The sequence below is a fragment of the Ruegeria arenilitoris genome (assembly GCF_013030265.1).
In the GTDB taxonomy this organism is placed as follows: Bacteria; Pseudomonadota; Alphaproteobacteria; order Rhodobacterales; family Rhodobacteraceae; genus Ruegeria; species Ruegeria arenilitoris_E.
This window is the reverse complement of sequence record NZ_WPZQ01000001.1, coordinates 224785-337925: the sequence shown is the minus strand read 5'-3', so window position 1 is coordinate 337925 and position 113141 is coordinate 224785. Positions and strand designations below refer to the sequence as shown.

At 57.0% G+C, this 113141-nt stretch carries 115 protein-coding genes (2 of these 115 only partly in view); 61 read left to right on the top strand and 54 right to left on the bottom strand.

Annotation, left to right across the window (positions count from 1 at the left end; all coding sequences use genetic code 11):
• Window positions 1-1156 carry the 3' portion of a protein adenylyltransferase SelO gene (locus GOX61_RS01735; RefSeq protein ID WP_170330794.1) on the top strand. It extends 263 nt beyond the left edge of the window, so 1156 of the gene's 1419 nt are visible here — the last part of the coding sequence; its start codon lies off the left edge, out of view; it ends in the stop codon at window positions 1154-1156.
• A 6-nt stretch (window positions 1157-1162) separates the two neighbouring features.
• On the opposite strand, the gene GOX61_RS01730 is transcribed toward GOX61_RS01735, so the two are convergent.
• Complete coding sequence (locus tag GOX61_RS01730; protein ID WP_170330793.1) at window positions 1163-2134, bottom strand: cation transporter; 972 nt, start codon at window positions 2132-2134, stop codon at window positions 1163-1165.
• A 148-nt stretch (window positions 2135-2282) separates the two neighbouring features.
• Here GOX61_RS01730 and GOX61_RS01725 point away from each other — a divergent pair, with 148 nt between their 5' ends.
• The 6 genes from GOX61_RS01725 to GOX61_RS01700 all read left to right on the top strand — a co-directional run bounded on the left by GOX61_RS01725 (window position 2283) and on the right by GOX61_RS01700 (window position 6837).
• Complete coding sequence (locus tag GOX61_RS01725) at window positions 2283-2987, top strand: endonuclease/exonuclease/phosphatase family protein (protein ID WP_155150789.1); 705 nt, start codon at window positions 2283-2285, stop codon at window positions 2985-2987.
• Between the two features lie 87 nt (window positions 2988-3074).
• Window positions 3075-3488: a Fur family transcriptional regulator gene (locus GOX61_RS01720; RefSeq protein WP_170330790.1), complete on the top strand. Its 414-nt coding sequence runs from the start codon at window positions 3075-3077 to the stop codon at window positions 3486-3488.
• Between the two features lie 137 nt (window positions 3489-3625).
• Window positions 3626-4507 (top strand): DMT family transporter, encoded by an 882-nt coding sequence (locus tag GOX61_RS01715; RefSeq protein ID WP_170330788.1) that lies wholly within the window; start codon window positions 3626-3628, stop codon window positions 4505-4507.
• 145 nt (window positions 4508-4652) lie between these two features.
• On the top strand, window positions 4653-5930 hold the full coding sequence (eno, locus tag GOX61_RS01710; protein ID WP_170330786.1) for a phosphopyruvate hydratase: 1278 nt from the start codon (window positions 4653-4655) through the stop codon (window positions 5928-5930).
• A 48-nt stretch (window positions 5931-5978) separates the two neighbouring features.
• Complete coding sequence (locus GOX61_RS01705; RefSeq protein ID WP_170330784.1) at window positions 5979-6518, top strand: GNAT family N-acetyltransferase; 540 nt, start codon at window positions 5979-5981, stop codon at window positions 6516-6518.
• 151 nt (window positions 6519-6669) lie between these two features.
• Window positions 6670-6837, top strand: coding sequence for a hypothetical protein (locus tag GOX61_RS01700; protein ID WP_170330782.1), 168 nt, complete (start codon window positions 6670-6672; stop codon window positions 6835-6837).
• On the opposite strand, the gene GOX61_RS01695 is transcribed toward GOX61_RS01700, so the two are convergent.
• The 3 genes from GOX61_RS01695 to mazG all read right to left on the bottom strand — a co-directional run bounded on the left by GOX61_RS01695 (window position 6834) and on the right by mazG (window position 9151).
• A complete protein-coding gene (locus GOX61_RS01695; RefSeq protein WP_155150776.1) occupies window positions 6834-7283 on the bottom strand; it encodes a GNAT family N-acetyltransferase in 450 nt (149 codons plus the stop codon). The two genes, GOX61_RS01700 and GOX61_RS01695, sit on opposite strands and share 4 nt — an antisense overlap.
• Window positions 7280-8221 carry a nucleoside hydrolase gene (locus GOX61_RS01690; RefSeq protein WP_170330780.1) on the bottom strand — a complete coding sequence of 314 codons (942 nt, stop codon included), beginning with the start codon at window positions 8219-8221 and terminating at the stop codon, window positions 7280-7282. Before GOX61_RS01690 ends, GOX61_RS01695 begins: the two co-directional genes overlap by 4 nt.
• Window positions 8222-8284: 63 nt before the next feature.
• A complete protein-coding gene (mazG, locus tag GOX61_RS01685) occupies window positions 8285-9151 on the bottom strand; it encodes a nucleoside triphosphate pyrophosphohydrolase (protein WP_170330778.1) in 867 nt (288 codons plus the stop codon).
• 66 nt (window positions 9152-9217) lie between these two features.
• On the opposite strand from mazG, the gene GOX61_RS01680 reads away from it, so the two are divergent.
• The 5 genes from GOX61_RS01680 (at window position 9218) to GOX61_RS22585 (ending at window position 13261) form a co-directional block, all read left to right on the top strand.
• Window positions 9218-10381: a M20 aminoacylase family protein gene (locus GOX61_RS01680; RefSeq protein WP_170330776.1), complete on the top strand. Its 1164-nt coding sequence runs from the start codon at window positions 9218-9220 to the stop codon at window positions 10379-10381.
• 53 nt (window positions 10382-10434) lie between these two features.
• The gene (gene speB, locus GOX61_RS01675) at window positions 10435-11403 is read left to right on the top strand and encodes an agmatinase (RefSeq protein ID WP_170330772.1); all 969 of its coding nucleotides are present in this window, start codon (window positions 10435-10437) and stop codon (window positions 11401-11403) included.
• A 59-nt stretch (window positions 11404-11462) separates the two neighbouring features.
• Window positions 11463-12410: an agmatinase gene (gene speB / locus GOX61_RS01670; protein ID WP_170330770.1), complete on the top strand. Its 948-nt coding sequence runs from the start codon at window positions 11463-11465 to the stop codon at window positions 12408-12410.
• Window positions 12411-12473: 63 nt separating this feature from the next.
• Window positions 12474-12878: a DUF1499 domain-containing protein gene (locus GOX61_RS01665; RefSeq protein ID WP_170330768.1), complete on the top strand. Its 405-nt coding sequence runs from the start codon at window positions 12474-12476 to the stop codon at window positions 12876-12878.
• 35 nt (window positions 12879-12913) lie between these two features.
• Window positions 12914-13261 (top strand): DUF6404 family protein, encoded by a 348-nt coding sequence (locus GOX61_RS22585; RefSeq protein WP_367646922.1) that lies wholly within the window; start codon window positions 12914-12916, stop codon window positions 13259-13261.
• A 4-nt stretch (window positions 13262-13265) separates the two neighbouring features.
• On the opposite strand, the gene GOX61_RS01660 is transcribed toward GOX61_RS22585, so the two are convergent.
• Window positions 13266-13556 carry a hypothetical protein gene (locus tag GOX61_RS01660; RefSeq protein ID WP_170330767.1) on the bottom strand — a complete coding sequence of 97 codons (291 nt, stop codon included), beginning with the start codon at window positions 13554-13556 and terminating at the stop codon, window positions 13266-13268.
• Window positions 13557-13619: 63 nt separating this feature from the next.
• Here GOX61_RS01660 and prfA point away from each other — a divergent pair, with 63 nt between their 5' ends.
• The 3 genes from prfA to GOX61_RS01645 all read left to right on the top strand — a co-directional run bounded on the left by prfA (window position 13620) and on the right by GOX61_RS01645 (window position 16347).
• Window positions 13620-14675: a peptide chain release factor 1 gene (prfA, locus tag GOX61_RS01655; protein WP_170331086.1), complete on the top strand. Its 1056-nt coding sequence runs from the start codon at window positions 13620-13622 to the stop codon at window positions 14673-14675.
• A complete protein-coding gene (gene prmC / locus GOX61_RS01650; RefSeq protein WP_170330765.1) occupies window positions 14672-15520 on the top strand; it encodes a peptide chain release factor N(5)-glutamine methyltransferase in 849 nt (282 codons plus the stop codon). The genes prfA and prmC overlap by 4 nt, the downstream gene beginning before the upstream one ends.
• Before the next feature lie 239 nt (window positions 15521-15759).
• Entirely contained in the window at window positions 15760-16347 is a 588-nt protein-coding gene (locus tag GOX61_RS01645; protein WP_155150746.1) for a DUF4167 domain-containing protein, read from the top strand.
• A 67-nt stretch (window positions 16348-16414) separates the two neighbouring features.
• Here GOX61_RS01645 and rsmA read toward each other — a convergent pair whose 3' ends face one another.
• The 5 genes from rsmA to lptG all read right to left on the bottom strand — a co-directional run bounded on the left by rsmA (window position 16415) and on the right by lptG (window position 22810).
• The gene (gene rsmA, locus GOX61_RS01640; RefSeq protein ID WP_170331084.1) at window positions 16415-17257 is read right to left on the bottom strand and encodes a 16S rRNA (adenine(1518)-N(6)/adenine(1519)-N(6))-dimethyltransferase RsmA; all 843 of its coding nucleotides are present in this window, start codon (window positions 17255-17257) and stop codon (window positions 16415-16417) included.
• Between the two features lie 84 nt (window positions 17258-17341).
• A complete protein-coding gene (gene pdxA, locus GOX61_RS01635; protein WP_170330763.1) occupies window positions 17342-18307 on the bottom strand; it encodes a 4-hydroxythreonine-4-phosphate dehydrogenase PdxA in 966 nt (321 codons plus the stop codon).
• A complete protein-coding gene (locus GOX61_RS01630) occupies window positions 18304-19557 on the bottom strand; it encodes a peptidylprolyl isomerase (RefSeq protein WP_170330761.1) in 1254 nt (417 codons plus the stop codon). Before GOX61_RS01630 ends, pdxA begins: the two co-directional genes overlap by 4 nt.
• Window positions 19548-21710 (bottom strand): LPS-assembly protein LptD, encoded by a 2163-nt coding sequence (locus tag GOX61_RS01625; protein WP_170330759.1) that lies wholly within the window; start codon window positions 21708-21710, stop codon window positions 19548-19550. Before GOX61_RS01625 ends, GOX61_RS01630 begins: the two co-directional genes overlap by 10 nt.
• The gene (gene lptG / locus GOX61_RS01620; protein ID WP_170330757.1) at window positions 21710-22810 is read right to left on the bottom strand and encodes an LPS export ABC transporter permease LptG; all 1101 of its coding nucleotides are present in this window, start codon (window positions 22808-22810) and stop codon (window positions 21710-21712) included. The genes GOX61_RS01625 and lptG overlap by 1 nt, the downstream gene beginning before the upstream one ends.
• A 228-nt stretch (window positions 22811-23038) precedes the next feature.
• On the opposite strand from lptG, the gene GOX61_RS01615 reads away from it, so the two are divergent.
• The 4 genes from GOX61_RS01615 (at window position 23039) to GOX61_RS01600 (ending at window position 27586) form a co-directional block, all read left to right on the top strand.
• Entirely contained in the window at window positions 23039-24505 is a 1467-nt protein-coding gene (locus tag GOX61_RS01615; RefSeq protein ID WP_170330755.1) for a leucyl aminopeptidase, read from the top strand.
• Between the two features lie 5 nt (window positions 24506-24510).
• Window positions 24511-24969, top strand: coding sequence for a DNA polymerase III subunit chi (locus GOX61_RS01610; RefSeq protein ID WP_170330754.1), 459 nt, complete (start codon window positions 24511-24513; stop codon window positions 24967-24969).
• A 98-nt stretch (window positions 24970-25067) separates the two neighbouring features.
• Window positions 25068-26480: a magnesium transporter gene (gene mgtE / locus GOX61_RS01605; RefSeq protein ID WP_170330751.1), complete on the top strand. Its 1413-nt coding sequence runs from the start codon at window positions 25068-25070 to the stop codon at window positions 26478-26480.
• 59 nt (window positions 26481-26539) lie between these two features.
• Window positions 26540-27586: an aldo/keto reductase gene (locus tag GOX61_RS01600; protein WP_170330749.1), complete on the top strand. Its 1047-nt coding sequence runs from the start codon at window positions 26540-26542 to the stop codon at window positions 27584-27586.
• Window positions 27587-27626: 40 nt separating this feature from the next.
• On the opposite strand, the gene GOX61_RS01595 is transcribed toward GOX61_RS01600, so the two are convergent.
• The gene (locus GOX61_RS01595; RefSeq protein ID WP_170330747.1) at window positions 27627-28613 is read right to left on the bottom strand and encodes a GlxA family transcriptional regulator; all 987 of its coding nucleotides are present in this window, start codon (window positions 28611-28613) and stop codon (window positions 27627-27629) included.
• A 132-nt stretch (window positions 28614-28745) separates the two neighbouring features.
• Here GOX61_RS01595 and GOX61_RS01590 point away from each other — a divergent pair, with 132 nt between their 5' ends.
• From GOX61_RS01590 to GOX61_RS01575, 4 genes are all read left to right on the top strand, one after another.
• On the top strand, window positions 28746-29660 hold the full coding sequence (locus GOX61_RS01590) for a 3-keto-5-aminohexanoate cleavage protein (RefSeq protein ID WP_155150709.1): 915 nt from the start codon (window positions 28746-28748) through the stop codon (window positions 29658-29660).
• A 63-nt stretch (window positions 29661-29723) separates the two neighbouring features.
• Window positions 29724-30053, top strand: coding sequence for a hypothetical protein (locus GOX61_RS01585; RefSeq protein ID WP_170330746.1), 330 nt, complete (start codon window positions 29724-29726; stop codon window positions 30051-30053).
• Between the two features lie 8 nt (window positions 30054-30061).
• Window positions 30062-31528 carry a carnitine 3-dehydrogenase gene (locus GOX61_RS01580; protein WP_170330744.1) on the top strand — a complete coding sequence of 489 codons (1467 nt, stop codon included), beginning with the start codon at window positions 30062-30064 and terminating at the stop codon, window positions 31526-31528.
• A complete protein-coding gene (locus GOX61_RS01575) occupies window positions 31525-32286 on the top strand; it encodes an SDR family oxidoreductase (RefSeq protein WP_170330742.1) in 762 nt (253 codons plus the stop codon). The genes GOX61_RS01580 and GOX61_RS01575 overlap by 4 nt, the downstream gene beginning before the upstream one ends.
• A gap of 30 nt (window positions 32287-32316) precedes the next feature.
• Here GOX61_RS01575 and GOX61_RS01570 read toward each other — a convergent pair whose 3' ends face one another.
• On the bottom strand, window positions 32317-32499 hold the full coding sequence (locus GOX61_RS01570) for a hypothetical protein (protein WP_155150699.1): 183 nt from the start codon (window positions 32497-32499) through the stop codon (window positions 32317-32319).
• A 98-nt stretch (window positions 32500-32597) separates the two neighbouring features.
• Window positions 32598-33470 carry a helix-turn-helix domain-containing protein gene (locus GOX61_RS01565; RefSeq protein WP_170330740.1) on the bottom strand — a complete coding sequence of 291 codons (873 nt, stop codon included), beginning with the start codon at window positions 33468-33470 and terminating at the stop codon, window positions 32598-32600.
• Between the two features lie 109 nt (window positions 33471-33579).
• Here GOX61_RS01565 and GOX61_RS01560 point away from each other — a divergent pair, with 109 nt between their 5' ends.
• The 3 genes from GOX61_RS01560 to GOX61_RS01550 are packed head-to-tail and all read left to right on the top strand — an operon-like array spanning window position 33580 to window position 35602.
• Window positions 33580-33783: a DUF2061 domain-containing protein gene (locus GOX61_RS01560; protein WP_155150693.1), complete on the top strand. Its 204-nt coding sequence runs from the start codon at window positions 33580-33582 to the stop codon at window positions 33781-33783.
• Window positions 33776-34678, top strand: a complete 903-nt coding sequence (locus tag GOX61_RS01555; RefSeq protein WP_170330738.1) for a fatty acid desaturase — start codon at window positions 33776-33778, stop codon at window positions 34676-34678. Before GOX61_RS01560 ends, GOX61_RS01555 begins: the two co-directional genes overlap by 8 nt.
• A 21-nt stretch (window positions 34679-34699) precedes the next feature.
• The gene (locus GOX61_RS01550) at window positions 34700-35602 is read left to right on the top strand and encodes an EamA family transporter (RefSeq protein ID WP_170330736.1); all 903 of its coding nucleotides are present in this window, start codon (window positions 34700-34702) and stop codon (window positions 35600-35602) included.
• On the opposite strand, the gene GOX61_RS01545 is transcribed toward GOX61_RS01550, so the two are convergent.
• The 3 genes from GOX61_RS01545 to GOX61_RS01535 form a co-directional block, all read right to left on the bottom strand.
• Entirely contained in the window at window positions 35599-36948 is a 1350-nt protein-coding gene (locus GOX61_RS01545; protein WP_170330735.1) for a DEAD/DEAH box helicase, read from the bottom strand. The genes GOX61_RS01550 and GOX61_RS01545 overlap by 4 nt on opposite strands.
• Window positions 36949-37133: 185 nt before the next feature.
• Complete coding sequence (locus GOX61_RS01540) at window positions 37134-38072, bottom strand: glycosyltransferase family 2 protein (protein WP_170330733.1); 939 nt, start codon at window positions 38070-38072, stop codon at window positions 37134-37136.
• A 64-nt stretch (window positions 38073-38136) separates the two neighbouring features.
• Window positions 38137-39744 (bottom strand): peptide chain release factor 3, encoded by a 1608-nt coding sequence (locus GOX61_RS01535; protein WP_170330731.1) that lies wholly within the window; start codon window positions 39742-39744, stop codon window positions 38137-38139.
• A gap of 109 nt (window positions 39745-39853) precedes the next feature.
• Here GOX61_RS01535 and GOX61_RS01530 point away from each other — a divergent pair, with 109 nt between their 5' ends.
• From GOX61_RS01530 to GOX61_RS01495, 8 genes are all read left to right on the top strand, one after another.
• Window positions 39854-40216: a nuclear transport factor 2 family protein gene (locus tag GOX61_RS01530; RefSeq protein ID WP_155150677.1), complete on the top strand. Its 363-nt coding sequence runs from the start codon at window positions 39854-39856 to the stop codon at window positions 40214-40216.
• Between the two features lie 75 nt (window positions 40217-40291).
• Window positions 40292-41071 (top strand): SDR family oxidoreductase, encoded by a 780-nt coding sequence (locus GOX61_RS01525; protein WP_170330729.1) that lies wholly within the window; start codon window positions 40292-40294, stop codon window positions 41069-41071.
• A gap of 2 nt (window positions 41072-41073) precedes the next feature.
• Window positions 41074-42192 carry a hypothetical protein gene (locus tag GOX61_RS01520; RefSeq protein ID WP_170330727.1) on the top strand — a complete coding sequence of 373 codons (1119 nt, stop codon included), beginning with the start codon at window positions 41074-41076 and terminating at the stop codon, window positions 42190-42192.
• A gap of 102 nt (window positions 42193-42294) precedes the next feature.
• Entirely contained in the window at window positions 42295-43341 is a 1047-nt protein-coding gene (locus GOX61_RS01515; RefSeq protein ID WP_170330725.1) for a methyltransferase domain-containing protein, read from the top strand.
• Window positions 43342-43421: 80 nt separating this feature from the next.
• The gene (locus GOX61_RS01510; RefSeq protein WP_367646920.1) at window positions 43422-44507 is read left to right on the top strand and encodes an ABC transporter ATP-binding protein; all 1086 of its coding nucleotides are present in this window, start codon (window positions 43422-43424) and stop codon (window positions 44505-44507) included.
• A 123-nt stretch (window positions 44508-44630) separates the two neighbouring features.
• Entirely contained in the window at window positions 44631-45413 is a 783-nt protein-coding gene (gene surE / locus GOX61_RS01505) for a 5'/3'-nucleotidase SurE (RefSeq protein ID WP_155150666.1), read from the top strand.
• Entirely contained in the window at window positions 45410-46060 is a 651-nt protein-coding gene (locus tag GOX61_RS01500) for a protein-L-isoaspartate(D-aspartate) O-methyltransferase (RefSeq protein WP_155150663.1), read from the top strand. The genes surE and GOX61_RS01500 overlap by 4 nt, the downstream gene beginning before the upstream one ends.
• Window positions 46061-46123: 63 nt before the next feature.
• Complete coding sequence (locus tag GOX61_RS01495; RefSeq protein ID WP_170330723.1) at window positions 46124-47287, top strand: LysM peptidoglycan-binding domain-containing M23 family metallopeptidase; 1164 nt, start codon at window positions 46124-46126, stop codon at window positions 47285-47287.
• Window positions 47288-47348: 61 nt separating this feature from the next.
• Here the strand turns inward: GOX61_RS01495 and GOX61_RS01490 are convergent, their stop codons facing one another.
• Both GOX61_RS01490 and GOX61_RS01485 read right to left on the bottom strand, forming a co-directional pair.
• Window positions 47349-48020, bottom strand: coding sequence for a helix-turn-helix transcriptional regulator (locus GOX61_RS01490; RefSeq protein ID WP_170330721.1), 672 nt, complete (start codon window positions 48018-48020; stop codon window positions 47349-47351).
• A gap of 30 nt (window positions 48021-48050) precedes the next feature.
• Window positions 48051-48356, bottom strand: coding sequence for a hypothetical protein (locus tag GOX61_RS01485; RefSeq protein ID WP_170330719.1), 306 nt, complete (start codon window positions 48354-48356; stop codon window positions 48051-48053).
• Window positions 48357-48577: 221 nt separating this feature from the next.
• Between GOX61_RS01485 and GOX61_RS01480 the strand changes: the two genes are divergently transcribed.
• The 4 genes from GOX61_RS01480 to GOX61_RS01465 all read left to right on the top strand — a co-directional run bounded on the left by GOX61_RS01480 (window position 48578) and on the right by GOX61_RS01465 (window position 51096).
• Entirely contained in the window at window positions 48578-48793 is a 216-nt protein-coding gene (locus GOX61_RS01480; protein WP_155150653.1) for a twin-arginine translocase TatA/TatE family subunit, read from the top strand.
• Between the two features lie 6 nt (window positions 48794-48799).
• Entirely contained in the window at window positions 48800-49258 is a 459-nt protein-coding gene (gene tatB / locus GOX61_RS01475; protein WP_170330717.1) for a Sec-independent protein translocase protein TatB, read from the top strand.
• The gene (tatC, locus tag GOX61_RS01470; protein WP_170330715.1) at window positions 49255-50136 is read left to right on the top strand and encodes a twin-arginine translocase subunit TatC; all 882 of its coding nucleotides are present in this window, start codon (window positions 49255-49257) and stop codon (window positions 50134-50136) included. The genes tatB and tatC overlap by 4 nt, the downstream gene beginning before the upstream one ends.
• Before the next feature lie 117 nt (window positions 50137-50253).
• On the top strand, window positions 50254-51096 hold the full coding sequence (locus GOX61_RS01465; protein WP_170330713.1) for an ATP-binding protein: 843 nt from the start codon (window positions 50254-50256) through the stop codon (window positions 51094-51096).
• A gap of 53 nt (window positions 51097-51149) precedes the next feature.
• Here GOX61_RS01465 and GOX61_RS01460 read toward each other — a convergent pair whose 3' ends face one another.
• From GOX61_RS01460 to GOX61_RS01430, 7 genes are all read right to left on the bottom strand, one after another.
• On the bottom strand, window positions 51150-51794 hold the full coding sequence (locus GOX61_RS01460) for an SDR family NAD(P)-dependent oxidoreductase (RefSeq protein ID WP_170330710.1): 645 nt from the start codon (window positions 51792-51794) through the stop codon (window positions 51150-51152).
• Between the two features lie 42 nt (window positions 51795-51836).
• A complete protein-coding gene (locus GOX61_RS01455) occupies window positions 51837-52085 on the bottom strand; it encodes a hypothetical protein (protein WP_170330708.1) in 249 nt (82 codons plus the stop codon).
• A gap of 289 nt (window positions 52086-52374) precedes the next feature.
• Window positions 52375-53898, bottom strand: coding sequence for an amidophosphoribosyltransferase (purF, locus tag GOX61_RS01450; protein ID WP_155150639.1), 1524 nt, complete (start codon window positions 53896-53898; stop codon window positions 52375-52377).
• Between the two features lie 666 nt (window positions 53899-54564).
• Complete coding sequence (locus GOX61_RS01445; protein WP_170330706.1) at window positions 54565-55185, bottom strand: CvpA family protein; 621 nt, start codon at window positions 55183-55185, stop codon at window positions 54565-54567.
• A 41-nt stretch (window positions 55186-55226) separates the two neighbouring features.
• Window positions 55227-56591: a DNA repair protein RadA gene (gene radA, locus GOX61_RS01440; RefSeq protein ID WP_170330704.1), complete on the bottom strand. Its 1365-nt coding sequence runs from the start codon at window positions 56589-56591 to the stop codon at window positions 55227-55229.
• 132 nt (window positions 56592-56723) lie between these two features.
• Entirely contained in the window at window positions 56724-57401 is a 678-nt protein-coding gene (locus GOX61_RS01435) for a DNA repair protein (RefSeq protein WP_254436714.1), read from the bottom strand.
• A gap of 256 nt (window positions 57402-57657) precedes the next feature.
• Window positions 57658-58110, bottom strand: a complete 453-nt coding sequence (locus tag GOX61_RS01430) for a paraquat-inducible protein A (RefSeq protein WP_155150627.1) — start codon at window positions 58108-58110, stop codon at window positions 57658-57660.
• A 126-nt stretch (window positions 58111-58236) separates the two neighbouring features.
• On the opposite strand from GOX61_RS01430, the gene GOX61_RS01425 reads away from it, so the two are divergent.
• A complete protein-coding gene (locus GOX61_RS01425) occupies window positions 58237-58650 on the top strand; it encodes a hypothetical protein (protein ID WP_170330700.1) in 414 nt (137 codons plus the stop codon).
• Here the strand turns inward: GOX61_RS01425 and GOX61_RS01420 are convergent.
• From GOX61_RS01420 to GOX61_RS01380, 9 genes are all read right to left on the bottom strand, one after another.
• Window positions 58647-59393, bottom strand: a complete 747-nt coding sequence (locus GOX61_RS01420; protein ID WP_170330698.1) for an ABC transporter ATP-binding protein — start codon at window positions 59391-59393, stop codon at window positions 58647-58649. The genes GOX61_RS01425 and GOX61_RS01420 overlap by 4 nt on opposite strands.
• Window positions 59390-60172, bottom strand: coding sequence for an MlaE family ABC transporter permease (locus GOX61_RS01415; RefSeq protein WP_155150618.1), 783 nt, complete (start codon window positions 60170-60172; stop codon window positions 59390-59392). Before GOX61_RS01415 ends, GOX61_RS01420 begins: the two co-directional genes overlap by 4 nt.
• Window positions 60169-61203 carry an alanine racemase gene (alr, locus tag GOX61_RS01410; RefSeq protein ID WP_170330696.1) on the bottom strand — a complete coding sequence of 345 codons (1035 nt, stop codon included), beginning with the start codon at window positions 61201-61203 and terminating at the stop codon, window positions 60169-60171. Before alr ends, GOX61_RS01415 begins: the two co-directional genes overlap by 4 nt.
• A gap of 237 nt (window positions 61204-61440) precedes the next feature.
• Window positions 61441-62931 carry a replicative DNA helicase gene (locus GOX61_RS01405; protein WP_170330694.1) on the bottom strand — a complete coding sequence of 497 codons (1491 nt, stop codon included), beginning with the start codon at window positions 62929-62931 and terminating at the stop codon, window positions 61441-61443.
• Window positions 62932-63133: 202 nt separating this feature from the next.
• Window positions 63134-63811 carry an orotate phosphoribosyltransferase gene (locus tag GOX61_RS01400; protein WP_170330693.1) on the bottom strand — a complete coding sequence of 226 codons (678 nt, stop codon included), beginning with the start codon at window positions 63809-63811 and terminating at the stop codon, window positions 63134-63136.
• A gap of 144 nt (window positions 63812-63955) precedes the next feature.
• A complete protein-coding gene (locus GOX61_RS01395) occupies window positions 63956-65137 on the bottom strand; it encodes an ammonium transporter (RefSeq protein WP_170330692.1) in 1182 nt (393 codons plus the stop codon).
• Window positions 65138-65333: 196 nt separating this feature from the next.
• On the bottom strand, window positions 65334-65816 hold the full coding sequence (locus GOX61_RS01390; RefSeq protein ID WP_170330690.1) for a CinA family protein: 483 nt from the start codon (window positions 65814-65816) through the stop codon (window positions 65334-65336).
• Window positions 65813-66310 (bottom strand): phosphatidylglycerophosphatase A family protein, encoded by a 498-nt coding sequence (locus GOX61_RS01385; RefSeq protein WP_170330688.1) that lies wholly within the window; start codon window positions 66308-66310, stop codon window positions 65813-65815. The genes GOX61_RS01390 and GOX61_RS01385 overlap by 4 nt, the downstream gene beginning before the upstream one ends.
• Window positions 66307-67437: a bifunctional 2-C-methyl-D-erythritol 4-phosphate cytidylyltransferase/2-C-methyl-D-erythritol 2,4-cyclodiphosphate synthase gene (locus GOX61_RS01380; protein WP_170330686.1), complete on the bottom strand. Its 1131-nt coding sequence runs from the start codon at window positions 67435-67437 to the stop codon at window positions 66307-66309. Before GOX61_RS01380 ends, GOX61_RS01385 begins: the two co-directional genes overlap by 4 nt.
• Before the next feature lie 183 nt (window positions 67438-67620).
• Between GOX61_RS01380 and dusB the strand changes: the two genes are divergently transcribed.
• The 7 genes from dusB (at window position 67621) to GOX61_RS01345 (ending at window position 76763) form a co-directional block, all read left to right on the top strand.
• Window positions 67621-68604 carry a tRNA dihydrouridine synthase DusB gene (gene dusB, locus GOX61_RS01375; protein WP_437436571.1) on the top strand — a complete coding sequence of 328 codons (984 nt, stop codon included), beginning with the start codon at window positions 67621-67623 and terminating at the stop codon, window positions 68602-68604.
• On the top strand, window positions 68601-69668 hold the full coding sequence (locus GOX61_RS01370; protein WP_170330682.1) for a two-component system sensor histidine kinase NtrB: 1068 nt from the start codon (window positions 68601-68603) through the stop codon (window positions 69666-69668). Before dusB ends, GOX61_RS01370 begins: the two co-directional genes overlap by 4 nt.
• A 32-nt stretch (window positions 69669-69700) precedes the next feature.
• Window positions 69701-71068, top strand: a complete 1368-nt coding sequence (locus GOX61_RS01365; RefSeq protein ID WP_155147213.1) for a response regulator — start codon at window positions 69701-69703, stop codon at window positions 71066-71068.
• A gap of 162 nt (window positions 71069-71230) precedes the next feature.
• The gene (locus tag GOX61_RS01360) at window positions 71231-73456 is read left to right on the top strand and encodes a sensor histidine kinase NtrY-like (protein ID WP_217353739.1); all 2226 of its coding nucleotides are present in this window, start codon (window positions 71231-71233) and stop codon (window positions 73454-73456) included.
• On the top strand, window positions 73453-74862 hold the full coding sequence (ntrX, locus tag GOX61_RS01355) for a nitrogen assimilation response regulator NtrX (RefSeq protein WP_155147211.1): 1410 nt from the start codon (window positions 73453-73455) through the stop codon (window positions 74860-74862). The genes GOX61_RS01360 and ntrX overlap by 4 nt, the downstream gene beginning before the upstream one ends.
• Window positions 74863-74905: 43 nt before the next feature.
• Complete coding sequence (locus tag GOX61_RS01350) at window positions 74906-75538, top strand: helix-turn-helix domain-containing protein (RefSeq protein WP_254436713.1); 633 nt, start codon at window positions 74906-74908, stop codon at window positions 75536-75538.
• 43 nt (window positions 75539-75581) lie between these two features.
• Entirely contained in the window at window positions 75582-76763 is a 1182-nt protein-coding gene (locus GOX61_RS01345; protein WP_170330678.1) for an MFS transporter, read from the top strand.
• Window positions 76764-76781: 18 nt separating this feature from the next.
• On the opposite strand, the gene GOX61_RS01340 is transcribed toward GOX61_RS01345, so the two are convergent.
• The gene (locus GOX61_RS01340) at window positions 76782-77261 is read right to left on the bottom strand and encodes a hypothetical protein (protein ID WP_170330677.1); all 480 of its coding nucleotides are present in this window, start codon (window positions 77259-77261) and stop codon (window positions 76782-76784) included.
• 96 nt (window positions 77262-77357) lie between these two features.
• Here GOX61_RS01340 and trkA point away from each other — a divergent pair, with 96 nt between their 5' ends.
• The 5 genes from trkA (at window position 77358) to GOX61_RS01315 (ending at window position 82268) form a co-directional block, all read left to right on the top strand.
• The gene (gene trkA, locus GOX61_RS01335) at window positions 77358-78734 is read left to right on the top strand and encodes a Trk system potassium transporter TrkA (protein ID WP_155147203.1); all 1377 of its coding nucleotides are present in this window, start codon (window positions 77358-77360) and stop codon (window positions 78732-78734) included.
• Window positions 78734-80272, top strand: a complete 1539-nt coding sequence (locus tag GOX61_RS01330) for a TrkH family potassium uptake protein (RefSeq protein WP_170330675.1) — start codon at window positions 78734-78736, stop codon at window positions 80270-80272. Before trkA ends, GOX61_RS01330 begins: the two co-directional genes overlap by 1 nt.
• A gap of 130 nt (window positions 80273-80402) precedes the next feature.
• Window positions 80403-80642, top strand: a complete 240-nt coding sequence (gene hfq / locus GOX61_RS01325; protein WP_010440340.1) for an RNA chaperone Hfq — start codon at window positions 80403-80405, stop codon at window positions 80640-80642.
• On the top strand, window positions 80642-81913 hold the full coding sequence (gene hflX / locus GOX61_RS01320) for a GTPase HflX (RefSeq protein ID WP_170330673.1): 1272 nt from the start codon (window positions 80642-80644) through the stop codon (window positions 81911-81913). Before hfq ends, hflX begins: the two co-directional genes overlap by 1 nt.
• Before the next feature lie 49 nt (window positions 81914-81962).
• A complete protein-coding gene (locus GOX61_RS01315) occupies window positions 81963-82268 on the top strand; it encodes a putative quinol monooxygenase (RefSeq protein ID WP_170330671.1) in 306 nt (101 codons plus the stop codon).
• 18 nt (window positions 82269-82286) lie between these two features.
• On the opposite strand, the gene GOX61_RS01310 is transcribed toward GOX61_RS01315, so the two are convergent.
• The 4 genes from GOX61_RS01310 to hemB all read right to left on the bottom strand — a co-directional run bounded on the left by GOX61_RS01310 (window position 82287) and on the right by hemB (window position 87130).
• The gene (locus GOX61_RS01310; RefSeq protein ID WP_170330669.1) at window positions 82287-82682 is read right to left on the bottom strand and encodes an SgcJ/EcaC family oxidoreductase; all 396 of its coding nucleotides are present in this window, start codon (window positions 82680-82682) and stop codon (window positions 82287-82289) included.
• Between the two features lie 111 nt (window positions 82683-82793).
• Window positions 82794-85256, bottom strand: coding sequence for a penicillin acylase family protein (locus GOX61_RS01305; protein ID WP_170330667.1), 2463 nt, complete (start codon window positions 85254-85256; stop codon window positions 82794-82796).
• Between the two features lie 161 nt (window positions 85257-85417).
• The gene (locus tag GOX61_RS01300) at window positions 85418-85990 is read right to left on the bottom strand and encodes a YSC84-related protein (RefSeq protein WP_155147193.1); all 573 of its coding nucleotides are present in this window, start codon (window positions 85988-85990) and stop codon (window positions 85418-85420) included.
• A 141-nt stretch (window positions 85991-86131) separates the two neighbouring features.
• Window positions 86132-87130, bottom strand: coding sequence for a porphobilinogen synthase (hemB, locus tag GOX61_RS01295; RefSeq protein WP_170330665.1), 999 nt, complete (start codon window positions 87128-87130; stop codon window positions 86132-86134).
• Between the two features lie 119 nt (window positions 87131-87249).
• On the opposite strand from hemB, the gene GOX61_RS01290 reads away from it, so the two are divergent.
• Window positions 87250-87777: a component of SufBCD complex gene (locus GOX61_RS01290; protein ID WP_170331078.1), complete on the top strand. Its 528-nt coding sequence runs from the start codon at window positions 87250-87252 to the stop codon at window positions 87775-87777.
• 18 nt (window positions 87778-87795) lie between these two features.
• Window positions 87796-91251, top strand: coding sequence for a transcription-repair coupling factor (gene mfd / locus GOX61_RS01285; protein ID WP_170330664.1), 3456 nt, complete (start codon window positions 87796-87798; stop codon window positions 91249-91251).
• Here mfd and GOX61_RS01280 read toward each other — a convergent pair.
• From GOX61_RS01280 to GOX61_RS01260, 5 genes are all read right to left on the bottom strand, one after another.
• The gene (locus GOX61_RS01280) at window positions 91248-91925 is read right to left on the bottom strand and encodes an SH3 domain-containing protein (protein WP_170330662.1); all 678 of its coding nucleotides are present in this window, start codon (window positions 91923-91925) and stop codon (window positions 91248-91250) included. The genes mfd and GOX61_RS01280 overlap by 4 nt on opposite strands.
• A complete protein-coding gene (locus tag GOX61_RS01275) occupies window positions 91922-93586 on the bottom strand; it encodes a tetratricopeptide repeat protein (protein ID WP_170330659.1) in 1665 nt (554 codons plus the stop codon). The genes GOX61_RS01280 and GOX61_RS01275 overlap by 4 nt, the downstream gene beginning before the upstream one ends.
• 56 nt (window positions 93587-93642) lie before the next feature.
• Window positions 93643-94851: a multidrug effflux MFS transporter gene (locus GOX61_RS01270; protein ID WP_170330657.1), complete on the bottom strand. Its 1209-nt coding sequence runs from the start codon at window positions 94849-94851 to the stop codon at window positions 93643-93645.
• 75 nt (window positions 94852-94926) lie between these two features.
• Window positions 94927-95586 (bottom strand): DsbA family oxidoreductase, encoded by a 660-nt coding sequence (locus GOX61_RS01265; protein WP_170330655.1) that lies wholly within the window; start codon window positions 95584-95586, stop codon window positions 94927-94929.
• Complete coding sequence (locus GOX61_RS01260) at window positions 95583-97100, bottom strand: class I adenylate-forming enzyme family protein (RefSeq protein ID WP_170330654.1); 1518 nt, start codon at window positions 97098-97100, stop codon at window positions 95583-95585. Before GOX61_RS01260 ends, GOX61_RS01265 begins: the two co-directional genes overlap by 4 nt.
• A 65-nt stretch (window positions 97101-97165) precedes the next feature.
• Between GOX61_RS01260 and GOX61_RS01255 the strand changes: the two genes are divergently transcribed.
• Window positions 97166-97789 (top strand): helix-turn-helix domain-containing protein, encoded by a 624-nt coding sequence (locus GOX61_RS01255; protein WP_155147176.1) that lies wholly within the window; start codon window positions 97166-97168, stop codon window positions 97787-97789.
• Here the strand turns inward: GOX61_RS01255 and GOX61_RS01250 are convergent.
• The 5 genes from GOX61_RS01250 to GOX61_RS01230 form a co-directional block, all read right to left on the bottom strand.
• Window positions 97786-98013 carry a hypothetical protein gene (locus GOX61_RS01250; protein WP_155147174.1) on the bottom strand — a complete coding sequence of 76 codons (228 nt, stop codon included), beginning with the start codon at window positions 98011-98013 and terminating at the stop codon, window positions 97786-97788. The two genes, GOX61_RS01255 and GOX61_RS01250, sit on opposite strands and share 4 nt — an antisense overlap.
• 191 nt (window positions 98014-98204) lie before the next feature.
• A complete protein-coding gene (locus GOX61_RS01245) occupies window positions 98205-98864 on the bottom strand; it encodes an aquaporin (protein ID WP_170330652.1) in 660 nt (219 codons plus the stop codon).
• A complete protein-coding gene (locus tag GOX61_RS01240) occupies window positions 98861-99337 on the bottom strand; it encodes an arsenate reductase ArsC (protein ID WP_170330650.1) in 477 nt (158 codons plus the stop codon). Before GOX61_RS01240 ends, GOX61_RS01245 begins: the two co-directional genes overlap by 4 nt.
• Before the next feature lie 36 nt (window positions 99338-99373).
• A complete protein-coding gene (locus GOX61_RS01235) occupies window positions 99374-100198 on the bottom strand; it encodes a helix-turn-helix domain-containing protein (protein WP_170330648.1) in 825 nt (274 codons plus the stop codon).
• 32 nt (window positions 100199-100230) lie between these two features.
• Window positions 100231-102045, bottom strand: coding sequence for an extracellular solute-binding protein (locus GOX61_RS01230; protein WP_170330646.1), 1815 nt, complete (start codon window positions 102043-102045; stop codon window positions 100231-100233).
• A 322-nt stretch (window positions 102046-102367) separates the two neighbouring features.
• On the opposite strand from GOX61_RS01230, the gene GOX61_RS01225 reads away from it, so the two are divergent.
• The 3 genes from GOX61_RS01225 to GOX61_RS01215 are packed head-to-tail and all read left to right on the top strand — an operon-like array spanning window position 102368 to window position 104528.
• Window positions 102368-103141: a 3-hydroxybutyrate dehydrogenase gene (locus GOX61_RS01225; protein WP_170330644.1), complete on the top strand. Its 774-nt coding sequence runs from the start codon at window positions 102368-102370 to the stop codon at window positions 103139-103141.
• Window positions 103142-103178: 37 nt separating this feature from the next.
• A complete protein-coding gene (locus GOX61_RS01220; protein ID WP_170330642.1) occupies window positions 103179-103490 on the top strand; it encodes a hypothetical protein in 312 nt (103 codons plus the stop codon).
• A 9-nt stretch (window positions 103491-103499) separates the two neighbouring features.
• On the top strand, window positions 103500-104528 hold the full coding sequence (locus tag GOX61_RS01215; RefSeq protein WP_170330640.1) for a patatin-like phospholipase family protein: 1029 nt from the start codon (window positions 103500-103502) through the stop codon (window positions 104526-104528).
• On the opposite strand, the gene GOX61_RS01210 is transcribed toward GOX61_RS01215, so the two are convergent.
• From GOX61_RS01210 to GOX61_RS01200, 3 genes are all read right to left on the bottom strand, one after another.
• Entirely contained in the window at window positions 104529-105206 is a 678-nt protein-coding gene (locus GOX61_RS01210; protein WP_170330638.1) for a DUF502 domain-containing protein, read from the bottom strand.
• Between the two features lie 73 nt (window positions 105207-105279).
• Entirely contained in the window at window positions 105280-106194 is a 915-nt protein-coding gene (locus GOX61_RS01205) for a pseudouridine-5'-phosphate glycosidase (RefSeq protein WP_170330637.1), read from the bottom strand.
• On the bottom strand, window positions 106191-107084 hold the full coding sequence (locus tag GOX61_RS01200; protein ID WP_170330635.1) for a PfkB family carbohydrate kinase: 894 nt from the start codon (window positions 107082-107084) through the stop codon (window positions 106191-106193). Before GOX61_RS01200 ends, GOX61_RS01205 begins: the two co-directional genes overlap by 4 nt.
• 313 nt (window positions 107085-107397) lie before the next feature.
• On the opposite strand from GOX61_RS01200, the gene GOX61_RS01195 reads away from it, so the two are divergent.
• Window positions 107398-108366 (top strand): HupE/UreJ family protein, encoded by a 969-nt coding sequence (locus GOX61_RS01195; RefSeq protein ID WP_170330633.1) that lies wholly within the window; start codon window positions 107398-107400, stop codon window positions 108364-108366.
• On the opposite strand, the gene GOX61_RS01190 is transcribed toward GOX61_RS01195, so the two are convergent.
• Window positions 108363-108983, bottom strand: a complete 621-nt coding sequence (locus GOX61_RS01190) for a thiamine phosphate synthase (RefSeq protein ID WP_170330631.1) — start codon at window positions 108981-108983, stop codon at window positions 108363-108365. The genes GOX61_RS01195 and GOX61_RS01190 overlap by 4 nt on opposite strands.
• A 152-nt stretch (window positions 108984-109135) precedes the next feature.
• Here GOX61_RS01190 and GOX61_RS01185 point away from each other — a divergent pair, with 152 nt between their 5' ends.
• The 3 genes from GOX61_RS01185 to GOX61_RS01175 are packed head-to-tail and all read left to right on the top strand — an operon-like array spanning window position 109136 to window position 112560.
• On the top strand, window positions 109136-109879 hold the full coding sequence (locus GOX61_RS01185) for an RNA methyltransferase (RefSeq protein WP_155147151.1): 744 nt from the start codon (window positions 109136-109138) through the stop codon (window positions 109877-109879).
• Window positions 109880-109939: 60 nt separating this feature from the next.
• The gene (gene ctaA, locus GOX61_RS01180) at window positions 109940-111085 is read left to right on the top strand and encodes a heme A synthase (RefSeq protein WP_155147149.1); all 1146 of its coding nucleotides are present in this window, start codon (window positions 109940-109942) and stop codon (window positions 111083-111085) included.
• Window positions 111086-111090: 5 nt separating this feature from the next.
• Window positions 111091-112560 (top strand): carboxypeptidase M32, encoded by a 1470-nt coding sequence (locus GOX61_RS01175; RefSeq protein ID WP_170330630.1) that lies wholly within the window; start codon window positions 111091-111093, stop codon window positions 112558-112560.
• An 88-nt stretch (window positions 112561-112648) separates the two neighbouring features.
• Here the strand turns inward: GOX61_RS01175 and GOX61_RS01170 are convergent, their stop codons facing one another.
• A protein-coding gene (locus GOX61_RS01170) for a DUF4396 domain-containing protein (RefSeq protein ID WP_170330629.1) crosses the window boundary here: on the bottom strand, window positions 112649-113141 show its 3' portion. The gene runs 359 nt beyond the window's last position; the window shows 493 of its 852 coding nt (coding positions 360-852); its start codon lies off the right edge, out of view; the stop codon is at window positions 112649-112651.

Sequence of the window (113141 nt, the reverse complement as noted above, 5' to 3'; positions counted from 1 at the left end):
GCGTGCCGTATTGCTGGGAGAGACGGTAGGCACCGATGGTATCCGGCGGGACATACAGCTGAAGGGGTCAGGCCGTACGCCTTATTCCAGACAAGGAGATGGACGCGCCTGGCTGGGGCCTGTGCTGCGCGAATACGTCGTGTCCGAGGCGATGCACGCGCTGGGCATTCCGACCACCCGCGCGCTGGCGGCTGTTGAAACCGGTGAGGTTGTCCTGCGTGAGGGACCAATGCCCGGTGCAGTGCTGACCCGCGTGGCGCAGAGCCATCTGCGCGTGGGTACATTTCAGGTGTTTGCCGCGCGCGGACAGCTGGACAGTCTACGGCGGCTTACTGAATACGCCATTGCCCGCCACTATCCCAAAGCCGAAGGGCCCATGGGATTGCTGCGCGCAGTAAGGGATGCGCAGGCAAGCCTTATTGCGCAATGGATGAGCGTGGGTTTCATCCATGGGGTTATGAATACCGACAATTGCTCGATCGCTGGCGAGACCATTGATTATGGTCCCTGCGCGTTCATGGACACATATCATCCCAACACGGTCTATAGTTCCATCGACCGCATGGGGCGCTATGCCTATTCCAGTCAGCCTGAAATCGCGGTGTGGAATGTCGCACAACTGGCCACAGCGCTGATCCAGCAGATGGAAGACAAAGAAGCCGCTGTTGAGGAAGCGACCGAGATCGTTCATGCGATGCCAGCGCTGTTGCAGGAAAACTGGATGATGAGGTTCCGTGCCAAGATCGGTTTGACAACAGAGGACGATGGTGATCTGGACTTGCTGTCTGATCTTCTCACCCGGATGGCGCAGAACCAGGCGGATTTCACTAACACCTTCCGTGCGCTGGGCAGCGAGAATGCGCGGGATCAGTTCACCGACCCCGTAGCCTTTGACGATTGGGCTGAGGGTTGGCGCGTGCGACTGCAGCGTGAAGAGACACCGCAGAAGGTCATGAAAGAAGCCAATCCCGCCTTTATCCCGCGCAACCACCGGGTCGAACAGATGATCCAGGCTGCTGTGAAAGGCGACTATGAGCCCTTCCACAGGCTGGGTTCGGTACTGGCAACGCCATATCTCGATCAGCCGGAGAATGCAGACCTGACCCGTCCACCAACAGAGAGCGAAGTGGTGCATGCGACTTTCTGCGGGACCTGAACCAGTTTACTGGCTTGTCTGATAAGGATTGATGGAATCTGGCCAGCGTCGTGGGTGTTTTGTGATCATCAGAAACACATCCGATCCATCAATCGCCTTGCGCGCATCGCTGATCAGGCGAAGGTTCAGGTCGTCGATCTGCTCGGCGGTGACGGGGCGGCCGGGATCATAGTAAACGGTTACGAGGAAAGAGCGGCCCTGTTTGGTGACTGACATGTCCTGGAGGGTGCCGCCGTCTTCGGTTAGCGTTGCACGAAGCGCGCGACGGGCCGTAGCCAGATGCTCGGGGCTGGCGACGACATTTGCCAGCTCTCCCAGACCACCGCGAAAGTCGCGCACGTAGGAACCTATGGCCAACAGGCAGAGCAACAGTACGATGATCGAGTCGCCAATTGGTGCGATTGGGGCCAGTGGTCCGTCTCGGAACATATAAATGGCTCCCAACCCGATGCCGGCGGCGGCCGTGATCAGCCCGTCGAACAGCGCAGCTTTGGATTCAAGCCTGAGGATCGAGCTGACCTTACCGGTCTTGCGCCATGTAAAATGATGGAACGCCCAGAGGAACAAACAGGTTAGTCCGATGACAGCGAAATAAACGAACATCGGTGCGAAGTTCAGCGGCTCGGGCATCATGCCATTGAAATAGCTATAGATGTTCTTGGCTGCGTTTGTGATCGCGAATAGCACAAGTCCCAGCAGTGACAGAGACCTGAAGGTCGAAAAGATCGCCTCGTCCGCAGCATAGCCGAAGGGACGCAGTTTGTCGGGACCCGCATCGACACGCTGGCTGATCCGACGCCCCAGAAAGGCCGATCCGAACCCGATCAGCGAGAACAGGCCGTCCATCATGATCGCGTTCGAATTGGACAGCACACCAGCAACGATCCCTGCTGCGGCCATGAACAGATTGCCCCACATTGCGATCACCAGAGAACGACCTTCCAGACGTTTGGTGCTGCTTGTGTTCTGTGTTGCCATTTTATGCGATCCCGATGTGGTCTCAGACGCTTCATCAATAGCCATTTAGGCAAGTGGGGCCAACACTTGCGCGGATGTTTTGAAACTCGGGGTTGCACTGCGTCGAAGGCAGGGCAATCTTAGGGGCTGAACGATATTTCAGGACATCATGACCCGAGCATCGACCTTACGGCTGGCCAGCTACAACATACAGAAATGCGTCGGGCTGGATTTCCGCCGTCAGCCTCAACGCATCATGCAGGTGCTGGATCGGTTGAAGGCCGACATCGTCGTGTTGCAGGAGGCCGACAAGAGACTGCCGCCGCGGCCAGCCGCGCTGCCGCATTTCATGCTGGATGAGGCAGGTTGGCAGATTGTTGATCTTGGCGGGGCTGGAAGCCTTGGTTGGCACGGGAATGCCGTGATCTGGCGGGGGGAGGGGATCTCGGTCCAGCAGACCGGTCATCATGAACTGCCAGGGCTTGAGCCGCGCGGGGCCGTGCGGGTTGAGTTTGATACGCCCATCGGACCGTTGCGTGTGATGGGGATGCACCTTGGTCTGTTGCCTGCGTCGCGGCGTCAGCAGATTACCCATATTCGCAGATGTGACTCGGATCTGAATCAGATGCCAACAGTTTGGGCCGGGGATTTCAACGAATGGTCTCGGCAGCCCGTGCTCGATAATCTGGCCCCGGATATGCGGTTCCTGCCGCCAATGCCCAGCTTTCCCGCGGCGCAGCCGTTGGGGGCACTGGATCGCATCGCATTGGGTGATGGGCTGCGCGCCATGGCACATGGTGTGCACGGCGAGCGGCCTGCGCATATCGCCTCGGACCATCTGCCGATCTGGGCAGACCTTCAGCGGGTTGCGTGAATTGCCCTGCCGTAAAGCGCATTTCCCCTGTGGCGCAAGCGCGCCAGACGTACTAAGACAGAAACCCGAACAAGTCTGAGGGGTATCATGTCGGACACGATCATCGCACGTTGCGAAGCCAAAGGGCTGCGCATGACCGGTCAGCGCCGGACCATTGCCCAGGTCCTTCAGCAAAGCGAGGATCATCCTGATGTCGAGGAACTGTACGCCCGCGCCTCGGCCATAGATTCGGGTATCTCGATTGCAACAGTCTATCGGACCGTGAAGCTGTTCGAAGAAGCCGGCATTCTTGAGCGGCTGGAGTTCGGTGACGGGCGCGCGCGGTACGAAGACGCCGAACGGGACCATCACGACCACCTGATCGACATGCAGTCCGGAGAGGTGATCGAATTCGTCGATCCCGAGATCGAGGCATTGCAGGAAAAGATCGCCACAAAGCTTGGGTATAAGCTGAAAGGTCACCGGCTGGAGCTGTACGGCGTCCCGCTGGAACAGGACTGATCCATCACGAAACGCGATTGGTCGCCTCACGGCAATTCATCAAACCTGTCGTAATATGGCTTGCTACGTCGCAATAGTTACGCTTTTGCTGACGTAAGGGCGCAGATTTTTGTCAGCCCATCCCTACGGACACGCGCATGAATAACGTAAACGGCATTTTGCTGATCATCGGATCGATGGCGGCCTTCTCACTTGAGGATATGTTCATCAAGCATCTGTCGATCAGTGTATCGACGGGGCAGATCATGATCGTGTTGGGTCTGTTCTGCGGGCTGGTCTTTGTACTGATGTCTCTGGCGACCCGTAAACGCATCTTTGATCCAGTGGCGTGGCAACCGTTGCCATTGGCCCGAGCCGGGGCCGAAGCGGTTGGTGCTTTGACCTTTGTTACCGCGCTGTCGCTGGTCGAGCTGTCCACGGTCGCTGCAGTGTTTCAGGCGATGCCGCTAGCCGTAACCATGGGCGCGGCGCTGTTTCTGGGTGAACATGTCGGATGGCGGCGCTGGAGTGCGATTGGTATCGGCTTTGTCGGTGTCCTGATGATCATTCGTCCCGGGCTTGAGGGTTTTGAGCCCGAGTCGCTGTTCGTCGTAGCCACCGTGATTGCCATCGCCGCACGAGACTTGCTGACACGTAAACTGGATGTTCGTGTACCTTCATCCGTTGTCGCCCTGCAGGCCTATATCGCTGTCGCGCTGGCAGGGGTGGCGTTGATGGTGTTTTCAGCACAGCCGGTCGTGCCGTTGCAGGCGGTACAAGTTGGTCCTTATCTGGGTGCCATCGGCTTTGGAGTTCTGGGCTATTACGGCATTGTAACGGCCATGCGCATCGGAGAGGCCTCGGCGCTGACGCCGTTCCGCTATACCCGTCTGGTCTTTTCGATCGCCGCCGGGATGCTGATGTTCGGGGAACGCCCCGATGCGATGACGATCGCAGGTGCATCGCTGATCATCGGGTCGGGCATGTACACCTTTATCCGTGAACGCAGGCTGGCGCGCGAAATGGCGGTCGCGACCTGACGGATCGTCGCACGTTGGCGCAAACAGGAAAATGTTAGCCCTAAAGGCCGGAAAATAGGCGTGTTAGCGATAACGGAGCCGGTTTACTTTTTGCCCGGTGCTGTTATGAGGCATGCAACCAAAGTCATCTTTAGGGACCGGTATCATGAGCACCATCATCGACATCCATGCACGCGAAATCCTGGACAGCCGGGGTAACCCCACTGTTGAGGTGGACGTTATTCTGGAAGACGGCACCATGGGCCGTGCCGCTGTACCTTCGGGCGCGTCGACCGGTGCCTATGAAGCCGTCGAAAAACGCGATGGTGACAAGTCCCGCTATATGGGCAAGGGCGTGCTGGAGGCCGTGGCAGCAGTGAACGGCGAGATCGCCGAGGAACTGGTTGGTTTTGACGCGACCGAGCAGGTCGCCATCGATCAGGCGATGATCGAACTGGACGGGACCGAGAACAAGGGCCGTCTGGGCGCCAACGCCATTCTGGGTGTCTCGCTGGCGACAGCCAAGGCTGCTGCGGATTTCACCACACAGCCTCTGTATCGTTATGTCGGTGGCACTTCGGCCCGTGTTCTGCCTGTTCCGATGATGAATATCATCAACGGCGGTGAACACGCTGATAACCCGATCGACATTCAGGAATTCATGGTCATGCCGACGTCGGCCGCGAATATTCGCGAAGCCGTGCGCATGGGGTCTGAGGTCTTCCACACGCTTAAGCGTGAGTTGTCGGCGGCTGGTCTTGCCACCGGTGTTGGCGACGAGGGCGGTTTTGCCCCTAACATCGCATCCACCCGCGAAGCACTGGATTTCATCCTGCAGTCCATTGAAAAGGCAGGCTACAAGCCGGGTGAGGAAATCCACCTGGCGCTGGATTGCGCAGCAACCGAGTACTACAAGGACGGCAAATACGTCCTGTCGGGCGAGAACATCTCGCTGACGTCAGAGGAAAACGCTGAGTATCTGGCGGCTCTGGTCAAAGACTACCCGATCATCTCGATCGAGGATGGCATGTCCGAAGATGACTGGGATGGTTGGAAGGCCTTGACCGACGCCATCGGTGACAAGGTGCAACTGGTGGGCGACGACCTGTTCGTGACCAACCCTGCACGTCTGGCCGAGGGGATCGAGCGTGGCTGCGCGAACTCGATGCTGGTCAAGGTAAACCAGATCGGATCGCTGACCGAAACGCTGCGCGCTGTCGATATGGCCCACCGTGCACGTTACACCAACGTTATGTCGCACCGCTCAGGCGAGACCGAGGACGCCACCATTGCTGATCTGGCGGTTGCAACCAACTGCGGTCAGATCAAAACCGGCTCGCTGGCGCGATCGGACCGGTTGGCCAAGTATAATCAGCTGATCCGGATCGAGGAATCGCTGGGCGAAGTTGCTGAGTACGCAGGCGCGTCGATCCTTCGCAAGTAACTACTGTGATGCTATGTTGATACTTGGGTATTTCCCGGGGATCGTATTTTGCTGAGTATTATCAAACCAGAAACGCCGGACCAGCTGGACGCGGTTCGGCGTTTGTGTTGGGAGTATCGAGATTTTCTGCTGACGCTGGACGAAAGATCGGTGCAAATCGTTCAGGCTGTCTATCCACAGGAAAAGTATGCCCGCGTGTTGGAGGCGATCGAAACCGATCACATGCCGCCCTCTGGTGGGATGAGGTTGGCGTTGTTGAATGAACAACCGATAGGGTGCGGGATGTTTCACACGCTTGAACCCGGGGTGGCAGAAATCAAGCGAGTGTATGTCAACGAGCAGGCACGCGGCACCGGCGCGGGCTGTGCGATCATGCTGAGTCTTATTGAACAGTGTCGGAGTGATGGATTCGAATACATTCGGATGGACACGGGAAAACCTCTTGAGGCGGCGACTCAATTGTACCTGTCCTTAGGCTTTCAGTTGCGTGACGCGTATTCAGATCTGCCAGAGATTGTCGAAGGCCATCTTCTGTTCTTTGAAATGTCACTACGCCCGGATCAAACTGGGTCGGACACTAAGGGCTAAGATATCATTTTGAAATTTTGACCTACTGAGTACCAAAAGTAGGGTTATAGGCAAATATTCGCCGACATAAATATCCTTATGTGTGAACTTGTACCTAACGAGACAGGCGCATCGTGACCTATGCTGCTTGCATTGCAGAAAGGAGAACACGATGCCTGTATCCAAATTCCTTCTGGTAATTTCCGCGCTTTCTCTGGGACTGATGGCTGCCTGTGCAGGCCCGGGAACCTATCCGATCACCGGTCAAAAGGTGTCGTCGGATGACCCGGTTCAGGAAATGTACAATCCAAATGTGATCTTCCGCGGGGAGTCGCGCTAGAGCTTCTTGCTCATGAGCGCATAGCGGTCGCGCAGCTTGAAGCCTGTCCGAAGATAGAGCTTTTGTGCTGACTCGTTCGTGCGGTCGACTTCCAGATGCAGGGCGGTCAGCCCTGCACCAGCCAGCGCCTTGGGAAGTTCAAGCAGAACCTCTGTGGCAATTCCACGGCCTCGGACTGCAGGGCGGATGTAAATCTCATCCACAAAACCGTCCATTCCGCCGAATTCGACGGACCAGCCGAATGTCAGGATGATATAGCCCAGTGGCGCGCGGCCCGGCCCGATGAGATAGATGCAGCCATGAGGGATGCCTTCGAGCAGGGGGAGCAGCGCTTCGCGCAGTTGATCGGCATCCTGTTCGATGCCTTCCTCGGCGTGAAAGGCAGAGACGAGGGTCATCAGACGGTCAAGATCGTCCGGGCGGGCGAGGCGCAGTGCGGCAGTCATAGCCGCGCCAGCCGTTCGGTGAGCAGGTCAAAGAACCCGTCCGCATCCACATCGCCGATAAACAGGGCGTTGGGTTTGCGATCTGTAACGCCCCACCAGTCGGCGACGGTCATGCCCATAGTCAGTTCGGACTGGGTTTCAATTTCGACGTTCACGTGCCGACCTTTAAACAGCTCGGGCTTGATCAGATAGGCAGTCACGCAAGGATCATGAAGTGGGGCACCTGCGCTGCCATATTTTTCCTTGTCGAAACGTTCGAAGAAATCGGTCATCTCGGCAACAGCAATACCAACCTTGCTTCCCAGTGCACGGAAGGCGTCGTTGCGGGGCTTTGTAACCAGCGCCTTGTGCGTCACGTCCAGAGGCATAACAACAATTGGAACGCCAGATTTAAACACAATGTCAGCGGCTTGCGGGTCAACGTGAATGTTGAATTCAGCCGTGGGGGTGATGTTGCCAACCTCGAAATAAGCGCCACCCATCAGAATGATTTCCTGTACGCGTTCAACGATGTCAGGCGCTTTCTGAAAGGCGGCTGCGATGTTGGTCAGAGGGCCCAGCGGACAGAGGGTGACGGTACCCGGCTCATGCGTGCGTAGGCTGTCGATGATGAAATCGACAGCATGGCCTTCGGTCAGTTCCATTTGTGGGTCGGGCAGATCAGGGCCGTCGAGGCCAGTTTTGCCGTGTACATGTTCAGCGGTTACCAGAGGGCGGTTCAGCGGTCGATCACATCCGGCATAAACCGGCACATCGGTATGGCCCGCCAATTCGCAAACGATCCGCGCGTTTTTGGCGGTCAGATCCAGCGGCACGTTACCTGCGACTGCGGTAATGCCCAGAACCTCGATCTCTTCGGGACTGGCCAGCGCCAGCAGGATCGCGACGGCGTCATCCTGTCCGGGGTCTGTATCGATGATGATCTTGCGCGCAGTCATGGGTGGCCTCCGGGATATTGAAGGACGGACACTGGCAAGTGTCGCCGCTGTTGTCTAGCAAATTTACGCGCTTCCACGGGCCGTGTTTGCCATTGCTGGCGGGAGTTTGCCGTTGGCGCGATGTTCTTCGGTTTTGACCTCGTCCCAAAGAGCATCCATTTCCTCGAGGGTGCTGTCCGTCGGGGTTTTACCCCGATCAGCCAGCCGTGCCTCGACTTGCTCGAACCGGCGGGTGAACTTGGCGTTGGTGCGGCGCAGAGCGGCCTCGGGCTCGATACCCAAATGACGACCCAGATTTACCATCACAAAGAGCAGATCGCCGAATTCATCCTCAAGCGCGTCTGCGTCCATACTTTCGCGCGCCTCTTCCAGCTCGGCGGCTTCTTCGGTGATTTTGGCCAGCACGTGGCTGGCATCGGGCCAGTCAAACCCCACGCGAGCCGCACGCTTTTGCAATTTGTGCGCCCGCAGGAGGGCCGGCAGGTTGGCAGCTACACCGTCCAGTGCACCTTGCTGTTCCTTGCCTGCGCGTTCGGCGGCTTTGATCGTTTCCCAGTCCTTCGTCTGCTGTTCAGCCGATTTGTCGCGGGATTCATCGCCAAAGACATGCGGATGGCGGGCCACCATCTTGTCGGACATGGTCCGCACCACATCCTGAAACGCGAAATGACCGGCTTCTTCGGCCATTTGGGCGTGGAACACGGACTGGAACAACAGGTCGCCCAATTCGCCCTTCAGTTCATCCCAGGCCTGCCGTTCGATGGCGTCTGCGACCTCATAGGCTTCTTCAATCGTATAGGGCGCGATAGTGCCGAAATCCTGCTCGATATCCCACGGACAACCGGTTTCCGGGTCACGCAGACGGCGCATGATTTCCAACAAACGTTCGATACCTGCGTCCGAGTTATGGATCAGCGGATTTTCAGCCATTGCGAAGCCCCTTATTCCGGTGTCAGATGCATCCATCTCGCAGCTTGGATCAGGAGTCCACCCCAGATGCCCGTCGTCAACCGAATTGCCGATTTTGCCACCGACATGGCCACATGGCGCCAGCACCTGCATACAATCCCTGAGCTGGAATTCGAATGCTACGAAACAGCGGCATTTGTTGCTGAGCGTCTGCGCGAGTTTGGCGTGGATGAGCTGCATGAGGGGATCGCCAAGACCGGTATCGTCGCGATAATCAACGGTCAGGGCGAAGGACCGACGATTGGCCTGCGGGCGGATATGGACGCGTTGCCGATTCCCGAAGAAACCGGCGTTGACTATGCCTCGAAGAATCCAGGCAAGATGCACGCCTGCGGCCACGACGGGCACACAACGATGTTGCTGGGGGCTGCACGTTATCTGGCCGAAACCCGGAACTTTCGCGGCCGGGTTGCGTTGATTTTTCAGCCTGCCGAGGAAGAGGGCGGCGGCGCCGGGGTTATGGTTCAAGAAGGAATTATGGACCGGTTCGACATCGCGCAGGTTTACGCGCTGCATAACGCGCCCGGCTTTGCGGAAGGCTCGTTCTATACAACGCCGGGTCCGATCATGGCTGCTGTCGATACGTTCGAGGTTCACATTCAGGGTGTCGGTGGACACGGGGCCATGCCGCATGAAACGCGCGATCCGGTCATGGCGGCCTGTGGCATTGCGCAGGCGATTCAGACCATCGTCAGCCGTAATCACTACGCTCTGGACGATCTGGTTGTGTCGGTGACGCAAATCCATACCGGCACGGTGAACAACGTGATCCCGGACACCGCCTATATCAACGGCACGGTACGGACCTTCGACCCGGCGGTGCAGAAGATGGTTATGGAACGCATGGAGCAGATCGTGCAGGGACAGGCCACGTCGTACGGGGTTGAGGCGCGGCTTGAATATGATGTGAGTTATCCCGCCACGATCAACGACCCGGAAAAGGCCGCTTTTGCCGCTGACGTGGCGCGCGAGGTTTCGGGGGCCGAGCGGGTCACCGAAAACACCGGTCGCGAGATGGGGGCCGAGGATTTTTCATACATGCTGCAGGAACGACCCGGAGCCTATCTGTTTCTGGGGCAGGGGGACGGTGCGGGGCTGCACCATCCAAAATACAACTTCAACGACGAAATCGCGCCGGTGGGTGCATCCTTTTTCGCGAAGATCGTGGAAAAGGCGCTGCCTGTGGCTTGACGTCAGCGCGCGTCGCCAGCCCATCGGGAACCTTGGGAGGAAGATAACCCGAAATGGCATTGGAAGATGCAAAGACTCAGGTGGACGAGGCGTTCACCAACCCGGATCTCAAAGGCCTTTCCTTTGAGAACACATTTGGTGGCGCGACCTCGTTTCTGCGTCGGCTTTATACGAAGGAACTGAAAGGCGTAGACATCGCGGTGACCGGCGTGCCGTTCGATCAGGCGGTAACCAACCGTCCCGGTACCCGGTTGGGACCACGTGCCATTCGCGAGGCCAGCGCGTTGCAATCACCCGACGCACCCTATGGCTGGCCGTTTGATGCGCTCAGCGAACTGGCAATCATCGACTACGGGGACATGGCTTACGACTATGCCAATATCCCTGCCTTTCCAGATACGCTGACCGATCACATCCGTACGATTCTGGAAGCCAATGTCGCTTCGGTGACGCTGGGCGGAGATCACTACATCAGCTTTCCGATCCTGAAAGCCTATGCCGAAAAATACGGGCCTATGTCTCTGCTGCAGTTTGATGCGCATACGGACACATGGGCCGATGACGACATGTCCCGCGTGGATCACGGAACCATGTTCTACAAGGCCGTGAAGTCAGGGATCGTGGACCCCAAGCGATCGGTTCAGGTGGGGATACGCACCACCAACGAGGACACATTGGGCGTCAACATCATCGACGCACGTGAGGTTTATGAATCCGGACCGGCCGCCGTAGCCCAGAAGATCAAGGGGATTCTGGGCGACAGTCCGGTTTACCTGAGCTTCGACATCGATGGGTTGGATCCGGCCTTTGCACCGGGAACCGGGACACCTGTTTGGGGTGGTCTCAGCTCGATTGAGGCGCAGATCATCCTGCGGGATATCGCCGGGATCAACATCAAGGGTGGGGATGTGGTTGAGGTATCGCCTCCATTCGACATGTCTGGTGCCACCGCGATTGCCGGGGCACATGTGGCAACGCAGATCATCTGCCTGCTGGGGTGGAACAAGCTGGTAAAGCCTTAACCTTTGGTTAGGCATAATCCCGGTAAGTGCTTGGTGAAGAACCGGATCGGAGAAAGTACATGACCCAATTCAACCAGCCGATTGGCGGCAATGATCTGGCGCGGTTCTCGGGGCCGAATACGTTTATGCGGTTACCGCAGGCGTCCTCTCTGGATGGGCTGGACGTCGCTGTTCTTGGGATCCCGATGGATATTGGTACATCTTGGCGCTCGGGTACGCGGTTTGGCCCAAAACAGATCCGTAGCGAAAGCGCGATGATCCGGCCGTATAACATGGCCACCTTTGCTGCCCCATTCGATAACCTGCAGATTGCCGATATCGGGGATCTGGCGATCAACACGTTCTCGCTGTCGGATAGTCTGAAGATTATCAAGGAAAGTTATGACGGTATTCTGACACAGGATGTCATTCCCGTTGCGATGGGGGGCGATCATTCGATCACCCTGCCTATTCTGCGTGCAATAGCAGCCAAACATGGTCCGGTTGCTTTGGTGCACGTGGATGCCCATGCCGACGTCAATGACGAGATGTTTGGTGAGCGCGAGACCCATGGCACCGTATTCCGTCGCGCCTATGAGGAAAATCTGATCGTTCCGGACAAGACCTTTCAGATCGGTATTCGGGGATCTGGCTATGCCGCCAGCGATTTCACCGAAGCGCAGGGGTGGGGATTCCGTCAATATCCGGCGTGGGATATCTGGCAGCAGAACCTGACCCAGATCGGGTCTTTGATCCGCAAGACGATCGACGGACATCCGGTCTATATCACCTATGATATCGACAGTGTGGACCCGGCTTATGCGCCTGGGACCGGAACGCCTGAAATTGGCGGGCTGACTACACCGCAGGCACTGCAACTGATCCATGCACTGCAGGGGATGAATGTCGTTGGTTGTGATCTGGTCGAGGTCTCTCCACCCTATGATCCATCGGGCAATACTGCGCTTACGGCTGCGAACTTGTTGTTCGAAATGCTGTGCATTCTTCCAGGCGTGACGTCGCGGTAAGGGCTGGTTGAACATCTTGTTCACCGATGCGTTCCGGCTAGGTTCGGTTGAAACAGGTGCGGGATGAAGATGACTGTAGTTTGGGTATTGGTATGCGCGGGGCTTTTGCTGGCCGGTTACATCCGTCTTGCCCCTTCCGATCCCTCCCGTTGGCATGTGGCACCTGTGGGCGAAACCAGCAGGGACATGATGGGCGCGGTAGTGCGGGTCGTTGAAACCGGCCCGGACGGGCTTGCACGGCTGGATGTGGTTGCGCGTCAGTCCCCTCGTACCAGTGTTTTGGCCGGGTCGGTCGACGAGGGAATGGTGACTTATATCACCCGAACTCGGTTGATGGGATTTCCGGATTATACCACCGCGCAGCAGGATGGTGACGCGCTGCGTATCCACGCAAGGCTGCGTTTCGGGCGCAAGGATTTCGGAGTGAATAAAGCGCGGGTTGAAAGCTGGCTAGGGCAGCTTCAATAGGTTGAAAATAAAAACTTAATTCCCATATTGGTGGTATGAGTGATTATGAAGCCAAGTTTCAGAGGGCAACCGCTGAATTGGAAGATGCGGGACTGCAAGAGCCCGGAAAATCCACCCCATATGTTCGCTTTTTCAGACGTGCCGGATGCAGGCCGAAACCGGAACTCTATCGGACCAAGGTATCGCGATTGACGTGGGATCCACTGGTGATGGGAGGCCTTTGGGGGCTGGGTTTATATGTATTTCTCTCACCTCCGCTTTGCATGGTCCCACGATTGGCTATATGCTCTCTGCTCTTTGGTGTCAGCATGGCGCTTTGCGCGGAGCACAATATCCGGACGACGCGCAGAAAGCACAAGCTAAGCAAGTGGGAAGATCTGTAGGTGATTAACCCGAGCTTTGAATAGTTGCAGAATTGCTGAGTTGGGGCTGGGTTTGCTCCAACCCTGATGACAAACACCCCTCCTGAACCTCGCGCCACATGGGAACGTTCAGTGACATCTGGCATTGGGCCATAAACATACGGCCATCGACCTGCAGGCAGATCATCTCTCCCAACTCGACACGGGTGCCGGCTTTGTCGGTACAATAGCAATCCTGAACCTTGCCGCCGGGGCCAATTACATCAGCCATGACAGGGGTCGTGCACAGGGTAAGCGCAAGAATAATCCGTTTCATGCATGTGAGCTTAGCACAAGGCAGGCCCTTGACCAAAGCCCGCGGATGATAGACACCGCCGGGATGATCCCCGAAGAACGCCTTGAACAGATAACCCAGCGATTCCAATACCTCGAAGCTGCCATGGCCGATGGCGCCTCGGGCGGAGATATTGCGGCACTTGCCAAGGAATACTCGGATTTAAAGCCTGTGGTTGAGCAGATCGAAACATGGCGCCAACTGGTGGCCGATCTGGCCGAAGCCGAGGCAATGCTGGCCGATCCGGACATGAAAGAGCTGGCTGAGGAGGAAATCCCCGAGCTGCAGGCTCGCATTCCCGAGGCAGAGCACGCGTTGCAACTGGCGTTGTTGCCCAGAGACAAAGCCGATGCGCGTCCGGCAATGTTGGAAATCCGGCCCGGAACCGGAGGTGATGAGGCCGCATTGTTCGCGGGTGATCTGCTGCGGATGTATCAACGCTATTCCGAGGCGCGGGGATGGAAGTTTGAGATCATCGAGGAACAATCCTCGGATCTGGGCGGGATCAAAGAGGTCGTGGCCCATATCAAGGGCGATAATGTCTTTGCTCGGATGAAATACGAATCCGGTGTGCACCGGGTTCAGCGGGTGCCCGAAACCGAGAGCGGCGGGCGTATCCATACTTCGGCGGCGACAGTGGCGGTTCTGCCCGAGGCCGAGGATGTAGATATTCATATCGAACCCAACGATATTCGTATCGACACCATGCGCAGTTCCGGCGCGGGTGGGCAGCACGTGAACACCACAGATTCGGCTGTACGGATTACCCATATTCCCAGCGGGATCGTGGTGACTAGTTCCGAAAAGTCTCAGCACCGCAACCGCGAGATCGCGATGCAGGTGCTGAAGACCCGTCTTTACGATATGGAGCGACAGCGGATCGACAGCGAACGCTCGGCGGATCGGGCCAGCCAGGTGGGATCGGGGGACCGGTCTGAACGGATCAGAACCTATAACTTCCCGCAGGGTAGGATGACTGATCACCGCATTAACCTGACGCTTTATAAGCTGGATCAGGTGATGCAGGGCGATCTGGATGAGGTGATCGATGCGCTGACCGCAGACGATCAGGCGCGTCTGCTGGCCGAGATGTCGCAATGAACGGGGCACAGACGGCCGCACAGGCCATGGTCGCAGCGACAGCGCGACTGCGGGCTGCCGGTGTTGAAGATCCCGCCCGGGATGCTCGGGTTCTGCTGGCCCATGCTGCGCGTATCGAAGCCAGTCGCGTCACGTTGATCGCACCCGAAGAGTTGTCGCCTGAGATAGCCGAGCGATATGATCAGCTGATCTCGCTGCGTGCCATCCGTGTGCCGGTTTCCCACCTGTTGGGAGAGCGCGAATTTTATGGCCGCCGCTTTCGGGTGAGCCGGGATGTTCTGGATCCACGCCCCGAGACCGAAGCCTTGATCGAGGCCGCGCTGAGTGAACCGTTTGATCACATTCTGGACCTTGGTGTCGGGTCAGGCTGTGTGTTGGTGACTTTGCTGGCCGAGCGGACAAGCGCATCCGGAATTGGCGTTGATCTGAGCGAATCTGCCTGCCTTCAGGCCAGCGCCAACGCGGTGCTGCATCAGGTGCAGGGCCGGGTCGAGATCATACAATCCGATTGGTTCGAAGGGATCGAAGAGGGGCAGTTCGATTTGATCGTCTCGAATCCGCCATACATTTCCCTGGATGAGATGACGCAGCTGTCCCCAGAAGTGCGGGAACACGAGCCGAGGATGGCTTTGACGGATGAGGGGGATGGGCTAGGCGCTTATCGGCGTATTGCCGCTGCAGCGCCTGATTTTCTGATGCCGAGTGGGCGTATTCTGGTCGAAATCGGTCCGACACAGGCGGCGGCTGTCGCGGCATTGTTTGACGCGTCGGGTCTGATCGATATCCGCGTGGTTCCGGATCTGGATGGCCGGGACCGTGTTGTTGGCGCCAGAATGCCGGGTTGAATGGGGTGAATGAGGCCAAAAAACGCCGGTTCAGGTAAAAAAGCTGCGAAAATGCATATTACCCTCTTGTCTGCATGATCAGGACATGCTTACTCAGGGTAGTCGGCGAGGTTGACGCTGTTTCAGCGCGCCCCTGACGCCAAGCCCAAAAAGTCGACAGCACGTCACGGTAAAAGGCCTTAGAGCAGTGCAACGTACGGGTTGATCGACAGTGAATGACAAGGCTGACGTAAAGTAAGATGAGATCTTCCAAATCCCGCTCGCGGGCCAAGAACAACCGCAATCGCCCTTCTGGTGGTAATGTCGTAAACCGGGTTTTTGACAGCTCGGGTCCAGAAGGCAAGGTGCGCGGCACCCCGCAGCAGATCATTGATAAATATAATCAGCTGGCGCGTGACGCCCAGTTGTCGAATGACCGCGTCGCGGCCGAGAACTTTCAGCAGCACGCGGAACATTACCTGCGTATGCTGAGCGAGGCGCAGCGCGAAATCGAAGCGCGCCGTGAAGAGCAGGAACGCCAGAACCGTGAGCGCCAGGCAGAACGCGACCGTGAGCGCGCCGAGCGTCAGGAACGCGAAGCTGCCCGTCAGGCAGATCCGGCCGAAGCGCCGCAACCTGATGTGATGGATTTCGGGTCCGAGCCTGCGGCACCTGAATCTGGTCTGGTCGAGACACCGGAAAGCCAGGGTGCTGAACCAGTTGAAGAGGCACCTGCCAAGAAAGAAAAGCCACCACGCCGTCCACGTGCACGCAAGCCCAAGGCTGCACCCGCCGAGCCTGAACAGGCTGCAGCGGATAACGGAGACGCGCCGGAAGCTGCCGAATAAGCTCAAGCCAAAAGGCCGAGATACAGAAAACCCCGGATCGAGTGCCGGGGTTTTTTGTTTTGTCGCTTTAAGCTTTGCGAATTTCCCGTGCCAGCGCACAAAACGCTTCGAGCGGAACCTGTTCCGCACGTTCCGTTGGTTTGATGCCAGCAGCCAGCAAGCGATCCTCGATATCGGGTGCGACACCTTTCAAAGAGGCGCGAAGCATCTTGCGGCGTTGGTTGAAGGCCGTTGCCACGACTCGTGACAGGGTGGCTGCATCTGCCGGATAGCGCGGCTCGGGCAGGGCAGTCAGGTGAACCACGGCGCTGGAGACTTTGGGTGGTGGGGTGAAGGCCCCGGGGGGCAAAGACATGGCGATACGTGCTTCGGCCCGCCATTGGGCGAGGATGGCAAGGCGCCCATAAGCTTTGCTGCCGGGTTGGGCCACAATGCGCTCGGCGACTTCGCGCTGGAACATCAGGGTCAGGCTTTGCCAGAATGGCGGCCATTCCAGTGGCGTCAGCCAGCGGACCAGAAGCTCGGTCCCGACATTGTAGGGCAGGTTGGCCGCAATCCGGATCGGCGGTGTCAGATGCGTCAGCGGATCGATCTCCAGCGCGTCCCCGTTGATGACTTCAAGCCGGCCGGGATAAGCCTCGGCAATGTCGTTCAACGCTGCGATACAGCGGGTGTCTTTTTCCACAGCAACGACTTTGCGCGCGCCTTCGGACAGCAGACCACGGGTCAGGCCACCCGGTCCGGGTCCGATCTCGAGCACATCACATTCGGTCAGATCACCGGCCTGCCGTGCAATCTTGGCTGTCAGGTTCAGGTCCAGCAGAAAGTTCTGCCCCAGCGATTTGCGGGCCGATAGCTGGTGGGTCGCGATGACTTCGCGCAGCGGGGGGAGGGTGTCGATAGCGCTCATGATCCGTTCACCGTGGCGCGGATAGGGTGTCATGCGCCAGAAATTTTTCACTTCGGTCCGGGATATGGCCTGCGTTGTACAGGTTCAAGACCCTTGCGCCATCTGCTGCGCGAGTTTGAGGGCCTCAATCAGGCTGGTCGGGTTGGCGATGCCTTGTCCGGCGATGTCCAGCGCGGTGCCATGATCTGGTGAAGTCCGGATGAAGGGCAAACCCAGCGTTACATTCACGCCTCGGTCGAAATCCAGTGTCTTGATCGGGATCAGGGCCTGATCGTGATACATGGCGATGGCTGCATCGTACCGCCTGCGCGCGGCGGCGTGGAACATGGTATCCGCCGGATGCGGGCCCGTAACCGTGTAGCCGTCGGGATTGAGATCAGAGATCAGCGGGGCAATCCAGTCCAGTTCCTCACGACCCATTTTGCCGCCTTCGCCGGCATGGGGGTTCAGCCCGGCAATCGCGATACGCGGATTTTGAATACCAAACTGGTTCTGCAACCCTTGTGCGGTGATCGCGATCGTTTCACGCAGCAACTCGGGGGTCAGGACGCTGGGGACTTGCGAGAGTGCGATGTGGATCGTGGCTGGGACCACGCGCAACTGATCGCTGGCCAGCATCATCACAACACGATCTTTACCGGCAAGAGCGGCTAAAAATTCGGTATGTCCGGGATAATCGAATCCCGCTCCGTCAATCAGCGCCTTTTTGTGGATCGGAGCCGTGCAGAGCGCTGATGCCGCACCCGATTGTACCAGAGAAACACCGCGTTCAATTGCATCGATTACAGAGGGAGCATTGTTTGGCTCGGGACGGCCTGGCACATTCGACGCTGGGAAATCCAGCTGAAGCACCGGTAGGGCCATCGCACAGACCCCGGCCGCTTCTGACGGTTCATTTATTCGTGCAACCGGAGTCTCGTTTGGCAGATGCGCGGCGTCGCCGATGTAGACGAACGGGCAGGTGCCGCGCAGTTGTTGCCACGCCTTGGCTGCGATTTCGGGGCCGATACCGGCCGGATCACCACAGCTAAGCGCGATCGGGCGGGTCATTGCTCGATAATGGTGGCGTCTGCCCGCATTTGTTCGATGAAGCTGTCGGCAAAAGCCTGCAGGCGCTGCTGGGTCAAAGCGTTAGCAACATCCTGACGAGACGTATCTTCGCCCAGATCGCGGGTGCGGGTGCACAGCATCAGGAACATCAGCGTCTGCCCGTTGTTGCGGGTGAGCGTTGTTGAAATCTCATTGGGGTCCAGCTTGGCAAGTTCCAGAGCCACGTCGCGCGGGATTTCGGAAGGGCTGGCGGACACGCGCTCAAGAACCTCTGGCGGTTGATCCTTGGCGATACCATAGAGGTCGTTACAAGTGTCGATGTTTTCCTTCAGCTCAGCCGCAGTTTTCTGGGCCTCTGGGCTACGACCGCCCGGAATATAGTAGATCGCATAGTCGATCTTGGAATAGCGTGGTGCGCCTGTCGAAACCTCGCGAATGCCGCGCATCTGGAACAGGGCTATGGCGTTGGGAAGACTCAGCGGCTCGGTTATATCTCCGTTCTGCAGGCCCAGGATGACGGGCTGCAGCGCGGGCGGAAGATTATTGAGCGACAGCCAATCCAATCGACCTCCGTTTTCGCGGGTCGCTGCCGCCGAATATTGCGTGGCAGCGGAGGAAAACGCGTCATAACCGTCTACCTGAGAAATTTCCTGCGCCAGCGCGTCAGCCTGAGCGAGCGTCTGCGGTGTTACGGGAATGATAATCTCGGACAACAGAACTTCGAGGCCGCCACCGCCGCCCTGGCCCATTGCCCGATTGATTTCATCCTCTGTGGGGCGCGCCTGAGAGATAAACCTCGTGCTGACGTAGTCACGCCATGAAAGCTGATCTTCAACAAAGTCTCGGACTGTTTCGGGATCTACCCCGGCATCGCTGAGCAACCGCAGGAAATCGTCAGTCGAAAGCTGACCACGAGCGGCAAACTGGTCGATACCAAGCTGTACATCTTCTGGTGTCGCCTGAATTCCGGCATCCCGCATCGCCTGTTTGCGCAGGCGAGCATCGATCAGGGCCTCACGCACCTCATCTTCAGAACTTCCCGGCAGGCCGAGCGCTTCGAGAAACTGCTGGCGTTGCTGCAATTCATACCACGTCACGATATCCTGATTGATCCGGATCGCGGGTGAGAACAGGCTTTGCCCGATGGCCTGCGGCGAAGAAAAGGCGATAAGCGCCGCAGCGAGTGCGGGCAAAGCCGGTCTTTGCCAACCGGTACGAAGAAACTTAGAGAAACCTGATATCAGCTGCATTTTCTTTTGTACTTCTTGCCCCCGCCTTCGACGGCGTATCCAGTTAGTGCAACGGTAAAGCCGAATTCTGTCGAAGGCTCAATACTTGATGTGGACGTATAGCGCCGACTGACGGTCATGTTAACCTGCACGCACTCATTTTCGTAGGTAACTCCAAGCCCGTAGCGGATTGGCTCAGATTCGGCCAGATCATATCGCGCCAGTGCCTGTGTCAGCCAGTTCTGATCGATTCTGTAACGTCCCGTCAGCCAGATTTCGGATATTTTGTCGCTGTTTTCTGCAGGGTCGGGTTCCTGCCAGACATAGCTGCCCGTCAGCGCGTTGTCGTCTTTGGCCCAAACGCCCCGGAACTCGGCTTTGGCAAAGCTGAAGTCATCATCCAGCAGGCCACGTGCCGCGAGGGTAAGGCCTTTGGCGGTTTTCAACTGACCGGCCAGCAGCAGATCGGATGTGGTGCCCTGCAGGCCTGAGGTCAGGGTGAAATCCGGATCGGCATCGGCGCGGAACACCTGACCGACGGTTGCAAGCGCTTGCCAGCCGTTCGGCGTATTGCGCGCCCAGTTCACGCCGACAACAGCTGTTGCTCCATTTTCGCGGCGATCTTCGGCTGGGAAGCGAGACAGGGATAGCAGATTGCCCTGGTCGAACTCCTGAAACGTACTTTCGTCATTGGGTACGTCGGTGTTCGAGACATGCGTCCAGCCAAACTGCACGATTGGTTCGAGGAACTGCGTTGCGCCGGTCTGCTCGCGCCGCACCATCGGATAGCGCAGAGTAAGGGCTGCCCGTGGCGTCGATCTGGTAATCTGGTTGGGATACTGACTGTCATTGCGGATATCGAATGTGTCGACCGACGCCCCCAGCTGTGCATCGGCGCGCAGGCCTGAGGCAAAGGTCCAGCTGCGCAGCCATTCGGCATCCATCGTCGCACGGGCCACATCCCGCCCGATGATATTCTGATCGCTGGTTCGTGTGTGGGAATGCCCGATAAACGCAAGCCTCACTTCGCCGCCCAGAGCGTTGGGAAAGTACCGCTTTTCATAGTTCAGATCGAAAACGCGCGAAGGGATTTCGTCCTGATTTTCGCTGTCGCGCAGGGTTTTGTAGTGGATGAAACTGGTTTTGAACGCGGTATCGCGTTTGATCCGTTCCAGTGCGATTTCGCTGCGCAGACGGTCAAAGTCCGGCAGACCATAATCAGCCAGATACGCGTCATCCGACGTTGTTTGAATGTTGAACGTCAGCCGGTAATCATTTTTCAGAGCGAACCAACCATTCGCGAAAAGATAGCCGCGATCCTGGTTTTGTTGCACGTCATCGCGGGTGTATGCGCCTTCGAACTGAATGCGACCGTTTTTGAAAGCCTGACGGTAGCGATAGCCTAATGTCGTTGTCTTGGATGAGACATAGGGCGTCAGCGTCAGATCCTTGTGGTCGCCCAGCTTAAAGAAATAGGGGACCTGTACACCGGTTCCCAGTTGCGAGGTCGTCCGGATCGACGGGACAAGAAAACCTGTTGCACGCTCCAGTGTCGGGTCGGGCAGGCGCAGTACGGGAAAGTAGAAGACCGGGAAATCAAGGATGCGGAACTGTGCACCTTCGAAATACAGCTGCCGTTCTAACTGATCGTGCGTTACCTTGCGCGCCCGAATTTGCCAAAGTGGTGGTTTGCCATTGGCGCAGACATGACATGAGGTGGCCGACACTTTGCTGAACTGTGTGTACCTGCCGCCAGCGCGGGTTGCCTGAACCGAGGCGATCTGAACCTGCTGATCGAACACCATTCGGGCACCGATCAAAAGCCCGTTCTGGATGCCATCATCCAACTGAGCGGAGTCCGCCAACACAGTGGATTGGCCCGCCTGATCGATCCGGATCGGACCTTCGAGGGTCAGCTCACCGGTTTCCCGATCGAAGATTACACTTTTGGCCGATAATTTGATGTCGCCCTGATAGGCTTCGACATTCCCTTCGGCGACGAGTTTCCGGTCGGGTGTGATGAAAATCTTGTCCGCCACCAACAGGGCCGGCTGGTCTTGGGCAGCCCCATCCTGTCCAGCAGCTGCGGAACCTGATGCGTTTTGCGCAAGTGCGATGGACGGTGCCGCCAGAACCAGAGTGCTGGACAGCAGCAAAGACATTAGTCGCCGCATTAACCGTCCTCCGCGTGCAGCAAGAGGCCTAAGGACAACAGGATTGCGGCAAAGGGCGGTGCCCAGGCGGCGACATAGATCGGCAACTGGCCGTTCTCCCCCAGAATTTGAGCGAAATTACGTACGAAGTAGATGGCAAAGCCCAACAGAACCGCTGTCAGAACAGCTATGCCTGTGCCGCCGAAACGGACATGGCGCATGGTGAAAGCAGCACCAATCAGAACCATCGATACAAGAAAGAATGGCCGTGCGAGTTGTACCTGCAACCAGACTTCGTATTGCTTTGTTGAAAATCCTGCCTCGCGTAGATCGTGGATGAGTTGTGGCAGGTCGTAGACCGAAACGGAGTCTTGTTGGCCTAATGTATCCAGAATGCGATCGCGTGTGAGAGTCGTGGGAAGAGCAAGTTGTTCATACGTGATTGCATTTGTTTCGGGATTCGAGCCGTTCTGGAGCGTCCAAACCTTGGCCTGATAGAGAACCCAGTTTCCATCTTCCAGACGTGCAGTTTCAGCAAAGATCTGTTCGGTCGGAATACCGTCAGGAGAGAATGTCGTGATGGTAACTTCTCTGAGGCCAAAGTCCTCGTCGGGATCGGTCCCGACAGCATGGATCACGGATTGGCCCGATGTGGAACCCTGGCGCAACCAAAGGCCCTCGCTGCTGATCGAAAGGGTAGAACTGCCATTGTTGCGATATCCGTCTGCCAAACGCTGGTATTCTTCGGATGTCGCAGCAGAGATAGGGTTCAGCAACGCCACTGCCAGTGCACCGATCACCAAAGCCAGCAGAACGGGTGCAGCAAGTGCGCGGATGCCAGACCGCCCGATGGCGCGGGTCACGACCAGTTCGGAACTGCGCGCCAGACCAATGAACAACGCAATCGTAGCCAGAATCATTAACAGCGGCAGCATCTCGCTGATTGCCGCCGGGGTGTTGAGCAGGGTCAGGCGCAGCAATTGACCAAAGCTCAGGTCGACGTCAGTGAATTTGCGGACTTGCTCGATCAGGTCGATCAGAATCATGAGTGTCAGAAAAATGCCGCCGATAACGAGAAAACTCTGCAGGAATCTTCGGGCAAAATAGCGGTCGAGGATCACGAGTTCACCTCCGGCTGACCGCTGAGCTCGGGGTCCACGCCAGAATCGCCCCGGCATGGAATCATGCGCGAAGGCCTATGCCTGCCGTTTGGTGCCAATACTTCTCCCCCGAGCCTGCCGGTTATTTTCGGGCGACCTTAATGCAAATGGCAGACGGGGAAAACTGCTATCTGGTCAATATTGGTGGTCCACGCTAGGTCTTGGGGAAGAGTTTTTCAGGAGCAAGAGATGAGCAGTCTGATACCAATCCGTTTTCAGGACTTTGATTTGGATCTCATGGCGCAGGCCGAAGGGCGTGTGGTCATCATTATTCCTGCCGAAGGAAAGATGAGCCCCGCTGCGCGCAGGGCCAATCGCCTGACACGAGGCGCAGTGGCCCGACTGGTCGAGAGCGAGAAGTTTGACAAAGCCAAGACAGGCGATGTGATCTCATTGGCTTGGCCCGGTGGCATGGCAGCTGAGGCGCTGGACGTTCTGGTTTTGCCGCGTCGCCCCGATCATGACGAGGCTCGCAAGGCGGGTGCTGCTTTGGCAAAGCTGGCCAAGGGCAAGGACGTGCTTGTGATGGCCGCAAATCAGGTGCGGACCGAGGAACTGGCCTTGGGCATGGTGCTGCGCAGCTATGATTTTGATGCGCACAAGACTAAGGACGCCGATCCCACGGGCGAAATTGTGATCAGTCATTCCAAAGCGGATGAGGTCGAAGCGGCGTTCGCACCGCTGAACGGTATCGCCGATGGCGTGCGCATGACCCGCGATCTGACCAACGAACCCGCCAATGTTCTGACCACGACAGAATTCGCCGACCGCCTGAAAGAAATGGAAGCGTTGGGGCTGGAAGTTGAGGTTCTGGAAGAGGACAAACTGGCCGAGCTTGGCATGCGCACATTGCTGAGCGTCGGGCAGGGGTCTGACAGCCCGTCCAAGGTTGTGGTCATGCACTGGAATGGTGGCGACAAGGACGACGCTCCGCTGGCGCTGGTGGGCAAGGGCGTGGTGTTTGATACCGGTGGTATCTCGCTCAAACCTGCTGCGGGCATGGAAGAGATGACCATGGACATGGGCGGCGCGGGTGTCGTTGCAGGCACCATGCGGGCGTTGGCGCTGCGCAAGGCCAAGGCCAATGTGGTTGGTCTGGTCGGTCTGGTGGAAAATATGCCTTCCGGTCGCGCTACGCGCCCCGGCGATGTCGTCAAATCGATGAAAGGCGACACGGTAGAGATCATCAATACCGATGCTGAAGGCCGCTTGGTTCTGTGTGATGTCATGTGGTACGCGCAGGAGAGGTTCAATCCTGTCGGCATGATTGATTTGGCCACACTGACGGGTGCGATCATCATCGGGCTTGGGCATGAGAATGCGGGCGTTTTCTCGAACAATGACACGTTCTGCGATGCTTTCCTGAAGGCGGCCAAAGTCGAGGATGAAGGCGCATGGCGGATGCCACTGGGCAAGGCCTATGATGACCTGCTGAAATCCCGCATTGCGGATATGAAGAACGTGGGTGGTCGCCCCGCCGGATCGGTCACTGCGGCGCAATTCCTGCAACGTTTCGTCAAGGAAGATACCCCCTGGATTCACCTGGATATCGCGGGTGTTGCGTCGGTGTCGTCCGAGACATCCTATGCGCCCAAAGGTGCAACCGGTTGGGGCGTGCGCGCGCTAAGCCGTTTTGTTCAGGACAATTTCGAGTAACTCGAATGGGGGCCGTCTATTTCTATCACCTGACCCGCCAACCGCTTGAGCAGACCTTGCCGGTACTGCTGGACAAGGCACGGCAGGCCGGGTGGCGGATAGCCGTGCGGGGCACTGATCCCGCTCGGCTGGACTGGCTGGATGAAAAATTGTGGCTGGGGCCTGATGACGGGTTCCTGCCACATGGTCGTGCCGGTGGACCGCACGATGCGATGCAGCCCATTTTGCTGACGACTGAGACGACGGCGGCAAATGATCCATCCTGTTTGATGGCGATCGATGGCGCTGCGGTTGAGCCGGACGAAGTCGAAGCATCCGAGCGTGTCTGCATCCTGTTCGATGGCAACGATCAAAGCGCAGTTCAGGCCGCACGGGTACAATGGAAGGCGCTGACCTCAGCAGGTTGTTCGGCGCAATATTGGTCCGAGGATTCAGGCCGGTGGGAGAAAAAGGCAGAAGCCTGATCTCCCTTTCGCTGCGCTGATCTGTTCAGATAATCTTTCATTCACGCTACCGTCACTTAGCAATGCCACAGCTGCGTGGATTTAGGTGAGGTGAGCGGATGGATCAGGTTCCTCCAAAAAAGCTGCATTGGGACAGCGCAAACAGCCCGGCAGCGCGCCATAACAATGCGAGGGTCGCCTCGTCGTTGGAACAGCTGGTGGCCGCAGGCAAGCGGATGGCGGTTCTTACTGTCCTGAGCGGTTGGAACGCAGCGGACGTTGTGAAATGCCTGCTGAAGATGAAGACCAAGCGTGCGCGCCGGGTGTTCGAATGGTTGCCTGATGATGTGAGTCTGCCGGTCCTTGTCGAACTGGACCCGGAATTGCGTTCAGTTCTGTTTGAGGCTTCAACGCGAAAGAAATTCCGCAAGATCGTCTCCAGAGTTTCGCCTGATCTGGCTATCGAGTTGCTGGAAACGCTGCCGCCCGACACTCATGATGATCTGATTGCTGATCGGAAGGATGCAGATGTCATTCGACAGTCCTTGTCTGCAGATGATGACAGTGCGGCTGCGCATATGCGCCACGGGGTTTTGACGGTTCCTGTTGGATGGACGATTGGCGAGGTGGTATCTCATCTTCGAAAAACCTCGGACCAGTTTGCGCGACTGGATATGATTTTTGTTCTCGAACAGGACAAACGACTGGTTGGCTATCTGCGCAGTCGGGACCTACTGTTGAACCCGGATGACACCTGCGTTTCTGATATCGTCCAAAAAGACACTGTGACGGTCGACAGTTCTGCGGACCAGGAAGAGGTGCTGCGCCTGGCCGAGGCGCGCTCGGCCTCTGTTATCGCTGTCGTCGATGCCAATGGCCGTTTTCTGGGCGGTATAGCCCCGCCTGAACTGGCTGAGATTGCGCGGGAAGAGGTTGAGGAAGATATGCTCAAGATGGGCGGCGTATCCCCCGATACGACGCAATTCGACACGCCTGGCCAGATTGCCCGCCGCCGCCTGCCGTGGCTGCTGGGCGGGTTGGTCGGCAGCACCATCGCAGCAATTGCCATCGTGTCGTATGAGGACGCACTTGCCGAATCCGCGATCCTTGCCAGTTTTATTCCCGTTGTTCTGGCAACAGCCGGGAACGCGGGGATTCAAGCCTCGACTGTTTCTGTGCAGGTACTGACTTCGGGGGCGGAGTGGCGTGGCGATTTGCCGTCGAGATTCTATCGCGAACTGCGTGGGGCCCTGCTGAACGGGCTGATCGTTGGCACGGTCGTGGGCCTTCTGGTTTTGATTGGCAGCCTGTTCATCGCAATTGAAAAGCCAGGCCTGTTGGTTCTGACGTCGATCGTCGCACTGGCGATCGTGACTGTTATCGCAGCGTCGGTCGGGTCGATGGTGCCGTTCCTGCTTAGGGCGTTGAAACAAGATCCGGCCGCGGCAACCGGCATCTTCATAACCACGTCGAACGATGTGTTCGGCGTTCTGGCCTTTTTCTTTGTTGCCAGTCTGATTTATCTGAGTTGATCGGGCTTGCCCCGGTCCAACCCTGCGCTAGGGTGCAGGGCGAGCAGGAGGATTTCCAGATGAAAATGAAACCTTTGGGGCGCACCGGTGTAATGGTGTCGGATCTGTGCCTTGGAACAATGACCTTTGGCACACAGACCACCGAGACCGGTGGACACCGACAGATGGATATGGCCCTGGCAGCCGGGATCAACTTTGTCGACGCGGCTGAGATGTATCCGGTGAATCCGATCTCGAAGGAAACCGTTGGCCGGACCGAAGAAATTCTGGGCAATTGGAATGCATCTAATGCCGCGCGCCGGGGCGACTATGTTCTGGCGACCAAGCATTCAGGAGCAGGGTTTTCTCACGCCCGTGACGGGGCGCCAATTTCGGGCCAGACCATTCCCGAGGCAATCGAGGGATCCCTGCGCCGGTTGCAGACTGACTATATCGACCTCTATCAGTTCCACTGGCCAAACCGGGGCAGTTACATGTTCCGCCAGAATTGGGATTACGATCCGTCAGGTGGGGATCGTGACGATGTTGTTGCGAATATGCAGGAGTGTCTTGAGGCGCTGCAGGTACAGGTCGAAAAGGGCAATATTCGTGCCTTTGGCCTGTCGAATGAAAGTGCCTGGGGAACGGCCCAGTGGGTGCGACTTGCAGATGAAACCGGTGCGCCACGCGTCGCGTCCGTGCAGAACGAATACTCGATGCTCTGCCGTCACTTTGATACCGATATGGCCGAGCTGAGTGCGCATGAAGATGTGGGACTGCTCGCCTTTTCGCCACTGGCAGCCGGGTTCCTGACGGGCAAGTATCAGGGTGGCAGCGTTCCCGAAGGATCGCGCATGTCACTGGTGCCTGAAATGGGCGGGCGTAAATCTGCTCGGGTTTTTGACGCCGTCGCTGCCTATCTGGAGATCGCTGACAAACATGGGCTGGATCCTGTGCATATGGCACTGTCCTGGTGTCGCAGCAGACCGTTCATGACGTCGGCCATCTTTGGGGCCACGGATGAGGCACAATTGCAGCGTATTCTGGATGGGAAAGATCTGGAATTGTCAGAGGATGTGTTGAAAGAAATCAACCTAGCCCACCGCGCCCATCCCATGCCGTACTAAGGTAAGGGGGCAATGCCCCCATCACCTGCCGTAGACCCCGTCAGTGATGTGTGGGCTGGGTGCGATCCTGCCGCAGGTCGCGGGCGGATAGGCCATGCGCGGTTCGGAACGCCCGGGCAAAGCTTGACTGCGATGCAAAGCCAGTGGCCAGCGCGACATCCATTAGCGGCATATCTGTGTCGATGACCAGCCGGCGCGCCTCGGCCAGGCGAAGCTGCAGGTAATGGTCTTGTGGCGTGGTGTTCAGACGCAGTCGAAACTGTTGCTGCAGCGTGCGCGGGCTGGTTCCCAAACGGTCGGCGATATAGGCGAGCGGCAGAGGCTCATCCAGCGACGCTTCCATCAGGCTGTTTGCCTTTGATGTCAGGGCCGAATGGCGGTGCGGAGCCCCGGTGCGGCTTTGCGGTTTGGTTGGCTCTGGTGCTCCTTCATACAGGAACAGCCCAGATACACGTGAGGCAAACCCTGCGCCGTGCCGGGCAGCGATGATATGCAGCATCATCTCGACCGCCGGGATCGCGCCACCAGAAGTCAGACGGTTTCCGGAAACAGTGAAACGGTCAGGGCGCACGTCGACTTCGGGGAAACGGGTCGAGAAATTGTCCAGATCTTCCCAATGAGTGGTTGCTGCGTGCCCGTCCAGCAAGCCGGCTTCGGCAAGCAGCCATGGGCCGCCGTCGATCCCTGCCATGGTCGCACCAGAGGCCGCGATACGGCGCAAACCGGCCAGCAGGCTGGGGGTTGCGTGGCGCGCAAGTTGGAAGCCTGCAACCACAATCATCAGATCGCAACTGTCCAGACGCGCCAGCGGAATGCCGGGAACGTTCAGTGCACTGGTCAGCATGGCAGGCTCAGCCGTGGCGGTGACATAATCCCAGTCAAAGGCGGGACGATCCGCCAAGCGGTTCGCTGCGCGCATCGGATCAACCGCCGAGGCAAAGCTGAGCGTGTTGCATTCATCCAGAACCAGTACGGCCGTTTTCAGGGCGCGATGTTCGGGCTGCAATATGTTTTTTGCGGATTTCATCAAGTTCGATTCGCATTCTGGCAAGTTGTTTCCATAAGGCTGCGTCAGAGTTGCGGGTAACGCAAATCGGAATCCGGGGAGAAGCCTGAGGATAACTTGGGTCAAAACCGGGTATAAGTTGGGGAAAACACCATGCCACTGGAAATGAACCGCGAAGTCTTCATCACCTGCGCTGTCACCGGCTCGGGCGGAACACAGGATCGCAGCCCGCATGTGCCGCGTTCGCCCAAGCAGATTGCCGAAAGTGCGATCGCGGCGGCCAAGGCAGGCGCGGCCATCGTGCATTGTCATGTACGCGACCCCGAAACCGGCGCGCCCAGCCGCCGGTTGGACCTGTACCGCGAGGTGACCGACCGCATTCGCGAGGCCGAAGTAGACGTCGTGCTGAACCTGACAGCAGGTATGGGCGGTGACATGATCTTTGGCCCGACAGAATCTCCTTTGCCGTTGAACGAGGAAGGCACCGACATGATCGGCGCAGCCGCGCGGGTCGAGCATGTGGCCGAGTGTCTGCCCGAGATCTGTACCTTGGACTGTGGTACCATGAACTTTGCCGAGGCAGACTACGTCATGACCAACACGCCGGGCATGCTGCAGGCGATGGGGCGGATGATGACGCATCTGGGTGTGAAGCCCGAGATCGAAGCCTTTGACACCGGCCATCTTTGGTATGCCAAGCAATTGGTGAAGGACGGCATTCTGGATAGCCCGGCTCTGGTTCAGTTGTGCATGGGCGTGCCGTGGGGCGCACCGGATGATCTCAACACCTTCATGGCCATGGTCAACAATGTCCCGGATGACTGGACGTTTAGCGCCTTCGCGCTGGGACGAAACCAGATGGCCTATGCGTCGGCTTCGGTGCTGGCTGGCGGCAACGTGCGTGTCGGGCTCGAGGATAACCTGTGGCTGGACAAAGGCGTTCTGGCGGAAAACTGGCAGCTGGTTGAACGCGCCAACACCATCGTTTCCAACATGGGTGCACGGGTGATCGGTGCGCAGGAAGTGCGCGAGAAGCTGGGGCTGGTGAAGCGGGCGCCGAAGGGCTGAATCTTCCCCTTGTAGAGTTTTCGCAAAGCAAAGACACCGGGGCATCAACTGAAGGAATAACTCATGAAAGTTATGTCGCGGTGTTTGGCGCTTGTCGGAGCAGGATTTCTGGTGGCTTGCCTTCCAACGGATGACAAGGCGGAGGCTGAGCAACTCCAAACTGAACGGCAGGCTTGCGAGGCCAAGGGCGGAACTTACGAGGTTGCGGGCAAAGCGCAGCAGTATGTGTGCATCCTGCCGTTGGCGGATGCGGGCAAGACCTGTGAAACAGGTTCGGACTGCGAGGGATTTTGCCTGTCCGAGACCAAACAATGCAGCGCGGTCACGCCGCAGTTCGGATGCATTCCGCATCTGGATGAGACGGGGCGCGAGCTGGTGATCTGTATCGACTAGGAAAAGATATGACAAAAACAGCAGCTATCATCGGTGGTGGTGTGATCGGCGGTGGATGGGCCGCCCGGTTTCTGCTTAACGGCTGGGATGTCCGGGTGTTCGATCCGGATCCTGAGTCCGAGCGTAAAATCGGCGAGGTTCTGGACAATGCACGGCGGTCTTTGCCCGGGCTGAGTGACGTGCCATTGCCGGCTGAAGGCACGCTGACCTTCCATGATGAGATGGCAGATGCTGTACAGGGGGCCTCTTGGATTCAGGAAAGCGTACCTGAGCGGCTGGACCTGAAGCTGAAGGTTTATAAAGGCTTGCAAGAGGCATGTGCCGCGGAAGCGATCATCGGCTCTTCGACCAGCGGGTTTAAGCCATCCGAATTGCAGGACGGGGCACTGCGTCCCGAACAGATCGTTGTGACGCACCCGTTCAATCCGGTCTACCTGCTGCCTCTGATCGAGCTGGTTCCGACCGACAAGAACTCGCCTGAAATGGTGGAGCGTGCGCAAGAGCTGTTGAAATCAGTCGGGTTCTTCCCGCTGCACGTCAAAAAAGAAATCGACGCGCATATTGCCGACCGGTTCCTCGAGGCTGTTTGGCGTGAGGCGCTGTGGCTCGTCAAAGATGGTATCGCAACCACCGAAGAAATCGATGAAGCGATCCGCATGGGCTTTGGTATCCGCTGGGCGCAGATGGGTCTGTTCGAAACCTATCGCGTCGCTGGCGGAGAGGCCGGGATGCGGCATTTCATGGCGCAGTTCGGCCCGGCCTTGAAATGGCCATGGACCAAGTTGATGGATGTCCCGGAGTTCACGGATGAACTGGTGGACATGATCGCGGATCAGTCGGACGCACAATCCGGAATGCACTCGATCCGTGAATTGGAGCGTATCCGCGACAACAACCTTGTTGGGATGATGCGTGCGCTCAAGGCACAGGATTACGGTGCAGGTGCGGTTCTGAACCAGCATGATGCACGTCTGAAACCGGAGGCCTTGCCGGATCTGGATCAGGCCGATCTGAGCCAGTCCATTCTGACGCTGTCGCGTGCCGTGCCGCTGGATTGGACCGACTATAACGGTCACATGACCGAGTCGCGGTATCTGGATGCCTTCGCCTGCTCAACCGATCGCTTTATGGAGATGATCGGATGCGATGCCGACTATATCGCAGCGGGCGGCAGCTACTTTACCGCTGAAACCCACATCCGGCATTTGGATGAGACCCATGCAGGTGCCAAAATCAATGTGCGGACTCAGATGCTGTTGGGGCAGGGCAAGAAGCTGCACCTGTTCCACCGCATGTATGAAGGAGACAAGTTGCTGGCGACCGGTGAGAGTTTCCTGCTGCATGTGGACCTCGAATCCCGTCGCCCATGCGCGCCGTCGGCTGAGGTCGAAGCAGCCATGGCCCGTATTGCAGAAGCTCAGGCCGGTCTGCCGTACCCAGAAGGGGCGGGTGCATCGATCCGGAAACCTGCATGAGCAGCCGGGTTCTGATCACGGCCGGCGCCTCGGGCGTCGGACGTGCGATGGCCGAAGCGTTCGACGCATCGGGTGCGCAGGTCTGGGTGGCAGATGTGAATCCGGCGTCGCTGGAGGCCTGCCCGCCGCATTGGAAGAAATCCCAGTTGGATGTGGCCGACGAGACCGCCGTGGCGGCCATGTTTGCCCGCATTGACGAGGAATGGGGTGGTCTGGATGCCCTATGCGCAAACGCAGGGATTGCTGGGCCGACGGCCCTGATCGAAGACGTTGCGCTTAGCGATTGGCGCACTTGCCTTTCAGTCAATCTGGAAGGGGCTTTCCTGTGTTCCAAATACGCAGCCCCAATGTTCAAGCGTCAGCGCAGTGGAGTGGTGCTGATCACCTCATCCACCGCCGGACAATATGGCTATCCCAACCGCGCACCTTATGCCGCAGCGAAATGGGGCATGGTGGGTCTGGGTAAGACACTGGCGATGGAACTTGGGCCACATGGGGTCCGATGCAACGTGATCTGTCCCGGAGCGGTTGAAGGACCAAGAATGGAAGGAGTTCTTGAACGCGAAGCGGCAGCCAAGGGCATGACCCGGGATCAGGTCTATGAGGGCTATGCCTCAGGTACGTCGATGGGCAGCTTCGTTGAAGGGCGGGATATTGCCAATATGGCCGTGTTCCTTGCCTCTGACGCGGCAAGGCTTGTTTCGGGTCAGGTGATCGCGGTTGATGGTCATACGGTCAATCCTGACCCGAAGGTCTGATCACCTGGCTAAAAGCTGGGTTTTGTTGTGTCAGCCCTGATTGGGGCCACGGAACTGGCGGATAGTCTGGCGAACTGCCTGCCAGTCCTGAGCTTGCTGGGTTTCCCCTGCGGCTTCACATTCACGCATTTTACGGGCCGCTTCAGCTTCGGCCCGATCTCCATGCGCCGAGTAGAGGGCGCGTGCGTATTGAGCGGTTTTCAGTGCGTCCATCCCATTGATCCTCCGTGATTGGTCGGATTGCCCGAAAGTTCGCGCAGGATAACTATACTATAGGATGAACTGATTGGCACTTTCCGGCTTCGCAACAGTCACTCCGTTGCGCTGGTAATCGCCGAACGGAGCTGTCTGAGGTGTTCGGGAAAGTCACGGGCTGTCATGTCAGCTTCGCGCACTAACGTATCGAAATGTCGTGTAAAAACCTCGATTCGATCACGATCGCGAAAGGCCATGTAGTGGCTGCCCGCATAGAAGACGCACAGAAGCGGACCGAAGATCGTTACCGGCGCGGAATAGAGCCGTTTTGCATCAAATAGGTAGATTCGCAGGCGTGGATAGAGCTGTTCGCACAGGTCCAGCAAGTGATCGATCTGAGCCAGCCGATTATCCAGTGATAGTCCCTCGTAATATCCGGTGCCGTGGGCAAAGCTGTGGATTTCGAACAGCGGCATGGCGATTTCATAGTCGGACTGGGCGCTGCGCATCCATGTCAGACGATCTGCCGATGCGCCGATGGCCTGATCTGCGGTTCGACCCAGATGCGGGGCATATTCCCATTCGAGCACTGCCCGGGTTTTGAGCATATCGGGCAGGGTGGCCGGAACATAGCGGATTTTGTACCCCGCTGCCTGTTGGTGCCACTCGAAGATACGCTCATCTACCAAGGCGCGCGGGGCTTCGGCCATTGTCAGCGAACTGGCCAGCAATTCAGCAGCGCTCTCTGGTCGGTCCGACAAGCTGAGCAACCAGTCTGCGGAAACGCCAAGCGCCGACGCACAGCTTCCGACCACATGCGCATTGGGCAGACGTGCGCCTGCGCCGGTCAGAAGCTGTGACACCGTTGAGCGGTCGACCCCAATACTGCGCGCCAGTGCGCTCTGGCTGATTTGGCGCTCTTCCATGGCGCGCGCCAATCGTAGGCGAAACTGCGCAGCGCGATCCCGTTTGTCTATGTTATCCTGCATGTGATGATTAATATCACATCTGATGAATTTTGTTAATCATATTCAGAATTCTCAGCAGGCCTCCATGTCGGTAACGCTTTTGTGAGAACAACAAAATATGGGGACCGGAATGGAGACGCGACGAAGATCTGTCGTGAAAGCAGTCGTATGGAATCTGATGGGGTTGGTCATGATGACCCTTGTGGGTCTGATCGCCACAGGTTCGGCTGCCGTGGGTGGCGGGCTTGCATTGGTCAACACCGCCATCGGTCTGACACTGTATGTCATCTACGAACGGGTTTGGGCAGGTATCTCGTGGGGGCGCAATGGCTGATCCCACACCTCCCAAATCGCCCGAATGGGGCACGTTCGGACTGATTGCAGCCTGCTATGCTGCGTGGCTGGCAGTTGTATTCTGGTTGGCAGGCTGGTCGCTGTGGCTGGCAATTCCCGTGATGGGCATGGTTGCAGCCCTGCATTCTTCGCTGACACATGAAGCGCTGCACGGACATCCGTTCCGTGCAAAATGGTTGAATGAATCACTGCTGGCTCTGCCGCTGACCCTGTTCATTCCATACAACCGCTTTCGAGATCTGCATCTGGCTCACCATCAGGATGCGAACTTGACGGACCCATATGACGATCCTGAGTCGAATTATCTGGATCCGAAGATTTGGGCTTCACTGCCCGTCTGGAAGCGACACCTATACAAGGCCAACAATACACTGTTGGGACGCATCATTCTGGGGCCTGCCATCGGGCAGGTGGCATTCATGCGGGATGAGTGGACCGGTGCGACAAGAGGGGATCGCGCGATCCTGCTGGCCTGGGCCTTACACATTCCGGGAGTGGCAGTGGTTCTGTGGGTGGTTGCTCAGTCTCCTATGCCGGTCTGGGCATTTGTTCTGTCGGCGTATATCGGGCTTGCGCTTGTCAAAATCCGGACGTTCCTTGAGCATCGTGCACATGAGAAATCTCGTGCCAGAACAGTGATCATTGAGGATCGCGGGTTGCTGTCTTTTCTGTTTCTTAACAATAATCTGCACGTCGTTCATCACATGAACCCATCGGCACCATGGTATCGTCTACCTGCACTTTATCGAGCCGGTAAGGACCGGTATCTGGCCTGCAACGAATCCTATGTGTACCAATCCTATGGTGAGATTTTTCGCAGCTACTTCTGGCGTGCGAAGGATCCGGTTGCGCATCCGCTCTGGCCAAACGAGTGATTTAAGGACAGAAGGGAATCCATGAGTTTATGGATTCCCGTCACCATCGCTGCCGCCACATTTCAGACAGTGCGGTTCATGCTTCAGAAATCGCTGAGCAGTGTGAAATTGTCGGCTGCCGGCGCGACTTTTGCCCGGTTTGCCTATTCTGCGCCACTGGCCATTCTTGGGCTGATCGTCGCTTTGCAAATCACGGATTTGTCCGTTCCACCACTGTCAGCAAAGTTCTGGTTGTTTGTTGCCATCGGTGGAACAGCACAAATTCTGGCGACGGTGTGCGTGGTCGCGCTGTTCAAGCAGCGTAACTTTGCTGTTGGTATCACGTTTAAGAAAACCGAAGTGATACAGACTGCAATTGTCGGTTTCCTGATCCTTGGCGACAGCATCTCATTTGGCGCCTTTGCAGCTATCCTTTTGGGGTTGTTGGCGGTCCTGTTGCTGTCCAAAACACCTGGTGGGGATGGGGCATGGTGGCATCATCTGACCAACCGCGCGTCTCAGCTCGGGCTGGGATCAGGGGTGCTGTTTGCGTTTTCAGCGGTTAGTTATCGCGGGGCTTCGCTACAACTGGGTGACATTGATGCCTGGTTCCGGGCGCTGGTCACTCTGGCTGCCGTGGTCACGTTCCAGTTCATCAGCATGTGGCTGTGGCTGCTTTGGCGAGACCGGGCCGAATTGCGTGCGGTTTGGGAAACGCGCCGCACCGGGGTTTTCGTTGGCCTTACCAGTCTGGGTGGATCGTTTTGCTGGTTTCTGGCCTTCACATTGCAGAACGCGGCTTATGTGAAGGCGCTGGGGCAGGTGGAGCTGATCTTTAGCCTGATGGCGTCGACGCTGGTGTTCCACGAAAATATAACCCGGCGAGAGATCGCCGGCATTGCATTGTTGGGATTGTCGATACTGGTGCTTGTGCTGGCAATCTAGCCGGCACGCCGCTCATCAAAACTGAGCGCGATGAAGCTGGGCAGGTGGTCGCCCATTCCAACGACCGCAGGACCGTTGTCCTCTTTACGACCACGACCGCGTCCCTTGGGTTCTTTGTCCCTCTTGCCTTCGTTCCTTTTTTGGTCCGATGGCTTGGACTTTTTCTCGGGCTTCGGCGCTTCGGCTTTGGGCTCTTCCTTAATCGGGTTCTCGATGCGCGGGATCTGCTTTTGGATCAGCTTTTCAATCGCATCCAAAGCCTTTTCATCACGGTTCGAGCAAATGGTAATGGCCTTGCCCTCGCGCCCGGCGCGTCCGGTTCGACCAATGCGGTGCACGTAGTCTTCGGCATGGCCAGGAACATCGAAATTGAAAACATGGCTGACCGACGGGATGTCCAGCCCACGCGCAGCCACGTCCGAGGCGACCAGAAGGCGCAGGGATCCATCGCGGAACCCATCGAGTGTCTTCATGCGTTGTGACTGATCCAGATCGCCATGGATGGCGGCAGCGTTATAGCCGTATTTCTTCAGCGATTTCGAGCAGATATCCACGTCCGTCTTGCGGTTGCAGAAGATGATCGCGTTGGTGCATTTGTCGCCCTCGGCATCGATCAATGCCCGCAAAACTTTACGCTTGGCGCTAGCCTCACGGTCACGACGTCCGCCTTTGAACATGACGACGCCCTGTTCGATGGTCTCTGACGCAGTGGCTTGACGGGCAACCTCGATCCGTGCAGGGGCCGACAGGAAGGTGTCGGTGATGCGTTCAATCTCGGACGCCATAGTGGCCGAGAAGAATAGGGTTTGACGCGTGAAGGGCGTCAACGAGAAGATGCGTTCGATATCAGGGATGAAGCCCATGTCCAGCATCCGGTCTGCTTCATCCACCACCATGATCTGAACGCCGGTCAGCAGCAGCTTGCCGCGTTCGAAATGGTCCAGCAGACGGCCAGGAGTGGCGATCAGCACGTCGACGCCCCGGTCGATCAGCGCTTCTTGTTCTTTGAAGCTGACGCCGCCGATCAACAGCGCTTTGGTCAGTTTCAGGTGTTTGGTGTAGGTGTCGAAGTTCTCGGCAACCTGTGCGGCCAATTCACGCGTTGGGCACAACACTAGCGAACGCGGCATGCGCGCACGGGCACGGCCACGGGCCAGCAAGGTGATCATCGGCAGGGTAAAGCTGGCGGTCTTGCCGGTTCCCGTCTGGGCGATCCCCAAAACATCACGACCCTCAAGCGCGGGCGGGATTGCGCCCTCCTGAATCGGGGTGGGGGTTTCGTATCCGGCTTCCTCAATGGCTTTGAGGACCTTCGGGTTCAGGTTCAGTTCGTTAAATTTTGTCATGTATGTCCGGTTCATGCGGACACTAGACCTGGCCCGCGCGTCTGAGTTCTGCCGGGCCCGGATGGCCATGCACAGCGTGCGCATTTCGGCTTGCGCGGGGACATAACAAAAACGTGGGGCATGGTCAAATGAAGAGCCCTTTATCTTGTGTCCGCGAGGCCACGGTTTCGATTTTGTGCAACAATTCAGACGCTTTGGGGGAAGTGTTTCCGTAGCTTTGAATCCAGCTCCAAGGGGCGGTGCTTGATCAAGCCGTGCTGTTGCAAGCGGGCGCGTACGTGCGGGTCCGCGCCGCTCAGTTCATCATAAAAGGCGCGCAAACCAGGCTCTCCGCCTTCTTCCTCGATCCAGTTGAACAGCTCGTTCTTGTTCAACCCGCCAAGCTCACGAGGGATATTGGGTGACATCCCAGGCTGATACGAACCGCGCTCCATGCGGAACTGGTAATGTGCCAGCCAATGGTCCCAGTCGGGCGCATGCCTGTGACAAAGATCGATTTGTGGCAATTCGAACTTTTTATGCACCGGCTTCTTGTCCTGAAACAGGTTATGAATACGAAAGCTGATTTTCCTCATGCTCGTGCGCACAAAGAGCTTGCCCTGAACGTGGCTTAAGAAACCGCCGAGCACAAAGGCACCGTAGTTCGGATAAAGGTCTTGTATGAGAGCTTCGCGATCTGGTCCGATCGGGATGAACGCCTTGTATAGGTCCTTGGCTTCTGCGATCGCCTCAACCGGACGGACGCGTGCAGAGGGGTAATTTTCTGGCACGGATCCGAGCAGGCTGGAAATCGGTTCTGATGGCCAGAGAAACTCATCCAGATCGATATGGGCCAGCCAGTCCTGTTCGCAGCGTCTGTAGGTAAAGGAGGAGTTTGCGGTCTGACGCAGCTGGTGTTTTTCGGGCCTTTCGCGATTTCGCTTGCCCCAATATGCATCGTCGCAATTGCAGACATCTACTTTTGGGTGAGCGTCTAATGCCTCAAAGGCCTGAGGGTTCGGTTCGTCCAGATAGATGTAGAGACGATTCACACCAAGATCGAGGTGATACGCCGCAAAGCGCAGGATGTCCAAGGCGTCACCCCGAACAGTCGAGACGATGCCCCAGGTCACATCATCTGACATCGTGCAGTTGATACTCTGAAAAACACTGACAGCTCATCCTGCGAAAGTTAGATGACGCGATCGATCACGTCATCATTTCCTTTGTTGCAGAAAGGTTTATCGCGGGATAGTCGCGTACGACGCGGTCGATATCCCACTGAAGCCGTGTCAGGTACACAACGTCGCCGTCATGGTCATGCGCAATGTGCTGTTTGTTGGCATTGGCGAACTTGTCGACCTCGGCCTTGTCACCGCTGACCCAGCGGGCCGAGGTGAACTGCGATGCTTCAAAGCGGACCGGAAGGCCGTATTCCATCTCAATCCGGCTGGCCAGCACTTCGAACTGCAGTGCACCAACGACGCCGACGATAAAGCCCGAGCCAATTGAGGGCTTGAAAACCTTGGCTGCACCTTCTTCGGCGAACTGCATCAGGGCCTTTTCCAGATGCTTGGCTTTCATCGGATCGCCCGCGCGCACGCCTTGCAGCAGTTCCGGCGCAAAGGAAGGGATACCTGATACGCGCAGCGCTTCGCCCTCGGTCAGGGTGTCACCGATGCGCAGTTGGCCGTGGTTAGGGATACCGATGATATCGCCGGCCCAGGCCTCTTCGGCCAGTTCGCGATCAGAGGCCAGGAACAGCACCGGGTTAGAAATCGCCATCGGCTTTTTCGACCGAACATGGGTCAGCTTCATGCCACGTTTGAAGTGACCGCTTGCCATGCGGACAAAGGCCACCCGGTCGCGGTGCTTGGGGTCCATGTTGGCCTGCACCTTAAAGACAAAGCCCGCGACCTTTTTCTCATCCGGCGAAATCTGACGTGGTTCAGCGGATTGAATCTGCGGCTGCGGACCATACGCTCCGATGCCTTCCATCAACTCTTTTACACCGAACGAGTTGATCGCCGATCCGAACCAGATCGGGGTCATGTGCCCTTCCAGCACCGCCTGCGGGTCGAGTTTGGGCAGCAGTTCGCGCGCCATCTCAACCTCTTCCAGCAGTTTTTCCAACAGGTGCTCGGGCACGTGTTCGGCAAGCTTGGGGTCGTCCAGCCCGTTGATCTGGATGCTTTCGGCGACCTTGTTACGGTCGGCGCGGTCCATCAGCTCCAACCGGTCGCGCAGCATGTCGTAGCAGCCGATGAAATCACGACCCACACCAATCGGCCACGCGGCCGGTGTGACGTCGATGGCCAGCATCTCCTGGATTTCGTCGATGATCTCGAACGTATCGCGGCTTTCGCGGTCCATCTTGTTACAGAATGTCAGGATCGGCAGATCGCGCAGACGGCAGACCTCGAATAGTTTCTGCGTTTGGCTTTCCACACCTTTTGCGCCATCGATCACCATCACGGCCGCGTCCACAGCGGTCAGGGTGCGATATGTATCTTCCGAGAAGTCGGAGTGGCCGGGTGTGTCCACCAGATTGAACCGGAAGTTGTCATAGTCGAACGACATGGCCGATGCGGAGACCGAGATGCCCCGATCTTTTTCCATCTGCATGAAGTCCGAACGCGTCCGCCGTGCTTCACCTTTCGCGCGCACCTGACCGGCCATTTGAATAGCACCCCCATAAAGAAGGAACTTTTCAGTTAGCGTCGTCTTGCCGGCATCCGGATGCGAGATGATGGCGAAGGTCCGACGTCGGGCGATCTCGGGCGGCAATACGGGTTGGTTCGAGGCGGTATCTAGCATAAGCGCGCGTATAGGCGGGGAATCCTGCCGAGGCAAGGCAAAGGGGGTGGTTCGAATCGTACGGTTGCGATAAAAAGAACATATAGTGAACAAATGATGGAGTGGACCAATGAATTTGAAAGAAATTGCAGAAGAACTGGTCACTGGTTGTCGCGAAAACAGAGCAAAGGCCAATCTGGATAAACTCTATGCCTCAGATGCCGTTTCGGTCGAAGCTGCGGATATGCAGGGCATGGGGCGCGAGGCGCGTGGACTGGATGCGATCCGTGGAAAACACGAATGGTGGGAAAGCTCGACCGAAGTAACAGGCGGGTCGGTCAGCGATCCATTCCTGCATGGCGATGATCGGTTTGCTGTGATCTTCGAGGTGCAGGGTACCATGAAGGAAAGCGGTGACAGCTTCGATATGCGTGAAGTGGCGATATATCATGTCGCTGATGGCAAGATCGTCCGCGAAGAGTTCTTTTACTGAGGCGACGCTGCCGTTCTGGTCTTCTCTGTCTGGCCGGTGCTAGACAAGCGGGCAACGACTGACAGGGAGGATCGTATGGATCTGGGAATACAGGGAAAACGTGCGCTGGTAAGCGCAAGCAGCAAGGGCTTGGGTCTGGGCTGCGCCGAGGCTTTGGCAGCGGCGGGTGTTGATCTGGTGATGAACGCGCGCGGGTCGGATGCTTTGGAAGCAGCAGCTGAACGCATTCGCGCGGATCATGACGTTCAGGTGCACACCATGGCCTGTGATGTGACGACACCTGAAGGGCAGACGCAGGTGATCGAGGCGGCCGAGGGGGTCGATATTCTGGTGACCAACGCCGGCGGCCCACCGCCGGGCCTGTGGTCGGACTGGGAGCGTGAGGATTTCATCAAGGCGCTGGATGCAAACATGCTGACACCGATAGCCTTCATGAAAGCGCTACTGCCGGGCATGATGGACAAGGGCTGGGGAAGGGTGGTTAACATCACCTCTCAATCCGTTCGCGCGCCGATCCCGGCCTTGGGGCTGTCGAATGCCGCAAGGACCGGCCTGACTGGCTATGTCGCTGGAACCTCGCGCCAAGTGGCCCCGCACGGTGTAACGATCAACAACCTGTTGCCGGGTATCCATGCCACGGATCGTGCAGACTCGCTGGATGGCGGGGTCGCATCACAAAAAGGGATTTCTATGGACGAGGCGCGTGCCGAACGCGCGGCGACAATTCCTGCGCGCCGTTATGGCACGCGGCAGGAATTTGGTGCTGCCTGTGCGTTCCTGTGCTCTCAACATGCTGGTTTCATCGTTGGGCAGAACATTCTGCTGGACGGTGGCGGCACCAATCTGACGATGTAATCATGTCGCAGGGTTTCTCGCTGAAAGATCAGTTGTTCAACGCAGAAAAGACCCGCTATCTGGCGGGGCTTTTTGCCGATGCTCAGCCAACATTTGACGCGCCCGCATTTGAGGCGGCGGTGATGGCCAAACTGCCGGAACTTGAGCTGAAAGAGCGCATGACCTGGATTGCAGAATGCCTGCAACAGGCCATTCCTGGCGATCTTCCGACTGTTGCACCGGTGATCCTGCGTGCGCTGCCCGAGCCACTGGATCCGGGTAAGACAGACGATGATTTCGGCGACTTCATCTTTGCACCGCTTGGTGATTGGGTAGTTGTCGTCGGATTGGAACATCCGGAACTGGCGCTGGATGTTCTGGCGGAACTGACGCAGCGGTTTTCGATGGAATGGGCCATTCGCCCATTCCTCAATCGCTGGCCTGACGAGGTTGTGACGCGCATGCAGGATTGGTGTGGGCATTCCAGCTATCATGTGCGCAGGTTGGTCAGCGAAGGAACCCGGCCGAGATTGCCCTGGGGGCAGGCGGTTGGGCTGGATCTGGCTGATCCTTTGCCTTTGCTGGATCAACTGCATCGCGACAACACCCGCTATGTTACCCGGTCGGTGGCCAATCATCTGAACGACATCACAAAGAAAGAGCCGGAACTGGTGTTGCAGCGCCTGCAGGATTGGCAGGAAAGCGGTGGACAGGATGCCGAAGAACTGCAGTGGATGACCTCTCATGCGTTGCGCGGGCTGGTGAAGTCTGGCCATGCAGGCGCAATGAAGATGCTGGGATATGATCCCGATGCAGATCTGGATGTCTCGATCGAGGTTGAGGGCGAAGCCATTATCGATGGCGCGCTGGAGTTTTCTGTTGCGATCTCTGGGCAGGAAAAACAACCTGTTCTGGTTGATTATATCATTCATTTCCAGAGGCCTGGCGGGAAGATCTCACCTAAGGTTCATAAGCTGAAACAGGCTGAACTGAAGGATGGATCTCTGACCTTGTCCAAGCGCCACAAACTCAAGGGTAATGCCACAACGTTTAAACTGGTTCCTGGTGCGCATCGGCTGGAGATCCAGGTGAACGGGCAGGTTCGCGGTGGTGTTGATTTCGAGTTGCTGGAGAAATCTTAAACACACCGATTCACGCTTTCGTCAGATGGGACGGTCCCGGATTGCACGGCAACCCGGGCTGCTCTAGCTGCTTTTCAGTTCGTGATGAAAAGGAAAGCTCTGATGAAGCATGAGGCTGTGCAGAATTATTATGGCGAGGTCCTGCAGGGCAGCGCGGATTTGCAGACGAACGCTTGCTGCACGCCCGACGACATGCCCGATCACGTCAAACAGATTTTGTCGCGAATTCATGATGATGTACTGACCCGGTATTATGGATGCGGCCTGATCGCGCCTCTGGATCTGGAAGGTATGCACATTCTTGATCTGGGATGCGGTGCTGGTCGGGACGTCTATGCCCTTTCGGCTATGGTGGGCGAAACGGGCCGCGTTGTTGGCGTGGACATGACGCCCGCGCAGCTGGAAATTGCACGGTCCCATCAGGATTATCACGCGAATGCATTTGGTTATGCGGCCAGCAATGTCGAGTTTCATCACGGCTACATCGAAAAGCTGGACGAACTGGATCTTGAGCCCGGCTCATTCGACATCATCGTTTCCAACTGCGTCATCAATCTGGCCACTGACAAGGCGGCCGTTCTGCGCGGTGCGCATCGGTTGCTGAAAGACGGTGGAGAGATGTATTTCTCGGATGTTTATTCTGATCGACGTGTGCCCAAGGCCATGGCCGAGGATGAGGTTCTGTATGGGGAGTGCCTGTCAGGCGCGCTCTATTGGAACGACTTCCTGACGCTGTCACGTGCGGCCGGATTTGGTGACCCGCGCCGGGTTACGCATCGTCCGCTGACTATTGAAAATCCGGTCCTTGAGGAACGTGTTGCGCCGCTGAGCTTCATTTCAGCGACTTACCGTCTGTTCAAATTGCCCGAGCTTGAGCCCGCGTGCGAAGATTATGGGCAGGCGGTGATCTACAAGGGAACGATCCCACATGCACCGCATATGTTTGCGCTGGATGATCACCACTTTATCGAAGCCGGCAAGGTGTTCCCCGTCTGCGGCAACACATGGATGATGCTTCAGGATACGCGTTTCGCGCGCCATTTTGAGTTCATCGGCGATTTCTCGACCCACTACGGAATTTTCGAAGGCTGTGGAGGGAATAGCCCGTTTGTCGTCGAAGGTGAGGCAGCGTCGACCGGTTGCTGCTGATCTCTTGCGCCTGAGAGGCGGGGTTGATATCCCCGCCCAAGCCCGATGAATTTGATCGGGAAAGGCAACGGGGTCTATCGGTGACAGTTAACGCAGCTCCTCCTCGTCTGGAAATTCGCAATATTGTCCGCCAGTTCGAAGGACGGACTGTTGTTGATGACGTCTCGCTAAGCGTTCAGGCCGGGCAGGTGACCTGTCTGCTGGGGCCGTCTGGCTGTGGTAAATCCACGACATTGCGAATGATTGCCGGAGTCGAGATGCAGGACTCGGGTGAGATTTATGTGGATGGCAAGCTGATCTGCGACACCATCTTTCGCGTACCGCCCGAACGGCGCGAGATCGGTCTGATGTTTCAGGACTTTGCGCTGTTTCCGCATCTGAGTGTTGCCGATAACGTGTCATTCGGGCTGAGAAGCAGCAAAGAAGAAAAGCGCGCCCGCGTTGAAGAGCTGCTGACCAAGGTCGATCTGATGCGGTTCATTGATGGTTTTCCGCATCAGCTATCCGGGGGTGAGCAACAGCGCGTTGCGCTCGCGCGTGCGCTTGCGCCGCGTCCACGCATCATGTTGATGGATGAACCTTTCTCGGGTCTCGACAACCGGTTGAGGGATGGTATCCGGGATGAGACACTGGCCATTCTGAAAGAAGAAGACGCGGCAGTTCTTCTGGTTACGCATGAACCGGAAGAGGCTATGCGGATGGCGGATGAAATCGCTCTGATGCGTGGTGGTAAGATCGTTCAGCAGGGCGCGCCGTATAACGTCTATACCCGACCTGCGGACAAGGCAGCTGTTGCTTTCTTTAGTGATGTCAATATCTTGCCTGCCACCGTTAATGGTGCTCTGGCGGATACCCCGTTCGGGCAGTTCCTTGCTCCGGGTGTTCCGGACGGTACGGATGTCGAGATCGTGTTTCGACCTCAGCACGTCAAACTGGATTTTGATCGCAACGGCAAAGGTCCGGCGCCGACCCCTAGTGCTGGAACCGCCGCCCGGGGCGTAGTGGAACGGGCGCGGTTTCTGGGCAATGAAAGTCTTGTAGAATTCAGGATGGATCACGATGGATCAATCCTGAAGGTGACCGTCCCGAATGTCTTTGTGCCGCAGCCCGGTCGCGCCATGTGGCTTACGATCCGCCGGGATCGTTGCTTTGTTTTCCCAACCTGATCTCTGATTGGTGCAGTTTCCGCCCGAGTGGTGCGCGAATGCCGCAGATTGCATACGCGCTTTGCTTGCCGCAGCGCGGGGGCGCGTCTATCAAGGGCGAAACGTGGGGGTAGTGCAGGCATCATGCGAATTCTTCTGACAAATGACGACGGGATCAACGCACCAGGCTTGATCACGCTCGAAGCGATTGCGGCAGATCTGGCTGGTCCGGATGGCGAGGTATGGGTTGTAGCACCTGCGTTTGAGCAGTCGGGCGTCGGACACTGCATCAGTTATACCCATCCGATGATGGTCGCAAAGTTGGACGAACGACGCTTTGCTGCCGAAGGCTCACCAGCCGACTGCGTGCTTGCCGGGCTGCATGACGTAATGAAGGATGCGCAACCCGATCTTGTGCTGTCTGGCGTGAATCGCGGAAACAACTCGGCAGAAAACACGCTGTATTCCGGAACCATCGGCGGTGCGATGGAGGCGGCTTTGCAGGGTGTTCCGGCAATCGCATTGTCGCAGTATTTCGGTCCACGCAATCTGGGGCTGGAAGATCCGTTCGAGGCTGCGGCGCGCTATGGTGCCGATCTGGTGCGGCGCATTCTGGATGCCACACCGGATGAAGATGTAGATTATCGCCTGTTTTATAACGTGAATTTCCCACCTGTACCTGCAGATGAAGTGCTGGGCACTCGTGTTGCACCGCAGGGATACCGTCGGGATACCCATTTCGGGGTTGAGCCACACAGCTCACCTTCGGGGCGTCGGTTCCTTTGGATCAAGGGTGGCTACCAGCACAACCCGACTGCTCCGGGGACGGATGCGGCTGTCAATCTGGAAGGCTATATATCGGTTACACCGATGCGGGCTGACCTGACCGCGCATGACGCGCTTGAGGCTTTGAAGACGATCGAATGACCGGACCAAGCCCTGAAACCATAATGCAGTTCCTGTTTGCCTTGCGCTCGCGCGGGGTGACGGACGCGCGCGTGTTGGCAGCGATGGAACAGGTTGACCGGGGTCTGTTTGTCAAAGGCCTGTTTGCCGATCGTGCCTACGAAGATACGCCGCTGCCAATCGCATGCGGCCAGACGATCAGTCAGCCCTCGGTCGTGGGTCTGATGACGCAGGCGCTTCAGGTCAGTCCGCGCGATACCGTCCTCGAGGTCGGAACAGGCTCGGGCTACCAGGCGGCGATCCTGTCCAAGCTGGCGCGGCGTGTTTATACCGTTGAACGGCACAAGCGCCTGGTTCGGGAAACCGGGCAGCTTTTCCGTGATATGGGACTGACCAATGTCACGGCCATGTTGTCCGATGGATCCCACGGTTTGCCCGAGCAGGCACCGTTTGATCGCATCATCATTACGGCGGCTGCCGAAGACCCGCCAGGGCCGCTCTTGGCGCAGCTGAAAATCGGCGGTATCATGGTCTTACCCGTGGGACAGTCGGATGCGGTGCAAACCCTGATCAGGGTTCGACGTACTGAGGATGGTCTGGACTATGACGAATTGTTGCCTGTCCGTTTTGTGCCCCTGCTGGAGGGGCTTGGGAAGGACGAGGCGTAAAGGACGTTTCCGAATTGTGCACCGGAACCCCGGTAAACAGGGGCAGGTGTTGAGGACAGAGATATGAGAGCAGTTTCCAAATCTACTATGCGCCGCTGCGCAACGGGTTTTGCCGCATTGGTCGTTCTTGCGGGATGCGAGGGTCCGATCGACTATGACCTGCGAGGCAAGGTAGGCGGGTTTTCCACCGCAGACGCAGCACTGGCAGCGACGGCGAACCGTCCCACACCGGATGCGCGTGGTGTCATTACTTATCCGACTTATCAGGTTGCCGTTGCCCAGAAAGGGGACACCGTCACCCAAGTCGCATCGCGTGTGGGCTTACCCGCTGCAGAACTGGCCCGCTACAACGGTTTGAATGCCAATGACCCTCTGCGCGAGGGTGAGGTTCTGGCGCTGCCGCGTTCGGTCGGGGCTAGCAGCAATGTAGACATCGCCGCAATTGCGGGATCGGCGATTGATGAGGCTCCGGCTACGGGTTCAGTTCAGACTTCGACGCTTGAACCGGCAAAACCAGCCCCAGCACCAGTGGCAGCGGGCCCCGAGCCGATCCGTCACAAGGTCAAGCGTGGCGAAACAGCTTACACCATCTCGCGCCTGTATCAGGTTCCGGTGGAATCGTTGGCTGAATGGAATGGTTTGGGTCCGGACTTCACCGTTCGTGAAGGTCAATTCCTGCTCATCCCCGTCAAGGATCAGCCAGCGCCGCGCAATACCGCAGCCGCATCGACGACCGGTGCGACGGCTGTGACGCAGCCGGGGCAAGGTTCCCCAACGCCCACACCGCCTAGTGCAACACAGCCGCTGCCGGATGAGAAGGTAGCGCCGGTCACCCCGGCACCGGACGTGACTGCCGAGGCTCCGACAAATTCAGGAAGTTCGGCACTGGCGTTACCGGTCTCGGGCAAGATTGTGCGCCCGTATCGCAAAGGCAAGAACGAAGGTATCGACATCGCGGCCTCTCCGGGTACAGCCGTGAACGCGGCCGAGGCGGGTACCGTGGCCGCAATTACATCAGATGCGGACCAGGTTCCGATCATTGTGGTCAAACACAACAATGATCTGCTGACGGTCTATGCGAATGTTCAGGATATTACCGTCAAAAAAGGCGACCGGGTTCGTCGTGGCCAAAAGATCGCGGCCCTGCGCGGCGGGGATAATGCCTATGTGCATTTCGAGGTGCGCAAGGGCTTCGAATCCGTTGATCCGGAACCCTATCTGAAGTGATCGAGATGGCCCGTTTTGGGCCATGCCTCTGGCAGAAGTAGTTTTGAAAAGATGAGGTTGGTCAGGCGTTTGGGTCGTAGTCGCTCAGGCGTTTGCCCGCCTCGTCCGAAAAAATCTCGGGCAGGGGTGTGACTGTTTCGATCAGGTCGATGCGGAACACCCGAAAACCAGCGCGCAGTTCGCACCATGCGGTCAGGGTCCAGACGCGGCCCCAATATTCCATATGCAGTGGGCGGATGGTCCGTTCCGTAAGGACGCCATCGATCCGACGATACGAGAGATGAAGTTTTTGCCGGGACTTTATGGCTGCGCGGATTGGAGCCATATGCGCCAGACCACGTGCCGCATCGGCAAAGGGGTAGACTGCAAAATTCCAGGTATCAGCCTCGGCAACCACCTGAGTAGGCAATACGGCATCGATCTTGTCAGCCAATGACTCGGCGGCGGCTTTGAGATCGGGGTCAGCGGCCTCGGCAACGATTGCCATTCCGAGGTTCAACGCCTCCAGTTCGGCGGGGGTCAGGTTAAGCGGGGGCAGGGTGATCTGTTCACGTACCATGTACCCGACACCGCGCTCACCCTCGACCGGTACGCCCGAGGCAACCAGTGTATCCATGTCACGATAAATCGTGCGGACCGACACCTCGAGCCGGTCCGCGATGTCCTGTGCGCGATGCAGTCTACCGTCGCGCAGGATCTGGATGATATCGAACAATCGATCAGTGCGGCGCATCGGCTTTACCCTGTTGCGCCGCGCCAACCGTCATGCAGTCATATTCCATAGCACATGCTCATGGCGCATCTGGATACTGTCGGGCTGGATCGCCGCGATCAGGGCCGGTGCGAAATCCTGTTGCGGGAATTGGGTGGCTGCGTCCTGCGCCGCTTTCATATCCTTCCAGATGACATAATCGGTCCAGCGGCCGTCTTCGCCCTGACTGAGCTGACGATGGGTGAAACCCGGTGCTGACCTGACAAAACTCTCAGAGGTCTGGCTGAGTTTCACGAAATCCTCCGGCGTTGTGCCATTGGCGAGCGTGAAGGTTACGATTTCTGCGACATGCGTCATTTGGATCTCCATTGACTAGGTTTCGATGTCGTAGTCCTAGTCACCTGCAACTGACATAAACCTGTCAGTTGAGAAAAGCGACCCCCTCAAATTCGTAGATTTACCGTGATTTTGATCGCCAAACCGTTCTGCTTGTCTTTTGTGGACAGCTCACAAGGCGTAAACACGATGCGAAATCGAATATCCGGCGCGTATCGCGTCGACGCATAAGGAGAAGAGACATGCTCAACAATATCGGCCTTCCAGGCATCCTGCTTATTGCTGTTGTTGTTCTCGTGCTGTTTGGTCGTGGCAAGATCAGTTCGCTGATGGGCGAAGTTGGCAAAGGGATCACTTCGTTCAAGAAAGGCATCAAGGAAGGTTCGGAAGAAATCGAACAGGATGCGTCCGAGCTGGCCAAGGACGTCACGCCCGAGACCGACAAAGACAAGGTCTGATCGGCCATGTTTGATCTGGGCTGGACCGAGCTTCTGGTCATCGGCATCGTCGCCTTGATCGTGGTGGGGCCAAAGGACCTGCCGGTGCTTTTTCGCAATGCCGGTCGTTGGATTGGCAAGGCCCGCGGAATGGCGCGCGAGTTCAGCAATGCGATGAATCAAGCCGCTGACGAAGCCGGTGTGAGTGAGATTCAGAAGGGCATCAAAGCCGCCACCAACCCGATGAATACAGCCATGGACGGTGTCAAAAACGCTGCGCAGGACATGGCGAAGAGCATTGATCCGACCAAGTTCGACCCTGAAAGCGAGACGGGAAAACTGGCTGCTGAACGAGCTGAACAGGCCAAGAAGATTCAGGCGTCGACCGCTCGCGCTGCTGCCGAGCGGAAAGCCAAAGAAGCTGCCGAAGCGTTGGCTAAGGCTGAAGAGGCCGAAGCTGCGCTGAATACTGAAAGCAAGACATGACCAAGACCGACGAGATCGAGGATTCCTCGGCCCCATTGATCGAACATCTGGCAGAATTACGCACGCGGCTGATTCACTGCGTCGTGGCGTTTCTGATCGGCATGATCATCTGCTTTTCGGTGGCCACGCCGATCTTCAACTTTCTGACGCAACCCTTGTGTGAGGTTCTGACAGAACGCGGTCAGGACTGTGGCTTGATCTTCATCTCGCCGCAGGAAGGCTTCTTTGTTGCGATCAAAGTTTCGTTGCTGGGCGGTTTCATTCTGGCGTTTCCGTATATCGGGATGCAGATGTGGCGCTTTGTGGCACCGGGGCTTTACCGGTCTGAAAAGAACGCGTTTCTGCCATTTATGGTGGCATCGCCGTTCATGTTCCTTCTGGGTGCAAGCTTTGCCTTCTATGTTGTCACTCCGCTTGCCTATGACTTTTTCCTGGGCTTCCAGCAGTTCGGAACCGAGGGTGAAGCTGTCGTTGATGGCACCGCTGCGGCGCCACTTAGCGTGGTTTTCCAAGGCTCGGCGCAGGAATATCTGAACCTGACCATCAAGTTCATCGTCGCATTTGGCCTTTGCTTCCAATTGCCGGTTCTTTTGACCCTTATGGGCAAGGCAGGGCTGGTGAGCGCCGAAGGTTTGGGCGCCGTACGCAAATATGCGGTTGTGGGGATCTTGGTTCTTGCAGCGATCGTTACGCCGCCGGACGTGATTACTCAGATCATCCTGTTCATCGTGGTCTACGGTCTCTACGAGATTTCGATCTTCCTTGTCGCGCGTGTTGAGAAGAAGCGTGAAGAGCAGCTGCGTGCTGACGGCTACTACGATGATGATGAGGCCGAGGCAGATGAAGAGATGATGCAGGATTACGAAGATACCAAGTAATCTGCAGATACAACCAGGGATAAGGCGCGTCCAAGTTTGGCGCGCCTTTTTCATGTGCGGCTCTTGTTGCGCGAGGCGGAACATGATTGAAAACCTGCGGAATACCCGGAGGAGCCGATGGACGACCAAGCCCTGAACCGTATCGCAGATGCACTTGAGCGTATGGCGCCAGCACCATTGGCAGCCCCTGATTTCAATGCAGCACCGGCTTTTGTCTGGCAGGTTGAACCGGACAGACTGGAACCGGTCGAACAGGTTAACCGCGTCGATCTGGACTTGCTGGTGGGCATCAACCGGTCTCGCGACACATTGCTGGATAACACCCGCCGGTTTGCAGCTGGCTACAAGGCCAACAACGCGCTGCTATGGGGCGCACGGGGAATGGGGAAATCCAGCCTCGTAAAAGCCGTGCACGGCACATTGCAGGACGAACATCCTGATCTGAAGCTGGTGGAGCTGCAGCGTGAAGACATGAGCTCGGTCGCGCGCCTGCTAAACCACCTGCGTGCCGCGCCACACCGTTTCATTCTGTTTTGTGACGACCTGTCGTTCAGCCACGATGACCAGCACTACAAGTCGCTCAAGGCGGTTCTGGATGGGGGTATCGAAGGACGCCCCGAGAATGTGGTGTTTTATGCCACTTCAAATCGCCGGCACCTCATGCCGCGGGACATGATCGAAAATGAACGCTCCAGCGCGATCAACCCATCCGAGGCGGTCGAGGAGAAAGTCTCGCTGTCGGACCGGTTCGGCCTGTGGCTGGGCTTCCATCCGTGTGATCAGGATGAGTATCTGGCGATGATCGACCGGTATTGTGCCGCTTATGGCGTTACGGTCGATGCCGAAACGCTGCGCGCCGAGGCTATTGAATGGCAGGCAACGCGCGGATCGCGCTCAGGCCGTGTAGCATGGCAGTTCTTTGTGGATCTGGCCGGACGGACAGGGGTGCACATCGCATAAAAAACGGCGCCCGGATTTTGAGGGCGCCGTTTCGCTTTCTCAATAGAGAGAATTCAAAGAAGAGTTAGAATGCGTGCCGCTTCATCTGCGGTGGCCGTCAGCGCTTCGCGGTCTTCACCAGGGTGAAAACGTGCACGAACTGCTGTTGGCATCGGTGCAGGCTCTATGATGGAAACGCGAGGGCCCGTGCGCTCGGTTTCGGTTGCCCAGCTCCGCGCCAGAGCCATCTGAGCAGCCTTGGTGGCACCATAGATGCCATAGAACTTCTCGCCAGCCTTCGGATCATCAAAGAACACGGCATGGCCAGCTTCGCCAAGAAGGGGGGCGATGTAGGGGATCAAAACCGAAGTCGCGTTTGCGTTCGTGTTTATCGCCTTAGTCCACTCTTTCGGGTCGACGAAATGCGCGGGCGTCAAAGCTGAAGTGTGGATAGCGGTATGCAGCCACAGATCCACCTTACCCCAACGGTCGTGAATTCCGCGGCACAGCGTTGCCATGGCATCGGGATCGGTAACATCCATCGGAGCCAAAGTGGCGCTGCCGCCTTTGGCCTGAATGCGGTCGTCAAGCTCTTCCAACCCGCCAGTGGTGCGGGCGACAGCGACGATGTGATACTCGGGCGCCAGCGCTTCGGCCAGTGCTGCACCCAATCCGCGAGAGGCCCCTGTGATGAGGGCAATTTTGGTCTGATCGGTCATGGGAGCGGTTTGAACCCCTGCGCACGGGTCGTCAAGCCGAGATCAGCCGCCGGGGATGGCGATCCGCTTGGTCTGGCCGCTTTGTCGCAGCATGACGCCGTCTTCATCGATGGCAACTACGGTCCCCGAGGCGACGCGGCTACCCGGTTTGACCTCTTTGACCCGTCCCGACGACAGTCGCATCAGGGCGCGCATATTGGCCTTGGGTCCAAATACGCCGAGCACCGATACGGAGTTCTTCTTGAGCGCGCCCTTTTTAGTGGCCGCACTTTTAACAGTGGCGTTTGACATAGATCGCGGTCAGGAAAGAACCCGACCCCTTTGTTGTGAGCGGTTGGTGGCACGCGGGCTATCAAATCGATCGTTTAAATTGAAGTATGCCACTGCGTCACGAAAACGTGGGTGCAAAACCGGTCTGACGAAGCCTTTGCAATCGCAGATCGTTCACCGGCTGGTTGTAGGCGAAAACTCACCAGTGAACAGGCGGTATGGCCCCGCAAGAGCGAACAATGTGCGCCTGATGCGCCACTAATGCAGAACTGATTCGCCGGGGCAGCGGTGTTGCGCTGCCCGGTCTTGTTTACCCCGAAGCGAGCTTCGCCGAGTTCCAGGACCCTCCGACGACCTGCATGTCTTCGCGCTTTTTGCTGACGCGGCTGCTGTTTTCCAGGCTATCCAGATAATCCTCGCTGACGCTGCCCGTGATATAGTTGCCATCAAAGCAGGAGCAGTCGAATTGCTCGATCTCGGGATTGCCTTCCTTGGCGGCCCAGATCAGATCATCGAGATTTTGATAGAACAGCGCGTCAGCGCCCAGCTCTTCGCGGATTTCCTCGATCTCTTTGCCATTGGCGACCAGCTCATGCTTGGTGGGCATGTCGATGCCGTAGACATTAGGGTATTTCACCGGCGGCGATGCGCTGGCGATATAAACCTTTTTCGCTCCGGCCTCGCGGCACATCTGCACGATTTTCTTGATCGTATTGCCGCGCACAATGGAATCGTCGATCAGCAGAACATTGTGCCCATCGAACTCCAGCGGAACCGCATTAAGCTTGCGCCGGACAGATTTTTGCCGCTCGGCCTGACCTGGCATGATGAAGGTTCGGCCCACATAGCGGTTCTTTACCAGACCCTCGCGATAAGGGATGCCAGTGATCTTTGCCGCCTCAAGCGCCACAGGACGAGCACTGTCGGGCACCGGGATGATCCGGTCAATTTCAAGTCCGGACTCCTGAATCTGCTTGGCCAGTGTTTGACCCATACGCATCTGGGTCTTGTAGACCGACACACCGTCCAGAAGTGAATCCGGGCGCGCGAGGTAGACATATTCAAAGATGCAGGGGGTGAGCTTGCCTTCGACCGCTTGAAATTCGTGCATGTTGCCGTCCAGATCAATCAGGATCGCCTCGCCAGCGCGCAGATCGCGCAGCTTGTCGAAACCATTGATGCCGAATGCAACGTCTTCCGAGGCAAAGGCGTAATCGTCGCCTTGCCCTTCGGCCACGCGCTTGGCAACTGACAGGGGGCGGATGCCATACGGATCACGGAAGGCCAGCATACCCACGCCCGCAATCAGACAGATCACCGAATAGGCGCCCTGAACCCGTTCCATCGTCATCTTTACACCAGCAAAGATGTTGCGGATCGGATCGGAGTTGCCGTTCACCTTAATTGCGTCTGCCACCTTATCGGCAAGTACATTCAACAGGATTTCGGAATCCGATGTGGTGCGCAGGTGGCGGCTGTATTTGCCCGTGACCTTCTCGCGTTGTTCAGCAGTGTTGGTGATGTTGCCGTTGTGGACGAGGTAGATCCCATAAGGCGCGTTCACGAAGAACGGCTGCGCCTCGGCCGCGCTGAGCGATCCTGCAGTGGGATAGCGCACATGACCAATTCCGATCTTACCCGACAGCGTCTCGGCATCCTGTGCGTTGAAGACATCCTTGACCAGACCATTGGCCTTTTTCTCGCGAAAGAACTCGCCGTTGTAGGTGACGATGCCCGAGGCGTCCTGACCCCGGTGCTGCAGCATCAGCAGCCCGTCATAGATTTCCGCAAAGACATCATGCGTCCTGCTTGCGATCCCCAAAATCCCACACATGTACGGGCTCCAATTTCTATGACGTTTTAACGTAGAGGGTACTTCGTGCCGCGGAATGGTTCTGATGAACGCGGATTTTCATTCGCGCAGGTACTGCTTTTCCTGATGCCATATGCGCTAGCAGCGCAGCGGCGATCACGAAGGAAAACAGAAAGAACAAGATCGGTAGCTCCGATTCCGTGGCGGTCTGGCTTCCACATAATGCCTAATGTCGCCGCTGTCATCAAAGGATCACACTCGCGTTTTGCCGCAGGCTGATTTTGAGCATCCAGGCCAATACAGGTGACATGATCAGACATATATGCTGTGATGATAAAAGTTCCGAGCGATAACAGAAATCGAGGTTTCGGATGGGTAAAGCGTATGTGGCAACATAAGCAGGGTTCTAAGAAAGAAGAGCAGGCAAAACGTCGTTGTCACCGGTGCCGTGGCATGGGCCGTGCGCCTTGCCCAATCTGCAATGGTGCTGGCGAGGTCGTCAAAAGCAGAGATGTGTTTGGAAAGCCGGAATATAGCCGATGTGACGGGTGCTTTGGCTTAAAATCGACTCGATGTGCAGTGTGCGGTGGCGAGGGGTTTTCCTGACAGTTCAAGTTTTTTGCTCATCAGCAACAAAAAAAGCCCGGTTTCGACCGGGCTTTTACCTGAATTCTAGATTTGGTCAGCTTAGTTGCCGGTGCCTTCGGTGCTTCCAGTGTTCTCGGTGTTGCTTGTATCTTCCGAGCTGCCCGAGTCTGCGGTGCAGCTTGCAACCAACTCTTCGTACTGAGATGTAACCCAACCCAGAGCGGCCTCGGGGTTCTGCTCTTCGATCCGGTCGCTGAACTGTTCAAAGACCTTCGCCGAACGGCTCTCATCAACGATCGTGTAGGACTGGCCGGTCATAACGGTGTCGTAGACGAAGAAGGCGATGGCAACGAGCAGGATGCCGCGCGCGATACCGAAGAAGAAGCCCAGTGCCTGATCCAGACCGCCCAGTGCTGAACGTTGCACGAGCGATGAAAACAGTGGCGTAAAGATGCTGACCACGATCAGAGCAATCGCAAACACTGCAGCAAAGCCAGTGATGACAGACAGTTCGCAGCTGTCGCGCAGGAACTCTCCGACAACCGGAACCTCTTTGACTAAAGGAACGGCCTGCGGCGCGAAGATAAAGGCCAGAATGGCGGCCGCAACCCAGCCAGCGATGGCCAGAACCTCGCGCATGAAACCGCGCGAATAGGCTAGTATGCCCGACAGCACGATGATCAGGGCAACCACCCCGTCAATTATTGTAAAACCTTCCATGGCCCTCGCCTGTTCTTTTTTCTGCCCCTCGAGGCGCGATCTTAACCTGCTCCGAAGGTTTCGCCAACAAACCCAACCAAATCACTGGGTCGGGTGAGTGTCAGACCTGCCACAGTGCCGGTTTTGCCACCTGCCGGAGCAATTGCCGATGTGAAACCAAGTTTTTGCGCTTCTTTCAACCTATTTTCGGTCTGCGGGGCCGGTCTAAGTGCCCCAGATAACGAGATTTCTCCGAAAACAACGGTATCTGCGGGCAGGGCTGTGTCTTCTCGGGCACTCAGCAACGCGGCGGCGACCGCCAGATCGGCCGCAGGTTCACTGACTTTCAAGCCGCCTGCGACGTTCAGATAGACATCTAGGCCTGCAAACGGGATGCCACAGCGCGCTTCGAGCACGGCCAGGATCATCGCCAAACGGCCACTGTCCCAGCCGACGACAGTGCGGCGGGGTTGTGAATGAGGGGAAGGAGAAACAAGGGCCTGCAGTTCGACCAGCACAGGGCGCGTGCCTTCGATACCGGCAAACACTGCTGAACCTGGGCTGGGTTTGCCCCTTTCCGACAGAAACAACGCTGAAGGGTTGGTGACCTGCGCCAGACCTTTGCCCGTCATCTCGAACACGCCGATCTCATCGGCGGGGCCGAAACGGTTCTTGACCGCGCGCAGGATGCGAAACTGATGGCCACGCTCGCCTTCGAAGTAAAGGACGGTATCGACCATGTGTTCAACCACGCGCGGGCCGGCGATCTGACCTTCTTTTGTCACATGCCCGACCATGATGATCGACACGCCATGACGTTTGGCGAACGATGTCAGCTCATGTGCTGCGGCGCGGACCTGGGACACCGATCCCGGCGCACTATCGACATTGTCGGCCCACATAGTCTGAATCGAGTCGATGATGGCCAGACCCGGTTTTTCGGCTTCCAAAGTCGTGAGGATGTCGCGCAGGTTTGTTTCTGCCGCCAGTTGGACAGGTGCGTCTTCGAGGCCAAGGCGACGGGCGCGCATACGAACCTGCGCGCTGGCTTCCTCACCCGAGACATAGATGGTTTTCAAACCGGTCCGGGCAAACCGTGCTGCCGCTTGTAGTAGAAGAGTGGATTTGCCGATACCCGGATCACCGCCAACCAAAAGCGCTGAGGCCGGGACAAGACCACCGCCAAGTACGCGATCGAGTTCTTCGACACCGCAGAGTGTGCGGGGTGGGGGTGTTTCTTCGGTCGACAGGTCGGACAGAACTATGGACTGACCGCGCTTGCCGCCCAGAGATTTCTTGGCCGGTCCTGTGGAGAGTGGTGCGTCCTGCGTGATGGTGTTCCATTCGCCGCAGGCATCGCATCGCCCGGACCAACGGGTATGCGTGGCACCACAGGCCGAGCAGGAGAAAGAAGTCGTCTTTACCATGCGGCCTTTGGTGCCCGAGGTTGGGCGGTTCTTCAAGCCCTTGTGGGCAATCATTACCGCCGCTGGAGTGCCGCGTCGTCAGACTCTTAAGGCCATCCTCTGCGACAGGCGCTGACGCGCCGGGGTGAGTGGTTATTCAGCTGCCCGCGGTGGCGACATCGCGATAACGCTGGATGCGCTGGGATCGCTGTCGTCAGGCGGGGTTTGCAGTTGCGCCGAGAGCTCTGGCAAAAGTTCGAATAGCTCATCTCTCAGCCGTGTCAGTTGTGATTTGGCGATCGATTCCTCGATTTCGATGTCACGGGTCCATTGCCGCAGTTCGTGCAGGATGGTCTGAGCGTCCTCTATCCGCTGCTGGAACAGCTCAACCTCTTCCTGACGTTGCTGCAGGAAGCCACGCGCTCGTTTGACCTTTGCTTCTCCATACGTTTCGGCCAGTTCGTGGCTGACCTGACTCATCTGTGCTGCAAGCTCCAGAATTTCGGGCTCCATTGCCTGAAGGTCGGGATGATCGCGCAGAAAGTGCATCCTTTCCTTGACCGCATCGAATTCGGACGCGAGCGCAAAAACGCCGCTGCGGTCAGAGGCATGCGCAACGCGGTAGGCATCTACGATATCCTGCATGTTGAGCGAGAACTTTCGGTGCGTGCTCTCAAGCGCCATCATGCGCGCACTTGAAGGCAGGTAGAAGGCCAGCATGAGAATCAGGCAGGTCAATCCAACTTGGAAATAGGGTCCTGCATCAATTGCAGGGTTGTTTCCGATGGCAGCCTGCATTGACAACCACGGCCAAACGCCCGCTGCTGACATCAGGGTTGCAAACACCGCGAATAGGGCGGCGGCACAGATAAGAATAAAAGTTAAGCGTAAGAAAACATTTTGAAATTGCAATGTGATATTGTGGAGGGCGGCCATAATAGTCCATCTCCTTTCGAAACCGGCTTAGACCGGACCCGAGGCGGAGATACCATCTAACACAAACGACGATCCGCTGCGGACCCGTAAACTAACAAAACTTAGCTGCTCGAATATTAAACATGATACTCAAATTAATGTTTTCAATCAATTAGGTCTGAGAATTTCGTGATTTAAGTTGCACTTCGGTAATGTGACCCAATGCGATCGAGGCCAGAATACAGCCTGTAAACAGATACAAACCCCATGCTGTTTCGATGGTCGCATACGAGATGCCCTTGGCCAGCGTAATGTACAGAGCAATAAGGAAAATATCGGCCATCGCAAGTTTGCCGAGGATGTGCAATGCGGGCTGTACACGCGGGTCCAACAGGTTCCACTGGATCAGCGCTGTACCGATGGTTTTGAGATAAGGCGCAAAGAGAGCGAAGGCGGTGACGACGAGCGCGAGGAACACATCCGAGTGCCATAGGGACTGCAGGCCGGTGATCACGCTGATCTCGCTGAGGCCGAAAATCGGGAGCAAACCCGCGCGCATGAGTGGGGCAAACCACGCGATGGGGTAGAGGATCAGCAGGGACAGGGTGATGAGGCGAAGGGTCATTTTAATATCCGTAGGAAACAGGTTCCGAACCTAGTCAGGCACATGAGACCATTCAAGTTTTTGATGGGTTTTGGTGCATCTCTACCTTAGACCGGGACAGAGAAAGGCAGAACACCTTGAGGTTAAATGAGAAACCCCATTATCAAGATCATCAAAGGTCCATCGGCTACCAGTCGCGGTGTATCGGATGCAGTTACGTCGGGGCTGTCCGTGGCGTACTCGTCAATTGGTGCAGCAGTCGACCGGCTGCCACTGGATAGTGAGCAGCTCTTCGGCGTTTTGCATTTCAGGCTTTACGAGGCTGATCGTGCGCGTCGTCGGGGTGGTTGGCTTGGAGGGCGCGTTTACAATCGGCTTTCGGGGCAGGACCCGGACTATATTCCAGTATCGGGTACTCATTTGATTCAGGTTTTCAATGTTCTACGGATAGAAACACCTGAGTTTGTGGGAGTATCCGGTCAGTATCTATTACGTGTGGATTATGGGCAAAGAGCCTACGATAGAATGAAGGCAGACCGTACCACCGAAAATCGTGACTAACGCACTGCCTCAATCGGCCCTTCGGCACTTCCACTGATAAATTGTTCCAGATAGGGATCACCTGACGCATCCATCTGTCCGACCGGGCCGGTCCATTGGATCACGCCGTCATGCAGCATCGCGACGTTATCGGCGATTGCGCGGACCGAGCTCATGTCGTGGGTGATGGTCATTGCCGTGGCACCCATCTCGGTCACGATCTCTCGGATCAAGTCATTGATGACACCGGACATGATCGGGTCGAGGCCCGTGGTTGGTTCGTCAAAAAAGATGATCTCAGGCTCGGCAGCGATTGCACGGGCGAGGCCGACGCGTTTCTGCATGCCGCCTGACAGCTCAGAGGGGTAGAGATCGGCGACCTTGGCCCGCAGGCCGACGCGACGAAGTTTATCGATGGCGATCTCACGCGCGTACTCGGCGGGCTGTTTCATAGGTCCGCGCAGCAGCCGGAAGGCGACGTTTTGCCAGACGGGCAGGGAATCGAACAAAGCACCGCCTTGAAATAGCATTCCAAACCGGGCCAGAAACGCGTCGCGGTCGCCTTTGGTGGCGTCTTTACCATCGACATAGATCATGCCGCTGTCAGGTTTGATCAGCCCGAGGATACATTTCAGAGCCACTGATTTTCCGGTGCCGGAACCGCCGATGATAACCATTGAGGTACCTTTGGAGATCTCAAGGTTCATGCCCTGCAGGACATGGTTGTCGCCAAAGGCCTTATGTACGTTCTCCATCCGGATCATAGCGAGAAGAATACCCCTGTGAGAACGAAGTTGGCGGCCAGGATCAGAACAGCGGCCGCCTCGACCGAGCCTTTGGTGGCGCGGCCAACACCTTGTGCACCACGGCCTGAGGTCATGCCGTAGTAGCAGCCCATGATCGCGGCGATCAGGCCGAATGCTGCGCCTTTGACCAGTGATGAGACAATGTCGCGCGTCTCAAGAAAATTCACGGTATTCTGCAAGTAGGTCGCAGGATTGAAGCCAAGGTTTTGGGTCGCAACCACATAGCCACCTGCGATTCCGATCACGTCACCTACGGCAACCAGTGCCGGGACAGTAATCAGCGCGGCCAGAACGCGCGGGGCAGTCAGGTATTTCATCGGATGGGTTGAAAGCGTGACAAGCGCATCAATCTGCTCGGTCACTTTCATTGTCGCGATTTCGGCCGCGATAGAAGATGTTACACGCGCAGCGATCATGAGGCCAACCAACACAGGGCCAAGTTCGCGCACCATGCCTATGGCCACGATCTGGGGCACAACGGCCTCGGCGTTAAAACGAGCGCCGCCCGCATAAATCTGCAGCGCGAGTGCACCGCCGGTGAAGATAGCGGTCAGTCCGACAACCGGAAGAGACAGCCAGCCGATGTTCAGTAGTGCGATACCGAACTCGCGTGGATAGAAGGGTGGCCGAAAGACATGTGAGATCGCATCCAGTGCGAACAGGGCCACTCTGCCAAAGGCGGCGAGCATATTGAGCACTGCTCGTCCCAGACCTCCAAGCAAGCTCAGAGGGTTCATTCCACGTAGCCCCGGGAATAACGGCTGCCCATCGAAGTCAGGATTTCATAACCGATCGTACCGGCCGCTTCGGCCAGATCATCGATGGTCTGATGGCCGTTCAAAATACGCAGGCGTTCTGGCGTGTGGGGCAGGTCAGTGACATCGACAGTGATCAGGTCCATCGAAATGCGACCGACGACCGGGCAGGGCTGATCGCCCGAAAAGGTATCGATGCCACCGCCTATGGCGCGGTGCAAGCCGTCAGCATAGCCTGCAGAAACGGTCGCAATGCGAGATGGGCGTCGGGCAGTCCAGCTGTTGCCGTAACCAACGGTTTCACCCACTTCGACATCACGCACCTGTATGACCGGAAGATCGACGGTCACGACCGGCTTGGCACCGGCGAACGGCATACCACCATACAACCCGATCCCGGGTCTGCAGAATTCAAAGTGGAACTCAGACCCCAACAGGGTTCCCCCGGTGGCAGCAAGCGATCTGGGTGCAGTGACACCTTCGGTCATCCCGCGGAAGGTCTCGAGCTGTTGACGGTTCATCGGGTGATCCGGCTCGTCCGAGCACGCCAGATGAGACATCACGACCACGGGGTTCAGCGCCTCGGCCCTTGGGCGCAGTTCCGCCCAATCGGTGGGCTCGAGCCCCAACCGGTTCATGCCGCTGTCGAGCTGAATGCCCAAAGCGTGATCAGGCAGTGCCTCAACATGTCGCTGGAACTGTTCGGGCGAATTGATCAGTGGAGTCAGGTCATGTGCACGCAGCAGATCGGTGTCGCCTTCCATGTGGCCGGAAAAGACGCAGATCGTCGGACCCGGGCCCACGGCCTCGCGTACATCGGCACCTTCTTCGGCCGCAGCAACAAAGAACTTCCGAACGCCTTCTTCGGCCAGGGCATTGGCAACAGGGCCTGCGCCCAGACCGTAGGCATCGGCCTTGACCACGGCGCCGGTTTCGACATCCGTTTTTGCGTCTAGCGCCCGCCAGTTGCTGGCAAGCGCCTGAAGATTGATCGTCAAACGTGCAGTACTCATGGCACTGTTCATGACATCGGGAAGGACGAGGTCAAGGGGGAATAACCTGAAACTTGCGTGGATCACCTGCGGTATAAGCGACATATGGCTGGATTTGCTGAAAAACCGGCAAGTAAAGCAGGGAATTCGTCCGTGAACGCGGAGAAAATCTGCAGGTATTTGATTGTGTTGGTTCAAGGATCAAACCTGCCCCCTGTGACGCATCGTTTACGCAGGGGGCAGGCCAAGCGTGCCTCGTCAGTATCCTTCGATCTGACCGTCTTGCTGCCAGGGTTTGACCAGATTGCCAAAGCGCGTGAACTGGGCCTCGAAGGAAAGCTCGACCGTACCGATGGGACCATGACGCTGTTTGCCCACGATGACCTCGGCCTTGCCGTGCAGACGTTCCATGGCCTGCTTCCACTCTTCCATCTTTTCCAACTCGTGATCGCCGGGCTTTTCGCGTTCCTTGTAGTATTCCTCGCGGAACACGAACATCACGACGTCGGCGTCCTGTTCGATCGAGCCTGATTCCCGCAGGTCAGACAGTTGTGGGCGTTTATCATCGCGGCTTTCAACCTGACGGCTGAGCTGAGACAGGGCGATGACGGGAATGTTCAGCTCCTTTGCGATGGCTTTCATACCCATCGAAATTTCGGCGATCTCGTTGACCCGGTTGTCGGACATACCGCGGCAAAGCTGCAGATAGTCGATCACCAGAAGATCCAGCCCGTGCGTCCGCTTCAATCGCCGCGCCCGCGCGGCTAGCTGTGAGATGGGCAGTGCAGGGGTGTCGTCGATGAACAGAGGGCATGCCTCGAGCTCTTTAGCGGCGTCCACGAACCGGCGGAACTCGGCCTCGGTCATGTCACCCTGACGGATTTTGTGAGAGGAGATTTCGGAGGCTTCGGCCAGAACACGACCCGCAAGCTGTTCCGCGCTCATCTCCAACGAGAAAAAGCCCACGACACCGCCATCGATTGCGCCTTCGCTGCCGTCAGACTTTTGACCTCGCTTGTAAGCCTTGGCCACGTTAAACGCCACGTTGGTCGCAAGCGAGGTTTTACCCATAGAGGGACGGCCGGCCAGAATGATCAGGTCCGATGGATGCAACCCACCCAGTTGCTTGTCCAGATCGGTCAGACCGGTCGAGATGCCGGCCATCCCGCCCCCACGCTGATAAGCCTCATTGGTAACGTTGACGGCTTCTGTGACCGCTTTGAGGAAAGATTGAAAACCTTGTTCGGTCTGCCCTTGTTCGGACAGTTGATAAAGCTGCTGTTCAGCCTCGACGATCTGTTCTTTTGGCTCGCTCGATACATCAACCCGCGCCGCCTTGTCCGAGATGTCCCGACCAAGGCGGATCAGCTCGCGCCGGATCGCCAGATCATAGATCATCTGGGCGTAGTCGTGCACCGCAAAGGCGCTGATTGAGGCGCCAGCCAGCTTAACCAGATAGGCCGGACCGCCGAGTTCTTTCAGGCCTTCATCCTCGGCCATGAATGACTTGAGTGTCACGGGCGAGGCGAGAGCGTTTTTTGCAATCCGGTTAGCTGCGACTTCATAAATACGGGCATGCACCGGGTCATAGAAATGTTCGGAACCGATGATCGAAGCGACACGGTCATACAGATCGTTATTGGTCAGGATCGCACCCAGAAGCTGCTGCTCGGCCTCGATGGAATGCGGCATGGTTTCGGCATTCTGAATCTGAGCTGCCGCCTGCTCGATACTGCTGATCTCGTTCATTGCTGCTCTCACCATCCCCTTGGGACAGAGTCCATAGCCCGGCCCCGCGAGTCGGGGCAAATTGTATGTTTTCTGGGGATATGCTGTGCATATCTCGCTGCCCCATTATATTGAAGTATGACGGGGCAGGGCGTCAACATATTGTATGCTAATGTCTGTTTTAAAGATCAGTGTTTCCGATCGGTAAACAGTTTTCGCAGCGTCAGCCCTTGTGTGCTTCCTGCCAGCCACGCGGATCGTTCAGGAACACCTCGACGCCATCCAGCGTTTCCTGATCGAAGGCGCCTTGTGCTTTTGCCTCGGCCAACACATCCCACCATGTGCAAAGGTGGTGCAACTTCACCCCGTGATCGCCAAGTGTCTTTTCGGTTTCCGGGAAGATGCCGTAGTAGAAGATTACTGCGGTATGGCCGCAGGTCGCGCCGGTTTCACGGATCGCATCAACAAAGGACAATTTCGAGCCGCCATCGGTGGTCAGGTCCTCGACCAGCAAGACACGTTGACCTTCGCTCATCTCGCCCTCGATCCGTGCGTTGCGGCCATAACCTTTTGGTTTTTTACGCACATAGGTCATCGGTAGTGCCATGCGTTCTGCAACCAGTGCGCCAAAAGGAATGCCTGCGGTTTCACCGCCTGCAACGTTATCGAAAGCCTCAAACCCAGCATCACGCATGACTGTGACGGTCAGAAAATCCATCAGTGTCGATCGAATGCGCGGGAACGAGATCAGTTTGCGGCAATCAATGTAGGTTGGGCTTGGCAGGCCCGAGGCCAGCGTGAACGGCTCACGCGAATTGAAATGTACGGCCTTGATCTCCAGCAACATCCGCGCGGTCAGGCGGGCGATTTCGGTGCTATCGGGAAATGAACTGGGGATCATGGCAAGACCTCTGGGCTAAATGGCGTTGCGGGCTGATAGCCTGTCCTTGCAGGTGGTGTCGAGAGGGTTCGGCGCAAAAGAAAAGCGGGCCTCCCAAGAGACCCGCTTGTGCCCTTGCGGGCAGCAGAGCACGCCAAGGTGGGCTTAGCTGCTCATTTCGTAGGCGCGTTCCCCATGTACCGCGAGGTCGAGCCCGTTTGTTTCGGTCTCCGCGTCTACGCGAAGTGGGGTGATCAGTGCAACCACCTTGACCAACACAATCGTGACAACTGCCGTAAAGGCACCCACGATAACCAGCCCGCCCAACTGTGCAGTCCAGGTTCCCAGACCGAACAGAGCGATCATGATTGTACCGAAGATCCCGCCAACGCCATGTACTGCAAAGACGTCCAGAGTATCGTCGATCTTGAGCATGTTGCGCATGACATAGACGGCTTCCTGACACAGGATACCGGCCACTGCGCCGATGATCAGTGCCTGAACCGGTCCAACAAAACCTGAGGCCGGAGTGATCGACGCCAAACCAGCGATCGTGCCGGTGACGAGCCCGACCATCGAGGCCTTACCGAACCTGATACGCTCCCACAGCGCCCAGCTCAACGATGCAGTGGCAGCGGACAGGTGTGTAACGGTCATTGCCATGGCAGCACCACCATCGGCGGCCAGTTGCGAGCCGCCATTAAAGCCGAACCAGCCCACCCACAGCATTGCCGCGCCGATCATGACATAGCCGGGGTTGTGCGGCGGGGTGGTGCGGTTGCGACGCGGGCCGAGGATTACAGCTATGATCAGGGCTGCCAGACCAGCGGTTTCATGGACAACGATGCCACCCGCAAAGTCGCGAACGCCGATCTCACCCAATATGCCACCATCAGACAACATGCCTCCGCCCCAGATCCAATGAACGACGGGGGCATAACACAACAGCATCCAAAGACCCGAGAAGGTCAGGACAAACCCGAAGCCCACGCGTTCTACATACGCTCCGACGATCAGTGCAGGGGTGATGATGGCAAACGTCATCTGGAAGGCAAAGAACAGGACCTCGGGCAGGGTTCCCGCCAGGCTGTCTGCGTCGATGCCATTGAGGAAAGCCTTGTTGAGGCCGCCCCACATTCCGGATGGGTCATCGCCAAATGCGATGGAGTATCCGGCGACCAGCCACAAGATGCTCATCAAGCAGGCAATCGAAAAACAATGCATGAACACGCTGAGCACGTTGCGTGCCCGGACGAGCCCGCCGTAAAACAGCGCCAATCCTGGCAATGTCATGAACAGGACCAGCGCGGTTGCGACGATGATCCAGGCTGTATCGGCTCCGTTCATGGGCCGCTCTCCTCTTTTGCTTCAGGTGCGCCGGTTCATGACGTTTATTCACGAACCGGCGCTAAGTGAGTGGTGGTGCGAAGCGTTGAAGCGAACAGGAGACGAGGAAAAAAGAGGCGAGCAGCTTAAAACGCGCCTGTTTTGACGTCCTTTTTTTAAGTGGCGATAATTTCCGCGCAATATTGCGGCGGTCGCCTTATTTTTCATCGATGTCGGAAAGGCCCTTGGAGATCAGATCAAGTGCGTGATCGCGCGCAGCCCTGCGCACATTGTCCCGGCCGAGCGCGCCAAACTCGACAGTTTCTGTTCTGGTTGGGTGCCCTTGTACGGCCAGTCCGAAACAAACGCGGCCTTCGGGTTTGAACTCTGATCCGCCCGGTCCGGCAATACCGGTGATCGAAACCGAAAGCTGTGCCTGCGAGTGCGTCAGTGCGCCATCTGCCATTTCTCTGGCGACTTCTTCGGACACCGCACCATGTTCGGCGAGTGTCTCGGCGCTGACCCCCAACATCTCTTGTTTGGCGGTGTTGGTGTAGGTCACGAAGCCGCGTTCAACGACATCGGAACTGCCGGGGATGTCTGTCAGGGATGCAGCAACCATGCCACCCGTGCAGCTTTCCGCAGTCGAGATCATGACATTCAGCGCTTTGGCGCGTTCCAACAGGTCCGTTACGGTCACAGGCCCAATACTCCATGTGCGATGGCTGCAAGGATCATGACACCAATCGCAGCGAAGATCCCGGCGATGACATCATCCAGCATGACACCCAATGGGTCGCCGCGCCGGTCGGCCCATCCAATCGGACCGGGTTTAGTGATATCGAACAGGCGGAAGAGGATGAAACCGGCAACCCAACCGGGCCAAAGGGCGGTGATGTCGATCCCATGTGCCCAGGACGGGTAGGAAATTGCCCAAAGCGCGATGAACTGGCCTGCGACCTCGTCAATCACGATTTCCGAGGGGTCATGATCCTCTTGTCCTGCCGTCATAACACCGGTGGCCCAGATGCCGCCGACTATAACGGCGATGGTTGCCAGTGCCAGTAGGGGAAACCCTCCGATCGTGTGCAGTACCCAGACCATAGGCAGTGCGGCAAGTGACCCCCAAGTTCCCGGTGCCGGACGCAGATATCCGACGCCGCCGACAGTTCCGATCAGGCGCGCCGCGTTCATGATTTCACCAAACAGGCAGTGGCTACAGAAGCGATGCCCTCACTGCGGCCGGTAAAGCCTAGGCGTTCGGATGTTGTTGCCTTCACCGACACCTGATCTGCGCGTAACGCCATGATTCTGGACATTTCTTCACGCATTTCTTGCGCGTGGGGGCCGATCTTGGGGTATTCGCAGACCAGCGTGCAATCCACGTTGGAAATGCGATATCCCATTTGCTCGGCAAGCTCGACCGCGTGGCGCAGAAAGATCTCGCTGGCAGCACCTTTCCATTGTGGATCGGATGGCGGGAAGTGCTGGCCGATATCGCCCTGCGCCAAAGCGCCGTAGATTGCGTCCGTTACCGCATGCATGCCAACATCGGCGTCCGAATGACCCTGCAGACCCCGATCATGTGGGACTTTCACGCCACACAGGATCACGTGATCACCATCACCAAAACGATGCACGTCATACCCGTTGCCCAACCTTACATCCATATCCGTTCCCATTATGCGTTCTGCCCGGGCAAAATCCTCGGGCCTTGTGATTTTTAGATTGTCTGCGTCACCCGGCACGATCAGCACCTCGATACCTGCCGCACGTGCGACTTCGACATCATCTGCCGCTCCGCCCGGATGTGCGGTGTGTGCTGCGACGATCGCATCATATCGGAAGCCTTGCGGTGTCTGGGCTGCAAACAGGCCCGAACGATCCTGCGTTCCTGTCACCATGTTCTCGTCACCCGTCCAAAGCGCATCCGTTACGGCAAGGCCGGGTGCGGCAGCGGCGTGAGTTTCCAGCTCCACCAGAACGTTGCGGATGGTTTCCTCGCTGACGCAAGGGCGTGCAACATCGTGGATCAAAACCTGTGAGACGCTCTTGTCCGCCAGTGCCTGCAATCCATTGCGTACGGAACCCGCACGATCATTGCCGCCGGAGGCCAGCAACAGATCGCTGTCCCGGAATTCTTCCCATGCTTCGGTATCGTCGGGCGAGAGAACAAGAACGATATGGTCCACCACTCCTTTGAACCGGTTCAACGTCCAGTCGGCTACCCTTTTCCCGGCCAGAGCTCGCCATTGCTTGGGCGTGCCGCCTCCGGCGCGCTGTCCGCGTCCCGCGGCGACGATTATGGCGGCGGTGGTCATGTACGAAAACTCTCCTGTTTGATGCGCTTTGTTTAGGGGGCGGTGAATGCAGAGGCAATCACCTGCGTAAAGCTGCCTAAAAATTAGGCATATGATGATTTTGCGGGCTTGCGGGTCGCCGTTTTGTTGTTCATATGCGCAGAATTCGATATCAAATCTGCAACTGCCCAAGGATTAAGCACGTTGACCCTGCAACTCGCTGACAAAGATCTGAACCCGCCGGTCCTGCTGGCGCCGATGGCCGGAATCACGGATCGGCCATTTCGTGATCTCGTTATGCGCTTTGGCGCAGGGATGGTCGTAAGCGAAATGGTCGCCAGCCAGGAAATGGTACAGGCCAAACCCGGCGTGCGTGAGCGGGCTGAGCTGTCGGCAGACGTGGAAAACACGGCCGTACAACTGGCGGGGCGAGAGGCCCACTGGATGGCCGAAGCTGCGCGACAGGTTGCTGATCGGGGTGCGCGGGTGATCGACATTAACATGGGTTGCCCGGCCAAGAAGGTCACCAATGGGTATTCTGGCTCTGCGCTGTTGAAAACGCCGGATCACGCGTTGACCCTGATTGAGGCGGTCGTTGATGCCGTGGATGTACCGGTCACGCTGAAAACGCGGCTGGGTTGGGATGACAATCTGCTGAACGCCCCGGATGTCGCGCGCCGGGCGCAGGATGCAGGTATCCGCATGGTCACCATTCATGGCCGCACCAGATGTCAATTCTACAAGGGGCGTGCAGATTGGCAGGCAATCCGAGCGGTGAAAGACGCAGTTTCTATCCCGGTGATTGCCAATGGAGACATCATTGATACCGAAGCGGCCCGCACCGCTTTGACCCTTTCTGGCGCAGACGGTGTGATGGTCGGACGTGGCGCACAAGGAAAGCCATGGCTTTTGGCGCAAATCTGTCACGATCTTTACGGTCGCCCTGCGCCAGAGATCCCATTGGGTGAGGAACTGATCGAGATGGTCCGTGCGCATTATCAGGCAATGCTGGAGTTCTACGGAACCGATCTGGGCCTGCGCGTCGCACGTAAGCATCTTGGCTGGTACATGGATGAGGCTGGGACACCACCCGCGCTGCGCCGATCTGTATTGACCTCACGAGACACTGACGAGGTATTGCACCTGATCGGCGACGCGTTGTCTTGCAAAGCAGTGGTGGCGGCATGACGTCGGATCAGGAAATCTGGGCCTCTCTGCCGGTTCCGGCTTTTATCATCGATGGCGATGACCGCATCTCAGATGTGAATTCGTCAGCTGAGGGCTTTCTGAACGCATCCCGCAAATCCGTTGTTGGGCATCCGGTTTGGGATCAGATCGCAGTGGATGCCCCATTGGAGGAGGCGTTCCTAAGAGCACGAGAGCAGGGCACGCCGCTTTTCGTCAATGATGTTGATGTGGGATCGGGCAATCGCGCACCCTTGCAATGTGCTTTGCAGATCGCACCGATGGTCGGGCATCCCGGTTCGATGATCATGATCATTTCTCCCCGGGAACTGGCCGGGCGGATGACGCGGGGAAACACCGTTAAATCCGCGGCGCAATCGGCGATTGGCATGGCCGAGATGCTGGCGCATGAGATCAAGAATCCCTTGGCCGGGATCACCGGCGCAGCTCAGTTGTTGAGCATGAACATTGCGCCCCAAGATCTTGAACTTACAGATCTTATCGTTGAAGAAAGCCGCAGGATCGTGAAGCTTCTGGAGCAGGTTGAGCAATTTGGAAACCTGTCCCGGCCAGACTTCAAGCCAGTTAACATTCATGACGTTCTGGACCGCGCACGCCGATCTGCTTTGCTGGGATTTGGCGCGGATATGACGATCATCGAGGATTATGATCCCTCGTTGCCATTGGCCTACGGTGATCCGGATCAGTTTCTGCAAGTTGTGCTGAACCTGCTGAAGAACGCCTCAGAAGCCGCAGGTGCCGGTGGTGGTACGATCCGCCTGCGCACCTATTTCGAGCATTCGTTCCGTTTGCGGCGCAGCGATGGGTCTGGGCACTCACTGCCGTTGCAGATTGAGATCATAGATGATGGACCGGGCGTGTCCGAAGATATCATCAGCGATATTTTTGACCCGTTTGTTTCAGGCAAAGAAAATGGCACGGGTTTGGGTCTCGCATTGGTCAGCAAGATCATCTCAGACCACGATGGTTGGATTTCAGCGGAATCTGTACCGGGCCGAACCGTTTTCAAGCTGTCACTGCGGCGGGCACCGCGTCACGAACAATAGAGCCGTAACCGGCAAACAAAGGAGAGCACCTGATGGATGGTACAGTATTGGTTGCAGATGATGATCGCACGATCCGCACCGTTCTGACGCAGGCCCTGACGCGGGCCGGGTGCAAAGTGCATGCAACATCTTCGCTGACCACACTGATGCGTTGGGTAGGTGAGGGCAAAGGGGATGTCGTAATCTCGGACGTTGTCATGCCAGATGGTAACGGTTTGGAGATGTTGCCAAAAATCTCTCAGGATCGACCCGGGTTGCCGGTTATCGTGATCTCGGCCCAAAACACGATCATGACGGCGATCCAGGCGGCTGAGGCAGATGCGTATGACTATCTGCCCAAGCCGTTTGATTTGCCCGATTTGATGAAGCGAACGGCGCGTGCGCTTGAGCAGAAACAGCGCGCCCATCCCGAAGCAGCCGATGATCGCGTGGATAGTCCTGATGAACTGCCATTGGTTGGCCGTACGCCGGTCATGCAGGCGCTGTATCGTCTGGTTGCACGGGTGATGAATACTGATCTGTCAGTCATGATTTCTGGTGAAAGCGGGACGGGTAAGTCACTGATTGCGCGCGCTATTCACGATTTCTCTGACAGGCGTACATTGCCGTTTGTGACTGCAACGGCAGCTGATCTGCGGGATCTGGAGGGACCGGCGCGCGTGATGGCGCGGGTTCGTGGCGGGACGCTGTTGATTGATGAGATCGCGGATATAGATGACGAGGTGCAGGCGCGTATCGTACGAATGATGGATACGCCCGGCGATCATGTTCCGCGTTTTATGGCGACCAGCCAGACCGATTTGACCGAAGCGATGGAAAGCGGTCGGGTGCGCCAGGACCTGTACTATCGCCTGTGTGGGGCAACGGTTCATGTTCCATCCCTGCGGGAGCGAGTGGATGACATCACATTGCTGGCTGAGCACTTCCTGTCACGGGAAGAGCGTGAGAGCGGCACAAAACGTTGGCTCAGTCCCGAGGCAGTGGAATTGGTACGGCGCTATTCGTGGCCTGGAAATGTACGTCAGTTGGAAAACGCCATTCGCAGGCTCAGCCTGACCAGCCGCGCTGACGAAATCTCGCAGGCTGAGGTGGAAATGGTATTGGGCAGCCAACCCGAAGCTGAACCGGTTCTGGGAGATGGCGAGCGGGAAAAACTGTCATCCTCGGTGGCGCGTCATCTGCGACGTTACTTCGATCTTCACGGCAATATTCTTCCCCCACCGGGCTTGTACCAACGTATTTTGCGCGAGGTTGAGGCCCCTCTGATCGAAATCGCACTTGAGGCAACTGGCGGAAATCAGGCGAAATGTGCCGATTTGTTGGGGATCAACAGAAATACGCTGCGCAAAAAGATTACAGATCTCGATATTCAGGTGACACGCCGCCGCAAACTGATGTAATATCGCCACACAAACCGTGGCATCCGGGTTCGTACCCGGCAAGGACCACGATATATGGCGGTAAGCCGCGAGAGCGGCACATCAGGATGAGGGCAGACGGTGGCAACCCGGGCACAGAACCGGCCAATTCTATCGATTAATCGGTGGCGTAAGTCCCGAAAGATGCGCAATTTCGGCACCTTGGGCCTTGTGGTTCTTGGACCTGCACTTGCGTTGGCCACATATCTCGTAATCGGACCGTTTGATCTGGGTGCGACTGCGCCGACATTGCGTCTGATTCTCCTTGCCGACCTCGTTTACGTGCTGGTGGTCGCTGCGCTGGTTTTGGGGCAATTGGGCAGTCTTATCGCTGCGCGGCGCGCAAAATCGGCCGGATCAAGACTTCACCTGCGCCTGATCGGTGCATTTACGCTGCTTGCGCTGGTGCCGACGGTAACAGTGGCAATATTTGCCGGGCTGACGGTGAACATTGGCCTTGAAGGCTGGTTTTCAGATCGCGTCAGGCAGGTGGTAGGCTCGTCGCTTACGGCTGCCGAGGCCTATGAACTGGAGCACCGACAGGGTTTGACGCAGGACGCGACGGTGCTCGCTCGATTCCTTGATAATGCACGAACGCTGGATTTCTATATTTCTGATGCAGAGCTGCGCGAGGTGCTGGCGCAGGGGCAGGCGCAAATCCAGCGTGGTTTGCGTGAGGCTTATGTCATCGATGGTAGTGGCGAGATTCGGTCTCGTGGGGACCGTTCCTATCTGTTCAATTTCGAACCCCCGACGGCTGAACAGATAGTTGAGGCAGACGACAAAGGCCTGCTGATTATTGCGGACTGGTCGAACAATGAATTTCGCGCACTGGTTCCTTTGAAAGCCTACCTCGACCGGTACCTTTACGTCAGTCGCGATGTGGACGGCCAGCTGCTGACCTTGCTGGACGACACCAAAGAAACTGCACAGTTCTACCAGCAACTTGAGAGTGAACGGGGCAGGGTGCTGTTCGAATTCGGTCTTTTGTACCTAGGGTTTGCGTTGATCCTGATCCTTGCGGCCATGTCGCTGGGCATGTGGTTTGCCGAACGTCTGTCGCGCCCCGTTGGACGTCTGACCACAGCGGCTCAGCGCGTGGGGGCAGGCGATCTGAGTGTTCAGGTGATCGAAGAGGCCAATGACGACGAGATCGCCATGCTTGGCCGCTACTTCAACCAGATGACCCGCCAGTTGAAGGGCCAGCGGGATACACTGCTTGAAAATACGCGGCAGATTGAACGCCGCAGGCGCTTGTTTGACTCGGTGCTCAGTTCGGTGACATCTGGTGTTGTAGGGGTCGATCCCGACGGCTGTGTTACGTTTGTGAACCGTTCGGCTGAACGTTTGCTGGACTGGTCAGGGGGTGAACAGCACCTCGCGATCGGGATCGCCGTTCCGGAATTCTTGCCGCTGTTTGAATCTCTGCTTGAAGGCGGACAAGAAGCTGTTCAGGGCGAGGTGAAAGTAACCCGCAAAGGTCAGCTGGAAAATCTACTGGTCCGTATGGCAACACGTCGTGGAGAAGACGGCGGATTGGAAGGCTATGTTGTGGCCTTTGATGATGTGACCGATCTGGTCAGCGCCCAGCGGATGGCCGCGTGGGGGGATGTTGCCCGTCGCATCGCGCATGAGATCAAGAACCCGCTAACGCCCATCCAGTTGAGTGCAGAAAGGATCAAGCGCAAGTTCTCTCGCAAGCTTGATGAGGAGGATTGCGAAAGCCTCGAGTCTATGACCGATGTCATCGTTCGGCAAACCAATGACCTGCGCCGGATCGTGGACGAATTCTCGAAATTCGCACGGATGCCCGAGCCGGATCGGCACGAGGCGAATGTGGTTGATCTGGTTCGTGAGGCCGTTCTATTGCAGCAAGCAGGACAGCCGGATGTTCAGATTGATGCAGATCTGCCTGAAGAGCCCATTCTTGCCGATGTCGACGCGACGATGCTGAACCAGGCGCTGACGAATCTGATCAAGAATGCCGGTGAAGCCATTGGAACACTGAAAGAAAAAGGAGCGCCCGATAATCTGGCGCCGCAAATCAAGGTCTTAGTTTCCAGCGATGAGGCTGGAACCATCATCACCATAGCAGACAACGGAATAGGTTTACCTGAAGACAGGGCTCGGTTGTTCGAACCCTATGTGACAACACGCGATGAGGGGACCGGTTTGGGCCTGCCCATCGTGAAGAAAATTATCGAAGAACATGGCGGTGCGCTGACTTTGGAAGATGCGCCCGTATTTGACGGACAGGACCATTTTGGCGCGATGGCCGTGATCCGTTTGCCGGGGGCCAGTATTTCCCCCGCCGTCGCGCCACAGAAGCAGGCAATTGATATAAACAAGCTGAAAGCAGGCCAAAGATGAGCGACATTCTGATCGTAGATGACGAACGCGATATTCGCGAACTGGTGTCCGACATTCTGGAGGACGAAGGCTATTCCACCCGGCTGGCTGGCAACTCGGACGAGTGCATGGCCGCCATCAACTCAGAGCCACCAGGGCTCCTGATCCTTGATATCTGGCTGAAGGACAGCCGTATGGACGGGATCGATATTCTCAAGGCAGTTAAGCGCGACAATCCGGATGTGCCGGTGGTGATCATATCGGGGCATGGCAACATTGAAATTGCCGTCGCTGCGATCAAGCAGGGCGCTTACGATTTCATCGAAAAGCCTTTTAATATCGACCAGCTCATGGTGGTCATCCGCCGCGCGATGGAAACCTCGCGCCTGCGCCGTGAAAATGCGTCGCTCAAGCGGAAAGAGGTCAGCAGCTCGGACATGATCGGCAAATCGGCCTCGTTCCGGGCAATGCAAGGGCAGCTGGACAAAGTCACGAAGTCCAATGGTCGCGTGATGCTGAGCGGTCCGGCCGGTTCGGGCAAGGAAATTGCTGCGCGATACATCCATGCGCATTCCAATCGGGCAAATGCTCCGTTCGTCACGGTGAATTGCGCGGGTGTTGAGCCGGAACGGATGGAAGAGGTTTTGTTCGGACGCGAATCCTCAGAGCGGGGGGTAGAATCCGGGTTGCTGGAGGAGGCGCATGGCGGTGTCGTCTATTTTGACGAAGTGGCCGATATGCCGCTGGGAACGCAATCCAAGATCCTGCGGGTATTGGTGGATCAGCAGTTCCAGCGGGTAGGTGGAACCGACAAGGTGCGGGTAGACCTGCGGGTCATCTCGTCGACCAACCGGGATCTTGATGACGAGATTGCAGCCGAACGGTTCCGGGAAGAACTGTATCATCGTCTGAATGTGGTACCGGTAGCCGTGCCTTCGCTAGAAGAACGGCGCGAGGATATTCCGGTTCTGGCGCAGCATTTCATCGAAATGTGCAATGAAACCCAAGGCCTGCCGATCCGCGAGTTGTCGGACGAGGCGGTCGCCCTGTTGCAGACGATGACTTGGCCCGGAAACGTGCGTCAGCTGAAAAACCTGATCGAGCGTGTTCTGATCCTTGGTGACGGTACTGGCCCGATTGAGGCACGCGAATTGCCGAATGAAGAGGAAAAAGCCGAAGACTCGGGTCGCGTTGTCCTGTCCGGTGCATTGGCCACGTTGCCATTGCGTGAGGCTCGCGAGGCATTTGAACGTGAGTATCTGCTGACCCAGATCAACCGGTTTGGTGGTAATATCAGCCGCACCGCAAGCTTTGTCGGCATGGAGCGCAGTGCGCTGCACCGCAAACTAAAGTCGCTGGGTGTTGTCACGTCGAACAAATCCGGTGCGCGGGTCGCGCATATGGATGAGCCCGAACCGGCTGAGTAACTGGGCGGGCTTTTACGCGATCAGGTCTGGTGCAACCCGATTGATGGCTGCACCCACCTGCATCGTTTCGAAAGGCTTGGTACCAATGGTTGCAAATATGGCAGAGACCGGGATGGCCAAAACGGTGGGTTACCCCGCATTTGGAAGCCGTCTCAAACGGCTTCGCCGATCAATCGGGCTGAAACAGTCGGCGCTTGCCGACTTGCTTGAGGTCGACCAAACCACGATTTCGAGATGGGAGAATGGACAGCAGGCGCCGGGCCCTCATCTTCAGCAGGCGGTTTTCACGGCACTGGGGCCAACAAGATCGGAAGATGCTGCCCTCAAGCGACTGGTCATGAATTCCACGGACTGTATCCATCTGGTGGAGGAAGCCAGCCACATCTGCCTCGCATATTCGGCTAGTCGCGCCAATGATTGGAAAACCAGCCAGCGTGCGTTGCTAGGGGTATCTCTTTGGCAGTTCGCTACAGACGAAATTCAGCAAGCTGAGGCCGAACTGAAAGACGAAGGGTGGTGGGATCTGCAAACGCCAGCGCCAAAGGCGTTTCTGACGTCCGAAGCGCTGCATGATGAAATCAGGATCAGCGCCGGGCAGATCATTTGGGAGCGCCTTTACCTATCTGACGGAACACCCGTTCGGCTGGTCAGCGGGGCTCGGATCAGCGGCGCATAATTTATGCGTTCCTGCAGCCCGATGGACGCTGTAGACCTGCCACATGAATCCATCGCTTCGAATATTCCTGCAGGTCATTCTGCTTTGGTGCGCGGGACTGGGTGCTGCAACCCAGTTCGCCAAGATCGCGGTGCCATTTGCCGATGTTGGCCTGCTTTATCCCGCACATGCGGATGCGATTGGCTGGCTGTTGTCGATCATCAGCCTGATGGGTGCTGTTCTGGGTGCAACTTCGGGGGCGATCACCGGCTGGGTCGGTCCAGTGCGTCTGTTGATTGCCGGTCTCGTGCTCGGTGGTGCGATCTCATTGGTTCAGGTTATGCTTCCCGGATTTCAGTTGATGTTGGCTAGCCGAGTTGTCGAAGGATTGTCTCATCTGGCCATTGTTGTTGCCGCACCAACTCTGATCGCCCAGATCACGCAAGGCAAAGCACGAAACGTAGCGATGGTGTTGTGGAGTACCTTCTTTGGCGTAGCGTTCGCGATGAATGCTTGGTTCGGGCTGCCATTTGTAGATCAGTTCGGTTTACCCGCTTACTTTGCTCTACACGGTGCTCTCATGTTGGTGATGGCCGGATTGATTGGCTTATGTCGCCTGAAGGTATGTATAGGATCGTCGGAAGGCGCGAGTTGGGGGCTATCCGCATTTGTCGATGCTCATCTACGGACCTATCGCTCTCCATTTATCTCAGCTCCGGCACTTGGATGGTTTTTCTACACGCTGACCTTCGTATCACTCCTGGCGATCCTGCCCGGGCGATTGCCAGAAGAGCAGGGAGCGTCAGTCGCTGCCTTGATGCCGCTGGCCGGGATCGTTTTGTCATGGTTGCTGGTGCCGATCCTGTTGACAGTCTTCTCTTGCGTAACCGTGGTCAATCTTGGTTTTGGACTAGGCATAGTGGCCATCCTTTCCTTGTTTATGGGGGCACCGCTGGCACTGGTCTGTATCGCGTTGTTCGCAGTACTTGGGCTGGTGCAGGGCGGCAGTTTTGCAGCCGTTCCGGAGCTGAATGAAGCCGCCGAGGATCAGGCGCTGAGCTATGGCGCGATGGCCCAGATGGGAAATGCGGGCAATCTGCTTGGCACTCCGATCCTATTGGCGGTGCTTTGGCGTGTGGATGAGGCGGGAATGTTTATTGCGGTCGCTGGGTTCTATGCAGCTGCAGTCATTGTGCACATCCTACTAGGGCAGCGACGCAAGCGTGCATTGGCCGCTTTGGGCTGAGCGATCACTCTGGGAAACCTATCCGGCTTGTCCGGGCGTGATGATCTGGAATGAACCGTCGTCGAATTTCACGAAACATGAGGCGCTGCTGAGTGGCGGTAGCTTGGTTGTTCGAACCGGCGCAACCTTGGATTTCACCCCAGATTTACAGGGCGGCAGGCTGACAGGGCGATAGCCTTTCTGTGCCATACATTGTGCTTCGACCGTGTTTCGCAAGTCCTGGTTGACGTCAACTGTGTAAACATTGCCGGGCTGCCACCAACCCGGTGTTCGATAGCAATAGCCTCTTCCATCGCAATAGGTTCTGCCAGGCCAATAGACCGGTGGATTCTGTCTGATCTGATTTGCTACCGGTGCGTCCTTGAGTGCCTGCACCTGACATTGCGTGGTTTCCGTTTGCATACGAGATACGGATTCACCTTCGCGGTAATACAGCGAAAGCGGGCCGCACGAGGCGAGCACCATCAGGGGGATAAGCAAACGAAGCACTGTTTTCATATGCTTATCTTGCCTCACCTGTCTGTCCATGACAATTCAATTGACCGTTTTGGGGGCATCTGTCATTCAAAGAATTCAGGCAGAAGGGCCAAAAACATGAAGGTCATCATTTGCGGTGCTGGTCAGGTTGGCTGGCAGATTGCACGGCACCTTTCGGGCGAGTTGAATGACGTAACGGTTGTGGACAACAATCCCGATCTGGTGCGTCGCGCGACGGAAACGCTGGATGTACAGGGAATCGCAGGCTTCGCCAGCTATCCGGACGTGCTGGATAAGGCTGGTGCGCGCGATGCGGACATGATCATCGCCGCAACCCATTCGGACGAGGTGAATATGGTCACCTGCCAGATGGCGCATTCGGTGTTTTCTATCCAGCGTAAGATTGCGCGCTTGCGGTCCAAATCTTACCTCGAAGCGATTCACTCGGATCTTTATCGCCGAGATCACCTGCCGATTGATGTGGTGATCAGCCCTGAGCGCGAGGTTGCGGCTGCCGCGATGCGTCGCCTGTCCGCGCCATCAGCGTTCGATACCGAAATTTTCATGGACGGCAAAGCGCAGCTACTTGGCATTCGCGTGGACGAAGACTGCCCGATTGTGAATACACCGCTGAGGCAGCTGACAGATCTGTTCTCGACACTCAGTTCGATAGTGGTGGGTGTGCGCCGTGAAGGGTCATTGTTTGCACCTGAATCCGAGGATCAGCTGTTTGTTGGCGATGAATGCTATGTTTTCACCAACGTCAAAGATGTCGACCGAACGATGGAGGTCTTTGGTAAGGCGCAAAAGAAACAGGACCGCGTCGTAATCGTTGGCGGCGGTAATGTGGGTCTTGAGGTTGCCCGCACTTTGGAGGAACGCGAAAGCCGGGTGCGGGCCAAAGTGGTCGAACGCGACCGTAAGTGTGCTGAAGTGGCTGCTGAGGCGTTGGAGCGAACGATTGTCCTGAATGGTGACGGGTTGGACGCTGCGCTGCTGAGCGAAGCGGGTATAGAACGGGCCGATGCGATGTTGGCTGTCACGGATGACGACCGGACCAATATGCTGGCGGCCGTTCGCGCCAAGGCGGAAGGATGCGCTCTGGCGATTGCACTGATCAACGATCCCAGCATGGTGGCGTTGATGGGACCGCTTGGAATCGATGCTTATATCAATCCACGTGCTACTACTGTCAGTTCGATTCTGCGTCACATCCGTCATGGACGCGTGCGTCAGGTCTATTCCATTGGGGATGCCGAAGCCGAAGTGATCGAGGCAGAAGTACTTTCGACATCACCTATGGCTGGGCAGAAACTACGCGACATTGACTTCCCAGAAGGTGTTCTGGTGGGTGCTGTGCGTAAAGGCGACGAAGTGCTGAGGCCGACAGGCAGTTTGCGCATTGATGAAAAGGATGTCGTCGCAATCTTTGCCATGGCCAAGGACGTGCCTGAGGTCGAGCGGCTTATGCAGGTTTCGATTGATTTCTTCTGATGGTGACCGCGCGCAAACAGCAGCTCGGATTGATGCGGCGATTGCCGTTGTTTCTGCTGATCTGGGGATTTGCGTCTCTGGCGATGTGGATTCCTGCGATCTATGCGCTGGCACTGGATGATCATCCCACCTCACGTTCGTTTTTCTATTCCGGGATTGTCGGACTGTTCTTTGTCACGGTCATCGGATTGGCGATGTCAAACCGAGAACCAAGGCGCGGTACGCTGGGACAGTTGGCCGTGCTGTTTGCATCTTTTACGGTTCTGCCTCTGTTTTTGGCAGTGCCGCTGCATGATGCATTGGGCAACACGAAATATCTGAATGCCTATTTTGACATGGTCAGTGCGCTGACCACGACTGGCGCCGACATGTTCCCTGATCCGACGCGACTAACTGCGCCCCTGCATTTATGGCGAGCACTGGTTGGATGGCTGGGCGGATTGCTGATGTGGATATCTGCTGCGGCCATACTTGCGCCGCTGTCATTGGGTGGATTCGAGATTACCGCGCGGGGTCAGCCGGGGCGACCGGTCTCGGGCGTGGCTCAGAGCGAGAAAGTAGATCCGCGCGGTCGCCTGATCCGTGTGACCCGCACATTAACACCTGTCTACGCGGGCCTGACGTCGGTAATTTGGATTCTGCTGCTGGTCGCAGGAGAGCAGGGGCTTACAGCAATTTGTCATGCGATGTCGGTGATGGCGACATCGGGAATTTCTCCGGTCGGCGGGTTGGAGGGATCGACTGCCGGGTTCACTGGTGAGGCAATTCTGTTTCTGTTCCTGTTCTTCGCCTTGTCTCGCCTGACTTTTTCCACCGACACCGCTGCATCGGGCTATTCAAGACTTGATAAAGACCCCGAGTTTCGAATTGGTCTGATGATTGTTATCGCTGTCGCGCTGCTTTTGTTTTTCCGGGTTCTGGCCGGGGTGAGTGAGATTGGTGGTCAGATGGATGCCGGGCAGGCCCTGTTTGTGATCTGGGGCATGGTGTTTACCGTCATGTCGTTCCTGACCACCGCTGGTTTTGAAAGTGCAAACTGGAATGATGCCCAGCAACTTTCGGGGCTGGGAACCCCCGGCCTGGTGCTGATGGGTCTTGCGCTGATCGGTGGCGGGGTGGCGACCACTGCTGGCGGGGTCAAGTTGTTGCGTGTCTATGCGTTGTATCTGAATGGCGCGCGTGAGATTGACCGTCTGATCTACCCCTCATCCGTTAGCGGTGCAGGGGGTGGCAATCGTCGGATTCAGAGCGATGGTGCCTTCATCGCTTGGATCTTCCTGATGATGTTCGCGATCACGCTGGGTCTGTTTGATGTTCTGCTGGCAGCAATGGGCGTGGGATTCGAACAGGCGATGGTCCTGAGCGTGGCGGCACTCAGTACAACCGGACCCCTGATCGAGTTGGCGACTGATGTACCGATCCGGCTGATCGATCTGTCTGCGGGGGCCAAACTCACGCTGTGCGCGGCGATGGTTATTGGGCGTTTGGAAACACTGGCGATCATCGCGTTGATCACACCGGCACTTTGGCGAGGGTGATCTGCTTACACCGGCTTATCCTAGTGCCTGATTTTTCATCTGGAATATCTTTGCGCACCACTCCATACTCACGCAGAGGGAGCGCGTTGGTCCGCAGCGCGTAGCAAGAACAACGGCGAGATAATAAAATATGGCTTCGGACAGACAGAATCTTCAGGATGCGTTCCTGAATAATGTACGGAAAGCAAAGGTCCCGGTCACCATTTTCCTGATCAATGGCGTCAAATTGCAGGGTGTGATCACCTGGTTCGACAATTTCTGCGTATTGTTGCGCCGCGACGGACAGTCGCAGTTGGTCTACAAGCACGCGATTTCGACAATCATGCCATCGCAGCCGATCAGCCTGTATGAGGGCGAAGACGCCTCTTGATGGAACACGATAGGGCGCGCACCCGGGCTTGGGTGCTGCATCCCGAAATCAAATCAGATGAACAGCGCCGTGTCCCTGAACCGGCGCTGGAAGAAGCGGTGGCACTGGCTGCCGCGTTGCCCGATCTGGATGTGATCGGGTCCGAGATCGTGCGCCTGCAACGCGCGCAGCCGGGTCTATTGTTCGGCAGCGGCAAGATCGAGGAACTGGGTGAACGGTTTCATGAGAATGAGATTGAATTGGTTCTGATTGATGGCCCCGTAACACCAGTTCAGCAGCGCAATCTGGAAAAGGCTTGGAAGGTCAAAATTCTCGACCGGACTGGATTGATCCTGGAGATTTTCTCGGATCGTGCACGTACCCGTGAAGGTGTGCTACAGGTCGAGATGGCAGCCCTGAGCTACCAGAGAACGCGACTGGTGCGCGCCTGGACCCACCTGGAAAGACAGCGGGGTGGATTAGGATTTGTGGGTGGTCCGGGTGAAACGCAGATCGAAGCCGACCGCCGCGCAATCGATGAACAACTGGTCCGTCTTCGACGCCAGCTGCAGAAAGTGGTCAAAACGCGGACGTTGCATCGCGCTGCGCGGGCAAAGGTACCTTATCCAATCGTGGCGCTTGTCGGATACACGAACGCAGGCAAATCCACCTTGTTCAACCGCCTGACCGGTGCCGAAGTCATGGCCAAGGACATGCTGTTTGCCACGCTCGATCCGACCATGCGCAGGGTTGAACTGCCCGATGGCCCCGAGGTTATCCTGTCCGATACGGTAGGTTTCATTTCCAACTTGCCGACCGAGCTGGTGGCGGCTTTCCGGGCTACCTTGGAAGAGGTGCTTGGTGCTGACCTGATCATACACGTTCGTGATATCAGTCATGAGGAAACCGAAGAGCAGGCGAGGGATGTTGAAACCATCCTGACCTCTCTCGGCGTGGATGACACGCGTGCGCGGTTGGAGGTCTGGAATAAGATCGATTTGCTGTCGGATGAGGATCGCGCCGGTGCGCTGGCCCGTTCTGACCGTGATCCGGAAATTTTCTCGATATCCGCCGTGACCGGCGAAGGTGTCGAGCCTTTACTGGCAGAGATTGCGACCAAGCTGCAGGGCGTGCGGCATGAAGAGAAGCTGACACTGGACTTCTCTCAGGGCGACAAACGTGCCTGGCTGTTCCGTCAGGATGTTGTGCGGTCGGAAGAGCAAACGGAAAACGGATTCGAGATCACCGTTTTATGGACCGACAAACAGGCGGCTCAGTTCCGCGGGCTTTGACCGGTTTGTAACGGAACAACGACCGCGACGACGCGTGGAGGTATGAACGGTGACGGGTGCTGAAACTGCCAAGGTATTTCTGACCGGCTTTCTGGATGTGCCGCGCGACAGGTTGGAACAGGTGCGGGCTGCGTTGCCGAACCATATCTCTTTGACCCGTGCTGAGAAGGGCTGCATCTCATTTGAGGTTGTCGAGGATGCGGCACACACTGGTCGCTTCAACGTGTCAGAGATCTTTGAAAGCCAGGAGGCTTTCGAGGAACATCAGAACCGCACCAAAGCGTCTGATTGGTTTAAGGTTACAGAAGGTATCCCTCGGGAATACTCGATCACGAGCGGAGATACTGATAGCTGAATAAGGCTTTCAAGTTAGTCACTGCCCGTCAATTTGGCGTTGATAGTCCTCGGCATCGAACCATCCCAGCGATGACAGGATTTTATGGTCCGGGCCAAGCTCCCATTCCTCCCAGCCGCGTGTCACAACGCGATTTCCGGTTTCGGCATGGTGCCCCTCAAGGGTCCAGACAAAGATGGCATGGCTGCCAGCCCAACGCAGCATGTCACACCGCACTTCAAGATCAGGGAAATCTGAGTGGAAGCCTCGCGCCATCTCGGCGATTGCCGCGCGTCCCTGCAGCGGTTCACCTCGGTTGATGGTGATCTCGCCATCGGGCGCAAAGAACGCGGCTACGGCGTCAGGGTCGCCGGAACTCCATGCAATAGCATAGTCACGTGCCAGATTGTTCAGGGTATCACGAACGCTGCCCACGAATTTCCCCCTTGATGTCGGTGCGTCAGCGCTGTCGATGCTATTCGAAAACGCGGGTACTCGTCCACGCCGCCCCGGATTGGGGGCGGGGAATTGCCGACATGTCGCGGATTATCGCGGATTGAGGAAGGTGACACCCACTGCTGCAGCGCGCGCAAGATCAAGATCGAGCGACATCGGAATGTACTCACCACGCCGCCACAGTTGAGCCTGATCGTCATAATAGCGGGAAAGGAAGTGGCCGGATTGCCCGGTTGCCGTAATGAATACCGAGCTGTCTGGGTCTGCAAAATCGTAAACGCCGCGATATCCTGCGCCGTGTACGTTCTGGAACGGGTCCGGTCCGGTGCCAGATGTCCGGCCGCGCAACAGGGTGTTGTCACCTCCGCTGGTCGATTGGCGGATGTTCACGAAGTACCGAAGCACAGGAACAGAACCAAGTACCGGATGATCATGCGTCGCCTGATGAGCATCGCCCCAGCGCAGAGATTCAAGCGAACCACCGTAGCGTTCGGAAATCCAGATCAGGGCATCGTCCAGCGCCAGTCGCGCCATATCGGTGCAGGTTTCCACTGGCGCGCTTTGTCGAACGTCACACCAGACCGAAGCCCCATCGATATCGCGATAAACACGCTCGATGAACAATGGCTCAACATGCTTGTATTCATTGGCCAGCGGACCGAGCTCGTCCGAGATCAACCGTATTTGCAGGGCTCGCAACCACGCAGCATAGAGCAAAGGTTCCGGCAGATGTTCATTCATCTCGCCGTTCCATTCCGCCAGAAGCCCCAACGCGACCTGACGTTGCCGTTCGATCGTGCCTTCGGGCGCGGAAGCACCGGTGAACCAAAGGTCTGCGCCGATGAGCGGTAGCAAAGAGCGAGCAGTGAAGCTGACGGTATCAAGCTGCGCTTCGATAAAGCTGTCGCGCGTGTGAACTTCGCGGGATTGCATCAGACGCTCCCAACGATGCACACGTTGCGTATCGCCCCATTCATAGGACACATGATCAGGAAATGGGCGGTCGATGATCTTGTTGTTGGTGTTGCCCAGAACACCGCCAGCCGGTGCGACAAATTCCGGGTTGTCTACATAGGGCAGGCGGCCCTGCCAACGATTCTCGGCCAGCCAACCGGGTGTTGGAATGCGGCCGCGACTTTGATTGTTGAGATCGCGCTTAGGCATCGCGCCGATCAGTTTCATCGCAATGGTGTTCGTATCGACCAGAGACAGGTTCTGCGAAGGTGCGATGAAATCCTCAGCCACAGAGATTGCCTGACGGACATTATCGGCATTCATCAAAGCCATCGATGCGGTCATCGATGTGTCGCGCGGGCTGAGTGCAGTCCAGGACAATGAGGCCACATGACCCGGAGGTGTAATCGTTTCGAGGTTATAGTGGCTGCCGGGCAGAACCGGGCCATTCTCGGTCCACCGCAAGGTCAACGTGATCGGGGCGGTACCTTTGATATCGATGATCGAAGGGCGTGTTCTGAATTTCTTGAACCCTTCCGGTGTGAGGTATTCTTCCGGATTTTCAGGGTTCAGCTTTTCGATATGAACGTCCTGATCATCCAGATAGGACGATGTCAGCCCCCATCCCAAACGGTCGCTTCGACCGGTCATAACGGCGGGTATACCGGGGATCGTTGCTCCAATCACGCCGCCCTTGGCCAGCTCGAGCCGCGCAAGATACCAGACGCCGGGTGCTGTAAAGCCCAGATGCGGGTCGTTGGCCAGAAGTGTTCCGCCGCTGGCCGATCTGGAGGGTGCTGCCGTCCACGCGTTGGAAGCGCCCGCCAAACCGCGTTTGGGAAAGGGCGACAGCGGCGTGTCGGGCATGGAGGTTCCAGCCGCGTATTGCGGCAAGCCCGGAAACAACGAAGCATATTCGGGCAGTGCTGCAATTCCGGGGCCGGGAACATTTGGAAGGATATCTGCCAGTCGAGCCGGATCATTCAGCATCAACGAAGTTCTGGCACGTAGCACTTCGTCCTCAAGATGGCCCGATAGTTGCAGCCCCATCAACTTGATTACGGCAATGCTGTCACCGGGCTGCCAGGGTGAAACCGGAGCGTTGAAAAGGAACATCTCGGGCGCGCCTCGGCCCAGCGCCATCTCGTTTATTTCGTCAAGACGTGCGTTGACCCCTGCCGAATAAGCCCGAAGCGCGGCTTTGGTGTAGTCGTCCTGAACCTCGACTGATCTGTGGGCCAGGCCATACAAGTCCAGACGTCGCAGCAGTTTGTCGATGTGGACTGTTCGCTGACCAAAAACCTCTGACAGGCGGCCCTGCGCCGTGCGGCGCAAAACTGTCATTTGCCAAAGGCGATCTTGCGCATGGGCATAGCCGAGGCCAAAGAACACATCGGGGTCATTCTCACCCAGGATATGTGGGACGTTGGCGGTGTCGCGCACGATTTCAATCGGTGCGTTAAGCCCTTTAACCTCAAGAGTTTGATTGTAATCCGGCAGGGATTGATTGGCCAAAAAATAGGCCAGCCCGATAGCGGCCAGAGACAACAGGATAAGACCCGAGGCAATACGCATCAGCCAGCGAAAGACAAGACCCATCGGCACCTTACCAAATCGTTCATTTCAGATTGCGCTGAGGTTAAATCATGGCGCGCATGACCGAAAGAGGAACAGCCCGAGAATCTTGGTAGAAAACAAAAAGACCTCGCCACTGCCGAACTGCGTGTGACGAGGTCTGCACGGGGGTGCTCGTTTCGTGTTTAGGGGATGATGCGTGTGTATTTGGTGCCTTCGACGGTGGCGCCGAATAGCAATCCGGCCTGACCAAAAATTGCCGCCACAACCGGCGTACGCAGCGTGGTGGTGGTGGTCGAGAGTGTGCTGCCTGTCGCATCAACGACATAACCAATATCAGCGCCTGCGGTCCAACCACTGGAGCGGCGGAATTCGTTAAGCGCATCTTCGGTCATGAAGAACAGAACATGCGCGTATTGCTGCGCGCCGATCTGCAGGCCGGCTGTGCCTTTCACCGCCGAATAATAGTCGACCGTTGCGCCCTGAATACGCAGTGCGCCTTGGCCGAAGCCGCCACCAAAGATGAAACCAGCCTCGGTGATCAGAGGCATGACCAGCATGCCGTTCGCCTTGTTGGCGATTTCGACCGTGTTGGGGTACTTGCTGTACATTTCATTCAGCGTGGCATCGACGCGAGCGTCAATCGTGGCTGCGTTCGAGTTTCCGACGCCATTTCCGCAAGCTGCGGTTACGGTTAGACCGGCCATGCCAAAAGCAAAGCCGCGACGGCTCAGTCGTGGGGATTGGGAACTGCTCATGTTTCCTGTCTCTGTAGAGTGCCTGATTTGTCGGGTGATCCCGATCTTGTGTGCAAGAATACGCCGATTGCCTTTCCATGTCACGGGAAAGCTGCCCGGCAAGTCGGGGCAATCGGCGAAAAATTGCGATAGTTTGGGGTTTTACCTCTGAAGGATCTTGGCGACCTTGGGGGCGAAATAGGTTAGGATGCCGTCACAGCCAGCGCGTTTAAATGCAAGCAGGCTTTCCAACATGACCTTTTCTCCGTCGATCCAGCCGTTCTGTGCTGCAGCCCGGATCATCGCGAATTCACCTGAAACCTGATAGGCATATGTCGGGGCACCGAACGTGTCTTTGACCCTCCGGCAGATGTCCAGATACGGCATGCCGGGTTTAATCATGACCATATCGGCACCCTCGGTGAGATCGCGTTCGATCAGGCGGAGTGCTTCGTTCGAGTTGGCCGGGTCCATCTGGTAGGTTTTTTTATCCCCGGTAAGTGCACCCGAAGCACCTACAGCATCACGGAAAGGTCCGTAAAAAGCGCTGGCATATTTGGCTGCATAGCTGAGGATCATCACATTCTGGTGGCCTGCACTCTCAAGCGCCCGGCGCATTTCGCCGATACGGCCATCCATCATGTCCGAGGGGCCAATAATATCGGCTCCGGCTTCGGCCTGCGCCAGTGTCATCTTCACCAGCGCTTCGACGGTCTGATCGTTAACGATCTCTCCATCAACAACATAACCATCATGACCGTTGATGTTGTACGGATCGAGCGCAACATCTGTCATAACAGCGATGTCGGGGGCCGCTTCTTTGATGGCGCGGATGGCGCGGTTCGACAGGTTTTCGGGATTCCATGCCTCGGCGCAATCTTCGGTTTTCAGCGACGCGTCGGTGTAAGGAAAAATGCAGATTGCGGGAATGCCCAGCGCCTGAGCCTCGACAGCGGCCTTTGCGATCAGGTCAACCGAACGGCGCATCACTCCGGGCATTGACGGGACGGGCTCTTCCACACCCTCGCCATCACGCACAAACACCGGCCAGATCAGATCATCCACTGTCAGCGTGTTTTCACGAACCAGGCCCCGGATCGCCTCGGACTGACGTGTGCGACGAAAACGGGCAAGAGGATAGGGGGCGTTGGTCGGTTTCATGGCGCGTTCTCCTTGAACAATCGCGCATTGGGTGGCATGAATTTGCCGTGGTCTCAAGGGTACCAATGGACGCGCCAGTCCGATAGAACCCACTGAGGATTTTGAATAAAGGACTGGGTTTGGACTGGTACGCTACGATTTTCGAGATCATCGACATGCGCAGTTTCTCGAATCTGTGGTTCTGGATTGTACTTGCGGTCGTTTGGTCTTCGGCCAGCCACTGGGTTATGGGGGTGCCTTATGATCTGCTTGTGCGCGCGCGCCGGATCGGCGGGCAAGCCGAAATCGACCTATTGGACATCGTCCGGATCAATGCCAATCGGATACTCTATATCGTGGATATCTCGGGCGCGGTTATCTTTGCTTTGACCAGCTTTGTTTTCTCAGGCCTTGCCGTGATGGGGTTTTACTATCACGTGGAGTTTGCACAGGCCGTTTTTCTGTTGCTGTTTCCGATGACGATCGTGGCATTGATCAACGTTTCCATGGCGCGTCGCCTGCAGCAACAGGAGATGACGCTGGAGATCGTTTCCAAGGCGCTGACGCGCAGCAGACTGTACACACAGATCATTGGCATGTTTGCCATACTGGTCACTTCGCTCTGGGGCATGTATCAGAACTTTTCCATAGGTGTTCTGGGTTGGTAAAACCGGAAAGGCGAGGCGATGAAGGCTCCGAACCACGTAATAGTTGGCGGCGCCCCTGAAGGGTATGACGCACAGCTTGTCCTGAACGAGGTCTCTCGTTCCGGTAGCCCGGTCTGTCATGTCGCGCGCGATGACAAGCGGATGGAGGCAATGCGGGCTGCATTGACTTTCTTTGCGCCGGATATGCCAGTGTTCGTGTTCCCCGGATGGGATTGCCTGCCATATGACCGGGTCTCTCCAAATCCGGATATCGCTGCGGCGCGTGTGGCAACTCTGGCCGCGCTGGTGCACCAGATGCCCCAGCAGTTCGTTCTTCTGACAACGCTCAACGCTGCAACCCAGCGAATCCCGGCACGCGATGTTCTGCGCGAGGCGGCATTTACCGCGCGCGTAAACCAACGCGTAGATGAAGACGCGCTGCGGAAGTTCCTGGTACGGATGGGTTTCACACAAAGCCCGACGGTGATGGAGCCCGGCGATTATGCCGTTCGGGGTGGGATCATCGACATATTCCCGCCCGGCGAAACCGGTCCGGTCCGGCTGGATCTGTTTGGCGACGTTCTGGATGGGGCCCGCCGATTTGATCCGGTGTCTCAGCGCACGACCGAAAAATTGGAGATCGTAGAGCTTGCCCCGGTATCCGAGGTCATTCTGGACGATGCTGCGATTACAAGGTTCCGTCAGAACTATCGAATTGAGTTCGGTGCAGCGGGGACAGATGACCCGCTGTACGAGGCGGTAAGTGCCGGTCGCAAGCATCAAGGCATGGAACACTGGCTGCCCTTCTTTCACGAAAAGCTCGAGACACTGTTCGACTATCTGCCCGGTGCCACGATTTCGTTGGATGATCAGGTCACCCCCGCGCGGCTGGCACGTTGGGAGAGTATTGAGGACCAATACCAAACGCGGCGTCTTGCGCTCGATAGCCGGTCGCGGATGGATACGGTTTACAAACCAACTCCTCCGGGTTTGCTGTATCTTGATGACGCCGCATGGGAGACAGCGGTCGGTGAACGTCGTGTCATGCAGTTCAGCCCGCTGCCCCAAGCCAGCGGTCCCGGTGTGATCGATGCAGGCGGGCGGATTGGGCGCAACTTTGCCCCCGAACGTCAGCAGGAAAGCATCAGCCTGTTTGGTGCGCTGGCCGGACACATTAAAGACAAGCTGGACAAAGGGCCGGTTTTGATCGCCTCCTACTCCGAAGGTGCACGCGAGCGTTTAACCGGTCTGATCGAGGATGAGGGACTGGCCGAAGCGATCCCTGTCGCAGGCGGCGAGCGGATTGGCAAGCGCGGATTGCATCTGGCAGTCTGGGCACTGGAGCATGGGTTTGAGACGCCTGATCTGACAGTCATCGCCGAGCAGGATGTTCTGGGCGATCGCCTGATCCGACAGCCCAAGAAACGCCGGAAGGCCGAGAATTTCCTGACCGAGACCCAATCGCTCAGTCCCGGTGATCTTGTGGTGCATGTCGATCACGGTATTGGTCGTTACATGGGTATGGAGGTCGTGACTGCGGCAGGGGCCGCACATGAATGCTTGCTGTTGGAATATGCCGAGCAGTCCAAACTGTACCTGCCGGTCGAGAACATCGAGCTGCTATCGAAATACGGTCACGAAGAAGGATTGTTGGACAGACTTGGCGGCGGTGCGTGGCAGGCAAAGAAAGCCAAGCTGAAAGAGCGCATTCGCGAGATGGCGGACAAGCTGATCCGTATCGCTGCCGAACGCGCTTTGCGCAAGGCGCCCGTGATGGATCCGCCGCCGCATGCGTGGGAGGAGTTCAGCGCCCGGTTCCCGTATCAGGAGACCGACGATCAGCTGCGTGCGATCGCCGAGGTGATGGAGGACATGCATTCAGGCGCGCCGATGGATCGCCTGATCTGCGGCGACGTAGGTTTCGGCAAAACCGAGGTTGCAATGCGGGCAGCCTTTGTAGCAGCGATGTCCGGTGTCCAGGTGGCGGTCGTCGCGCCGACAACGCTGCTGGCCCGACAACATGCGGCCAGCTTCAAGGAACGCTTCCGGGGCTTCCCGCTGGAGGTTCGGCAGCTTTCCCGCTTTGTCTCTGGTAAAGAAGCGCAACAAACGCGTGATGGGCTCGCGCGTGGAACTGTTGATATTGTTGTCGGTACGCACGCTTTGCTGGCGAAGGGGATACGCTTCAACAACCTCGGTCTGCTGATCATCGACGAAGAACAGCATTTTGGCGTTGCGCATAAGGAGCGCCTGAAACAACTGCGTTCCGATATTCACGTGCTGACGCTGACAGCGACACCCATTCCGCGCACCCTGCAACTCAGTCTGACCGGAGTGCGTGATCTGTCGATCATTGGAACCCCACCCATCGATCGACTGGCGATCCGCACCTATGTCAGTGAATTCGACGCGGTCACGATCCGCGAGGCACTGTTACGCGAACATTATCGCGGCGGGCAGAGTTTCTATGTGGTGCCGCGCATCTCGGACCTGCCTGAGATCGAGGAATTCCTGAAAGAGCAATTGCCTGAACTCACCTACGTCGTGGCGCATGGCCAGATGGCTGCGGGCGAACTCGATGACAGGATGAATGCCTTCTATGACGGAAAATACGATGTGCTGCTGGCCACCACAATTGTGGAAAGCGGACTGGATATTCCGACGGCGAACACGATGGTCGTGCACCGGGCTGATATGTTCGGGCTTGCACAACTCTATCAGATCCGTGGCCGGGTAGGGCGTTCGAAAACACGCGCATACGCCTATTTGACCACTAAACCGCGTCAGAAACTCACGGCAACGGCCGAAAAACGCCTGCGTGTTCTGGGCTCACTGGATACGCTGGGCGCCGGGTTCACGCTAGCCTCGCAGGATCTCGATATTCGCGGCGCAGGCAACCTGCTGGGCGAGGAGCAGTCTGGTCAGATGCGCGATGTGGGCTATGAACTTTATCAGTCGATGCTGGAAGAGGCGATTGCCAAAATCAAAGCGGGTGAGATGGAAGGATTGTCGGATGCCGACGATCAATGGGCCCCGCAGATCAATCTGGGCGTGCCTGTCCTGATCCCCGAGGATTATGTGCCCGATCTGGATGTCCGTCTGGGCCTCTATCGACGCCTGTCATCGCTTTCGACCAAGGTGGAACTGGAAGGGTTTGCGGCCGAATTGATCGACCGTTTTGGTACACTGCCGAAAGAGGTGAACACGCTGATGCTGGTCGTCCGCATTAAGGCTATGTGCAAACGGGCCGGGATCGCCAAGCTGGACGGTGGGCCGAAGGGCGCGACAATTCAGTTCCACAACGATAAATTTGCTTCGCCTCAGGGGCTGGTCGAGTTCATCCAGAACCAGCGCGGTTTGGCCAAGGTCAAGGACAACAAGATCGTTGTGCGCCGCGACTGGAAAAAGGACAGTGACAAGATCAAGGGCGCCTTTGCCATCGCTCGTGATCTGGCCGAGAAGGTGGTGGGCGAAAAGAAGAAGGCCAGCGCCTAGTCACCCGTCACAAAGGTGCAAAGCTGCCAGTCTCCGTTTTCGGCTTTCGCCAAGGCGGCTCGGTAGCCGACCATGGACCACAGAAAATCGCTGTGCATGTATCCGGGTGTGCCATCTGTCAGGCGCACCAGCTGATAGTCCGCGCCCTCCTGATAGTCCGAGATGATGACGACCTCGTGGCTGATCTGGCCAAGCACGCTGTCCGAACGGGATGGGCCCTGACGCAATGTGACGTTCTCACCCGTGACGTAATAGGCAACGAAAGGATCGAGTGAGGCGGGGAGTGTCAGTTTCCACTGATAGGGCATCCAGAACTCGCCCTGATCATCAAAATACCCTGGCTGAGACAGAGTGTCTTCGAGGGCGGCCCAATAGGCGTCCCGGATTTCATCCGCATGATCACGCAGGCTTTCGTCCAGCGTTTCAGGATCCAGTGTCAGGTTTGCTTGAAATTCTTCAGGACCACCTGAACCGCCGTGACTGAGGTAGATATCTGGGCAGCTAGACCCGACGACACGGTTGATATCCCGGGCCGCGACACTGGCCAACAGCTCGGTTCTGAATGCCTGCAGGGATGGATCCTGCTCCGCCTCGTCGACAGGGGGAAAGGTCTGTCGGTTTGCCAGTGCCGGAGTTGCAAGCAGAACGGCGATTAACAATGGTGTTAGTTTCATTCGGCGGCCTTCATCGCAGCTTGTGCACAGAAACAGGAGGCGCCAACTGCTCGGTCGGCACGTGCCAGAGCAAGGTCTAGTCGCTGCCTGATCTGTTTGATTTCAAGAGTTTCTCCGCGGGCCTTCAGGCAATCATGCAGGCCTTTGAGGCTCCAGACATTGTCGGGGTGGATTGACGCACGGCTGAGTGAACCACCAAGGCCAAGATCTTCGCGATAGACCGCTTCGGCCTCATCCACATGCCCTTGTTCGAACAGCAGCGCCCCCAGCGCGTGTCGGGTCGGCTGCATCCAACCCCAAGGTTCATCATATGGCAGGGTATCGTCCAGCTCGACCGAGCGACGCAGATGGGCATAAGCCGCAACATAGTTGCCTTTGCGATATTCAATCTCTCCACGCAGCATTTCCCTCGCAATTTCAAGCAGATCAACGACACGGTTATTGTGCATCAGGCGGGTTTCCGGAACGCGATCTTTGGCTGCAAGAAACTTCTGCTCTTCCGCTTCGGCCTCAGCGACCTGATTGGTCGCCGCATGTGCAATTGCACGAGCGTAGTGTGTTGTTGCGGTCAGAGTAAGATACAGATCAGGGTCAGAAGGCAGTTCCAGCGCCTTTGCCTCATCCCAGCGTCCAAACCGGATCAGGATATGCGGACCCATGGACATGTAGCTCTCAAAATAGTCCGCCATAGGGGGGCTTTCGATGCGCAGCATCTCTTCGGGTGTTGTAGCCCACAAACCCTTATTGGCGCGCAAAGCGGGTTCCATCTGACCAAGGAACAAAGCTCCGTAGATGGCAAAGTGATAATCGTGCTGGCGGTATCCCGTGTAGATGTTGAAGGCACCTTCACGTTCGTAATACTTCAGATCGGCTTCGGAGGCTTTTTCATTCCAATAGACGACGTTGTGGTAGTGTCCGCAAAGTACGTCAATATGCGTTGGCATATGCACCAGATGGCCAGCATCGGGCACGAGAGCCCGCAAAATATCACCAGCTTTCAGGGCCTTTTCAGGTGTGGGCGACATTTCCATCAGATGGACATAGAGGTGCAGCAATCCGGGATGGGTCATCGTGGCCGGATTGTTCGCCATCGCCCATTCTAGCGCTTCCTGCGCCTCGAGTGTCGCGGCCCCTTCGGCAGGCTGCCCGGTTGTCAGGTCCCACATCTGCCATGGCGTCAGGTTCATCAGCGCCTCAACGTAGATCGAGCGCAGATCCAGATGATCAGGTTGCTCGGTAAAGGCCACCCGCATCGCATCAGCGAAGTTGTGATCCCAGATGTGCATGTCTTCGGCCGGATCACGCTGCGGGTATCGTGCGGGCAGGGCGCGGATCAGGGCCTTTTCAGCCGTAGTACAGCCGTCCATCAATGCCAGCGCCTTTTGGGTGGCATCATAGGCGCAGTTCAGGGCTTTGATCTGCCCACGCTCATCGCGCAGATCCCAGGGCAGATTGTAGTTGGGACCAGCCGCGTAGGCGATGCCCCAGTGGGCCATTGCGCATTCGGGGTCATGTTCCAGCGCGCGTTGAAAGCAGGCAACCGCCTCGTCGTGGTTAAATCCGTATGTCCAGACCAGACCGCGATCGAACCATGTCTGTGCTTCAGACGAAGATGTCGTGACCGGGCAGGTATGTGTGCCCAGATCGTAATAGTCGCTCATCGAAAACTCCCCACCAATTGCAGGCAGGTTAGCGCGTTTCACAGCCGCTGCACAGATCAGGCGGGCAGTCTGTTTTCAATCCGGCCCATATGGACCATCAGGCCAAAGCCGATTACGCACATGGTCAGAATCCCGGTGGTCAGTGGTGTCAACGATCCGTCGAACAACAGGCCCACTGGCGCTGCGATGACTGCCGCCAGAACCGTTGCAATCGATCCAATTACCGACGCGGCCATTCCTGCGATATGGCCCATGGGTTCCATTGCAATGGCATTAAGGTTGCCCATCGTCACACCGGCCATAAAGAACACAGTGGTCTGCCAGAAGACAAACAGGGCAAAATCAGCTTCGGGCGACAGGTTCATCATACTTACAGAGATGACGGCCGATGTGATCAATATCTGGCCACCCAAGGCCCAGGTCACCATTCGCCGCATACCAACACGCACGACCAATGCAGCGTTCAGCAGGCTGGCAGACCCGGAGACAAGCGCGATAAAGCCGAACCAGAACGGAAAGCTATCGGCCCGGTCGTGGATGATGTCATAAACCGGCTGCACCATGGTCAGCATGGTGAACAACACGCCCATACACAAGGTCTGAACCAGAATGGACAAGCGCACGGTGGGATGCGCGAACATCTCTTTCACGGCGGATACCATTAGCGGCAGACGAAACGGGCGGCGGTTTTCGCGCGCCAGCGACTCGGGCAGGCGAATGCCCATCCAGAGTATGACGATCAGAGCAAACAGGATGAAGGAGACAAAGATGCTGCGCCATCCTGCGATAGCAATGACACCAGCTCCCAGCATCGGGGCAGCAGCAGGAATCAGTGTAAAGATCATCATCGCAATCGAGATGATCCGCGCCATTTCGCGACCAGAGTAAAGATCGCGGATGACAGCCATGGCAACAACGCGCGGACCAGCTGCGCCCAATCCCTGAACCACACGTGCAGCCAGTACCATTTCCAACGACGAACTGGCCCAGGCTACGGCGGATGCGATAATGTAAAGGACGGCACCGGCATAAATCACCGGCTTGCGTCCGACCGCATCTGAAATTGGGCCTGTGAAGAATGTGCCGATCCCCATTCCCAACACGAAAGAGGTCAGGATCAACTGCGCCCGGTTGACGTCATCTGGGCTTAGCTGCGCGCCGATCTCGGGAAGGGCGGGCAGCATTGAATCAATCGAAAATGCGATGGTGGCGAACATCATTGCGATAAGCGCAATGAATTCCGCCTTGGACATGCGGTCGGCCATAAAAGACTCCTTACCCGTTCGCGCTATCACGGCTGAACGGGTTGGACTAGGTGGGAAAATGCACAGATCTATGTGCTATTCTGCAGAGGAAGCCTCAATTTGAGACATGATTTCGCCGATCACTTTTCCCCACATTTCAGGTGGTTGCGCACCCGGAACGGCGTGTTGATTGGCGACGATGTACGTCGGGACCGAACTGACACCCATTTCGCGTGAATGGCTGTCACGCTTGCGGATATCCTCGCGATCAGCATCTGATTGCAGCAGTTTCAGTACCACCGCGGCATCCATCCCGACACTGTCTGCGATGTCGGCCAAAACTTCGTGATCCCCGATGTCGCGGGCCTGCACGAAGTAGGCATCGAACAAGGCGTCGACGATTTCGTTCTGTTTGCCTTCGATCCCGGCCCAGTGGATCAATCGGTGGGCATCCAGTGTATTGGGGGTGCGCTGCATACCCTCAAAATCGATCTTCAGCCCGGCGTTTTCCGCATGCTCAACAACCGGCGCGTAGGCGCGAACCGCACCTTCCTTGCCGCCGAACTTGCGTTCAAGATATTCGCGGCGATCCATACCCATGTCGGGCATGTCAGGGTTCAGTTGAAAGGGGTGCCATTCAATCACAAAGGGGTGGTTCGGCACTTCGGCCAGCGCTTTGTCCAGATGCGTCTTGCCGATATAGCACCACGGGCAGATCGGATCGGACAGGATGTCGAGTTTGACAGTCTGGGTCATTCGGAAGACGCCTTGAAATGGGCCGGCAATGCGCGGCGCAGTAGTTTACCGTTGCCACCGCTGGGCAGGGCCGGAAGATATACAAAAGCACGGGGTTGCTTATACCGCGCCAGATTTGCCTCGACATAGGATCGCAAGGCCGTCTCGTCCAGCTTTTCTGGGCCGGTATAGAAGGCTGCTATCACGAATGTGTCCTGTTTGACCTCCACAGCCGCAGCTCCGACCTGCGATATGCCGGGATAGCGGGACAGTACCGCTTCGACCTCAACCGGGGAAACGCGATAGCCGCCTGCGTTCATCATGTCGTCGTCGCGACCAAGATAGGTGATCTGCCCATCGCCATCCATGGAACCCTGATCGCCGGTCAGGAACCACTCGCCCTGCATTCTGGCGCGCGCCTCGTCAGGGGCGTTGAGGTAGGTCAGCATCAATCCGGGGTCTGATTGGTGAACGGCAATAGTTCCTTCCTCACCCAGCTGTACCGGCCCGTCCGGCCCCATGATCGCCACGCGGCGGCCCGGCTGGGGCTGGCCAAGGCTGTCACCCCGGGCGGGATGTGTCGGGCTGGCGGAAATAAAGGTCGAGCATTCGGACATGCCATATGCCTCGTACAGCTCGGTTCCCGTGATATGGGTCCATTTTTCATGTAGATGGCGGGAGAGTTTTTCCCCCGCACATAAACCATGCCGCAGATTGGGTAGAGACATTTTCTCGCGGCTTTGCAGTATTTTACGGAACACGCCCGGTGCGGCGGCAAAGATTGTTGCCTTATGCACTCGTAGCAGATCGGGCAGTGCTGTAGTATCGGTGCCGGGTTCGGGGATCAGGGCAGTCGCTCCGATAGTCCAGGGATCCATCAATCCGGTACCAAGCGTATAGGTCCAATTGAAAGCGCCCGCGTGACACAGCCGGTCGGTGCGGCGCAAGCCATACCAGCCATCCACCATCATCTGCCGCGCCCAGATAGCTCGATGGGCATGGGCTACGGCACGCGGTTTACCCGATGTTCCAGAGGTGTAGACAACGTAAGCTAGCCTTTCAGGATCACCCATTTGGTAAGATGCAGCAGACAGCTCGCGCATCCGGACTAGCTCTTGCAGGCTGATCTCGCGCTCATGAGCTGCACAGGCAACGCCGGGATCGCGTAGAATAGCAGCCGGGGCCAGCTCTTCTATAATCTTGGCCGTTTCCGGTTCGGTCAGTTGGGATGAGGTTGGGACCGGAACAAGACCAACTGCGATTGCGCCGAGATAGGCGATCGGGAAATCCACCGTATTCCCCAAACGCATCAGGACAATTTCGCCGGGGTTCAGGTCTGCCTGTAGCAGACCGGTGCCTGTCGCCAGAACAGCGCGTTGCAATGCCCGGTAGGTCCAGTTCTGGACCCCGTCTGCGCGCAATACGGACAAAGCTATCTTATCCGGGGTTGCATCTGCATGGCGCAGAACATGCGCGGCCAGATTGAATGGTGCAGGGCAGGGCGGCGGTGCGCCATGATCGAATATCGACAACATGCGATCTGGCTATCGCTGTGCAACGCGCGTTGCAAGCGCTGGTCGCTGGCCCTATAGACGTGGACATGACCAGCCGCGATCACAAATCCATCGTCCGTATTGCACGTGACAACGGTATCCGCACCGAGCCTGAGCCCGTAGACCTTGGCGCCCGCGTGCGCGAGCTGCGAAAGGCGCGCAAATGGACGCTGGAGCAGGCAGCCAGTCAGGCGGGTCTTGCACGCTCGACGCTCAGCAAGATCGAAAATGGTCAGATGTCTCCGACATACGACGCGCTGAAAAAGCTTGCGACGGGTCTTGAGATTTCGGTGCCTCAGCTTTTCACCCCGCCCGAGCGTGATCAGGTTATCGGTCGTATGGCAGTGACCAAGATGGGGGCAGGGACAGCACACGCGACCGCAACTTACGAACATGAGTTGCTTGCTGAAGCGCTCACAAAAAAGCAGATGTTGCCATATCGCGCCCGCGTTCGCGCCCGTTCAATGGAAGAGTTCGATGGGTGGGTGCGCCATGATGGCGAAGAATTCCTGTATGTCCTGACGGGCGTTGTGCGCCTTTACACCGAGTTCTACGAACCCGTTGAGATGCGCCGAGGCGACAGCGCCTATTACGACGGCAGCATGGGACACAATGTGATTTCCGTCAGTGACGAGGATGCTACGATCCTTTGGGTGACATCTCTGGCCTAACGGCTGGCCAGTTCGCGGTTCAGTCCTTCCGTGAACAGAAAGTCCTCTACCTCTTCGTGGGCTTCGTTCACAGTCAGATGGTGGCGCTCCGCCAAATAAGCTTCGAACCGTTTTCGGTCCTTCTTGACACGCGCCATATCGCGGTCGCGCAAGTTCGGAAAACGGCGTTTGGCACGCGCGTAAGATGCACTCCAGTCTTGCGTCAGATCAGTCCAGTTCAGCATCTGCGAGCTTTCCTTTGTACGTGTTTCAGGACTGCTCTCCCCCAGACAGGGTAAGGACGGGGTGGTGTTGCAGATGACATGACAAAATGTCGCACCTTGACGCAACGTAACAAAGTGGCAAAAAATTGCCCGCTGCGGACATCCCGCAACGGGCGTTCGGACCTGCTTGAAAGTGAGTGGCGGCCGGTCCGTTATTCTTCGGGCTGAAACAGCCAATTCAGAACTATGTGCCCGATAAACACAGCAATAATCTGCATCACGATGAACATCGGTATGTGCGCAGGGTATATGCCCGCAAAGGTATCCGTAAACCCCCTTGCTATTGTGACCGCCGGGTTCGCAAAACTTGTGGATGATGTGTACCAGTAGGCGCCGGTGATATAGAGGCCCACAAGCGCTGGTACAGTGTCCGGTTTGTGCCGAATTCCGCCGAAAATCACGAACAGCAGGCCCAGCGTTGCGATGATTTCGGAAAACCACTGGTGAGACCCAGTGCGGTGCAGAGTTTCAGAGGTCTGAAGAATCGGCAGATCAAACATGTAGTGTGAGGCCCAGACGCCGACGATCCCGCCCACGATCTGAACCACCATGTAGGGGGCAACCGCGCTCCAGGGGTGTTCGCCGCGCAGGGCAAAGGCCAAGGTCACGGCAGGATTGAAATGCGCACCAGACACCGGACCCAGGGTCGTGATGATGGCATAAAGCATGCAGCCCGTGGCGATCGCGTTTGCAAGCAACGCCAGAGCGATGTTTCCGTCTGAAAGCGTCTGCGCCATGATCCCCGAACCAACCACACCGATCAGCAGGAAAGCTGTGCCGAGGAATTCAGCAAAGTACTTGCGCGCGTTCATTGAATGCCTCCGATACGCTTGAGCTGAGCAGAAAGTTCGCTGCTCTCCATCGTTTCTACTGGCAATTCAAGCAAAGCTGCGGCCCGTCGGCCCAGGATGTCATAGGCAGTACGAAATGCCTGATCCCAATCAGGCTCATCAGCGGCGGCGGGATCTTCCACGCCCCAGTGCGCGCGTACCGGCGCTCCGGGCCAGACCGGACAGGTTTCTTCGGCTGCGAACCCGCAGACCGTGATGACCATGTCCATTTCCGGTGCGCCTTCGATTGCAAATTCGTCCCAACTTTTGGAGCGTGCATCCGAGATGTCATGTCCCTGCGCGCTCAGCAGGGTCAGAGATTGCGGATGTACTCTGCCGGTGGGGTTGGAGCCAGCGGAAAAGGCGTGTACCCGCCCGTCGCCAGTATGATTAAAGATCGATTCCAGCAAAATCGAACGGGCAGAGTTCCCGGTACACAGAACCAGTATGTTCATGGATGGCTATCCTTGGGCTGAATGTGGATTCGTGGATCACTCGGTGATGCGGCCGATGTCATCCACCTTGTGTTGAAGCGAAATGCGGTCGAGCGTTTCGAAGGGCAGGCTGGTAAACGCTGTAATGCGGTTTCTCAGCAGGCCGTACGCCTGTTGAAACGCGAGGTTCTTCTGCGCGTCCGTACCCTGGGCTTTGACCGGGTCGGCAAGTCCCCAATGCGCACTCATCGGTTGGCCGGGCCAAGCGGGGCAGGCCTCGTTTGCGGCGTGGTCGCAGACTGTGAAGACAAAATCCATCTGCGGCGCACCCTCTGCCGCAAACTCTTCCACCGATTTCGAACGAAGATCAGCGGTGTCGTATCCTTTTTGTCGAAGCAGTTCCAAAACATCTGCATTCGGCGACCCAGAAGGAGCCGTTCCGGCTGAGAAAGCCCTAATGGTGCCGTTACTTTCTTGGTTCAGAATGGCCTCTGCCATGATTGAGCGGGCCGAGTTCCCGGTACAGATGAACAGGGCGTTCAGAACGCGGTCAGGGCTGGTCATGAGGGGATCTCCGGATCTGGTGATGCACAAATCGGGTCGGTTCTGGCAACACTCGCCCAACAGACCGCCAAACAGCTCGCGAACAGCCGGGAGCTTGGCTGTATATTGCAACGAGGTGCCATGACGGCTCTGTTCGATCAGGTCAGCCGCCTTGAGGGCGTTGAGATAGGTAGACGTGGTATTGGGCTTGAGGTCCAGCGCCTCAGCAATTTGACCGGCTGGAACAGAATCCGGGTATCTGCGCATTAACAGCCGAAACAGGTCCAGTCGTTTGGGATGCGCCAATGCGCCCAGCTTATCGTGAATTTCTATTTCCATACTTCATGAAATATGGAAATAGAACGTGGTCGTCAATCCTCGTACCACCAGACCTGTGGCATATATTCAGGACCGTCGCCGTAAATCGGAAGCTTCTCTGGCTGTTTCAGCTCTTTAGAATGAGCTATCCGGCCGACATCAAAGCTCCAGATCGGAATAACATAGCGACCGGCGGTCAGCACACGGTCGAGCGCACGCGTCGCGGCAACAAAGTCTTCGTGGCTTTCTGAGGCGAGCATAGCGTCGATCATGCCGTCTACGGCAGGTGAAGCTACACCCATCAGATTTCGGGTTCCGGGCGTTCCCGCACCTTCGCTGCCCCAATAGAGACGCTGCTCGTTGCCGGGTGAAAGCGAGAGCGCGCGACGGAATGGGGTAATGTCGAAATCAAGTTCTGCGACACGACCAGTGTATTGAGCGTTGTCGACGGTCTCGGTCTGAACCTGAATGCCCAGGCGTTCAAGCGCGCGCGAATAGATGTCTACCGCGGTCTGCATGTCGCTGTCGCCCTGCTGCAGCAGGACTGTCATCATGAAGGTGTCGCCATTTTGATTTCGCAAGACACCGTCCTGAATAGTCCAGCCAGCTTCCTCCAGTAGTTTGGCCGCTTTACGGATGTTTGAACGATTGCGTGCAGATCCATCACCCTGAGGCAGTTCATACCCTTCGATCGTACCGGGCATAAGGTCATCTGCATAAGGTTCCAGCAGTTCAGCCACGCGTCCGGTTGCGGGCCCGGGCTGCATCGCCAAATCAGAACCCGAAAAGTAGGAAGTGATCCGGGGTTGTGCACCGCCGGTGATGGTGTCGTTGATGAACTCAAAGTTGAAGGCCAGCAACAGGGCCTCACGCACGCGCCAGTCATCAAAAGTCGGCTTACGCGTGTTCATCACGAAGCCGGTCATTCCTGATGGTTTGCCATGTGGGATTTCGGTTTTGATTACGTCACCACGCTGGACGGCAGGGAAGTTGTACTGCGTATTCCATTTGTCGGCGTTGAATTCGCGGACGGCTGACAATTCTCCGGCCTTGAATGCCTCGAACAGAACGGTCTGGTCGCCGTAAAACTCGATCCGGATATCATCGAGGTTCATGGTACCACGACGAAATGGAATATCATCGCCCCAATAGTCCGGGTTTCGGCGCAGATTGACATAGCGCCCGGCCTCATAGTCATCGATCACATAGGGGCCGGTTCCAATCGGGACGTCGTGCAGCTGGGCGCTGGCGAAATCCTTACCTTCCCATTGGTCTTTCTTCAGGATCGGTCGCAGCCCGGCCAGCATCGCAAGTTCGCGGTCAGGTTCATTGAACGTAATCCGCACTGATCTGGGGCCCGTCTGTTCGATACTGTCGATCTTGGACCACAAGCCGCGATAGCGCAGATGTCCCTCGGTTCCCAATGTTTGGTAGGACCAGATGACATCATCCACCGTGACGGGGCTGTCGTCCGAGAATCGCGCGTTTTCGCGCAGTGTAAATTCGACCCATGAACGGTCCGGGGCTGTCTCAACCGATTCGGCTAACAGCCCGTAAAGGGTGAAAGGTTCGTCCCAGGAGCGGCCCATCAGACCTTCGTGCGTCCAGAACCGAAGCTGCCACGGAGAGGTGCCTTTTTGTACGAACGGGTTGAGGCTGTCATAGCCGCCGGTATTTCCAAACACGACCTTGCCGCCTTTGGGCGCGTCAGGGTTAGCATAGGGCAGAGACACAAAATCCGGTGGTAGAGCAGGGTCCCCATACATAGCTATGCCATGCGCCGATTCTGCATGTGCCATCGATGCGGCGAAAATGGTGGCGATTCCCGTGATCAGAGAGCGAAACGGGTGTAGAAAATCCTGGCTCATTTTGGAAACAATCCTGCTCTGGCCTTATTTTGTTGGGATTCACCGTACCGATGATTTTTCATATTATCAAACTTTTAGCTTGGATGAATGCAAGGAATTGCTTATAAAGGATGCACTGCTCGATAGGTTTCTTGCCTGTATGAAACCTGCCTCAATAACTTAACGCCCGCTTCGTGCGGGCGTTTTTTTGTGGTCGGGTTTTCCTGATTTGCATGATGGCAATGCGCGATGATGTGATCCGGAAAGAGTGATGTTTCCCCGTTTTCTTTGCACGTGCAGCATGGCACTGTGTCGGCAAATCTGAGTCATTTGGAGAGCCCTCATGAGCCTGTCGGGAAAAACAGCAATCATCACCGGATCAAACTCTGGCATTGGCTTGGGTGTCGCGCGGGAGCTGGCCAAGGCCGGAGCGGATGTCGTGCTGAACTCATTCACGGACCGCGACGAAGATCATGCGTTGGCTGCTGAGATTGGCGAGGAAACCGGAACCAACGCCCGATACATCAAGGCCGATATGTCCAAAGGAGACGAGTGTCGAGCGCTGATCGAAAAAGCAGGCGCCTGCGATATTCTGGTCAACAACGCAGGTATTCAACACGTCTCACCAATCGATCAGTTTCCTGTCGAAAAATGGGATGCGATTATCGCGATCAACATGAACTCGACTTTCCACACCATGGCAGCGGCCCTGCCGATGATGCGAAAAGCTGGCTGGGGGCGTGTCGTGAATATCGCGTCAGCGCATGGCCTGACGGCTTCGCCTTTCAAAGCGGCATATGTGGCCGCCAAGCACGGCGTGGTCGGCATGACCAAAACCGTTGCGCTTGAAACAGCGCAGGAGCCGATCACCTGCAATGCCATTTGCCCGGGTTATGTGCTGACTCCTTTGGTCGAGGCGCAGATTCCCGACACGATGAAGGAATACGACATGAGCCGCGAAGACGTGATCAAGAACGTCATGTTGGAACGGCAGCCATCGAAAGAGTTTGCCACCGTCGAGCAGCTGGGCGGGACGACAGTTTTCCTGTGTTCGGATGCCGCTGCACAGATCACCGGTACGACGATTTCTGTGGATGGTGGCTGGACGGCGTTGTGACGCTTGCCGTCTGATCACAAAGAGGGTTTGCAAGCAGATGGAGAAGACCGTTTATCGCTACTTCAAACTTGTCGAACCAAAAGCGCAAGATACACCGTGCTTACAGTACTTTCGGTTTTCGGATGACGGGCGAATGTTGAACTGCATTAGCTACTACTCCCCTGTCTCTGAAGCGTCGGACAGGCTCCCGAAGATTCAAGAAGTCAACGCTTCATACCTTTATGGAAATTTATCTATCGCGCTCGAGCCTCTGGATGAATTTGAAGAGGAATGGGATGGTGGGTACACCATTGAAATCTCGAGAGACGAATTTGACCAAGCACTAGAAGTTGCTACCGAGAGCGAGTGAGGAAGTCGCATGGTGAAACGGATCAATCTGGCATTGCAAGGCGGTGGCGCGCATGGCGCGTTTACCTGGGGCGTGCTGGATCGTCTGCTGGACGAGGAAGATCTTGAGGTTGCGGCCATCACGGGCACCTCAGCCGGGGCGCTGAACGGTGCGGCCTTCAAATCCGGGATGGTCCATGCGGGCCGCGATGGGGCTCGGGAGTGTTTGAATGGTCTGTGGAAGCGTATGGGTGCAGTGGGCGATATGCGCATCGCGAACTGGATTGGCGGGATGGAGCCTGCACAGATCGCTCAGGCCATGGAATACTCGCTACCGTTTTCTGTGGCAGACACCTGGTCACGAATGGTTTCGCCCTATGCTTATGGGCCGTTTTATCAGAATCCACTGACTTCGGTGGTTGACCGTTTCAACTTTGATGAGATTTGCGCCGACGAAGGCCCGCAATTGTTCGTTTGCGCCACTTGTGTGCGTAGTGGCAAGATACGTGTTTTCACCGGCCATGAAGTTTCGACCGATGCGATCCTGGCGTCTGCCTGTCTGCCGAACCTGTTTCAAGCGGTTGAGATTTTCGATCCTGAGACTGGACGCACCGAAGCATATTGGGACGGCGGCTATACCGGTAATCCGGCGCTTTATCCGTTGTTCAATGACGATTTGCCCGATGATGTCGTCGTTGTGAACATCAATCCGCTGGAGCGGGATGAAGTGCCCAAAACCCCGCAGCAAATCCAGAACCGGATCAACGAGATCAGCTTTAACTCTTCATTGTTCCGCGAACTGCGAGCTATCAACTTCGTTCAACGGCTGCTGAAGGACGGCAAGCTTAAAGCGGGCGAGATGAGCCGGGTACTGGTTCATATGATCGCGGATAACGAGTTGATGAACAGCCTGTCTGTCGCCACCAAAACCGTTCCAAACCCGGTCATCCTTCACAAACTCAAGAAAGCGGGTCGCGAGGCTGCGGATCGTTTTCTGAGTGAGCATAAGGAAGATTTGGGCGAACGCAGTACGGTGGATCTGCCCGCAATGTTCGGCTGACTACTCGGGTGGCTGTGTTGGGTCCTTGTCATTCGGATAGACAAGGCCGGCCGAAATCACCAGTTTTGCTGCCTCTTCGATAGACATATCCAAAAGGATGACGTCCTCGGCCGGGAAAAATAGTAGAAATCCGGATGTGGGGTTTGGCGTTGTTGGTACAAACACACTCAGCAGTTCGCCTCCGGTCTCGGCGCGATCGCTGACCTCGCCCTTCGCCGTGGTCGAGACAAATCCGATCGCCCAGATACCGCGGCGCGGATATTGGATGAGGCAGGCCTTTTCGAAAGACCGTTCAGTCTGTGCAAATACCGTTTCGGAAATCTGTTTGATCCCCGAATAGACCGAACGAATGACAGGCATACGGTCGACCAGACTTTCGGCAAAATGGATCAGCGAGCGGCCAAGAATGCCTTTGGCAATCCAGCCGACGATGATGGTGAAGATCAGGAAGATGACGACGCCAACGCCACGCAGGTTGATCCCGACATATTCCTCGGGCTGGAAACGCTGTGGAACCAGCGGCAGCACTGCGCTGTCGATCCATCCGACCACCGACCAGATCAGCCAGACCGTCAGCCAAACCGGGGCGATGACGACGATACCCGTCAGAAAGGACCCACGAAGCCGGGAAAACAGGCCGGGGCGGCGTTGAGGTTCTTCGTCAAACGGTGTGTTCATTGCGGATCCGAGCGGTTTGCGGAATTAGTTAGGTAGTCCGGGGCGTTGGTACAATAGCTTAAATCCCGGATAGCTACTCGGCCTGTTCTGCCAAAGCTCGGGCGATTCCTGCTGCCAGACGCGCATTGTTCCGCACCAATGCGATGTTCGCGACCAGCGAGCGGCCCTCGGTCTGTTCAAAAATCCGCTGCAGCAGGTAGGGCGTAACTGCCTTGCCCGTAATCCGGTGTGTGTCGGCGTCGGCCTGTGCGGAGGCAATGATAGGGGCAAGCTCTTCGGTCGGGATCTGATCTGCCGCCGGAATCGGGTTGGCGATAAGCTGTCCACCTGGCAGGCCGAGCGCTCGGCGCGTGGCATGCGCTCGGGCAATCTCATCAGCGCTATCCATGCGCAATGGGGCTGCATAGGGTGATTTCGAAGACCAGAAGGCGGGGAATTCGTTCTGACCGTGGGCGATGACGGGAACGCCCAGTGTTTCCAGCACTTCCAGAGTCTTAGCCAGATCGAGGATTGCCTTGGCACCCGCGGCCACCACGGTGACTGGTGTCTGTGCAAGCTCATGCAGGTCAGCTGATATGTCGAACGAAGTTTCGGCGCCCTGATGAACGCCACCAATGCCACCTGTCGCAAAGACCTCGATACCGGCATAGTGCGCAGCGATCATGGTCGCGGCAACCGTGGTGGCGCCGGTTCCACCTGAGGAGATGCAGGCGGCCATGTCAGCGCGCGAAATTTTGGCAACGCCCTGAGCCTTTCCCAGATCCTGCAGCTGGTCCGCTTCCAGCCCAACATGCAGTTTGCCTTTGATCACGGCCATGGTGGCGGGAACCGCACCAGCGTCGCGGATATCCTGTTCGACTTGCGCAGCAACCTCGATGTTCTGAGGGTAGGGCATGCCGTGTGTGATGATGGTGCTTTCCAGCGCAACGATTGGTTTGCCCGCATCTTTTGCAGCGCGAACCTCGGCAGAGTATTGAATGTCGATCACAGTGGGGTTTCTCCGGAAACGTAAGTTGCGGCAGCGTGCAGAGCGCGGGTCAGGGCCTCGTCGCTGGCAGCGCCAGTGGCTTCGGCAGCTATATGAGCTGCCATGAATGTATCGCCCGCACCTGTTACGCGCGTAACAAGAACGGATGGGGGTGTTTGGGTAAGGACGCCCGAAGCTGAGCCGACAGTCGCTGAATTGCCGCCATCAGTCACCAGTACCCGAAGAGCGCCGCGTTCCAGCAATCCATTGGCGGCACTTTCAGAGTCGGAAAACTCGCGTTGGCACAGCAGTCCGGCTTCTTCGAGGTTCACGTAGAGTGTTGCACGGGCATGTTTCAAAAACGGCAGAAGGCGTTCTGCTTTGCCGGGAGAGGCAGGTGCCACGCGCAGGTCAGCTTTGGCGAATGCCGGGCTTTGGGCGATCTCTTCCAACAGGTCCAGCGTCAGGTTGCCATCCAAGGCAATTAGACCTTCAAATGGAGTGTTTTCATACCCCAGTGGCCCATGCATCAAGGGGCGCAGGATCTTGGCGCCGGCCGCCTCCAAAGAATGAGCATCCGCAATGGCCGCGATCAGGCCATTTGCACCTTCGACAGCCATATAGCGATCGGTAGGCAAATCCTGAGAGCGGTAGATGTGGTCTGTGATCATTCCCAGGCGGGAGCAGGCATGCACGAGCTCATCCCCTTCGGGATCGCGCCCGATTGCGGTGAGGAGAGTAGGGGTCATGCCAAATCGAACCAGAGTCATCGCGATATTCATGGCAACACCGCCTGGAAGGCGCGTTATGCGACCGGGCACGTCCGATCCCTGCCGCATGTGACTGGCTGATCTGCCGATAACATCCCAAAGGACGGAACCGATGCAAAGGATTTCACTGGTCTGTGTCATGTCGCTGTCATGCCGCAGGCCTGATGGACGTGCAAGTCAGATCGTTACCGCCAACAGGAATTCACGTTTGGGCTTGCCATCAAGTGCAATCGGTTCAACAATCATCAGTAATGAGAGTTGAGTTCGTTTCTTTTATGGTTCATTGCGCATGAGAAGCATTGTCGATCTGACAATTATTCTTCGTTTCTGCCTGATTATCATACTGTTTTTTACAGCTTTGCTTACTTGGTCACAGCAAGTCACAGCGCAACCTGCTTCCCCAACGGTTGTCGATTTTCGCGTTGATGGGGATAGGTTGTTTCTGGATATCAGTATGAATGCCGAAGCCGCATTGGTCGGTGGTGATCCGTCTGAGGCTTTGCAGTCTGCGCGCTACAGAGAACTTCGGCGTTTGGTATCGACGGAACTGGAATCTGAACTGCACGAGTTCATCAACTCGTGGAAAGAAACTCTGCAAGTCGATGCTAACGGGCCGATTGAGTTATCCTATGAGGGTTCGCGGATTCCTGTCGTGGGTAATCCAGATGTAGTTCGAATCTCCCGGGTTTTGTTGACCGGGGAACTGCCATCAGGCGCAAGTGCTCTGCGTCTGACCTGGCCCGTTGACAGCGGACCAATGGTGCTCAAACAACAGGGTGTTGACGCTCCGTACACCGGTTATCTGGATGGGGGAGAGACCAGTCCGCTGATACCACTGCAAGGTGGAGCCGGACTGGATGCCAGACAGACACTTGAGACATATTTTCCAAAAGGGATCAGCCGTGTTCTGCCACATGGGCCCGAACAGATTATATTTGTTCTGGCAATGCTGTTTCTGTCCGTCAGGGCGCGGCCAGCTTTGATCCAATATTTGATTATGGTCTTGGGTGTGACGACAGCAGCGACCTTGGGTACCTACCAGATGATTGGGGTTTCCGAGGCGGCGTCTTCGCAACTCCTGCCGATTACGATCGTCGTCGTCGCAGCATGGAACCTGTTTGCAAGGCGTCTGGGCTTTCTGCGCGTATTTATCGTTTTTCTCGCAGCGTTACCACATGGGATCGCGCTGGCGGATTCCTTGTCCAAAGTTGGAATTCCACCTGACAGAGTCCCACCAGCGCTGCTGGGTTACTTGTCTGGGGCCTTGCTTGCGATGCTGGCCATTATGATCGGCGCATATTTCGTGACGCTGCTACTTTCGCGCGGATCACATCGCTACCGAGGCCGGATCTCCATCCTGGCCTCGATGATGATCGCGTTGATCGGCGTATATTGGAGCCTCGGGCCCTATCTGCCGATCTAAGCCATCGCGGCGAGCAGAGTGTTCAGCGCGGCGAGAGGATCGTCTTCGGACCAGATCTCTTCTCCGATGCCAAAGAAATCGGTGCAGGGTGTCAGGCTGCGCACGATCTCTGGGGTCAGACCACCTTCGGCCACAACCGGCACTTCGATCATTTCAGACCACCACTGGAACAGATCACGTTCGGCAAGGGTCCCATCGCCCAGTGATGTGCTGCCAACAGGTCCAAAGGCGACGTAGTCTGCACCCGCTTCCCCAGCGGTCATGCCATCATGGCTGGAGTTACCGCAAAAACTGCCAACAATTGCATCAGCGCCGAGTTCCTTACGCGCTGCACGTACCGATCGGGCCGCGTCATCCAGATGCACCCCATCCAAACCCAAACGCTGTGTCAGCAGAACATGGTTAGAAATGACCAGCGCCACATCCCGCGCGTGGGCCACTTCGCGACAGGCGTCAGCCGCGCGTGCAATGGCGTCCTCGTCGCTTCCGGCAAGCGCCATACGGATGCAGGCAATCTCGGCCCCATCCAGAACCCGGGCCAGCCGATCGGGAAAACGGCTCAGCTCGATCGACGGAGGGGTAATCAGGTAAATCTGCGGCTGCTCGGGGGTGTCCATTGGCGCATCCTTCGCTTTGGTCTTTGGCGGGGTTTAGCGGATTGCGACGGGGAAGCAAACTTTTATACCTCTGGCAGGGTTAAATGCTTGTCGCAGAGCCTTGCCCTGCGTCGGTACGAGGATTAGAGCAGGCGGAGTTTTCGGAGAAAGCCATGCCAAGCGACAGATCTCAGCCTTCATTTGTGCTCGTGCGCCCCCAGATGGGTGAGAACATCGGCGCAGCCGCGCGCGCGATGTGGAATTTCGGGCTGGACCGGATGCGGATCGTGGCGCCCCGCGACGGATGGCCGAACCCCAAGGCTGTTGCGATGTCCAGTGGCGCGGGGCGACTGCTGGATGAAGCACAGCTATTTGATGATCTTGCCGGAGCATTGGCTGACAGCACGTTCGTCTTTGCCACAACAGCGCGTCAGCGCGGGCTGACCAAGCCGGTATATAGTCCGGAACGTGCGATGCAGATCGCTGCTGAAAAGGTTGCAGCAGGCGAGAAGGTCTCGGTTCTCTTCGGGCCGGAACGGGCAGGGCTTGAGAATGAGGATATCGCTAAAGCGAACGCGATCATCTCAGTTCCGGTAAACCCGGAGTATGCATCGCTTAATCTTGGGCAATGTGTATTGCTGACTGCCTATGAGTGGATGCGGCAGACCGGTGATGTGGTACATGAGGCCACTGATCTGGGCAAAGGTGACTGGGCCACCGGGATCGAAGTCGAGAAGCTGGTTGAGCATTATGAGGACCGGTTGGAAGAGGCGGGTTTCTTTTATCCTCCTGAAAAAGCCGAGGGCATGAAGACCAATTTGCGAAATCTGTGGTCACGGATGCGCATGACGCGGGCGGATGTGCAGATGCTGCACGGGATCATGCGTCAGATGGTCCGCTGGAAGGACAAGGGCTGAGGCTGGACCTTGCCACCCCTTGGCCCTAGCTTGCGATGAAATCCAGGACATGAGGACAGCATGAGCGGTAAGCGCAGCATCTTCGAAGAAGTCTCAGACAACGAAAAACAACAATCTGTACAACCGGGTATGATCGACCGCGGACGCGGTGGTGCCCGCAGAGCCATTCGGATCTGGTTAATGATCCTGTTTGCGCTGGTAGTCGTAATGATCGCGGTGGGTGGCTTGACCCGTTTGACCGATAGTGGCCTTTCGATCACTGAATGGCGCCCGATCACCGGTGCGATCCCTCCGATGAATGAGGCCGACTGGCAGGCGGAGTTCGACAAGTACAAACAGATCGACCAGTGGCGCATTCAGAACCAGTGGATGGAGCTGAATGATTTCAAATTCATCTACTGGTGGGAATGGGGTCACCGTCAGTTAGGGCGTGTGATTGGCCTGATCTGGGCCATCGGGTTCTTTGGTTTCCTTGTGGCGCGTAAGATTCCGGCCGGGTGGACCGGGCGATTGCTGGTCCCTGGCATTCTGGGCGGTGTTCAGGGCGCTGTTGGTTGGTGGATGGTGGCCTCGGGCGTGACCCAAGGTGAAGGCATGATCGCTGTTGCCAGCTATCGGCTGGCGATCCATCTGGGACTGGCCTTTGTGATCCTTGGGTATCTTGCGTGGTACATCTTTATGTTGGGTCGCGAGGAACGCGATCTGATGCAGGCCCGGCGTGCGAAAGAGGAAAAACTGTTCTCCCTGTCGACCGGCCTGATGCACTTTGCCTTTTTGCAGATACTCATCGGGGCCTTGGTCGCCGGTATCGATGCCGGTCGCTCATACACTGACTGGCCGTTGATCGGGGGGCAGTTGCTCCCGCCGGATGCGGCGATGTTGGAGCCGATGTGGCGCAATTTCTTCGAGAGCCCCGGGCTGGTGCAGTTCATTCACCGCTGTGCGGGTTACCTGTTGTTTGCCTTTGCTATAGTCGTCTGGCGTCGCGGCAGCACCAGTGCTCATCCGCAGACCCGATTTGCGTTCAACGCAGCATTTGCGGCCCTAGCGCTACAGGTGGTGATTGGCATTCTGACGGTCGTTTACGGCGCGCCGTGGCAGATCGCCATTTTCCACCAGTTTCTAGCGGTTGTGGTCTGGACACTGATCCTGCGGGCGCGTTTCCTGACCGCTTATCCTATTGCAACCTCGCTTCGTGGAGCATGACTTAAATGACTGCATTTGACGATCTGATGGCTTATCAGCGTGAAACCTCGGCCCTTGGGCAGATTGCCGGTCGGCTTGGCTGGGACCAGGAGACGGTGATGCCACGCGGAGCTGCCCCGCAACGTGCCGAAGAAATGGCGGCGATCGAGGCTGTGTTGCACGCGCGGCGGTCCGACCCACGCGTCGCCGATTGGCTGGACAAGGCAGAAACCAGTTGCGAGGCGGGACAAGCCCAGTTGCGGGAAATCCGCCGCTCTTACGAGCGTACTATCAAAGTTCCTGCTGATCTGGCGAAGGCTATTGCGCGCGTGACTTCCGCCGCGCAGGGAAAGTGGGCACAAGCGCGAGCCGACGAAGACGTTGCAGCCTTTTTACCAGTTCTGGAAGAGGTTGTTGCACTGAAGCGCGAGGAAGGTGCCGCGTTGGCGCAAGGCGGAAATATCTATGACGCAATGGTCGAAGATTATGAGCCTTATACAACGGGCGATCAGATCGCCGCGATTTTTGATCAAATGCGCCCTCGATTGGTCGCGTTACGTGCTGCTGTCCTGGACCAACCCCAACCTCAGGCCTTGTCTGGTACATTTGATGAGCTGGACCAGATGCGTCTGTCTCAGAAACTGGCTGTGGCGTTCGGCTATGATCTGAACAAGGGCCGCGTTGATAAAGCCGTGCACCCGTTCAGTTCTGGCAGCGGGTCGGATGTACGGATCACCACGCGGACCAGCGCGACCGATCCATTCAACTGTTTTTACTCCACCATTCACGAGGTTGGCCACGCAGCCTATGAACAAGGGATCAACCCGGCCTACGCGCTGACACCGCTCGGTCGCGGTGTTTCGATGGGTGTGCACGAAAGCCAAAGCCGGATTTACGAGAACCAGCTGGGCCGCTCACGCGCATTTACCGGCTGGTTGTTCGGGCAAATGACCGAAGTATTCGGTGATTTTGGAATAGCAGATGCAGATGCGTTCTACGCAACGGTCAACCGGGTTCATAACGGCTACATCCGAACCGAGGCGGATGAGGTTCAGTACAACCTGCACATCATGCTCCGTTTCGATCTTGAGCGGGCATTGATGTGGGGCGACTTGTCTGTCGGTGATCTTGAGGCAGCATGGAATGATCGTTTCAACGCCGATTTCGGCTATGCGGTGGACAAGCCGTCAAACGGCTGCCTGCAGGATGTTCACTGGTCAGTAGGATTGTTCGGATACTTCCCGACTTACTCTCTGGGCAATGTTTATGCCGGATGCCTGTATCAGCCGCTGCGCGCCGCTGTACCGGATCTGGATGCACAACTGGCCAAGGGCGACTCTTCTGGCGCTACAGGATGGCTGCGCGAGAATGTTCAGCAATACGGAGGCCTTTATGCGCCCCGTGAAGTCATCAAACGTGCCAGCGGCGGCGAGCCAGGGCCCGAGCCATTGTTGGCTTATCTCGAGGACAAGTTCGGAAAAATCTACGGACTGTAAGCGCTAAGGCCGCCCTCGGGGCGGCCTTTTGCTTTCACTCTTTTGGAAACCAAAGGTGCTTTCTGGCTGTAAGGTAAGCAGGCATCGACTAGAAACTGATCGGAACATACCGGGCGGTTATCCAAAGGGATGCGATCAGAAGAGCGTAGGTTCCAATCACCCATGCAATTATCTGACCCGTCGAAAGTGAGTGCATTTTCATCATGCTATGACCTTTCATGTCACCATGAGGCGTTGAGCTCATCGCATCCTCAGGCGATCGATGGCCCAAAGCCGGGGCTGGCCCATCTGCTCCGGGCAAGGTCATGCAGCCATGCTTTAGGTGATTTGCCACCAGCCACCAATTCATGGGAAATGCGACCACCGCACCGACCACTGTTGCAAGGCTCATTCTGAACCAGAAACTTGGATTTAGTGGATCTTCGGAACCAGGCCATAGCGATGCCAAAACAACCATTGTCGGGATCATACCGGTCATAACGAAATTCATCGACACGGTCTCTGCGAACACTGTTTTACGAACGGCCTGACTGTAGCTGCCGAACATCGGCAGCATCATCAACGCCTGAAAAATGAAAAGA

Coding starts and splice junctions, on each gene's coding strand:
- GOX61_RS01730 (WP_170330793.1), bottom strand. CDS start 2,134: ATGGCAACACAGAACACAAGCAGCACCAAACGTCTGGAAGGTCGTTCT.
- GOX61_RS01725 (WP_155150789.1), top strand. CDS start 2,283: ATGACCCGAGCATCGACCTTACGGCTGGCCAGCTACAACATACAGAAA.
- GOX61_RS01720 (WP_170330790.1), top strand. CDS start 3,075: ATGTCGGACACGATCATCGCACGTTGCGAAGCCAAAGGGCTGCGCATG.
- GOX61_RS01715 (WP_170330788.1), top strand. CDS start 3,626: ATGAATAACGTAAACGGCATTTTGCTGATCATCGGATCGATGGCGGCC.
- eno (WP_170330786.1), top strand. CDS start 4,653: ATGAGCACCATCATCGACATCCATGCACGCGAAATCCTGGACAGCCGG.
- GOX61_RS01700 (WP_170330782.1), top strand. CDS start 6,670: ATGCCTGTATCCAAATTCCTTCTGGTAATTTCCGCGCTTTCTCTGGGA.
- GOX61_RS01695 (WP_155150776.1), bottom strand. CDS start 7,283: ATGACTGCCGCACTGCGCCTCGCCCGCCCGGACGATCTTGACCGTCTG.
- GOX61_RS01690 (WP_170330780.1), bottom strand. CDS start 8,221: ATGACTGCGCGCAAGATCATCATCGATACAGACCCCGGACAGGATGAC.
- mazG (WP_170330778.1), bottom strand. CDS start 9,151: ATGGCTGAAAATCCGCTGATCCATAACTCGGACGCAGGTATCGAACGT.
- GOX61_RS01680 (WP_170330776.1), top strand. CDS start 9,218: ATGCCCGTCGTCAACCGAATTGCCGATTTTGCCACCGACATGGCCACA.
- speB (WP_170330772.1), top strand. CDS start 10,435: ATGGCATTGGAAGATGCAAAGACTCAGGTGGACGAGGCGTTCACCAAC.
- speB (WP_170330770.1), top strand. CDS start 11,463: ATGACCCAATTCAACCAGCCGATTGGCGGCAATGATCTGGCGCGGTTC.
- GOX61_RS01665 (WP_170330768.1), top strand. CDS start 12,474: ATGAAGATGACTGTAGTTTGGGTATTGGTATGCGCGGGGCTTTTGCTG.
- GOX61_RS22585 (WP_367646922.1), top strand. CDS start 12,914: ATGAGTGATTATGAAGCCAAGTTTCAGAGGGCAACCGCTGAATTGGAA.
- GOX61_RS01660 (WP_170330767.1), bottom strand. CDS start 13,556: ATGAAACGGATTATTCTTGCGCTTACCCTGTGCACGACCCCTGTCATG.
- prfA (WP_170331086.1), top strand. CDS start 13,620: ATGATCCCCGAAGAACGCCTTGAACAGATAACCCAGCGATTCCAATAC.
- prmC (WP_170330765.1), top strand. CDS start 14,672: ATGAACGGGGCACAGACGGCCGCACAGGCCATGGTCGCAGCGACAGCG.
- GOX61_RS01645 (WP_155150746.1), top strand. CDS start 15,760: ATGAGATCTTCCAAATCCCGCTCGCGGGCCAAGAACAACCGCAATCGC.
- rsmA (WP_170331084.1), bottom strand. CDS start 17,257: ATGAGCGCTATCGACACCCTCCCCCCGCTGCGCGAAGTCATCGCGACC.
- pdxA (WP_170330763.1), bottom strand. CDS start 18,307: ATGACCCGCCCGATCGCGCTTAGCTGTGGTGATCCGGCCGGTATCGGC.
- GOX61_RS01630 (WP_170330761.1), bottom strand. CDS start 19,557: ATGCAGCTGATATCAGGTTTCTCTAAGTTTCTTCGTACCGGTTGGCAA.
- GOX61_RS01625 (WP_170330759.1), bottom strand. CDS start 21,710: ATGCGGCGACTAATGTCTTTGCTGCTGTCCAGCACTCTGGTTCTGGCG.
- GOX61_RS01615 (WP_170330755.1), top strand. CDS start 23,039: ATGAGCAGTCTGATACCAATCCGTTTTCAGGACTTTGATTTGGATCTC.
- GOX61_RS01610 (WP_170330754.1), top strand. CDS start 24,511: ATGGGGGCCGTCTATTTCTATCACCTGACCCGCCAACCGCTTGAGCAG.
- mgtE (WP_170330751.1), top strand. CDS start 25,068: ATGGATCAGGTTCCTCCAAAAAAGCTGCATTGGGACAGCGCAAACAGC.
- GOX61_RS01600 (WP_170330749.1), top strand. CDS start 26,540: ATGAAAATGAAACCTTTGGGGCGCACCGGTGTAATGGTGTCGGATCTG.
- GOX61_RS01595 (WP_170330747.1), bottom strand. CDS start 28,613: ATGAAATCCGCAAAAAACATATTGCAGCCCGAACATCGCGCCCTGAAA.
- GOX61_RS01590 (WP_155150709.1), top strand. CDS start 28,746: ATGCCACTGGAAATGAACCGCGAAGTCTTCATCACCTGCGCTGTCACC.
- GOX61_RS01585 (WP_170330746.1), top strand. CDS start 29,724: ATGAAAGTTATGTCGCGGTGTTTGGCGCTTGTCGGAGCAGGATTTCTG.
- GOX61_RS01580 (WP_170330744.1), top strand. CDS start 30,062: ATGACAAAAACAGCAGCTATCATCGGTGGTGGTGTGATCGGCGGTGGA.
- GOX61_RS01575 (WP_170330742.1), top strand. CDS start 31,525: ATGAGCAGCCGGGTTCTGATCACGGCCGGCGCCTCGGGCGTCGGACGT.
- GOX61_RS01570 (WP_155150699.1), bottom strand. CDS start 32,499: ATGGACGCACTGAAAACCGCTCAATACGCACGCGCCCTCTACTCGGCG.
- GOX61_RS01565 (WP_170330740.1), bottom strand. CDS start 33,470: ATGCAGGATAACATAGACAAACGGGATCGCGCTGCGCAGTTTCGCCTA.
- GOX61_RS01560 (WP_155150693.1), top strand. CDS start 33,580: ATGGAGACGCGACGAAGATCTGTCGTGAAAGCAGTCGTATGGAATCTG.
- GOX61_RS01555 (WP_170330738.1), top strand. CDS start 33,776: ATGGCTGATCCCACACCTCCCAAATCGCCCGAATGGGGCACGTTCGGA.
- GOX61_RS01550 (WP_170330736.1), top strand. CDS start 34,700: ATGAGTTTATGGATTCCCGTCACCATCGCTGCCGCCACATTTCAGACA.
- GOX61_RS01545 (WP_170330735.1), bottom strand. CDS start 36,948: ATGACAAAATTTAACGAACTGAACCTGAACCCGAAGGTCCTCAAAGCC.
- GOX61_RS01540 (WP_170330733.1), bottom strand. CDS start 38,072: ATGTCAGATGATGTGACCTGGGGCATCGTCTCGACTGTTCGGGGTGAC.
- GOX61_RS01535 (WP_170330731.1), bottom strand. CDS start 39,744: ATGCTAGATACCGCCTCGAACCAACCCGTATTGCCGCCCGAGATCGCC.
- GOX61_RS01530 (WP_155150677.1), top strand. CDS start 39,854: ATGAATTTGAAAGAAATTGCAGAAGAACTGGTCACTGGTTGTCGCGAA.
- GOX61_RS01525 (WP_170330729.1), top strand. CDS start 40,292: ATGGATCTGGGAATACAGGGAAAACGTGCGCTGGTAAGCGCAAGCAGC.
- GOX61_RS01520 (WP_170330727.1), top strand. CDS start 41,074: ATGTCGCAGGGTTTCTCGCTGAAAGATCAGTTGTTCAACGCAGAAAAG.
- GOX61_RS01515 (WP_170330725.1), top strand. CDS start 42,295: ATGAAGCATGAGGCTGTGCAGAATTATTATGGCGAGGTCCTGCAGGGC.
- surE (WP_155150666.1), top strand. CDS start 44,631: ATGCGAATTCTTCTGACAAATGACGACGGGATCAACGCACCAGGCTTG.
- GOX61_RS01500 (WP_155150663.1), top strand. CDS start 45,410: ATGACCGGACCAAGCCCTGAAACCATAATGCAGTTCCTGTTTGCCTTG.
- GOX61_RS01495 (WP_170330723.1), top strand. CDS start 46,124: ATGAGAGCAGTTTCCAAATCTACTATGCGCCGCTGCGCAACGGGTTTT.
- GOX61_RS01490 (WP_170330721.1), bottom strand. CDS start 48,020: ATGCGCCGCACTGATCGATTGTTCGATATCATCCAGATCCTGCGCGAC.
- GOX61_RS01485 (WP_170330719.1), bottom strand. CDS start 48,356: ATGACGCATGTCGCAGAAATCGTAACCTTCACGCTCGCCAATGGCACA.
- GOX61_RS01480 (WP_155150653.1), top strand. CDS start 48,578: ATGCTCAACAATATCGGCCTTCCAGGCATCCTGCTTATTGCTGTTGTT.
- tatB (WP_170330717.1), top strand. CDS start 48,800: ATGTTTGATCTGGGCTGGACCGAGCTTCTGGTCATCGGCATCGTCGCC.
- tatC (WP_170330715.1), top strand. CDS start 49,255: ATGACCAAGACCGACGAGATCGAGGATTCCTCGGCCCCATTGATCGAA.
- GOX61_RS01465 (WP_170330713.1), top strand. CDS start 50,254: ATGGACGACCAAGCCCTGAACCGTATCGCAGATGCACTTGAGCGTATG.
- GOX61_RS01460 (WP_170330710.1), bottom strand. CDS start 51,794: ATGACCGATCAGACCAAAATTGCCCTCATCACAGGGGCCTCTCGCGGA.
- GOX61_RS01455 (WP_170330708.1), bottom strand. CDS start 52,085: ATGTCAAACGCCACTGTTAAAAGTGCGGCCACTAAAAAGGGCGCGCTC.
- purF (WP_155150639.1), bottom strand. CDS start 53,898: ATGTGTGGGATTTTGGGGATCGCAAGCAGGACGCATGATGTCTTTGCG.
- GOX61_RS01445 (WP_170330706.1), bottom strand. CDS start 55,185: ATGGAAGGTTTTACAATAATTGACGGGGTGGTTGCCCTGATCATCGTG.
- radA (WP_170330704.1), bottom strand. CDS start 56,591: ATGGTAAAGACGACTTCTTTCTCCTGCTCGGCCTGTGGTGCCACGCAT.
- GOX61_RS01435 (WP_254436714.1), bottom strand. CDS start 57,401: ATGTCAGCAGCGGGCGTTTGGCCGTGGTTGTCAATGCAGGCTGCCATC.
- GOX61_RS01430 (WP_155150627.1), bottom strand. CDS start 58,110: ATGACCCTTCGCCTCATCACCCTGTCCCTGCTGATCCTCTACCCCATC.
- GOX61_RS01425 (WP_170330700.1), top strand. CDS start 58,237: ATGAGAAACCCCATTATCAAGATCATCAAAGGTCCATCGGCTACCAGT.
- GOX61_RS01420 (WP_170330698.1), bottom strand. CDS start 59,393: ATGATCCGGATGGAGAACGTACATAAGGCCTTTGGCGACAACCATGTC.
- GOX61_RS01415 (WP_155150618.1), bottom strand. CDS start 60,172: ATGAACCCTCTGAGCTTGCTTGGAGGTCTGGGACGAGCAGTGCTCAAT.
- alr (WP_170330696.1), bottom strand. CDS start 61,203: ATGAGTACTGCACGTTTGACGATCAATCTTCAGGCGCTTGCCAGCAAC.
- GOX61_RS01405 (WP_170330694.1), bottom strand. CDS start 62,931: ATGAACGAGATCAGCAGTATCGAGCAGGCGGCAGCTCAGATTCAGAAT.
- GOX61_RS01400 (WP_170330693.1), bottom strand. CDS start 63,811: ATGATCCCCAGTTCATTTCCCGATAGCACCGAAATCGCCCGCCTGACC.
- GOX61_RS01395 (WP_170330692.1), bottom strand. CDS start 65,137: ATGAACGGAGCCGATACAGCCTGGATCATCGTCGCAACCGCGCTGGTC.
- GOX61_RS01385 (WP_170330688.1), bottom strand. CDS start 66,310: ATGAACGCGGCGCGCCTGATCGGAACTGTCGGCGGCGTCGGATATCTG.
- GOX61_RS01380 (WP_170330686.1), bottom strand. CDS start 67,437: ATGACCACCGCCGCCATAATCGTCGCCGCGGGACGCGGACAGCGCGCC.
- GOX61_RS01370 (WP_170330682.1), top strand. CDS start 68,601: ATGACGTCGGATCAGGAAATCTGGGCCTCTCTGCCGGTTCCGGCTTTT.
- GOX61_RS01365 (WP_155147213.1), top strand. CDS start 69,701: ATGGATGGTACAGTATTGGTTGCAGATGATGATCGCACGATCCGCACC.
- GOX61_RS01360 (WP_217353739.1), top strand. CDS start 71,231: ATGCGCAATTTCGGCACCTTGGGCCTTGTGGTTCTTGGACCTGCACTT.
- ntrX (WP_155147211.1), top strand. CDS start 73,453: ATGAGCGACATTCTGATCGTAGATGACGAACGCGATATTCGCGAACTG.
- GOX61_RS01350 (WP_254436713.1), top strand. CDS start 74,906: ATGGCTGCACCCACCTGCATCGTTTCGAAAGGCTTGGTACCAATGGTT.
- GOX61_RS01345 (WP_170330678.1), top strand. CDS start 75,582: ATGAATCCATCGCTTCGAATATTCCTGCAGGTCATTCTGCTTTGGTGC.
- GOX61_RS01340 (WP_170330677.1), bottom strand. CDS start 77,261: ATGAAAACAGTGCTTCGTTTGCTTATCCCCCTGATGGTGCTCGCCTCG.
- trkA (WP_155147203.1), top strand. CDS start 77,358: ATGAAGGTCATCATTTGCGGTGCTGGTCAGGTTGGCTGGCAGATTGCA.
- GOX61_RS01330 (WP_170330675.1), top strand. CDS start 78,734: ATGGTGACCGCGCGCAAACAGCAGCTCGGATTGATGCGGCGATTGCCG.
- hfq (WP_010440340.1), top strand. CDS start 80,403: ATGGCTTCGGACAGACAGAATCTTCAGGATGCGTTCCTGAATAATGTA.
- hflX (WP_170330673.1), top strand. CDS start 80,642: ATGGAACACGATAGGGCGCGCACCCGGGCTTGGGTGCTGCATCCCGAA.
- GOX61_RS01305 (WP_170330667.1), bottom strand. CDS start 85,256: ATGGGTCTTGTCTTTCGCTGGCTGATGCGTATTGCCTCGGGTCTTATC.
- GOX61_RS01300 (WP_155147193.1), bottom strand. CDS start 85,990: ATGAGCAGTTCCCAATCCCCACGACTGAGCCGTCGCGGCTTTGCTTTT.
- hemB (WP_170330665.1), bottom strand. CDS start 87,130: ATGAAACCGACCAACGCCCCCTATCCTCTTGCCCGTTTTCGTCGCACA.
- mfd (WP_170330664.1), top strand. CDS start 87,796: ATGAAGGCTCCGAACCACGTAATAGTTGGCGGCGCCCCTGAAGGGTAT.
- GOX61_RS01280 (WP_170330662.1), bottom strand. CDS start 91,925: ATGAAACTAACACCATTGTTAATCGCCGTTCTGCTTGCAACTCCGGCA.
- GOX61_RS01275 (WP_170330659.1), bottom strand. CDS start 93,586: ATGAGCGACTATTACGATCTGGGCACACATACCTGCCCGGTCACGACA.
- GOX61_RS01270 (WP_170330657.1), bottom strand. CDS start 94,851: ATGGCCGACCGCATGTCCAAGGCGGAATTCATTGCGCTTATCGCAATG.
- GOX61_RS01265 (WP_170330655.1), bottom strand. CDS start 95,586: ATGACCCAGACTGTCAAACTCGACATCCTGTCCGATCCGATCTGCCCG.
- GOX61_RS01260 (WP_170330654.1), bottom strand. CDS start 97,100: ATGTTGTCGATATTCGATCATGGCGCACCGCCGCCCTGCCCTGCACCA.
- GOX61_RS01255 (WP_155147176.1), top strand. CDS start 97,166: ATGACCAGCCGCGATCACAAATCCATCGTCCGTATTGCACGTGACAAC.
- GOX61_RS01250 (WP_155147174.1), bottom strand. CDS start 98,013: ATGCTGAACTGGACTGATCTGACGCAAGACTGGAGTGCATCTTACGCG.
- GOX61_RS01245 (WP_170330652.1), bottom strand. CDS start 98,864: ATGAACGCGCGCAAGTACTTTGCTGAATTCCTCGGCACAGCTTTCCTG.
- GOX61_RS01240 (WP_170330650.1), bottom strand. CDS start 99,337: ATGAACATACTGGTTCTGTGTACCGGGAACTCTGCCCGTTCGATTTTG.
- GOX61_RS01235 (WP_170330648.1), bottom strand. CDS start 100,198: ATGGAAATAGAAATTCACGATAAGCTGGGCGCATTGGCGCATCCCAAA.
- GOX61_RS01230 (WP_170330646.1), bottom strand. CDS start 102,045: ATGAGCCAGGATTTTCTACACCCGTTTCGCTCTCTGATCACGGGAATC.
- GOX61_RS01225 (WP_170330644.1), top strand. CDS start 102,368: ATGAGCCTGTCGGGAAAAACAGCAATCATCACCGGATCAAACTCTGGC.
- GOX61_RS01220 (WP_170330642.1), top strand. CDS start 103,179: ATGGAGAAGACCGTTTATCGCTACTTCAAACTTGTCGAACCAAAAGCG.
- GOX61_RS01215 (WP_170330640.1), top strand. CDS start 103,500: ATGGTGAAACGGATCAATCTGGCATTGCAAGGCGGTGGCGCGCATGGC.
- GOX61_RS01210 (WP_170330638.1), bottom strand. CDS start 105,206: ATGAACACACCGTTTGACGAAGAACCTCAACGCCGCCCCGGCCTGTTT.
- GOX61_RS01200 (WP_170330635.1), bottom strand. CDS start 107,084: ATGACACAGACCAGTGAAATCCTTTGCATCGGTTCCGTCCTTTGGGAT.
- GOX61_RS01195 (WP_170330633.1), top strand. CDS start 107,398: ATGAATGCCGAAGCCGCATTGGTCGGTGGTGATCCGTCTGAGGCTTTG.
- GOX61_RS01190 (WP_170330631.1), bottom strand. CDS start 108,983: ATGGACACCCCCGAGCAGCCGCAGATTTACCTGATTACCCCTCCGTCG.
- GOX61_RS01185 (WP_155147151.1), top strand. CDS start 109,136: ATGCCAAGCGACAGATCTCAGCCTTCATTTGTGCTCGTGCGCCCCCAG.
- ctaA (WP_155147149.1), top strand. CDS start 109,940: ATGAGCGGTAAGCGCAGCATCTTCGAAGAAGTCTCAGACAACGAAAAA.
- GOX61_RS01175 (WP_170330630.1), top strand. CDS start 111,091: ATGACTGCATTTGACGATCTGATGGCTTATCAGCGTGAAACCTCGGCC.